The sequence below is a fragment of the Streptomyces sp. NPDC088097 genome, assembly GCF_044741845.1.
Taxonomy (GTDB): domain Bacteria; phylum Actinomycetota; class Actinomycetes; order Streptomycetales; family Streptomycetaceae; genus Streptomyces.
Map to the genome: position 1 here is coordinate 1 of NZ_JBIUTJ010000017.1, position 111,445 is coordinate 111,445.

A 111,445-nucleotide genomic window follows, 5' to 3' on the forward strand; every position below is an offset into this window, starting at 1 on the left:
CTGCTGGCCCCGGACATTCGCGAGTTCGTCGTGGAGCACGTGCTGGCGCAGCTCGTCGAGGACGGCATCAAGCTCGACACCGAGGGCTACCGCCTCCTGGTGAACCCGACCGGGCGCTTCGAGATCGGCGGCCCGATGGGCGACGCCGGCCTCACCGGTCGCAAGATCATCATCGACACCTACGGCGGCATGGCCCGTCACGGTGGCGGCGCCTTCTCCGGCAAGGACCCGTCCAAGGTCGACCGCAGCGCCGCCTACGCCATGCGCTGGGTCGCCAAGAACGTCGTCGCCGCCGGCCTCGCCTCGCGCTGCGAGGTCCAGGTCGCGTACGCCATCGGCAAGGCCGAGCCCGTCGGTCTCTTCGTCGAGACCTTCGGCACGCACAAGGTGGACGTGCAGAAGATCGAGGACGCCATCGGCCAGGTCTTCGACCTGCGCCCGGCCGCGATCATCCGCGACCTCGACCTGCTGCGGCCGATCTACGCCCAGACCGCCGCCTACGGCCACTTCGGCCGCGAGCTGCCGGACTTCACCTGGGAGCGCACCGACCGCGTCGACGCCCTGCGCGCCGCCGCCGGTCTGTAGGACGACCGGGTAGCGGCCCCACGTACCGCTCGACGCACGGCCCCGTACCTCCGCCCGAGGCACGGGGCCGTCGTTGTCGGCGGTGTTTGGTAAGAATGCAGGTGTGAGCAGCGCGAACGATTCCCCGCCGGAACAGCTCGCACTGATCCGGGAGATGGTCGCCGAGGCGAAGGCCAAGGCGCCCAAGGCCAAACCCCGCACCTGGCGTGGGGCCGCCCTCGCCGAGGAACTGCCGGTCGCCCGCGTCCTCGTCAACAAGGGCGTGCTCCACCTCGACCGGCTGTTCGACTACGCCGTGCCGGCCGAGCTGTCCGACACCGCGCGCCCCGGGGTCCGGGTCCGGGTGCGCTTCGGGGCGGGCTCCCACCAGGTCCATGGCGGCCGTCGCGAGGGCGGCGGCCTCATCGACGGGTTCATCGTCGAGCGGCGCGCCGAGTCCGACTACGAGGGGACCCTCGCCGCCCTCGCCCAGGTGGTCTCGCCCGAGGTGGTCCTCGGCCCCCGGCTCCTCGCCCTCACCCGCGCCGTCGCCGACCGGTACGCGGGCAGCCTCGCCGACGTGCTCCAGCTGGCCCTGCCCCCGCGCAGCGCCCGCGCCGAGTCCAAGCCCTCTCCGGAGCCGCTGCCCCCGCCCGACGTGCCCGAGCCCGGCCCCTGGAACCGTTACGCCGCCGGGCCCACCTTCCTGCGCGCGCTGGCGAGCGGGGGCGCCCCGCGCGCCGTGTGGACCGCCCTGCCCGGCCCCGACTGGGCGGACGAGCTGGCCCGCGCCATGGCCGCCACCCTCGCCTCCGGCCGAGGCGCCCTCGCCGTGGTCCCCGACGGGCGCACCGCCTCCCGGGTGGACGCGGCCCTGACCGCCCTGCTCGGCGAGGGCCGGCACGCGCTCCTCACCGCCGACTCGGGCCCCGAGCGGCGCTACCGGCAGTGGCTCGCCGTCAGCCGGGGCTCCGTCCGGGCCGTCGTCGGCACCCGGGCCGCCATGTTCGCGCCCGTCCACGACCTCGGGCTGGTCGCCGTCTGGGACGACGGGGACTCCAGCCACGCCGACGTCAACGCCCCCTTCCCGCACGTCCGCGAGGTGCTGGAGCTGCGCGCGGTCAGCGAGGGCTGCGCCTTCCTCGTCGGGAGCACGAGCTGCACCGTGGAGGCCGCCCAGCTCGTGGAGTCCGGCTGGGCCCGGCCGCTGGTCGCCGACCGCGCGACCGTACGGGCCCTCGCCCCCCGCATCCGGACCGTCGGCGACGAGCTGCTGGCCCGGGACGGCGCCGCCCGCGCGGCCCGCCTGCCCAGCCTGGCCTGGGAAACCGTGAGGGAGGGCCTGGCGAGCGGGCCCGTCCTCGTCCAGGTGCCCCGGCGCGGGTACGTGCCCCGGCTGGCGTGCGAGCGCTGCCGGACCCCGGCCCGCTGCCGGGTGTGCGCCGGACCGCTGGAGGCCCCCGACCAGCGGGCGCTGCACTGCGGCTGGTGCGGGCGGGACGAGGGCGCGTGGCACTGCGAGGAGTGTGGCTCCTTCCGGCTGCGGGCCCAGGTGGTCGGCGCCCGGCGCACCGCGGAGGAACTGGGCCGGGCCTTCCCGGCCGTGGCCGTACGGACCTCCGGGCGCGACCACGTACTGGACGAGGTGCCGGACCGGCCCGCCCTGGTGGTGTGCACCCCGGGCGCCGAACCGGTCGCAGCGGGCGCCGGGTACGCGGCGGCGCTGCTGCTGGACGGTTGGGCCATGCTGAGCCGGCCCGACCTGCGGGCGGGAGAGGACGCCCTGCGCCGCTGGATCGGCGCCGCCGCGCTGGTCCGGCCCGGCGGACAGGTGGTCGTCGTCGCGGAGCCCACGCTGCGCCCCGTCCAGGCCCTGGTGCGCTGGGACCCGGTCGGACACGCGGTGCGGGAGCTGGCCGAGCGGGCCCAACTGGGGTTCCCGCCCGTGTCCCGGATGGCCGCCGTGGCCGGCCGGGGGGACGCCCTGGAGGAGTTCCTCGCGTCGGCCGCGCTGCCGGGCGACGCCGAGATCCTCGGGCCCGTACCGCTGCCCGGGCGGCGCGGGGAGCCCTCGGGCGGGGAGCGGGCCCTGGTACGGGTGCCGCCGGGGAGCGGGGCCGCGCTGGCCGCCGCCCTCAAGGCCGCGCAGGCCGCCCGGCTGGTGCGCGGGGTTCCGGCGGGGGAGGTCGTCCGGATCCGGATCGACCCGCCCGACATCGGCTGAGCGCGGGGCCGCCGGCCGCACCCGCGCACCGGGACGTGGAACGCCCCCGGCGGGAGCGACCGTGGGGGTCGCCCCGCCGGGGGCGGGCTTCGGGGTCACGGCCACGACCGGCCGTCGGGGGTCGGCGTCCCGGCGGCGGGCGCGGGGTCAGCCGTTGCGCGGGCCCGGGAAGGCGGACGGCCGCGAGGCCGCCACGACCGGGCTCCCGACCTGGGAGTCCTCGCGCACGGGCTGCGGGGGCACGGAACGGGCCGCGGGGATGGTCGGGAGCGGCCCCAGGGTCCGGGTCGTCGTCGTCTCGACCGGCGCCTCCACGACCTCGGCGGCCTGCGCGCGCCGGGCCCCGTAGCGCCGGTGCACGGCCTGCTTGGTGACGCCGAGGGCGGAACCGACGGCGTCCCAGGAGAAGCCGAGGGAACGGTCGAAGTCCACCGCCGCGGTGACCAGGGTCTCCACGCTGTCGCGCAGCTCTTGGGCGAGGCGGACGGTGGGGGCGGGCGCCCTGCCGTAGACGACGAAGCCCGTGGAGGGCCCGGAGCGGCGCGGGCGGTACACGTTGCCGAGCTGGGCGGTGAGGGTACGCAGAGCGTCCACCTGCCGGCGAACCCGCTCGATGTCCCGCACCAGGAGGTGCAGACTGGCCCGTGCTTGGGCGTCGTGGGTGGCGTGGTCGGCCATGGAGAAGCCTCTCGAACCGGTGCTGAAGAGCGGATGGGGCCGCAGACACCGTTCTGATTTCGCGGCCCGTTTCGGTCAATCTCACTTGACCAACGCTCCACCCGGCGCCAGGTCACGCATCAGGGGCGTGTCGGCATATGCGAGGGGCGCGCGGGTCCCCGTACGCCCCCTCGCCGACGCCGGTGGGTGGGCGCGCGGACGCCCCCATAGACTGGTGCGCTGCCGACAGTCGAGATAGCGAGGTAGTACCCCAGTGAAGCTCGTCTTCGCAGGCACCCCCGAGGTCGCCGTGCCCGCCCTGGACGCTCTGATCGCCTCCGGGCGCCACGAGATCGCGGCCGTGATCACCCGCCCCGACGCCCCCGCCGGGCGGGGGCGTCGCATGGTGGCCAGCCCCGTGGCCGAGCGCGCCGAGGAGGCCGGGATCGAGGTCCTCAAGCCGGTCCGGCCGCGCGACGAGGAGTTCCAGGCCCGGCTCCGCGAGATCGGCCCGGACTGCTGCCCCGTCGTCGCCTACGGGGCGTTGATCCCCAAGAGCGCCCTGGACATCCCCCGCCACGGCTGGGTCAACCTGCACTTCTCGCTGCTGCCCGCCTGGCGCGGAGCCGCGCCCGTCCAGCAGTCGATCATCGCCGGCGACGAGGTCACCGGCGCCTCCACCTTCCGGATCGAGGAGGGGCTGGACACCGGTCCCGTCTTCGGGATCCTGACCGAGGAGATCCGCCCGACCGACACCAGCGGCGACCTGCTGACCCGCCTGGCCTTCGCCGGCTCCGGACTGCTGTCCGCGACCATGGACGGCATCGAGGACGGCACCCTGCGCGCCGTCGAGCAGCCCGCCGAGGGCATCTCGCTCGCGCCGAAGATCACCGTCGAGGACGCCCGGATCGACTGGAAGGCCCCCGCGCTGCGCGCCGACCGGCTCGTGCGCGGCTGCACCCCGGCGCCGGGCGCGTGGACCGTCTTCCGCGGGGAGCGGCTCAAGCTGATCTCCGTCGGGCTCGTCCCCGACCGCGGCGACCTGGCCCCCGGCGTCCTGGCCCCGGCGAAGAACAACGTGTACGTCGGCACCGGCTCGCACGCCGTCGAGCTGCTCTGGGTGCAGCCGCAGGGCAAGAAGCCGATGAAGGGCGCCGACTGGGCCCGCGGGGTGCGCATCGCTCCCGGCGAGCGCCTGGGCGGCGTCGACGTAGGCTGATCGGGAGCGCGGCGTCCGCGCCGCCCGCGAGCGGAAGCCCGCACCCCCTGTAGTACTCGTGCCTGAAGTACGTGACACCCGAAGCACTCGTAACCCCGGAGCACCTTTCACGTGAGCGACCAGCCCCGCACGCCCGCCGTCAAGAAGGACGGCCGCCCGGCCAAGCCGTACCGCCGGCCCAAGAAGGACCCCGTCCGGATGCTGGCCTTCGAGGCCCTGCGGGCCGTGGGCGAGCGGGACGCGTACGCGAACCTCGTGCTGCCCCCGCTGCTGAAGAAGGCCCGGCAGAACGAGGAGTTCCAGGCGCGCGACGCGGCGCTGGCCACCGAGCTGGTCTACGGCACCCTGCGCCGCCAGGGCACCTACGACGCGGTGATCAAGGCCTGCATCGACCGGCCGCTGCGCGAGGTGGACCCGCCGGTCCTGGACGTGCTGTCGCTGGGCGCCCACCAGCTGCTCGGCACCCGCATCCCCACCCACGCGGCCGTCTCGGCCAGCGTGGAGCTGGCCCGGGTGGTGCTCGGCGACGGGCGGGCGAAGTTCGTCAACGCCGTGCTCCGCAAGATCTCCGCGCACGACCTCGACGGCTGGCTGGAGAAGGTCGCCCCGCCCTACGAGGACGACGCCGAGGAACACCTCGCCGTCTACCACTCGCACCCGCGCTGGATCGTCAGCGCCTTGTGGGACGCGCTGGGAGGCGGCCGGGCCGGCATCGAGGACCTCCTGGAGGCCGACAACGAGCGGCCCGAGGTCACCCTCGTCGCCCGACCGGGCCGCTCCACCACCGAGGAACTCCTCGCCGCCGTGGGCGAGGACTCGGCCCTGCCGGGCCGCTGGTCCCCGTACGCCGTTCGGATGGCCGAGGGCGGCGAGCCGGGCGCGCTGGAGGCGGTGCGCGAGGGGCGCGCCGGGGTCCAGGACGAGGGCAGCCAGCTGGTGGCCATGGCTCTCGCGACGGTCCCGATCGAGGGCCGTGACGAACGGTGGCTCGACGGCTGCGCCGGTCCGGGCGGCAAGGCGGCGCTGCTGGCCGCGCTCGCCGCGCCCCGGGGCGCCTTCCTGCTGGCCTCCGAGAAGCAGCCGCACCGCGCCCGGCTGGTCGAGCGGTCGCTCGCCGGCAACCCGGGCCCCTACCAGGTCATCACGGCCGACGGCACCCGCCCGCCGTGGCAGCCGGGCTCCTTCGACCGGGTCCTGATGGACGTCCCCTGCTCCGGCCTGGGCGCGCTGCGCCGTCGCCCCGAGGCACGTTGGCGCCGCCGTCCCGAGGATCTGGAGGCCTTCGCGCCGCTCCAGCGCGGGCTGCTGCGCGAGGCCCTGTCGGCGGTACGGGTGGGCGGCGTGGTGGGCTATGCGACCTGCTCCCCGCACCTGGCGGAGACCCGGGTCGTCGTGGAGGACGTGCTCAAGGGGCGCGGCGCGGGCGCGAGCCCCATCTCGGCGGAACTGATCGACGCCCGGCCGTACATGTCGGACGTGCCCGCCCTGGGCGACGGTCCGGACGTCCAGCTGTGGCCCCACCTGCACGGCACGGACGCGATGTACCTGGCCCTGCTGCGCCGCACGGCGTAGTCGGGCGGGCCCGCCCCGGGCGAGCGGTCCGTTCAAGACGGGGGCGCTGGGCGGTCGCCAGGGTGGGGGCATGACAGAGCAGAGCTTCACCCCGGCCCTGGGCCGGCTCGCCCCCACGCGTTTCCACGACGGCGTCGTCGCCCTGACCCGGGAGCGGCTCTGGCGGGGGCTGACGGCCCTGTACGTGGCCCCGCGGGCCGGCGTGGAGGTCGTCGACGTGGGCTTCGGAACCGGCTCCCTGGCGGTGCTGCCGGGCCGGGTCGAGCCGGGGGCCCGGATTGTTGGGGTGGACCCCGACCCGGAGGTGCTCGCGGTCGCGCGGCGCAAGGCGGCGGCGGCCGGTGAGGAGGCCGACCTGGCGGGTGGGCAGGGGCGACGAACTGGGGGAGCTGGTGGGGGCGGGGACGGCGGACACCGTCGTGTCCAGCCTGGTGCCGCACCAGTGCGCCCTGCCGGTGAAGCGGGCCGTCCTGGCCTCGATGGCCGAGGCGCTGCGCCCCGGCGGGAAGCTGGTCATCGCCGACTACGGGCTCCAGCGCACCCGGCGCATGCGCCTGGCCTTCCGTACGGTGCAGTTCGCCGACGGCCCGGAGGGCACCCGGCCCAACGCCGAGGGGGTCCTGCCGGAGCTGATGGCGCAGGCCGGCTTCCGGGAGGTGCGCGAGGCCGAGGTCGTGTCAACCGTCACCGGGTCCCTCTCCGTCTACGTGGCCCGGCGCGGCTGACGGTCGCAGCAGCGGCGCCACCGCGGCCAGTGTCAGGCCGGTCATCTCGCGCAGCTGCCGGGTGAAGTGGGCCTGGTCCGCGAAGCCGCCGTCGAGGGCCGCCTCGGCGGGGGAGCGGCCCTCGCCCAGGGCCCGGGCCGCGCGGGACAGGGCCTGCCGGATCCTCCAGCGCGCCGCCGGCATGCCGAGCCGGCCGCGGGCGAGGGCGAGCAGCCGCCGAGGGGACAGCCCGACGGTCGGGGCCAAGGAGGCGATCGGGATCCGCTCCCGGGCCGGCGCTCCCATCACCGCCGGCAGGCGCCTGTCCGGCTCGCGTGAGGGACGGGCGCGGTCGCCGCGCGGACCTCCTCCTCGCGCAGCGCGCCCAGCTCGGGCGCCGCCGTGACGCCGGGGGCGTGCAGGGCGCGCAGTCGGTCGGCGAAGGCGCAGTGCGGTTCGACGTAGAAGACCAGCAGCTCCGGCGAGGCGCACAGCCGGTGGCGGACCATCGGCCGGCACGAGGACCGCCGCGGCGCGGTGCGGGCGACCCGACGCGTCCTCCACGGTCACCTCGCCGCGCGGGGCCGGGGCGATCCGGAAGGCGGCGTGGGCGTGCGGGGAGCCGTCGACGGCGGGCCCCCGGTGCAGCGCGCAGCCCTCGCGCAGGACGAAGTGCGCGGCGCCGGCCGCCCCCGGCCCACCGCGTCCCGGCTCGCGTGCGCGCGTCGCCATGTCCCGCCCCCACCCCGTGTCGTGCGTCACCCCGTCGCGGGACGACCTTGGGTCCTCCGGCCGGCCTTCCCAGGGGGATTTCGACCTCGCAGGGTAGGTGAAGGATCGGCCATGATCGTTTAAGTCGGGCTACGAGGACGCGGAGTTCCCGGGCCGTGGCCGGAAGTGGCCGTGGGCATGGCACGCTTGGGGGCATGGCCGTTCAGATCAATCCCAGCATCCTGTCCGCCGACTTCTCCCGCCTCGCCGAAGAGGCCAGGGCCGTCGAGGGGGCGGACTGGCTGCACGTCGACGTGATGGACAACCATTTCGTCCCGAACCTCACGCTCGGCGTCCCGATCGTGGAGTCACTGAGCCGTGCCACGGACATCCCGCTGGACCTGCACCTGATGATCGAGGACCCGGACCGCTGGGCGCCGCAGTACGTGGAGGCGGGGGCCGGTTCGGTCACCTTCCACGCCGAGGCCGCCGCCGCTCCCGTGCGCCTCGCGCGCGAGATTCGGGCCCAGGGGGCGCGGGCGGCGATGGCGCTCAAGCCCGGGACGCCCATCGAGCAGTACGAGGACATCCTCCCCGAACTCGACATGGTGCTGATCATGACCGTCGAGCCGGGTTTCGGCGGCCAGTCCTTCCTCGACATCATGCTGCCCAAGGTCCGCCGGACCCGGGAGCTGATCGCCAAGCACGGTCTCGACCTCTGGCTCCAGGTCGACGGAGGGGTCTCGGCCTCCACCATCGAGCGGGTCGCGGAGGCCGGCGCGGACGTGTTCGTGGCGGGCAGCGCCGTATACGGCGCGGTCGACCCGGCCGCCGCCGTACGGACGTTGCGCGAGCAGGCGGGCGCGGCGATCGCGGCGGCGCCCTGGGCTTGCGACCACTGAGCCAAGGCTTGATGAACAGCTCGGTGAACGGCAGCCGTCCGGGCTGATCAACGGCCGTCGCATCTGACAGGATGAACGGCGAGTCGAGAGTGTGAACACGACAGTGTGAACGGCAGTGAGGAGAACGCGGTGTCTGCGATGTCGGCGGGACGGTCAGCCCTGCGGATGGGACCCGCGGAGCTGGTTCAGGCGGCGGCCATGGCGCGCCGCTTCTACCTGGAGGGCAAGTCCAAGATCCAGATCGCCGAGGAGTTCGGCGTGAGCCGCTTCAAGGTGGCCAGGGTCCTGGAGACCGCCCTCGAACGAGACCTGGTACGGATCGAGATCCGGGTCCCCGCAGAGCTGGACGCGGAGCGCTCCGACGCCCTGCGCGCCCGCTACGGCCTGCGGCACGCGGTGGTCGTCGAATCGCCCGCCGACGCCACCACCGAGGACGCCCCGGACCCGGAGAACCTCGGCGCGGTCGCCGCCGACCTGCTCGGCGAGCTGGTCAACGAGGGCGACGTCCTCGGGCTGGCCTGGGGGCGCTCCACGATCCACATGGCCGCCTCCCTGCACCGACTGCCCCCGTGCACCGTGGTCCAGCTGACGGGCGTCTACGACGCCGGGACGGCCGAGCGCGGCTCCGTGGAGGCCGTCCGCCGGGCCGCCCAGGTCTCCGGCGGGGACGCGCACCCCATCTACGCCCCGATGCTGCTGCCCGACCCGGCCACGGCGGCCGCGCTGCGCGGTCAGACGGGCATCGCGCGGGCGTTCGAGTACTTCGACAAGGTGACCGTCGCGGCCGTCTCCATCGGCTCCTGGGAGCCGGGCATCTCCACCGTCCACGACATGCTCAGTGACGAGGAGCGGGCGCACTACGCCTCCCTCGGCGTCGCCGCCGAGATGTCCGCGCACCTCTTCGACTCGGAAGGCCGAAGGGTCGGCCGGGATCTCGGAGAGCGCTGCATCACCGTGGAGGCCGACCGGCTGCGCCGGATCCCGGAGGTCGTGGCGATCGCCGGCGGGCTGCGCAAGGCCTCCGCGATCGGGGCGGTGCTCCGGTCCGGACTGGTGACCAGCCTGGTCACGGACACGGCGGTGGCGGACTACCTGCTCACCGAATCCGCCCCCGGACTGCGTCCGGCACTGGAACGGGCCGACCCGGACGAGTGAGCGCGGGAGCCGGCCGGCGGCCGGTGACGCGGATGGTGCCGGAATCGAGACCCGAACAGCGGACCGCGCCGGGCTCTCGGGGGCGCATACTGGATTCAATGACTAAGTCCGCAGTACCTCGCCGCCATTTGCCGTCCAGCCCGTTCAAGGCCCCCGTGGAACCGCCGCTCCGGCAGTTCAGCGTCGGCGACCGGGTGAGTCACGACGAGCACGGCCTCGGCCGTGTCGTCGGGATCGAGGAGGGGATCGCCGTTCTCGTCGATTTCGGGTCGGTCCAGAAACGAGTCCTGAGTCCCTACACCAAGATGTCCGCGCTCTGAATCAAGCAGGCGATTCGCGAGCGAATCGGATATTTGGCACGATCGGTGCATGATCTTTCGGAACGTGCCCCGATCGTTGCTGCGTGCGCTGGGGGCTCTGTTCCTCTGCGCCGCGCTGGTCGGCGCGGTGGGCTGCGGCGGGAAATCCGCCGCCCCGACGCCACCCGCCGTAGGTACCGGAGCCGCTGACACGCCGTCCGGCGTGGCCACGGGTGGCTCCGCGCCGCCCGCGTGGGCCCGCGGGAGGGCCACCGTACGCGCCGACGCGCTGCCGTCGCAGGCGCGCGAGGTGCTGGCCCTGATCGACGAGGGCGGCCCGTACGCCTACCGGCAGGACGGAACGGTCTTCGGGAACTTCGAGAAGGCCCTGCCCCGGCAGAAGCGCGGCTACTACCACGAGTTCACCGTGAGGACCCCGGGGGAGCGCGATCGTGGGGCCCGGCGGATCGTGACGGGCGGGGGCGGGGAGTTCTACTACACGGACGACCACTACCAGACCTTCAAGGCGGTTCTCCGATGAGCCGGATCCCGGAACCCGACCCGCGGTCGAAGCCGCTGGACCCCCGCCCCCTCGCGCCGGCCCTGGCCGCCGCCGAGGCGGCCGGCTGGACCACGCTCCGCCTCGACCTGGACGGCGTGCGCGGCAAGACCGCGCTGATGCGGAGCTGCGCGCGGGCGCTGCGGGCGCCGGAGTGGTTCGGTGCCAACTGGGACGCCCTCGCCGACACCCTGCGGGACCTGTCCTGGCTGCCGCCCGCGCCCGGCAGGCTGATCGCGGTGACCTCCTGGCAGGGCTACGCCCACGAGCGGCCCGACGACTGGGAGACCCTGCGGGAGGTGCTGGAGGAGGCCGTGGACTTCTGGCGGGACGCGTCCGTGGCGGGCGAGGGAGCACCGCTGACCGTACTGGCCGCCGACGGCGCCCGCCGGGGACACCGGCGGGGCTGAACGCGCGGAACGAGCCGAACGCGCGGGGACGGCCGAACGCGCCCGTGGGGGGCGGCTCGTGGCCGCCCCCCACGGGGTGTCACTCGGTCGCCGCGTCCTTCGGGACCCACGGCGGGGTCTGGCCCCAGGACCAGACCGGGATCTTCGCCGCGTCCACCGGCGGCGGGTTGGGGCCCGAGTAGATCAGGGCCATCCGCGTGCCCCACTCGATGTAGTAGACGAACACCGCGCGGAACTCGGGGTCCGTCGGGAGGTCGACCTCGTCGGCCGTGTCCAGCAGCAGGTCCACCCAGCGGCGGCGCTGTTCCTCGGTGATGGCGCGGCCCAGGTGCTTGGTGGCCATGTGCCGGTGGCCTCCGTGGTGCTCCGAGTACTCGGTCGGGCCGCCGAATACCTCCGACAGCCAGGCCGCCACGTGCTGGGGGTGTTCCGCGTCCATGCCGGCGAAGACCGGGGCGAGGACCTCGTCCCGCAGGGCGTGCGAGTAGAAGACGTCGGTGAGGCGGCGCATGGCCTCCTCCCCGCCCATCCACTCGTAGATCGTGGGGGTGGTGCTCATGACGTGCCGGCGGCCTTTCCCGGACCCACCACGGAGGTCACGAGGTAGTGCTTCATCTCCTCGATGTTCGCCACGTACGGGCGGATCGCGGCGAAGAAGGGCGGGAAGTGCTCGCCCTTGCGGAAGCCGTTGAGGTGGGCGTCGATCGAGGTCCAGCGGATGCGGAGGATGTAGTTCTCCGCCTCCTCCGCGGAGTGGGCCAGCTCGTAGTCGATGCACTCGGGGGACGCGGCCAGGGCGTCGGCCGCCCGGGCGTACGCGTCCTCGAACGCCTGCTGGTCCTGCGAGGCGACCCGGTAGCGGATGTACTCGACGGTGGTGGTCATGGTGTGCGTGCCTCTCCCTGGGATCAGGTGGTCCCGACCACCCTTCCGGGATCATGGTTTCCCGGTAAGGGTTTCCGCTACTCGGACTCCGACTTCTGGAGGTCAGGCTCCTGGAGGTCCGGTCCCTGGGAGCGGACCCGGTGGACCCGGTCGAGGGAGTCGCGCAGTTCCGCGAGCCACGTGTCGGTGTTCGTTCCGACGAGGCGGACGCACCAGGCGAGCGCGTCGGCCCGGCTGCGCGCCACGCCGCCGGCGACCAGGGTGTCGAGGACCTGGCGCTCGGACTGGCGCAGCCGCGTCATGACGGGGACCGCGAGGTGGGTGAAGAGGACGGTCTCCTCGCCCGAGCGCACGCCCCAGGCGACCTTGCGGCGGTAGAGCTCCTCCGCCTCGCGGGCCACCTCGACGCGCTGCTCGCGGGTGCGTTCGCGGAACTCCTTGACCGACTCCGTCGCCGGGGCGGTCCCGACGACGGTGATCTCCTCGCGGTCCACGGTGACCGAGACGAGGGACTCGTAGACGTCCACCGGCAGGCGCTCGGCGAACCACGCGCGGAGCTTCTCGCTCTGTTCGGCTGTAATCATGTAATCAACGTTGCATCCGTTCCCCGCGTGATCGCAAGGGGTGGGCCGTTCGCTCTGGGCGAGAGCGGCGCGGGGAGCGGTGTCGGGAGCGGTTCGGGGAGCGGCGCCGCAGGGGGCGCCCTCAGCCCATCGAGCGGTAGCGGTGGATCAGGGACACCGCCATGGCCCCCTCGCCGACACCCGACGCGACCCGCTTGACCGAGTGGGCCCGTACGTCGCCCGCCGCGAACACCCCGGGGACGCTGGTCTCCAGCGGGTAGGGGGCCCGCTCCAGGCTCCACTCCTCGGGCAGCTCCCCGCCGTTGGCGATCAGGTCGGAGCCGGTCAGCACGAAGCCGAACTCGTCTCGCTCCACCACTCCGGCCAGCCAGTCCGTGTGCGGTCGGGCCCCGATGAAGGTGAACATGAAGCGGGCCGGGGTCACGGTGTCCTCGCCCGTGTCGGCGTCGTGGAGGGTGATGGTCTCCAGGTGCTCGCCGCCGTCGAGGCGGACCACGGTGGTGCGCACCCGGACCTCGACGTTGGGGGTGCGCCCGATCTCGTCGATCAGGTAGCGGGACATGCTGTCGTCGAGGGAGGCCGCCCGGACCAGGATGGTCACCCGGGCCGCGTACTTGGCGAAGTGCACCGCCGCCTGGCCCGCCGAGTTGGCCCCGCCCACGATGAAGACGTGCTGCGAGATGCAGGCCGAACTCTCCGTCGTGGCCGCGCCGTAGTAGAGGCCCGCCCCCTCGAAGAGGTCGGCGCCGGGGGCCTGGAGCCGGTTGTAGGAGACGCCGGTGGCCAGCAGGACCGTCTCCGCGCTGATCTCCGTGCCGTCCGCCAGGGTGAGGATCTTCGCCGGGTCGTCCCGGGTCAGCGACATCACCTCGACGGGGTGCAGGATCTCGGCGCCGAACCGGGAGGCCTGGATCGTGGCCCGGCGGGTCAGGTCCCCGCCGGAGAGGCCCGAGGGGAAGCCGAGGTAGTTCTCGATCAGGCTGGAGGTGCCGGCCTGGCCGCCCGGGGCGCGGGAGTCCAGCATCAGCGTGGACAGGCCCTCGGAGGCCGAGTACACCCCGGCCGCGAGGCCCGCCGGACCGGCGCCCACGATGACGCACTCGTAGTGCGGGCGGGAGGCGGTGGTGGCCAGGCCCAGCCGACGGGCCAGCTCGGTGTCGGAGGGGGCGGAGAGCACCGACCCGTCCGGGAAGCGGACCAGCGGGAGCGCCGCGTCGGCCTGCGCGGCGGCGATCACGGTCAGCGCCTCGGGGTCCCGCTCCACGTTCAGGAAGCGGAACGGCTGCCCGTTGCGGGTGAAGAAGTCCCGGACGGCGTGGGTGCCGGGGGAGACCAGGTGGCCCGCCACGATGATCCCGTCGTAGGCCGGCCGGTAGGTGGCCAGCCAGTCCGACAGCAGGTCGTCCAGGACGGGGAACAACCGCTCGTGCGGCGGGTCCCAGGGCTTGAGCAGGTAGTAGTCCAGGCGGACCCGGTTGATGGCGGTGATGGCCGCGTCCGTCTCCGCGTACGCGGTGAGCAGGACCCGGCGGGCGTCCGGGAAGCGGCTGACGGCCTCCAGGAGGAACTCGACGCCGGTGACGTCGGGCATCCGCTGGTCGACGAGGAAGAGCGCCGGGTCGTGGCCGCGCTCGTCGAGGGAGTCGAGGATCTTGAGGGCGTCGGCGGCCGAGGAGGCGCCGAGCACCCGGTAGCGGTCCCCGTAGGCGCTGCGCAGGTCCCGGCGGACGGCGCGCAGGACCTGCGGGTCGTCGTCCACGGCCAGGATGACGGGCTTGCGGTTCTCCGCCCGGTCCGCGGCGACGGCGGTCGTGGTGGCGGTCGTGGTGGCGGCGGTGGACGGGGCCGTGGCGGGAGCGGCGGCGCGCTCGCGGGCCGCGCTCACGCGGGGTCCAACATCAGCTGGTCGGCGTAGCACCAGGCCCAGACCTCACCGGGCTCGTGGGAGGCCGCGATCGGGTGCTCCGTGGAGTGGTAGTGCCGGGTGGCGTGACGGTTCTTCGAAGAGTCGCAGCATCCGACGTGTCCGCAGCTCAGGCACATCCGCAGGTGCACCCAGGTGTCGCCGGTGACGAGGCACTCCTCGCAGCCCTCCGTACCGGGCTTCACCGGGCGTATCCGGTCGACGTGTGTGCACAACAGGTCCATCGTCATCGTCCCCGTCCCTCTCTCGCGCACTCGTGCTCCCCTACGCGCCCGTCAACCGCGGCGCGTGCCAGACCCTATGACGGGAATCGGGAAAAGGTTCATCGATTCGGCCGAGGTCATGAAGTCCTACGGCTACTTCATGACCTCGTCGGACGACTAGGTGAGGTGTCCCCGCGACCTGGCCGACTACCTCACGAAGTCGCATTCACGCCCTTTGACGCAGGCCCCGGCCGCACGCAGTGTGGGGAACGCCAACGACAACAGGCGGCGCCTGGAGGAATCTGTGAGCAGAAAGATTCTGGTCATTGTCTCCGAACATGGTTACTGGGCCGAAGAACTGATCGGCCCCGTATCCAAGTTCGACGAGCGGGGCTACGAGACCGTATTCGCGACGCCGACCGGAAAGCGTGCCCACGCACTTCCGCCGAGCCTCGACGCGAACTACCTCGACCCCCCGCTGGGACGCTCCGTCACCACCGAGGAGAACGCCCGGCTGGGCCGCGAGTTCGAGCAGTCGAGCCGACTCGACTCCCCGCTCGACATCGAGGCCTGGGTGCCCGAGCGCCCGTACACCAGCGACGAGGGCTATCTGCGCAAACTGGAGCAGTACCACCGCGATCTGGACAAGATCGACGCCGACGTCGCGGAGTACGACGCGATCCTCATCGTCGGCGGCAGCGGACCGATCGCCGACCTCGCCAACAACGAGCGGGTGCACGCCCTGATCCTGGCCTTCGAGAAGGCCGACAAGGTCGTCGCCGCCGAGTGCTACGGCGTCGCCTGCCTGGCCTTCGCCCGGGACTGGGACGACCGCAAGAGCATCCTGTGGGGCAAGCACGTGACCGGCCACTGCAAGGAGTACGACTACAAGGACGGCACCGGATTCCTCGGTACCGACTTCAACATGGGGCCGCCCCCGTATCCGCTGGAATACATCCTGCGCGATGCGACGGGCCCGCGCGGCGCCTATCACGGGAATTTCGGAAAGCCCGTGTCGGTGATCGTGGACTACCCGTTCGTCACCGGACGTTCGACCCCCGACTCGTACCTCACGGGGCAGAAGATCGTGGAAGTTCTGGAGGACGGTCTCACCCGCTACGGCTGGTAATCGATCAGGGGGAGTTCCATGAATGCCGAAGCCACTCCCGGCCGGGAAAGGCTGATCGAACAGTTCAAGGCCGACGGCCTGAATGTGATGTTCGGAAATCCGGGAACGGTGGAACAGGGATTCCTCGACGCGGTGGACGCGGCGGCGGACTTCTCCTATGTCCTCGCCCTTCAGGAAACGGTGGCCGCGGGCATCGCCGACGGCTATGCCCGGGCCACCGGGGGCGCTGCCCTGCTTCAACTCCACTCGGGGGTGGGGCTCGGCAACGGCATAGGCATGCTCTACCAGTCGCTGCGCGGGCACACCCCGCTCGTCGTGGTCGCCGGCGACGCCGGCGTCCGCTACGACGCGATGGACGCGCAGATGGCCTCCGACCTGGTGGCCATGGCCCGGCCCGTCACCAAGTACGCCACCCGCGTCACCGACCACCGCTCGGTGCTGCGCACCATCCGCAGGGCCGTCAAGATCGCCCTCACCCCGCCGCGCGGGCCGGTGTTCGTGGCCCTGCCGATGGACGTGCTGGACGAGCTGAACTCCGAGCCCGTGCTGCCCTCCACGACGGTGCTCACCGACGTGGCGCCCTCGCCCGCCTCGGTGGGAAGGGCGGCCGAACTGCTCGCCGCCGCGGAGCGCCCCGTCCTGCTCGTCGGGGACGGGGTCGCGCTCTCCGGGGCGCAGGCTGAACTCGTCGCCGTCGCCGAACTGTTGGGCGCCGACGTCTACGAGGTCGACTCCTCCGAGGTGAACATCGCGGCCTCGCACCCGCTGCGCCGCGGCCAGACGGGCCACATGTTCGGCCCGCACAGCAAGGAGCTGATCGGCCGGGCGGACGGGGTGCTGATCGTCGGCACCTACGTCTTCCCAGAGGTGTTCCCCGAACTGGAGAGCCCCTTCCGGCCGGGCGCCAAGGTCGTGCACATCGACCTCAACGCCTACGAGATCGCCAAGAACCACCCCGTGGACCTCGGCCTGGCGGCCGACCCCAAGCAGGCACTGCGCGCCCTGGCCGGCGCACTGGAGCGGCTGCTCGACCCGGCCCGGCGGGCGGCGGCCGCCGCGCGGCTCGACGTACGCACCCGGGAGCGGGCGCGCGAGGTACTCGCGGCGCCGCAGGACGACTCGCCCATGGCCGTCTTCCTGAGGACGCTGGCCGAGCGCACCGGCGGAGACCTGATCGTCTTCGACGAGGCGCTGACCACCTCCCCGCTCGTCACCCGGTACCTGCCCCCGGAGCGCCCGGGCGACTACCACCTCACCCGGGGCGGCTCGCTGGGCGTCGGATTCCCGGGGGCGGTCGGCGCCAAGCTCGCCCACCCGGACCGGCTCGTCGTCGGCTTCGCGGGCGACGGCGGGTCCATGTACACCTACCAGGCGCTGTGGACGGCGGTCCGGCACGGGATCAACGCCAAGTTCGTGGTCTGCAACAACCGCAAGTACCGGCTCCTGGACGACAACATCGCCCAGTACTGGCGCGAGCGGGACATCGCCGAGCACCCCTACCCGGGCTCCTTCGACCTCTCGCACCCCGAGATCGACTTCGCGGGCCTTGCCAGGGCGCTGGGCGCCGACGGCACGCGCGTGGAGAAGCCCGACGAGGCGGTGGCCGCGGTGACGAAGATGCTGGCGCACCCCGGCCCGTACCTCGTCGACGTCCAGATCTGAGAGCGACCGGCTCCACCCACACACCCACGGACAGGAGGAGACCGCATGCCCGCCGAGCGGCTGACCGAGGACGCCATCCGCACCTTCACCGAGAACTGGTACGTGGCCCTGGACCGCCACCTCCCGCTGGAGGAGGTGCTCGCCTTCATCACGGAGGACCTGCGGTTCGAGGTCCCCGAGGACACCTTCGTCGGCCACCAGGGCTTCGGCCGCTGGTACGGGGCCGTCACCAACCGGTTCTTCGACGAGGTGCACACCGTCACCAAGGTGGAGCCCGTCATCGAGGGCGACCGGGCGATCGTCCGGGTGCTCGTCAACTGGCAGGCCAAGATCTGGGACCCGCCGGGCGCCCGCAGCCAGTGGCTCGGCTTCGACGCCGACCAGACCTGGACCCTCGTCGCCGGCCCCGACGGGCCCCTGATCCAGCAGTACACCGTCAACGAACTGGCGCCGATGCCCGGTTCGGGCTCGCTCTGAAAGGGCCGGCGCGATGACCGAAGTGACACGTGAGCGGGTCGAGGCGGCCTACCGGGCCCTCGGCTCCGGGGACCGCGCCTCGATCCTGGAGTACTACTCCGAGGACCTGCGCTGGCTGGTCCCGGGCAACCACCCCCTGGCGGGTTGGTACGAGAGCCTGGACGCCTTCCTGGAGCTGATGGGGCAGACCCACAAGCTCACGGGCGGCACCTTCAGCATGGCCCTGGAGGCGGTCATGGTCGGCGAGGACTGCAGCGCCGACGTCTGCCGCAACGTCGCCCTGCGCGACGGCGCCGACCCGGGGAGCACCACCCCGTACGAGCGGATGGACTACCCGGTCTTCCACTTCATGCGCTGGCGGGACGGCCGGATCGTCGAGGGCCGCGACGGGCTCTTCGGCGACACGGCATCCGCCTTCAGCCGGTTCTGGGCGCCGTTCGCCCCGGACGGAACCCGCAGGGACCGATAGGGGGAATGAAACGATGAGCGCGCTGGACGCCCGAGAGATCCTCACCAAGTACTACGAGTACGCCAACGCCGGCGACTGGGACCGCTGGTGCGACCTGTTCGCCGAGGACCAGGTCATGGACGAGCAGCTCGCCGGACACATCGAGGGCCTGGAGACCCTGCGCTCGATGATGAAGGGCATGGGGGCCATGTACCGGGTCTTCCGCAACGAGCCCGTGCACTTCCTGGTCGACGGGGAGAAGGCCGCGGCCGTCTCCCACATCACCGCCGTCAGCCCCTCCGGCGAGGCCGTCGAGGCCGAGGTCATGAACTTCTTCCGGATCGTGGACGGACGGATCGCCTACATGGCGAACTACCACGACACCGCTCCCTTCCAGGTGCTGAGCCAGGGCTGAGGGGAGCGGACTCGTGGCCACAGAGCAGTACGACTACGTGATCGTGGGCTCCGGCACGGCCGGCAGCGTCCTCGCCCACCGCCTCTCCGAGGACCCGGACGTCTCCGTCCTGGTACTGGAGGCGGGCGGTGAGCGGATCCCGCCCGAGGTGGACGACCCGTCCTCCTGGTACAAGCTGCTGGGCGGACCCGTCGACTGGGGCTACACCAGCACCCCGCAGCCGGGCCTGGGCGGGCGGCGCACGTACGAACCGCGCGGCAAGGCCCCCGGCGGCAGCAGCAACCTCTACATCATGATGCACATCCGGGGCCACGCCTCGGACTTCGACAACTGGGCCTACCAGGGCGCGGCCGGCTGGGCGTACGAGGACGTGCTGCCGTACTTCGCCCGGCTGGAGGGCCAAGAGGACGCCACCGCGCCCACCACCGGCACCACCGGCCCGCAACGGATCACCAACGCGGGCCTGCACCGGCCCAACCCGACCTCCCGCGCCTTCATCGACGCCGCCGTGGAACTCGGCCACGAGGAGATCGCGGACTTCAACACCGACGGCCCCCGACGCGGCCTCTTCGGCGCCGGCTGGCACCACATCGACGTGGCCGACGGCCGCCGCCAGGGCGCCCTGGCCGCCTACCTGGAGCCGGCGCTGGAGCGCCCCAACCTGACCCTGCGCACCAACGCCCAGTCCACCCGGCTGCTCTTCGACGGCGACACCTGCACGGGCGTCGAGTACGCCCAGCTCAAGGCGCCCGCCGAGTTCCCCGGGCGGACCGTGCGCGACGGACACAGTGCCGTCCGGGAGCCCGGGACGCACACCGTGCGGGCCCGCCGCGAGGTCATCGTGGCGGCCGGGGCGATCGAGTCCCCGAAGCTGCTGTTGCTCTCCGGGCTCGGGCACCCCGACCGGTTGCGCGAGCACGGCATCGCGGTCACCGCCGCGCTGCCCGGGGTGGGCGAGAACTTCCACAACCACGTCCTGACCGGCCTGATGGCGGAGGTCTCCCAGGAGCTGCCGCCACCGACTCAGAACCTCTCGGAGAGCGCGCTGTTCCTGTCCTCCCGGCCCGGACTGCCCGCCCCCGACCTCCAGATCGCCTTCGTACACGTCCCGTTCGACGTGATCGTCGGGCAGGACCACCCCAATACGGTGTCGATCCTGCCGGGCCTCGTACGGCCGGTCTCGCGCGGCTGGATCAGGCTGGCGAGCGCCGATCCGCTGGCCCACCCGCTGGTCAACCCGAACTACCTGGGCGACCGCTGGGACCTGGAGCGGATGGTGCAGGCCGTCAAGATCTCCCGCGAACTCTTCGCGACCTCGGCCTTCTCCCCCTGGTACAAGCAGGAGCTCCAGCCCGGACCCGACTACGCGAGCGACGACGAACTGCGCACCTTCGTCCGCCAGAAGGCGGAGAGCTACCACCACCAGGCCGGCTCCTGCCGGATGGGCGTCGACGACCTCGCCGTCGTCGATCCCGAGCTGCGGGTGCACGGGGTGCGCAACCTCCGCGTCGTCGACGCGAGCGTGATGCCCGCCGTTCCGTCGGGCAACTGCCACACCGCCATCGCGATGATCGCCGAACGCGCGGCGGAGTTCGTCACCGCAACGAGGGGGGACCGAAGTGCCTGACGTCGTCCTGCGCGAGGGCGCGCTCACCGGGACCCGGATCGCGGTCCTCGTCGAGAGCGACTTCTACGAGCCGGAGATCTTCTACTACCAGCACCGCTTCGCCGAGGAGGGGGCCGAGGTCCACTTCCTGACCCGGCTGTGGGGCAACGACTCCATCACCTTCAGCGGCCACGAGTACCGCGCCCCCTTCACCGCCGACCGGTCCCTGGAGGGGATGGACGACGAGGAACTGCGCCGCTACTCCGCGATCATCGTGCCCTCGGGCATGGTCGCCGACCGGCTGCGCTACACCGAGGACGTGGACGTGCTGGCCCCGGCGACGGAGCTGCTGCGCCGGGCCTTCGAGGAGCCGACCGTCCTCAAGGGGATCATCTGCCACGGCATGTGGCTGGCCTCCTCCATCCCCGGCAAGATCCGCGGCCGCAAGGTCGTCTGCCACAACAACCTCATCGGGGACGTCCGCAACATGGGCGCCGAGTACGTCGACGAGGACGTGGTGGTCGACGGGGACCTGGTGACCGGTCGCACCGGCGCCCATCACCACCTCTTCGCCCGCCGGATCATCGAGCTGGTGGCCGCCGGTCGGGGCGGGAGGGCCGGCTGATGGGCGGGGCGGCGGTCGGCCGGATGGTGTGGTCCCACGTGGGCCTCAACTGCGCCGACCAGAAGACCACCGAGGCGTTCTACACCCGGTACTTCGGCTTCGACCGGGCCCGGGTCGTGGACCTCGGCGAGTCCCGGATCGTGTTCCTGCGCAAGGGGGACGCGTACCTGGAACTCTTCGCCGCGGGCGCCGAACCGGCCCGCACCGCGCACGACGACGGTCCGCCCGCCCCGGGGCGGATACGCCACCTGGCCTTCCAGACCGACAGCGTCGACGCGTTCCTCGCGGAACTGGGCGACGCGGCCGACGTGACCCTGGGGCCGCTGGACTTCGACGACTTCATCTGCGGCTGGCGGACCGTATGGCTCCGCGACCCCGACGGGGTGATCGTCGAGGTCAGCCAGGGGTACGAGGACGACCGCTCCCACGACGACAAGGACGGTGCATGACATGGCGGACGCCGTGAACTTCTCCTTCTCCGACACGATCGCGGGCTACGTCAGCCGCTTCGACTCCGGGTCCCGGCTGCTGAGCCTGAAGACCTCGGACGGCCGCGAGTTCGACGTCTCGCTGGCCGGGGACCCCAGCGCCGAGCTGGTCCGCAACCTGGACGAGCCCTACATCGACGCCTCCGGGCACATCGACGAGATGCTCTCCCCGGGCCGGTTCCTCTTCGTCTACGGGGTGCACTACCCCGAGCACGGCGGTCGCTTCGACGCCAAGCGCCTGGTCTTCCTGGGCCGCGGGGCGGAGGACTACCGCTTCGAGGAGCCCAGCTGGTGGATCAAGCAGATCGAGTCGCTCGCCGACTTCTACAAGCGGGCCCAGTTCGGCGACGGGCCGGTGGACTTCACCGACTACCGCACCGAGGTCCGCCTCGGCGGGGACAAGACCGCCAGCCACGTCCAGGAGACCGACACGATCTCCCGCCTGGTCTACGGCATGGCCTCGGCCTACCTGCTGACGGGCAAGGACGAGTACCTGGAGGTCGCCGAGCGCGGCACCGAGTACCTGCGCAAGCACATGCGGGTCGTCGACAGCGAGGAGGACGTGGTCTTCTGGTACCACGGCATCAGCGTCGACGGGGACAGCGAACGCAAGCTGTTCACCTCGGAGTTCTCCGACGACTACGACGCGATCCCGATGTACGAGCAGATCTACGCGCTCGCCGGACCGATCCAGACCTACCGGATCACCGGTGACGTCCGGATCAAGAACGACGCCGACGCCACCATCCGGCTGTTCGACAAGTTCTTCAAGGACCCCGAGCAGGGCGGCTACTACTCGCACATCGACCCGATCCTCTTCAGCGCCGACCACGAGTCCCTCGGGGAGAACGCCGAGCGCAAGAACTGGAACTCGGTCGGCGACCACGCGCCCGCGTACCTGATCAACCTGTACCTGGCGACCGGCGAGCAGCAGTACGCCGACTTCCTGGAGTACACCTTCGACACGATCGCGGACCGGTTCCCGGACTACAAGAACAGCCCCTTCGTCCAGGAGCGCTTCAACCGCGACTGGTCGCACGACACCACGCACAGCTGGCAGCAGAACCGCGCGGTGGTCGGGCACAACCTGAAGATCGCCTGGAACCTGATGCGGATGAACTCGCTGAAGGCCAAGCCCGCCTACGAGGAGCTCGCCCGCAAGATCGGCGAGATCATGCCGGCCGTCGGCAGCGACGTCCAGCGCGGCGGCTGGTACGACGTGGTGGAGCGGGTGAAGCACGGGGACGAGGAGACGTATCGTTTCGCCTGGCACGACCGCAAGGCCTGGTGGCAGCAGGAGCAGGCGATCCTCGCCTACCTCATCCTCGGCGGCACCGTCGGCGGCGAGGCCAACCTGCGCGAGGCCCGACAGGCCCAGGCCTTCTACAACACCTTCTTCCTCGACCACGACGAGGGAGCCGTCTACTTCAACGTGCTGGCCAGTGGTACCCCGTACCTGCTCGGCACGGAACGGCTCAAGGGCAGTCACTCGATGTCCATGTACCACTCGGCGGAGCTCTGCTACCTGGGCGCCGTCTACAACAACCTCCTCGTCAACGGCCGGGAGATGGACTTCCACTTCCAGCCCGACCCGGCCGGCCTGCCCGACCGCGTCCTGCGGGTCTCTCCCGACCTGCTCCCGGCCGGTTCCGTGCGGATCGCCGCCGTGGAGATCGACGAGAAGCCGTACGAGGAGTTCGACGCGGACGAGCTGACCGTGCACCTTCCCGACGTCCAGGGACGGGTGAAGGTCAAGGTCCGGCTGCGGCCCGTGATCCAGAAGTAGCGCTCAACGGGGGGCGCCCCAATCAGAGGGGAACATCATGACTCTCACCGTCAAAGAACGCCGGAACAAGACGGCCACCGTGCTCGTCGCCACCGGCGAGATCAACAGCGAGACCTCCGGCGGCCTGCTCGAAGCACTGCTGCCCCTGGTCCGCGAAGGCCGGCCGCTGCGCATCGACCTCACGGCCGTCACCTACGTCTCCAGCGCCGGCCTGCGCACCCTGCTGGTCGTCTACCGCGAGGCACAGCACGTCGGCGTCGCCGTCACCCTCTACGGGGTGAGCGAGGAAGTCCGGTTCGTCATGTCGGCGACCGGGTTCCTCGACTTCTTCGAGACCGGCGAGGCCGCGGCCACCGCGGCCAAGGCCAAGGCCGCGCGATGAGCGAGGCCCGGTCCGAGCAGGTGCTGCGCGTGGACGCGTACCCCACGCACGAGGTGAGCGGCTTCCGCGTCCGCGCGGGCAAGCCCTTCCCCTTCGGGGCCAACGTGGTCCCCGGCGGGGTCAGTTTCTCCGTCTTCTCCGACCAGGCCACCTCCATGACCCTGGTCATCTTCAAGCGCGGCGAGCCCGAGCCGATGGCCGAGCTGGAATTCCCCCAGGAGTTCCGCACCGGCAGCGTCTTCGCCATGACGGTCTTCGGCCTCGACCACGAGAACATCGAGTACGGGTACCGGGCCGACGGCCCCTTCGACCCCGTCACCGGGCACCGCTTCGACGCCCGCCAGGTGCTCTCCGACCCCTACGCCCGACTGATCGCAGGCCGGGACGTGTGGGGCGTGGAGCCCGACCGCAGCCGCGGCTACCAGTACCGCTCGCGCGTCTGCCTCCAGGACTTCGACTGGGGCGACGACACCCCGCTGGGCACGCCCGCCGAGGACCTCGTCGTCTACGAGGCCCACGTGCGCGGCTTCACCCGGCACCCCTCCTCGCGGGTCACGGCCCCCGGCACCTTCGCGGGGCTGCGCGAGAAGATCCCGTACCTGAAGGAACTCGGGATCAACTGCATAGAGCTGCTGCCGGTCTTCGAGTTCGACGAGAGCGACAACATGCGCTCCAACCCGGAGACCGGCGAGAAGCTCTTCGACTACTGGGGCTACAACACCGTCTCCTTCTTCGCGCCGAAGGCCGGCTACGCGGCCACCGGACGCTACGGGATGCAGGGCGACGAGTTCCGCACGCTGATCAAGGACCTGCACGCGGCCGGCATCGAGGTCATCCTCGACGTCGTCTTCAACCACACCGCCGAGGGCAACGAGCTGGGCCCGACCATCTCCTTCAAGGGCCTCGACAACGCCACGTACTACATGCTCACGCCGGAGGGGTACTACTTCAACTTCAGCGGCACGGGCAACACGGTCAACTGCAACCACCCCGTCGTGCGCAACTACGTGCTCGACTGCCTGCGCCACTGGGTCGCCGACTACCACATCGACGGCTTCCGCTTCGACCTTGCGGCCATCCTCGGCCGGGCCCTGGACGGCACCCCGCTGCCCAACCCGCCGCTGCTGGAACTGCTCGCCTTCGACCCGGTCCTGCGGCACACCAAGCTCATCGCCGAGGCCTGGGACGCGGGCGGCCTCTACGAGGTCGGCAACTTCCCGGCGTACGGTCGCTGGGCGGAGTGGAACGGCAAGTACCGGGACACGGTCCGCAGCTTCCTCAAGGGCGACCCCGGGGTCACCGGGGAACTGGCCACCCGCATCGCCGGCTCGCCCGACCTCTACTCCAGCCGCGGGACCTCGGCGTCCGTGAACTTCCTGACGGCGCACGACGGTTTCAGCCTGGCCGACCTGGTCTCCTACAACGACAAGCACAACGAGGCCAACGGCGAGGGCAACAACGACGGCGGCAACGACAACGCCAGCTGGAACTGCGGGGCCGAGGGGCCGACCGAGGACCCCGAGATCAACGCGCTGCGGCTGCGCCAGATGAAGAACGCCATCGCCATCCTCTTCACCAGCCAGGGCATCCCGATGCTGCTGTCCGGCGACGAGGTCGCGCGGACCCAGCAGGGCAACAACAACACGTACTGCCAGGACAACGAACTGTCCTGGTTCGACTGGGACCAGGTCGACGACAACGCCGAACTGCTGCGGTTCACGCGGGAGATGATCGCCTTCCGCAAGCACCACCGCGAACTGCGCTCCACCTCCCACCCCACCGGCCGGATGCGCGACCACATGGGCCTGCCGGACATCAGCTGGCACGGGGAGCGGGCCTGGCAGCCCGACTGGTCGGCCGACAGCCGGCTGCTGGCCGTGGCCCGCTGCGGGGTCGGCGACGACGACGTGGTCTACGTCGCCATGAACTCCCACTGGGAGTCGCACGACCTGGAACTCCCCGCCCTCCCCGGCGGTCGCAGCTGGCACCTGTTCGCCGACACCGGGGCCCAGGCGCCCTACGACATCGGCACCCCGGGCGCCGAACGGGAACTCGACAACGCGGGCAAGTACCTGATCGGCCCGCGGTCCGTCGTGATCCTGGTGGGCCGCGCCGACGACCCCGCCGCCCGAAACGACTGAGACGCCCTGACCGAAGGAGACCTGACATGCCGCTTTCCGTGTCCCTGAGCATCGAGGGCGACACCACCGTGATCGAACTGACGGGCGAGCTGGACGCCAAGACCGCACCGGAGTTCCACCAGACCATCGAGAAGGCCGCCGGCCACGGCACCACCACCGTCGAGATCAGGATGGCCGGCGTGGCCTACATGGCCAGCGCCGGACTGCGCTCCCTGGTCTTCGCGCAGCAGAAGGTGGCGAGCGGGGTCACCATCAAGGTCGTCGGCGCCACCGAGCCTGTCGCCCGGACCATCCGCACCGCCGGGCTCGACCGCAGCGTCCAGCTCTCCGATGACTGACCACCGTCCGGCCGGTGAGGGTGGGTGACATGGTCGAACTGGCGAGGACGCCCGTCGTACTGGAGGTGCCCGCCACCCTGGGGGCACTGGGCGAGATCGCCGCGTTCGTCCTGCGCCTCGCCGCCCGTGCGGGCCTCGCGAGCGGGGCCACGTACCGGATCCGGCTGGCGGTGGACGAGCTGGCCACGAACATCGTGATGCACGGGTACCGGAGCGGCGACGGACGGATCATCGTCCGCGGCCGCTCCGGTCCCGACGGGGTCCAGGTCGTCATCGAGGACGAGGCCCCCCGGTTCGACCCCGTCGCGGGCCGCCTGCCCCCCACCCCCGGTGTCCCACCGCACCGGCGGCGGGTCGGCGGCCTCGGCATCCACCTGGCCCTGACCAGCGTGGACTCGTACACCTACGCCCGCAGGGACGGCCGCAACATCAGCACGCTGACTGTGAACGCTGATGAGGGGACGGACGCATGCCCTCCACGACCGTGATCATCCTCGACGTCGATCCGCCGCCACCGGCCGCGCTGCTGAGCGCGCTCCGGCTGATGGACGCGGAACTCGTCACCCGCACCCTGCCCGAACTGTTGCGCGGCCGAGCGGATGCCCTGCCCGCCGCCGACGTGCTGCTCGTCCCCGCCGAGGCCGACGAGGAACGGGTGCGCACCGCCGTACGCCGCCTGCGCCGCTGGGGCGGGGCCCCCATCGTGGTGGTCTGGACCGTCACCGCCTTCGAGGCCCTGGAACGGCACGTACGCCTGGGCCACGACTACCTCGTACCGCCCTTCCTGCCCACCCTGGTCGGCGCCCGGCTGCACAGCTGCGCCGAACGCGCCGACCTCGGACGCACCCTGCGCGAGGCCGACGCCCGCGCCGAACTCATGGGCTACGAGAAGGAGCTGGAGATCGGCCGCGAGATCCAGGCCGGCTTCCTGCCCGAATCGCTGCCCGTGCCGGAAGGGTGGGAGATCGACGTCCGCTTCCGCCCCGCACGCCAGGTCGCCGGCGACTTCTACGACGTCTTCGAGCTCTCCCGGGGCCGCCGGCTGGCGGTCGTCGTCGCCGACGTCTGCGACAAGGGCGTCGGCGCCGCCCTCTTCATGGCCCTCATCCGTTCCCTGCTGCGCCACACCGCCGAGAACAGCGGCCTCCAACACCTGATGGCGGCCGGCCGCGGCGGCAGCACCCGGCGCACCCCGGTCGTCGGCGCGACCCCGCTGCTCAACGCGGTCACCGCCACCAACGGCTACCTCACCCGCAACCACCTGCGGCAGGGCTACTTCGCCACCCTGTTCTTCGGGGTCCTGGACCCGCAGACCGGCAGCCTCGTCTACATCAACGGCGGCCACAACCCGCCCCTGCTGCTCTCCGGCGAGGGCGCCCTGCCCCGGCCGCTCGACGTGACCGGGCCCGCCGTCGGGGTGCTCCCCGACTGCGTCTACACCCTCGGCTACGCCCAGTTGGACCCCGGCGACACCCTCTTCGTCTTCACCGACGGAGTGCCCGAGGCCCGCTGCCCCGAGGGGAACTTCCTCGGGGACGACCGGATGCTGGAACTGCTCTCGGTCGGGCCCGCCAACGGAAGGGACCTGGTCGACCGGATGGACCTGGCGGTGCGGGAGCACACCGGCACCGCCGAACAGCACGACGACGTCACCATGCTGGCCCTGCACCGGCCACGCGCGGCGCGGGGGCCGCACGCGGACGGTCCCGGGTACCGGGTGGTGGCCTGATGACCCTGACCATCGTGGTGCACTCGCACCGCGGCGGCACCGGGAAGTCCTCGGTGCTGGCCAACCTCGCGCTGCTGCTGGCGGCCGGGGGGAGCCGGGTGTGCGCGGTCGACACCGACCTCCAATCACCCACCCTGGACCTGCTGTTCGGGCTCGTGCCGGGCTCCGCCTCGCTCGCCGAGTACCTCCTCGGGCGCTGCGAGATCGAGACCGCGGCCCGTCCCACCGCCGTCCCGGGGCTCTACGTGGTCCCGGCCCGGTCCGGGTCGGCGGACCTGCGGGAGCTGATGACCACGGGCTACGACGTGGGACTGCTCCCCGAGGGCTTCGACCGACTCGCCGAACACCACGGACTGGACGTGCTGTTGCTCGACACGCACGCCGGACTCAACAACGAGTCGGTGACCGCGATGGGCAGCGCCGACGTGGTGCTGATCATGGCGCGGGCGGACCGGATCGACCTCTCGGGGGTGGAGGAGACCGTCGCCCTCGCGGGCCGACTGGCCTGCCGCAGGGTCCTGGTGCTCAGCATGGCCCCGGAGGGCGTGGACCGCGAGGAGGTCCGGCGCCGGGCCGAGGAGGTCTACGGAGCCCCCCTGGCCGGAATTCTCCCGTACGTGCCGGAAATGGCGGCCCTGTACGGCGAACGCATATTCGCGGAAGCCCATCCCGACCATCCCCTGGTCGATGAATTCCGCGTGATCCTGTCGGCGTTGGACGCACGTGACGAAGTATCACGGGCCTGACGTCACACCCTTACGCCCCCCAGAGGCGGCGTGTTGAATCGGCAGCGAATCCAGAACAAGGAGAGAGTCATGAAGATTCTCGTCGTCATGACGGCAAAGGCCACGCTCCACCTGTTGGACGGGGAACAGCATCCCTCGGGATTCTGGGCCGAGGAATTCGTCGTCCCCTACGAGGTGTTCCGGGCGGCCGGACACACCGTGGACCTGGCGACGATCGGCGGCCGGGCCCCCACGGTGGACCAGACCAGCATCGACCCCGCCTTCCTGAAGTGGGTCCGCCCGCAGGGGTCGCCCGACGAGGACGAGGCCAACGCGGCCGAGTACGTCCGCGTCATCGCGCAGGCCCCCCAGCTCCAGCGCCCCCTGACCCTGGAGTCCCTCGGCGAGAAGGACATCGCCGGGTACGACGGCATCTACATCAGCGGCGGCCACGGAGCCATCGGCGACCTGCCCAAGTCCGACGAGCTGGCGCAGGTGCTGCGCTGGGCCATCGCCCAGGACAAGCCGCTCGCCACGGTCTGCCACGGCCACACCGCCCTGCTGGCGCTGCGCGACGGCGAGGGGCGCTGGCCCTTCGAGGGCTACCGGATGACGGCCTTCTCCCACAGCGAGGAGCTGGTCACGAACATGGCCGGCCGGCTCCCGCTGATCCTGGAGGTCGAACTGAGCCGCCTCGGCGCCCGGTACGAGAAGGCCGAGGCCATCTGGGACTCCCACGTCGTCGTGGACCGCAGGCTCACCACCGGCCAGAACCCGTACTCCTCCAAGGCCCTTGCCGAGACGTTTCTGCAGGAGCTCGAACAGGGCTAGCCCGGCCCCCCGGCCGGCTGGCCCGGCCCCCGGCACTCCACACCAGAAGGTGCAGCCATGACCAAGCGCGAGCTCAGCGACCACCCCCTGGCCAATCCCGGGAAGCTGTTCATCGGCGGTAAATGGGTTCCCGCCGCAGACGGCCGCACCGAACCGGACATCAGCCCGATCGACGGGCGGGAGATCGTGCCGGTGGCCCAGGCCGCCGCCGTCGACGCGGACGACGCCGTCAGGGCCGCCCGCACGGCATACGAGGAAGGTCCCTGGAGCCGGCTCTCCGCCCAGGAGCGCGCCCTGCGGCTGAACCGCGTCGGGGAGCTGATCGAGCGGGACTTCGAGGAGATCGCCCTGCTGGAGACGGTGGACATGGGCAAGCCGTTCGCCTTCTCCAGCACGGTCGACGCCCCGATGGCCGCCCAGCTCATGCACTACTACGCGGGAGCGGTCACCCGCGTGGACGGCTCCTCCCGGGCCCCCGCGGGCGGACAGCTCGCCTACACCCTGCGGGAACCGTTGGGCGTGGTCTGCGCCATCACCCCCTTCAACTTCCCGTTGCTGCTGTCGATGACCAAGATCGCCCCGGCCCTCGCGGCGGGGAACACGGTGGTCCACAAGCCGTCCCCGGCCACCCCGCTGACCGCGCTGAAGATCGCCGAGCTCTTCCAGGAGGCGGAGATCCCGGACGGGGTGCTGAACGTCATCACCGGGCCCGGCGTGGAACTGGGGGAGACCCTCACCGACCACCCCGGCATCGACAAGATCGCCTTCACCGGCTCCACCGCCGTCGGGCAGTCGATCATCCGCAAGTCGGCGGGCACCCTGAAGAAGGTCACGATGGAACTCGGCGGCAAGTCCGCCAACATCGTCTTCGCCGACGCCGACCTCGACGCCGCCGAGGAACTCGCCTTCTTCGGCATCTACTACAACAAGGGCGAGATCTGCACGGCCGGCTCCCGGCTGTTGCTGCACCGCCCCATCCACGACGAGATGGTCGAACGCCTGGTGGCCCGCGCCGCCGCCCTGCGCCCCGGCGACCCGCGCGATCCCGCCACCCTCTTCGGACCCCTCGCCCACCAGGGCCAGTTCGACAAGGTCAGCTCCTACATCGAGGTGGGCGAGAAGGAAGGCGCGGTGCTCCGCACCGGCGGCTCCGGCTGGACCCCCGAGGGCGCCTCCGACCAGGGCCTGTACTTCCTGCCGACCGTCTTCACCGGCGTCGACAACGGGATGCGGATCGCCCAGGAGGAGATCTTCGGGCCGGTCCTGTCGATCATCCCCTTCGACACCGAGGAGGACGCCGTGCGCATCGCCAACGACAGCGCGTACGGCCTCGCCGCCGGGGTCCACACCAAGGACCTGCGCCGGGCCCACCGGGTCGCCTCGCAGATCAAGGCGGGCACGGTCTGGGTGAATTGCTACAACCAGTACGACCCCTCCGTGCCCTACGGCGGCTACAAGGCCTCCGGATACGGCCGCGAGTGCGGACCGGAATCCCTGGAGAGCTACACCCAGACCAAGTCGGTCTGGATCGGAATGGACTGAGCTCCGGCCCCCACCGGACCCGGCAACGAGGAGTCCCCATGCGGACAGGCGTCATCGGCACCGGTCGGATCGGCTCGACCCTCGCGAGGATCCTGGTGGCGGCAGGCCACCAGGTGGTCCTCGCCAACGCGAGCGGACCGCGTGCGCTCGCACCCCTGCTGGCCGAACTCGGCCCCGGGGCCGCCGCCGCGATGAGTCCCGTCGAGGCGGCCGGCGAGGCCGACCTCCTGGTGCTGATGGTGCCCTTCGCGACCGTACGGGGGCTCCTCCCGCCCCACGTCGTGCGGGACAAGGTGCTGGTGGACGCCACCAACGCGTTCGCCGGCGCCGGCGCACCCGCCGACCTGGGCGGGCGCGGATCCAGCGAACTGGTCGCCGAGTGGTACCCCGGCGCCCGGATCGTTAAATCCCTGAACACCATGCATTTCGAAACCCTCGCCGCCGCCGGGACCGCCCCCGAGCGGCAGGGAGAACACCGCCTCGCCCATTTCACGGCGGGCGACGATGTGAAAGCCAAGGAAATCGTCGCGGGAATCATCACGGACCTGGGATTCGTGCCCGTGGACACCGGCCCGCTGAACTCCGGAGGAATTCTCCAGCAGCCCGGCGGTCCCCTCTTCAACCGGCCGCTCACGGAAGCGCAGGCGCTCGCATGGATCTGACTTTGCACGTGAATGGAAGACCCGAGAGGTTCACGGCACCCGCCAACGAACTCCTCGTGGAACGACTCCGCGACGGCTTCGGGCTGACCGGCACCAAGGTCGGCTGCGACACCGGCCAGTGCGGCAGCTGCGTGGTCCGCCTCGACGGCCGGTCCGTCAAGAGCTGCCTCGTCCTGACCGCGGCCGCCGTCGGCTCCGAGGTCGCCACCATCGAGGGCGTCACCACCCCCGGCGGCGAACTGAACGGCCTCCAGGAGGCCCTGCGCCAGGAGCACGGCACCCAGTGCGGGTTCTGCACCCCCGGCATGGTCATGGCGCTCGGCGAACTCGTCGACAACACCGCCGGGGGCGAGGCCCCCACCGAGCCCGAGATCCGCGAATGGCTCACCGGCAACCTGTGCCGCTGCACCGGCTACCACAGCGTGGTCCGGGGAGTGCAGCGCGCCTGCGCCCCGTCCGCACCCGTCGAGGCCGCCGCCGCGAGCGGCGCATCCGGACAGGAGGGGTGAGGCAGATGACCACAGTGACGGGGGACACCTCCCGGGCGACCGAGGAGGTACGGGCGGCCACGGCGACCCAAGAGGCACCGGCGCCCGCCCAGGAGACACCCACCGCCCCGGAGCACACCGTGCTCGGGCAGCCCCTCGACATCCGCGAGGACCCGCAACTGCTGCGCGGCGAGGCCACCTACGTGGCCGACATCGACCTGCCGCACACCGCGCACATGGCCATCCTCGGCAGCCCCGTGGCCCACGCGAAGATCCTCTCCATCGACACCAAGGCGGCCGAGCAGCTCCCCGGAGTCCTCAAGGTGGCCACCGCCGCCGACTTCCCCGGAGTCATGCCGCTGCCCTGCATCTGGATACCCGGCGGGGTCGAGAGCCACTTCCCGCCCCACCCGTACGGACTTCCCGGCGCCCGCCCGGTCCTCACCGGCGACACGGTCCGCCACGTCGGCGACCCCATCGCCGTGGTCGTGGCCGAGACCGCGCGCCAGGCCACCGCCGCGCTCGCCGCCATCGCCGTCGCGTACGAGCCGCTGCCGGTGGTCACCCGCGCCGACGAGGCCCTCGCCGAGGGCGCGCCCCAGCTCCACGAGGCCGTCCCCGGCAACCTGAACGCGTACTGGACCTGCGGCGACAAGGACCGCACCGACGCGGCCATCGCCCGGGCCGAGGTCGTCGTCGAACTGGACCTGGTCAACCAGCGCACGATCAACAGCCCCATGGAACCGCGGGGGGCGGTCGGCGACTACAACGCGGTCACCGACGAGTACACCCTCTACGCCACCACCCAGGGCCCCCACAACCACCGCTTCCTGCTCGCCGCGCTGGTCCTCGGGATCCCCTTCAACAAGCTCCGGGTGATCGCCCCGACCGTCGGCGGCAGCTTCGGCACCAAGGGGTACCTCTACCCCGACATGCCGCTCGTCCTGCTCATGTCGAAGGCGCTGGGCCGGCCCGTGAAGTGGGTGGACACCCGGACCGGGCTGATGAGCTCCACCGTCCAGGGCCGCGACCACCGTCAGCACGCCACCCTGGCCGGCACCCGCGACGGCCGGATCACCGCCGTCCGCGCCACCAGCCACGCCAACCTCGGCGCGTACCCCTCCACGATCGGCCCCGGTGTCGCCACCGCCCTGATGGGCCGCTCCATCAGCGGGATGTACGACATCGACGCCGCCTTCTGCGAGGTCTACGCCGTCTTCACCAACACCGTCTCGCTCGGCGCCCAGCGCGGCAGCGGACGCGCCGAGGCCGCGTTCCTGATGGAGCGCCTCGTCGACCGCTACGCCCGCGAGATCGACATGGACCCGGCGGCGGTCCGGCGCAAGAACCTGGTGCCGAAGGAGAAGTTCCCGTACGACAACGGGCTCGGCTGGACCTATGACTCCGGGAACTACCCGCTGAACTTCGAACGGGCCATCGAGCTGTCGGGCTACGCCGACATGCCCGCCCGCAAGGCCGAGGCCCGCACCCGCGGCAAGCGGCTCGGCGTCGGCATCGCCACCTACGTCGCGATCTGCGGGGTCGGCCCCTCCACTCGGATGTCCCAGGAGGGCATGCTCGGCGGGACCTGGGAGAGCGCCAACATCCGCGTCCACCCCACCGGCGAGGTCAGCGTCACCGTCGGCTCCGCCTCCACCGGCCAGAGCCACGGCACCGTCTTCGCCCAGGTCGCCGCCGACGAACTCGGCATCGACCCGGCGTTGGTGCAGGTCTTCGAGGGCGACACGCAGAAGGCCCCGTACGGGCAGGGCACCTACGGCTCCCGCTCCTACAGCATGGCCGCGCCCGCCGTCGCCCTCACCGCCCGCAAGATCAAGGCCAAACTGGTCAGGGCCGCCGCCGTCTTCCTGAACGTCCCCGAGGAGAAGGTGGTCTACGAGGGCGGCGCCGTCCACGAGGCGGGCAATCCGGAGAACGCCAAGACCTTCTCCGAACTGGCCATGGCCATGTGGTACGGCTGGGGCCTGCCCCCGGAAATCGAGCCGGCCCTCGACGAGACCACGCACTTCGACCCGCCGGACTTCAACTACCCCTTCGGCAGCCACGTCGCCGTCGTCGAGGTCGACGAACTGACTGGCGAGACCGAGGTGGTGTCCTACACGGCCGTCGACGACGCGGGCAACATCGGCAACCCGAAGATCGTCCTCGGCCAGATCGAGGGAAGCATCGTGCACGGCCTCGGGCAGGCGCTGATGGAGGCCGCCGAATACGACGAGGACGGCCTCCTCGTCAGCTCCGACCTGAACCACTACAGCCTCCCGCGCGCCGTCGACGCACCCTTTTTCACCCTCGACAAGACGACCACGCCGTCCCCGCACAACCCGCTCGGCGCCAAGGGGGCCGGCGAGATCGCCACCGTGCCGCCCGCCGCCGCCGTGGTCAACGCCGTCGTGGACGCCCTCTCCGACCTGGGCGTCCTGCACATCGACATGCCGCTCACCCCCGAAAAGGTCTGGCGCGTGTTGCAAGGAGGAGACCGGTGATCCTGACCGAGTTCGACTACGTCCGCCCCATCGGCCTGGACGAGGCCCTCACCCTGCTCTCCGGCACGCCCGGCGCCCGCGTCCTCGCGGGCGGCCAGAGCCTGCTGCCCGGCCTGCGCATCGGGACGGAGCAGGCCCGCCTGCTGGTCGACGTACGGCACCTGGAGGAGCTGCGGGGGGTCACACGCGAGGGCGCCACCCTACGGGTCGGGGCCCTGACCACCCTCGCCGAACTCGCCGCGCACCCCCTGGTGCTCGCCGAGGCCCCGGAGCTGGCCGCGGCAGCCCGCGCCAACGGGGACCCCCAGGTCCGCAACCTCGGCACCACCGGCGGGAACCTCGCCGTCACCGGCCGGCCCACCGACCTGCCCGTCGCGGCCATCGCCGCCGGCGCGGTGGTGGAGCTGGCCGGCCCGGACGGCGTCCGTACGGTGTCCGCCGAGGAATTCGCCGCGACCGGCGCGCCCGCCCCGGACCTGATCACCGCCCTCCTCGTGCCGGCGGGCGGCCCCGCCGCCGCCTTCGAGAAGACCGCCGACCGGGCCAGCCGCTACCCGCTGTGCGCCGCCGCCGTACGCATCACCCCCGACGGGCCGCGGATCGCCGTCACCGGGGCCACCGCGCGCGCCCTGCGCCTGCGCGGGGTCGAGGACCGGCTGCGGGGCGGGGAGTTCACCACGCCGGCCGTCCTCGCGGCCTTCCGCGCCGAGCCGAGGGAGCTGTTCGTCCCCGGGCGCGGCACCTCGGCCGAATACCTGGGTCACCTGGCGGGCGTGCTGACGGCCCGCGCGCTGGCCCGGGCGGCCGGCGCCACCGGCTGACCGCGGGGGACACCTTCCGGGGCCGCCAGGACGAGTGGAGTTGACGCAGTGGCCGACCATCCGACCGAGACGACGACCCCGGGAGACACCGTGCACCACCCGACCGCCGGCGCGGCCGGGGCCGCCAGACCGTCCGGCTTCCGGGTGGTGGGCGCGATCCTCGTCCTGCTGATGCTCTCCTCCTCCGTCCCCTCCGCCCTCTACGTCCTCTACCAACGGGAGTGGGGCCTGTCCTCGGGCACCATCACCGTGGTCTTCGCCCTCTACGCCGTCACCGTGCTCGCCGGCCTCCTGCTCTTCGGGTCCCTCTCCGACACCCTCGGCCGGCGGCCCGTCCTGGCCGCCGCCCTCGTCCTGGCCATCGTCTCCATGGGGCTGTTCGCCGGGGCCGGGGGACTCGGCCTGCTGCTCGCCGCCCGCGCCGTCCAGGGGCTGGCGGTGGGCCTGGCCACGGGGGCCATGGGCGCGGCCCTGCTCGAACTCAGCCCGCGCTCCCGGCCGGCGCTCGGCGCCCAGGTCAACAGCGCGGGACCGACCGTGGGCATCGGCCTCGGCGGGCTCGGCGCCGGACTCCTCGTCCAGTACGCGCCCGCCCCGACCGTGCTCAGCTACCTGTTGCTGGTGGTCGCCTTCGCGATCACCCTCGTCGGGGTCTTCCGGATGGGCGAGAGCGCCCCGGGGGTGACCGGTCGCTTCCGGGTGGTCCCGCACCGGATCCGGGTGCCGGCCGCCGTCCGGCGGCGCTTCGCCGTGCTCACCCTGACCATCGTGGCCGTCTGGACCGTCGGCGGCTTCTACCTCTCGCTCGGGCCGCACCTGGCCCTGTCCCTCCTCCACAGCACCAACTACCTCGCCGGCGGGGCCACCGTGGCCCTGCTCGCGGGCGCCGCCACCGTCGCGCAGCTCCTCCTCGGCCGCACCGAGGCCCTGCGCACCGCCGTCCTCGGCCTGCTCGGGCTCCTCGCCGGGCTCGCCCTGGTGCTGCTCTCGCTGGGCACCGGTTCGGCCGCGGTCTTCCTCGTCGCCACCGCCGTCCTGGGCGCGGGCTGGGGAGCCGCCTTCCTCGGTTCCTTCCGCGCGCTCAGCTCCTTGGCCGAGCCCGAACACCGCGGCGAACTCACGGCCGCCGTCTACGTCTTCGCGTACCTCGCGATGAGCGTCCCGGCGGTCCTCGCCGGACTCCTGACCAACATCCACGGCCTCCAGCGCACCGCCGTCGGCTTCATGGCCGCCGTGGCCGCGGTGTGCGCGCTGGCCCTGTTCACGACCCTGCGGCTGGCCGCGCGCACCAGGGCCGAGGGGAGCGAACTGTGACACCGCCGGACCCGAGCGCGTACAGGCCCCGTACGGGCGAGAACGCCCCGGGCGTTCACGACCCGAGCGCCCACGACCCGGACGCCAAGGAGCTGCGGTCCGCCCTGCACGGGCTGGAGATCTTCGCCGGGCTCACCGAGGACCAGCTCGACTGGCTCGTCTCCGTCTCCACCCCGAAGGTCCTCGCCGACGGGGAAGTGCTCTTCCGCGACGGCGAGGAGGCCGACGGCTTCCACGTCCTGCTCGCCGGCGGCCTCCTCGTCACCAAGATCGTCGACGGCCGCGAGGAGGTCCTCACCCGGCACTCCACCGAGGAGGAGAGCGCCGCCGCCGAGGAACACGACGGCAAGCCCTCCGCCGCGCACCGCTTCACCGGAGAGCTCCCGCTGCTCACCGACGGCTCCTACGTGGCCACCGCCTCCGCCACCGGCTCGGCGACCACCGTCGTGGCCTACCCCAAACCGGTCTTCTTCGAGATGCTGACCCGCTGCCACGGGGTGGCGGCCGTACTGCTGCCCGTACTGGCCTGGCGGATCAAGTCCTCTGAGGTCCAGGCCCGCAAACGGGCCACCGTGGAGGCCCTCGGCACCCTGGCCGCCGGCCTGGCGCACGAGCTGAACAACCCCGCCGCGGCCGTGGCCCGGGCCGCCCAGGAGCTGGCGCCCGCCCTGGACCGGCTGACGGCCACCGCGCACACCTGGGGCGCGACCGCCTCGGGCGACGAGCGCGGCGTACTGGAGCGCCTGGCGGAGGAGGCCGACCGGCTCCCGCCGCCCGAGACCACCGACCCCCTCGCCCAGGCGGACGCCGAGGAGGAGATCGCGGACTGGGCCCAGGACGTCGGAGCCGAACGGTACGGACTGCTCGGCTCCGGGGCCGCCGACCTCGGGCTGGAACTGGGCTGGCTCCTGGAGCGGCTGGAGGGCGTGTCCGAACCGGCCCTGCCCGCCGCCCTCGACCACCTGGCGGCGCTCCTGGAGGCCCGTTCGCTCGCCGCCGAGCTGCGGGCGGCCGGACCGCGGATCTCCCAACTCGTCGCGGCCACCCGGGATTACGCCAATCTGGACCGGGCCCCCGAGCAGCGCTTCGCGGTCACCGACGGCCTGGAGAACACCCTCGTGGTGCTCCGGGCCAAGCTCGCCGGCATCACCATCGTCCGCGCGTACGAGCCAGAATTGCCCGAACTCACCGGCTATCCAGGTGAGTTGAATCAGGTGTGGACGAACCTCGTCGACAACGCGGCGGAAGCCATGGAGGGGTCCGGGGTGCTCACCCTGCGGGCCCGCGTCGAGGGCGTCTGCATGGTCGTGGAGATCACCGACAGCGGCCGAGGCATCCCCGCGGACGTCCTGCCGCGCATCTTCGAACCCTTCTACACGACCAAGGACGTGGGGAAGGGCACCGGTCTGGGCCTGCACCTCAGCTACCGGATCGTGACCCAACGTCACCAGGGCTCCCTCGCGGCCCGTTCCCGCCCGGGCGAGACCCGCATGGTGGTCAGGCTGCCCCTGGCACCCGCCGTGGTGGGCTGCGCCGTCCCCGACGACCCCGACCCCCGCTGACCGACACTCACCGAATGGAGTCGAACATGACCAAGTACGACATCTCCAAGCTGCACCCGGTCTTCGTACGGCAGATGGAGGCCCTCGCCGCCCTGGACATCGAGGCGGTCATGAAGAACTACACCGACGACGCCGTCCTGTTGCGCTTCGAGGGCGTCTCGGTCGGGATCGAGGCCGTGCGCGAGACCTTCACGGGGTACCTCACGGTGAAGCCCACGCTCGTCGAACTCCAGGAGTACATCGAGACCGAGGACACCATCTTCTATCGGGCGATCATGAACCTGAACGGAGAGCCGGAGCACGCGTTCGGGACACTGGTCGTCCGCGATGGCCGGATCTGGCGTCAGACCGCCGGATTCGGCGGCTGACCCGTCATTCCTGGGTAGCGTGTGCGGGGAGGGCGCGGGAATCGCCCTCCCCGCTCGCATGAACGATGTCGTGGTGAAGGGGAGGTCATGGAGCAGGAAACGAACCGGGTCGAAGCGTTCAGCGACGGCGTATTCGCCATCGTGATCACGATTCTGGTCCTGGAGTTAAAGGTTCCGGAAGAAGAGGGCTCGGCCCTCTGGCACGGACTCTGGGAGCAATGGCCGCACTACGCCGCCTATCTCGTGAGTTTCCTCATCATCGGCGTGATGTGGGTGAACCACCACACCATCTTCAGTCACCTCAAGCGTGTCGACCGCCCGCTGTTGTTCCTGAATCTCCTGGTGCTGATGGTGGTGTCGGTGATTCCGTATACGACCAACATCCTGGCCGAGCACCTTACGGACCAAGAATCGGCCAACGTGGCCGCGATCCTCTACAGCGCGTGGACCGTCGTGTACGCTCTCGCCTTCCTGGCCTTCTGGTGGTACGTCACCCAGGTGGGCCACCTCTTCCACGAAAAGGTGGACAAGGAACGGGCCCGGGCCACCCGGGTGCGATTCGGACTGGGCGCGGTCGCCTACCCCTTGACCGTGGTCCTGTCCTTCTTCTCGGCACCTCTCACTCTTGTCGCACACTTTCTGATCGCGCTCTACTATGCGGCGAACCAGATCCCCATCCCGCTCGTGGTAGAAGAAGAGCGGCTCGAATCTGTCAGCGACCTCAGGAAGTAGCCGCCCGGGCCTACGGCCGTTCTCCAGGGTCAAGTAGGGTCAAGGATCCAGTGTGGTCGCGGGGGAGGCCCAGATGGCTCGCACAGTCCTGCCGGAGGATTCCACGAAGGAAATCTCCGAATTGATCGACGTACTGATCTCGCATTTCTTCGAGTCCTTACCTCGGCGGGACCAGCGAAACTGGGCCCGCGTTTATCTGAACGGCCTCGTGCGGACCACCGGCAAGAAAACAATCCGTAACATCGCGGGAACAGGGGCCAGTTCCGTAGAGCAGAGCCTCCAGCAGTTCATCAGCAAATCCCCGTGGGACTGGACGCCGGTACGGCGCTCCCTCGCCCAGCACCTGGAACGCACGGCGCAGCGCCCGCTGGCCTGGGTGGTGCAGCCCATGGTGATCGAGAAGGCCGGCGACCGTTCCGTGGGCGTCGGTCGGCAGTTCGTCCCGCAGCTCGGCCGCACCGCCAACTGTCAGCAGGCGGGCGGGATCTGGCTCGCCTCCAGCGACGCCAGCTTCCCCGTCGAATGGACCCTCACGCTTCCCGGCCCCTGGACCAACGAACTGCTGCGCCGCCGGCGGGCCGGCATCCCCGACACCGCGCGCTCGCTCACGCCCGCCCAGGACGCCGTGCACGCCGTACAACGGATGGCGGCGACCTGGCAGTTGCAGCGTCGGCCCGTCGTCATGGAGGTCGCCAACGGCGACCTCCCGCAGACCGTCGAGGCGTTCACCCTCCAGGACATCCCCTTCGTCCTGAAGGTCGACGGCTCCCTGCCCGTCTCCTTCGGCGGCGCCGGCCGCCACAAGCCCGGCCCGCACACCGCGCCCGCCCGCGAACTGATCGACTCGCTGCGCTCCCAGCGCCGGGTCGTCGAATGGACCCGGCACGGCCGCGCCGAGGGAGCGGTGACCCTGCTCACCTCGTCCGCCATCCTGGCCACCCCCGCCGAGGACCGGCCCGCGACCGGCCCCTGCGCCCCGCTGCTGCTCGTCGGAGCCTGGACCGAGGGCTCCCTGCTGCCCTCCGAGTTCTGGATCACCAACATCGGGGACCGCCCCCTCGCCCAGCTCTTCCTGCTGGCCAAACTCACCGACCGGGTCTCCCTGGACTTCGCCGCGACCTGCGAGCCCGTCGGGATCCGCGACTTCGAGGGCCGCTCCTTCCGCGGCTGGCACCACCACGCCACCCTCGCCAGCGTCGCCCACGCCGCCCGACTGCTGGGACGGACCGCGGCGGAGACGGACGCCACCCCCGCGCCCGCCCCGTCCCCGATCACCACGGGCCCCACCCGACCGGCCCCGCCGCGCTACCCCGCCACGCCGGCCCGACCAGCCGCCGTGCTCCCCCCGAGGCCGCTCGTACCCGGGCAGTCCGCACGCCGCGAGTACATCCGCTGATGCTCGACATCGCCGGATCACTGCGGAACTGGTGCGCGGACCGCCGCGAATTCGCCCTGGCCACCGTCTACGCCGTCAGCGGCAGCGCCCCGCGCGGACCGGGGGCCTCCCTGGCGGTGGACGCCGCGGGCACCGCCCTCGGCTCCCTGTCCGGAGGCTGCGTGGAGTCCGCCGTGCACGAGCTGTGCCTGGAGGCCATCGCCTCCGGGCAGGGCGGCGTGCACCGCTTCGGCTACAGCGACGACGACGCCTTCGCGGTGGGGCTGACCTGCGGCGGGATCCTGGACGTGCTGGTGACCCCGGTGCGCGGCCACGACCCCGTCCGCCCCGTCATCGGCTCCGTGCTCGACGCCGCCGCCGACGGGGGCCGGGCCGCGCTGGCCCGGGTGGTCGCCGGCCCGCCCCGCCAGCTCGGGCGCGCCCTGGCCGTCCACGCCGACGGCTCCTACGAGGGCGGCCTCAGCGGTGGCGCCGCCTTGGACCGGGCCGCCGCCGACCGGGTCGGCGCCCTCCTCCTGGCCGGGCGCACCGGCACCGCCGAGATGGGCACCGCCGGAGGGCTCTGCGGGGAACCGCTGACCCTCCTCGTCGAGTCCGCGGCCGAACCGCCCCGGCTCATCGTCTACGGGGCCATCGACTTCGCCTCCGCCCTGGCCCGGATGGGTGCCTTCCTCGGCCACCGGGTCACCGTGTGCGACGCCCGACCCGTCTTCGCGACGCCGGCACGCTTCCCCGGCGCCGACGAGGTGATCGTGGACTGGCCCCACCGGCACCTGGCCGCCGAGGCGGCCGCCGGACGCCTCGATCCCCGTACGGCCGTATGCGTCCTGACCCACGACGCCAAGTTCGACGTACCCCTCCTCGCCCTGGCCCTGCGGCTGCCGCTGGCCTACGTGGGGGCCATGGGCTCGCGCCGCACCCACGAGGAGCGGCTCGGGCGGCTGCGCGCCGAGGGGGTGGCCGAGGCCGACCTGGCCCGGCTCAGATCACCCATCGGGCTCGACCTCGGCGGGCGCAGCCCCGAGGAGACGGCCCTGTCCATCGCCGCCGAGTTCACGGCCGTCCGCCACCGGGCCCCGGCCACCCCCCTGACCGGCGGCCGGCGGTCCCTGCACCCGGGCGGGACCTTGGTCCCGTAGGAAGACCCCAACCGGCCCGGCGCGTCCTGGACGATCGACCCGGGCGGCGTGAACCCCCGGGCATGGGAGAATGAAGTACGTGCGTTTCCTCGGCTGTCCTGTCGAGGCCGTAGCAGGATCCTTCGATCGACTGGGATGTTCAGCACGTGCGTTTCCTCAATGACCTGAAGCCTCCGTACGACCTCACGTACGACGATGTGTTCATGGTGCCGAGCCGCTCCGCGGTCGGTTCCCGCCAGAGCGTGGACCTGTCCTCGCCCGACGGCACCGGCACCACCATTCCGCTGGTCGTGGCCAACATGACCGCGATCGCGGGCCGCCGGATGGCCGAGACCGTCGCGCGCCGCGGCGGCATCGTCGTCATCCCGCAGGACATCCCGATCGAGATCGTCACCGACGTCATCTCCTGGGTGAAGACCCGCCACCACGTGCTCGACACCCCGATCACGCTGGCGCCCACCCAGACCGTCGCCGACGCCCTCTCCCTGCTGCCCAAGCGCGCCCACGGCGCCGGTGTCGTCGTCGACGCCGAGGGCCGCCCGCTCGGCGTGGTCACCGACCACGACCTGACCGGTGTGGACCGCTTCACCCAGCTCTCCGAGGTCATGTCGAAGGAGCTGCTGCTCATCGACGCCGACATGGACCCCCGGGACGCCTTCAACCAGCTCGACGCGGGCCACCGCAAGCTGGCCCCGGCCGTCGACAAGGACGGTCGACTGGTCGGCATCCTGACTCGCAAGGGCGCCCTGCGCGCCACCCTCTACACCCCTGCCACCGACGCCAACGGCAAGCTGCGCATCGCCGCCGCCGTCGGCATCAACGGCGACTTCGTCGCCAAGGCGAAGCAGCTCCTCGACGCGGGTGTGGACACGATCGTCATCGACACGGCCCACGGCCACCAGGAGTCGATGATCAACGCGATCAAGGCCGTCCGAGCCCTGGACCCGCAGGTCCCGATCGTGGCCGGCAACATCGTCGCCGCCGAGGGCGTCAAGGACCTCATCGACGCCGGCGCCGACATCATCAAGGTCGGTGTGGGCCCCGGCGCCATGTGCACCACCCGCATGATGACCGGCGTGGGCCGCCCGCAGTTCTCCGCGGTCCTGGAGTGCGCGGCCGAGGCCAAGAAGCACGGCAAGCACGTCTGGGCCGACGGCGGCGTCCGTCACCCCCGCGACGTGGCGATGGCGCTGGCCGCCGGCGCCTCCAACGTCATGATCGGCTCCTGGTTCGCCGGTACGTACGAGTCCCCGGGCGACCTCCAGCAGTCCGCCGACGGGCGCTTCTACAAGGAGTCCTTCGGCATGGCCTCGGCGCGCGCCGTGCGCAACCGGACCTCCGAGGAGTCCGCCTACGACCGTGCCCGCAAGGCGCTGTTCGAGGAGGGCATCTCCACCTCGCGGATGTTCCTCGACCCGACCCGTCCGGGCGTCGAGGACCTGATCGACTCGATCATCGCGGGCGTCCGCTCCTCCTGCACCTACGCCGGTGCCGGCTCCCTCGCGGAGTTCGAGGAGAAGGCCGTCGTCGGCATCCAGTCCGCCGCCGGCTACGCCGAGGGCAAGCCGCTGCACGCCAGCTGGAGCTAGTACCGACAGGCCGCCCCGACCGGCCGCCCCGGCGGCCGTCGCGGGTCTCCGCTCACGTGGCCCCGTTCCCCCGCCCTCCAGGGCGCGGGAACGGGGCCACGGTCGTGTCCGGGCGCCGGCGGAGACCGGCCGAGCGGGGCGGGGGCCGGTGCGCGGCGGGCCCGGTGCGCGGAGGGGGCGGACGCGGGGGCCGGCGACCGTTGGACCGTTCGACCGCACCGTTCGACCGGTGGGCGCCGGACGCGGGCGGATACGTCAGGCGGCGGATAACTCCGGGCGCGCCTTCGGTCACGCTCGGGTCATCCGACCGGAAGGGGTGACCCCGGTGACCATCACCCTCGCGCGCCGCACCACCGACGAGCAGGCCCTCGCCCGGCTCCACCGCGAACACGGCAAGGCGCTCCTCGGCTTCCTCCTCGTCCTGACCCACGGGGACCGCCACCGCGCCGAGGACCTCGTGCAGGAAACCCTCTTCCGGGCCTGGAAGAACCCCGAGGCCCTGGAGAACCGCGACCACACCTCCCTGCGGCCCTGGCTCTACACCGTCGCCCGGCGCCTGGCCATCGACGCCCGCCGGGCCCGCCTGGCGCGGCCCGCCGAGGTCGGACCCGACGCCCTGGAGCAGGGGCCCGCCGTCGAGGACCGCACCGAGCTGGCCGTGACCGGCCTCGACCTCCACCGGGCGCTGCGCGCGCTGCGCCCCGACCACCGGGCCGTCCTCGTCCAGCTCTACTTCCGCGGGGCCTCCGTCCGCGAGGCCTCCGACGCCCTCGGCATCCCCTGCGGGACCGTCAAGTCCCGGTCCCACTACGCGCTCAGAGCCCTGCGCGAGCTGCTCCCGGGCTACGGCCACATGCCCGCCTGAGCCGCCTGCGCGGCCACCGCCGCCCGGGAGCGAACCTGTAACTTCGCCAGGATGTGCGAGACGTGCGTCTGGACCGTCCGGGGAGACAGGAACAGGGCGTTGGCGATCTCCGGATTGGAGCGGCCCTGCGCCACCAGCAGGGCCACCTTGGTCTCGGCCGGGGTCAGCGCCTCCCAGCCGTTCGCGACCCGCCGCCGCGCGGAGCGGCTGCCCCGCCGCACGCCGAGGCTCCGCAGCCGGGCGTCCGCCCGGGCCACGTCCCACCGGGCGCCCAGCTCCTCGTACCCGGCCACCGCCCGCGCCAGGGCCTCCCGCGCGCCCGAGAGGTCCCCCCGCCAGGCCCGCGCCACCGCCAGGTCCTCCAGCGTCTGCCCCAGCGGCAGCGGCCGGCCGGCCCGCTCCGCCCGGAGCACCGCCCGCGCCAGCAACTCCGGGTCCTGGGCGAACAGCCCCCGGCAGCGCAGCAGCGCCAGCTCCGGCCCCGGATACTCGCGCAGGTCGGCCGCCGCCCGCGCGCAGGCCGTCACCGCCGCCCGGGCCGTCGCCGACTCCCCGCACTCCAGGGCCAGGCGCACCAACTCCGACAGCGCCCACGGCCGGTCGTACACCGTCGCCGCCTCCGCGCCCTGCGCCAGCGCGGGCAGCAGCTCCTCCACCGCGTCCCGGGGTCGGCCGTCCCGCTCCGCCAACAGGGCGCGGGCCAACTGCACGTGCGCCCCGTAGCGACGGGCCGCCGCCGAGGCGAACGCGTCCGGCGCCAGTTCCGCCAGTTCCGCCGCCGCCGCCTCGCGGTCGTCGCGGTGGCCCAGCACCAGCGCCCGCGTGCCCCGCACCACCACCGGGAGCCAGCCGTCCGACACCCGCAGCCCGTCCGCCCGCGACACGCCCTCCAGGGCCGCGTCCCAGTCCCCGAGCCGGTAGTGGAACTCCGCCGACAGCGCCTCCGTCACCACCAACCGCCCCGTCGAACGCGTCCGCACCGCCAGCTCCCGCGCCTCGGCCAGCGCCGCCGCCACCCGGTCCGGCTCGTCGAACCGCAGATGGCCCTCCGCCTGGTTCGCGAGGAGCAACAGCCGCATGTCGTCCGCCTCCGTGCCCCGGCGGGCGTACGCGATGCCCTCCGCGACGTGGTGCAGGGACTCCCGGCCCCGGTTCAGGTGGAACAGGGTGAAGGCCATCGCGTGCCGCGCCTCCGCCCCGCACAGCGGATCGCCCAGCCGGGTCGCCTCGGCCACCACCGGCTCCGCCAGCGCGTACGCCTCCCGCGCCCGCCCCAGGTCGGCCAGGGCCAGCACCCGACAGGCCTCCAGCCGCAGCCGCAGGACCGGGGAGGCGAAGGACTCCGCCAAGGCCGTCTCCGTGACGGCCAGGCAGCGTTCCATGTCGCCCCGGATCATCAACGCCGACACCAGCTTGAACGCCAACGCCGCCCGCCGGACCGGATCGGCCGCCCGCCCCCACAACGCGTCCAACAGCGCCACCGCCTCACGGCGGCGCAGCAACAGCGCCGCGTCCGCGAGGGCCTCCTCCAGCGCGTCCCGCCGGCCCGGATCCACCCCGGCCCCGCCCGCCAGGGCCCGCTCCAACAGCTCCGCCGCCGCCTGAGGGGCCACCGGAAGCAGCCGGGGCGCCGCCCGCGCCAGCCAGCGCACCGCCCAGTCGTCCACCGCCCCGCCCGCCAAGAGCTGCTCGGCGGTGCGTGCCGGGTCCAGGCGGGCCCGCGCGAAGGCCCGGGCGGCGTCCTGGTGGAGGGCGGCCCGCACCCCGGCGGGAGTGTCCAGATACAGCGCCTCGCGCAACGCCGGATGCCGGAAGCGCAAGCCCTCGCCGGTGTCCTCCAAGAGCCCGCCCCGCACCGGCTCCTCCAGCTCCGCGAGCAGCTCCCGCACCGCCCGCCCCCGTACGACGGCCAGCTCGCGCGGCGTGAACAGCGGGCCCAGCAGCGCCGCGTGCCGCAGGCACGCCAGGGCCGCCCGGGACAGCTGGTCCACACCCCGGAGCGCGGAGGCGGGCGGCGGGGGCAGGTCCGCGGCCCCGGACACCGTCTCGGCCGTCCCGGCGGTGATCCGCACCGCCCCCGACCACTGCCCGACCAGGTCCCGCAGCAGCCGCGGATTGCCACCGGCCCGCCCGGCCGCCTCCCGCAACCGGGGCCCCGGGGGCGCCCCGAGCAGCTCCCGCAGCTGCTCGGCCGACTCCGCCGCCGTCATCGGCGCCAGCCGCAACACCGTCACCCCCGGCTCCGCGCACAGCGGTTCCAGCTCCGGCCGGCGGGGCAGCGGCCGCAGGGCCGCCGCCAACAGCAGCGGCAGCCGGCCCGAGACCACCGACCGGCCCAGACGCCGCCACACGAGCAGGGTGGCCGGATCCGCCCATTGCAGGTCGTCCAGGACCAGGAGCAGCGGCCCGCCCGCGCAGGCCTCCTCGACCCCCGCCACGAGCAGGTCCATCGCGGCCAGCAGCGCCCCGCCGGGCCGGTCGGCGGCCTCGGCCTCCCGCAGCAGGGAGATCACGGCCGCCCGGCCAGGGCCCGCCCGTGGCAGGCCGTCCGGGTACACGCAGTCCAGCGCCGCCCGCAGCGGCAACCCCGCCCCCAGGGCCTCCGCGGCCCCGTACCGGGAGGGCAGCCCCAGGGCGTCCGCCTCGGCCAGGGCCTCCCGTACGAGACGGGTCCGGCCGGAGCCCGCCTCCCCCTCGACGATCAGCCGGCCGCCCCGACCCCCGTCCGCCGATGCCCGGCGCACCCACTCCCGCGCTCCGTCACGCAGTACATCCCGCCCGCCCCGCACCCAGGCCGTCCCTCCGGTCAAGCCGCGCCACCGGAAGGATGCCACGGGCCGCCCCTCCCCAGGCCCGTTCCGGGCCCCGAAGTGTGCACGCCCGCACGGTATTTGGGGATCCGTACGGTGATCTTCATCCCCGCGCCGACCCCCGTTTCGATGACGAGGCCGTGGTCGTCCCCGTACACCTGCCGCAGCCGGTCGTCCACGTTCGGCAGCCCGATGCCGGAGGAGGACCCCTGCCGTTCCCCGGCCAGGATCCGCCGCAACAGCGCCGGATCCATCCCCACGCCGTTGTCCTCGATGGTCAACACCGCCTCCGCCCCCGCGTCCCGGGCGGCGATGGTGATCCGGCACTCCGAGGTGGAGTCCTCCAGCCCGTGCTTGACGGCGTTCTCCACCAGCGGCTGTAGGCACAGGAACGGCAGCGCCACCGGCAGCACCTCCGGCGCCACCTGGAGGGTCACCTTCAGCCGGTCCCCGAACCGGGCCCCCGCCAGGGCCAGGTACTGCTCGATGGAACGCAACTCGTCCGCCAGGGTGGTGAAGTCGCCGTGCCGGCCGAAGGAGTACCGGGTGAAGTCCGCGAATTCCAAGAGCAGTTCCCGCGCCCGCTCCGGATCCGTCCGGACGAACGAGGCGATCGCCGCGAGCGAGTTGAAGATGAAGTGCGGGGAGATCTGCGCCCGCAGCGCCTTGATCTCCGCCTCCATCAGCCGGGTCCGGGCCCGGTCCAGCTCCGACAGCTCCAGCTGTACGGACACCCAGCGCGCCACCTCCGTGGCGGCCCGCACCAACACCGCCGACTCCCGCGACCCGTAAGCCACCAGCGCCCCCAGCACCCCGTCCTCACCGGTCAGCGGCGCGAACACCGCCCACTTCAGCGGGCAGCCGGGCCGCTGGCAGTCCGTGCGCACGCTCTGGCTGCGCCCCGACTCCAGCATCACCGCGACCCGGGCCATCGCCCTGCGCTGGTGGTGGTCGGCGCCGGGCCCGTCCCAGGCCAGCACCGCCCGCCGGTCGGTCAGACACAGGGCCTCGGTGCCCAGCAGCGAGCGCAGCCGCCGGGCCGCCTTGCGGGCGGCGTCCTCGGTGAGCCCGGCGCGCAGTGGGGGAGCGGCCAGCGAGGCGGTGTGCAGGGTGTGGAAGGTGGCCCGCTCCACGGGGCTGCCCAGCGCCGGCCCGGCGGCCCGCTCCGCCCGCCCGGCGTGCCACCGCCCGCCCACCCAGCCCAGCGCCGGCAACAGCACCGCGCCGGCCGACGCCAGCACCGCGAGCGCCGTCCCGGTCACCGCGCGCTCCCCGTCGGCCGGTCCCCGGCCACGTCCTCCGGCAGGTGCAGCCGGGCCAGCGCCGCCGCCGTCCCGGCCGGTATCCGGGACCGCGTCGCGAGGGACACCAGCACCATCGTCAGGAACCCCAGCGGCACCGACCACACCGCCGGCCAGGCCAGCAGGGCGTGCGCCCAGCCCGTCGGGGCCAGCCCGGAGCGGGTGGCGACCACCGCGCCCAACGCGGCCCCGCCCCCGGTCAGCAGCCCGGCGACAGCCCCCGGCGGGGTCAGTCCGCGCCACCAGATGCCGAGGACGAGCAGCGGGCAGAAGGAGGAGGCCGACACCGCGAAGGCCAGCCCGACCGCGTCCGCCACCGGCACCTCGGTCGCGGTGAACCCGACGGCCAGGGGCACCGCCATGGCCACCACCACCGCGAGCCGGAAGCTCCCCACCCCCCGCCGGGGCAGCACGTCCTGGTGGAGGACCCCGGCCACCGCCATGGTCAGCCCGGAGGCCGTCGAGAGGAACGCCGCGAAGGCGCCCCCGGCGAGCAGGGCCCCCAGCAGCTCCCCGAGCGTGCCTCCCAGCATCCGTTCGGGCAGCACCAGCACCGCCGCGTCGGCGTCGCCGGTGAGCGCCAGCTCGGGCGCGTAGATCCGGCCCAGGGCCCCGTACACCTGCGGGAGCAGGTAGAAGACCCCGAGCAGGCCGAGCACGACCAGGGTGGTGCGGCGGGCGGCCCGCCCGTTGGGGCTGGTGTAGAAGCGCACGGCGACGTGCGGCAGGCCCATCGTGCCGAGGAAGGTGGCCAGGATCAGCCCGTAGGTGGCGTAGAGGCGGTGCTCGGGGCCGTCCCCGGCGAGCGGCTTCGACCAGCCGGGCGCGTCCGGGGCCGCTCCCGTGCGGGCGTTGGCGGGGACCACCGTTCCGGGGCCGAACTCCAGGCGGGTGTCGGCCGCCACGACGTGCTGCCCGGCGGCCAGTTCCAGTGCGGCCGCCCGGTGGTCCCGCCCGTCGACGCGGCCGGTGACCGTCACCGTCAGCGGCGCGTCCAGGGAGAGTCGCACGTCCTCGCCGAGGGTGACGGCGGTGCGGTCGCGGAAGACGGCCGGGGCGTCGAAGGAGGCCCGGGGCGCGCCGTCCCCGGCCCAGGCGGCGATCAGGAAGAAGGCGGGCACCAGCAGGGCGGTGAGCTTGAGCCAGTACTGGAAGGCCTGGACGAAGGTGATGCTGCGCATCCCGCCGGCGGCGACGGCGGCCGTCACCACACAGGCGACGACGACCCCGCCGACCCAGTGCGGGGCCCCGGTCAGCACCTCCAGGGTGAGCCCGGCCCCCTGCAACTGCGGCAGCAGGTACAGCCAGCCGACCCCGAGGACGAAGGCCACCGCGATCCGCCGCACCGCGAGCGACTGGAGCCGGCCCTCGGCGAAGTCGGGCAGCGTGTACGCGCCCGAGCGCCGCAGCGGGGCCGCGACGAGCACCAGCAGCACGAGGTACCCGGCGGTGTACCCGACGGGGTACCAGAGCATCTCCGGCCCCTGGAGCAGTACCAGCCCCGCGACCCCCAGGAAGGAGGCGGCCGAGAGGTACTCCCCGCTGATGGCCGCTGCGTTGAGGCGCGGGCCGACGGTGCGGGAGGCGACATAGAAGTCGGAGGTGGTCCGCGATATCCGCAGTCCGAGGGCGCCGACCAGCACCGTGACCAGGACGACGACCGAGACCGCGGTCAGCGCGTAGGTCTGGTTCACCGGGGCGTCCTCGGGCCGGGGCAGCGGGGACTGCGGAGTCTACGCAGGCCCGGGGCGCGGGCAACAGGCGTGATCCGGCCCGTGGCCGAGCCGGGTTCCGCGCACGCTCGGGAGGAGGATCGACGGGTTGCGGCCGGATCGGGTCCGGCGGGGCTCAGAGCGCCGGGTGGCGGTGTTCCGCGCAGTCGCGCAGGGCGATCTCCAGCTCCACGTACGACTCCTCCGCGCGCCGGAAGGCCAGCGTGAGGGCCGCCTCCGCGCGGGGCGGCAACTGCTGTCGGGTGCCCTCGCGGGCCTCGTAGAGCACCTCGGCCCAGTGGGCCGCCGCACTGCGCAGCCGGGCGAGCAGGACCTCGGCCTCGACGGGGCCGGAGGCCCGGGTCCGGGGCAGTCCGGTCAGCGCGTCCAGCAGCGCCTGGATCTCGGACATGTCGCTCCTCCCGGGCCGGAAGATCCACGATACGCGCCGCCCCGCCCGGGCACGGGCGGCCGGGGGCGCTCCTGCGTTCGACGGGCCCGGCGGATCGCCGTACGTCCGTCCCGGCGCGACGAACGGCGATCCGGTACGCCGGACGGTCGCCCGGACGGACCGCTCGCGGGGACCCGCGGGGGCGGGGCGGGGACGGGCCGGGGCCGCGTCAGCCGGTGGCGTGCCGCATCAGGAGGTCCCGCAGTTCCCTCGCGTGCCGGCGGCTCACCTGGAGCTCCGCCGCTCCCACCCGCACGCTCGTGGTCCCGGCGTCCAGGCGCAGTTCGTCGATCCGGCCCAGCGCCACCAGGTGGCGCCGGTGGATCCGGACGAACCCGCGCGCCGCCCAGCGCTCCTCCAGGGTCGACAGCGGGATCCGCACGAGGTGGCTGCCTTCGTCGGTGTGCAGCCGGGCGTAGTCCCCCTGGGCCTCGACGTACGCGATGTCGGCGATGGCCACGAAGCGCGTCACGCCGCCCAGTTCGACGGCGATCTGGTCCGGGGTGCGGTCGGGGAGCGCCGACGCCGTCTCGGGTCCGGCCGGGGTGAGCGGGTCCGGGGTCCGGCGCGGTCCGGGGCCGGGGGGAGCCGGCGGGTCCGGGAGGTGGGGCGCCGGGACGGAGTCCGAACGCCCGAGTGCCTCCCGGGCCCGCCGTACGGCCTCGGCGAGCCGCTCGGGGCGCACCGGCTTGAGGACGTAGTCCACCGCCTTGAGGTCGAAGGCCTGTACGGCGAAGCCCTCGTGCGCGGTGACGAACACGATCAGAGGGGGCCTGGCGAACCCGGCCAGCAACCGGGCGATGTCCAGCCCGGTCAGTCCGGCCATCTGGATGTCGAGGAACACCACGTCGATGGCGTCGCACCCCTCCGGTCCGCTCTCCAGGGCCCGGGTGATGCGCCGCAGTGCCTCGGTGGCGTCGCCGGCGCCCTCCGCGCTGCTGATCCGGGGGTCCGAGCGCAGCAGGTAGAGGAGTTCCTCCAGCAGGGGCTTCTCGTCGTCGACGGCCAGTACGCGCAGCATGGGGCGAGTCTATGGAGCGGGCGGGCCGGTGGAAACGGGGGCGCGGCCCCGCCCGGGGGGGGGGGGGCGGGGGCCGCGCGTCAGGGGGACGTGGGGGAGGGGCGGAGCTTCTTCGACAGGGCCTACGAGGTGGTGATGAGCTTGCCGTCGGGGGTGACGGCGTACCAGGTGCCGCCGACGCCCTGCCCGTTGACGTCCCCGGCCTTCTTGTCGCCGGTGAAGGTGTAGACGGGCCAGCAGTTCACCGTCTGCTGCTTCTTGCCGTCGGGGCGGTCCAGGACCAGGTAGTTCTTCTCGATGATCCCCTTGCCCTCGGCCCGGTCCACCGGGGGCACGACCGGCCACTTCGCCACGCAGTCGCCCTCGCACTTGGAGACCATGGGCCAGGCGGTGTCGGGCTTGAAGCGGTAGACGGTCATGCCGTTGCCGTCGACGATGTGGTCGCCGAGCTTGGGGTCCTTGGCCACGGTCAGGGTGCCCGTGGCCCGGCCCGCGTCCTGCGGGGCGGCCGCGGCCTTGGCGGCCTTCTTGCCGTCGGGGGCGAGGGCGAACCAGGTGCCGCCGACGCCCTGGCCGTTCAGGTCGCCCGCCTTGGTGTCCTTGGAGAAGCGGTACGCGGGCCAACCGGCGACCGTCAGCTGCTTGCTGCCGTCCTTGCGGACCACCTCGCCCAGCAGGGCCGGGTCGGTGCCCGCCGCGGCGGTGGCGTCCCCGGCGGGGACCACCGGCCAGGTCTGGGCGCAGTCCCCGTCGCAGTTGGAGGTGGGCGGCTTGGCGGTGTCCTTGTCGAAGCGGTACAGGGTGAAGCCCGCGCCGTCGGTGAGGACGGAGCCGAGCTGTTCGGTGCCGGCGACGGCCAACTGCCCGGCCGCCTTGGCACCGGTCGCGGCCGCGTCGGCGGGCTTGTCGTTGCCGTAGGAGTCCGAGGCGGGCGCCTGGGCGGCGTTGCCCGCCGGGGCGACCGCGTCGGCCGCCTTGTCGTCCCCGCCGCAGGCCGTCGCCCCGAGGGCGACGACGATCGCGATCGCTGCCAGGGAAGTTCCGCGCCTGATACCCATGTTGTTCTCTCCCACGTGTGGTGTCCGCCGAGTCCGTCGCCGGAACCTCGGCAACTTGCGAAGGACACGCGGTCCGGGGAGCCCCCTGTTCAGTCGGACCTGTATGACGTGTTTCACTCACCCGCCGTCGAACCCGGCCCGCCGCACGGCCGTGGCCACAGCGAGGCCGAGGACCTGATGACCGGTGTCGTTGGGGTGCAGCCCGTCCGCGAGGTGTTCCGGTCCCAGCAGGTCACGGCCGGGCAGCAGGGCGAGGCGGCCGTCCCCGGCGGCGATCCGGTCGCGGACCGCCCGCTCCATGGCATCGCGCAGGGAGCCGAGGGTGGCGCCGAGCCGGTTGGGGGTGCGTTCGGCGTCGGGGCGCAGGAGGGGGGACAGCAGGAGCAGGGGGGTGCGCGGATGACCCTGGCGGATCAGGTCGAGGAACGCGCGGGTGGTCTCGTAGAGCAGGGGCGAGGAGTAGGGCACGCGCGACCAGCAGTTGGTGCCGAAGGCGAGGGTGAGGGCGTCGGCGGAGAGCGTGGCGAGCTGTTCGGCGGTGGCGAGTTCCCCGCGCGCGGCGCCCGCGTATCCGAGGTTGACCGGGTCCCAGCCCAGCGCCCGTCCGGCCACCGCGGGCCAGCCGTGGGCGGGTCGGGTCGACCACCAGCCCTCGGTGATCGAGTCCCCGTGCACCACCCAGCGGGGGGTGGCCGGGGCGGGGGTCAGGGGGCCGCCGATGCCGCGCAGGCCGAGGATGATCGGGGCCTGGGTCTCGGGCGGGTGGAGGGTGTAGGTGTCGCGCCGGCGGGGGAGGTCGAGGCGTACGACGGACTCCGCGGCGGGCTCGGTGAACACCTCGTCGAGCATGCCGTGCCGGTTCCACAGGGCGAAGCCGTGGGCGAGGTCGCGCAGGGCGTCGGTGGGGCCGGGCACGGTGGCGCGGTAGCGGATCTCGACCGCGTGGGCGGTGTCCGCGGTGAACTCCAACCGCACCCCGATGGGCAGGGTGGCCCGCTCGCCGGTGTCCCAGGGCAGCCGCATGGTGTCGGCCGGGTCGGCCCGCACGGGGCGCCCCTCGTCCATCCAGGCGACCCCGCGCAGGAACGGTCCGGGGTCCAGCCACCGCTCGTCAGGGTCCGCTGCTCTCACTGTGTGCCTCCGATGGTCGCTACGCCGTTGGCCGCTGCGGGATCTCTCGTCGGCTCCGCCCCGTTCACCCGTACCCCGGCCCGGTCACCTTGACCCCGCCGGGGCGGGGTCGCGAAGTGGCCCAGGTCACACGGGTGTCGCGCGCGATTCCCTCCGGTGCGGCACGCTGCGGCAGATCTGACGAGGTGTCAATGAAAGGGCCTCGAAGGGCCTCGGAGGGGGTCTGCGCAGTGATCGATCGTCCATGCGCAACAAAGGACCATCCAGGACAGATTCGCGCAACGATCGTCCGCCAATGTGCAAGGATGGTGCATTACGGGCGGTATCTATCAGCTCGTAGGCTCACTCGCTGTACGTGGAGTGGCGCGGACCGCCTGCTCGGCGGTCCCCCATGCCCAGGCAGGGCTCACCCCTGCCTGCTCACTGCTCCGGACCGCTGCGGTCGACGCCTGACAGTCCCCATCCGCAGTGTCAAAGGAGTCTTCCGTGCTCGACCAAGGCCAGGCGCCACCGCTCGCGTCCCCGCCCCGCAAGCCGGCCCACCCCCTGCTGCGCCGCAAGCCGGTCGAGAGGCTCGTGGCCGAGGGCGGCCAGGGCGAAGGCGGCTCGCTGCGCCGCTCGCTCACCATGTGGCAGCTGACGATGATCAGCATCGGCGCCACCCTGGGCACCGGCATCTTCGTCGTCCTCGGCGAAGCCGCCCCCAAGGCCGGCCCGGCCGTCACGATCTCCTTCGTCATGGCGGGCCTCACCGCCCTGTTCTCGGCCCTGTCCTACGCCGAGCTGGCCGGCTCCGTGCCCGTCTCCGGCTCGTCGTACTCGTACTCGTACGCCACCATGGGCGAATTCATCGCCTGGATCTGCGGCTGGTGCCTGATCCTGGAGTACGCCGTCTCCGTGGCGGCCGTGGCCGTCGGCTGGGGCCAGTACCTCAACGAGTTGCTCGACGGGACCATAGGCGTCACCCTCCCCGAGGTCATCTCCGCGCCCATGGGCGAGGGCGGGCTGATCAACCTCCCCTCCCTGGTCGTCGTCCTGCTCGCCATGGTCTTCCTGATGCGCGGCGCCAAGGAGAGCGCCCGGATCAACACGATCATGGTCGCGGTCAAGATCGTCACCCTGGTGCTCTTCATCGGCATCGGCGTCATGGGCATCAAGTCCGGCAACTACACCCCGCTCGCCCCCCTCGGCGTCACCGGCATCAGCGCCGCCGCCTCCACCCTCTTCTTCTCCTACATCGGCTTCGACGCCGCCTCCACCGCCGGTGAGGAAGCCAAGAACCCGAAGAAGGACCTGCCCCGCGCGATCATGCTGTCGCTGGGCATCGTCACCGTCCTCTACGTCCTCGTCGCCTTCGTCGCCGTCGGCGCGATGCCCTGGCAGGACTTCGAGGGCACCGAGGCCGCGCTCGCCCAGATCATGACCGACGTCACCGGCCACAGCTTCTGGGGCGTCGTCCTCGCCGCCGGCGCCGTCGTCGCCATCGCCTCCGTGGTCTTCGCCGTCCTCTACGGCCAGACCCGCATCCTGTTCGCCATGTCCCGCGACGGCCTCGTGCCCAAGGTCTTCGCCAAGGTCGACGAGAAGACCGGCGCCCCCCGTGCCAACGTGGTGATCGTCTCCCTCTTCTGCGGCGCGCTCGCGGCCTTCATCCCCCTGGGTGAGTTGGCCAACGCCACCAGCATCGGCACGCTCTTCGCCTTCGCCCTGGTCAACGTCGCCGTCGTCATCCTGCGCCGCACCAAGCCCGACCTGCCGCGCACCTTCAAGGTGGCGCTCTTCCCCGTCACGCCCATCCTCGGCTTCCTCGCCTGCGGCTACATGATGTACAGCCTGCCGGTCGCCACGTGGGTCGCGTTCGGTGGCTGGATGGCCGTCGGCCTCGTGGTCTACTTCCTGTACGGCATCCGCCGCTCCACACTGGCCACAGCAGAGAAGTGATCCACCCGCAGTGCGACTGAACGATCTCGACGAACGCATCGTGCACGCCCTCGCCGAGGACGCCCGCCGTTCCTACGCGGACATCGGCTCCGAAGTCGGACTCTCCGCCCCCGCCGTCAAACGACGCGTGGACCGGCTGCGCGCGGAAGGGGCCATCACCGGCTTCACCGTCCGCGTCGACCCCGCCGCGATGGGCTGGGAGACCGAGGGCTTCATCGAGATCTACTGTCGGCACAACACCTCGCCGGACGACATCCGGCGAGGTCTCGGGCGGTACCCCGAGGTGGTGTCCGCGTCGACCGTCACCGGCGACGCGGACGCCCTCGTCCAGATCTTCGCCTCCGACATGAGGCACTTCGAGCGGGTCCTGGAGCGCATCGCGGGCGAGCCCTTCGTCGAGCGCACCAAATCGGTCCTGGTCCTCTCCCCGCTCCTGCGCCGCTTCACCTCGGGCGCCCCGGCGTAGGGCGTCGTCCCGGCGTAGGGCGTCCTCCGGATCCTGCCGCGCGGCACGGTCCGGACACGGCGGTCTAGACCGAGACGGCTCGGGAAGTACGGGCGCGGCGGGACGGCGGGGCCGTCAGGGCTTTGCGCTCCTCCTCCGTCAGCCCGCCCCAGACCCCGAAGGGCTCGCGGGTGCTCAGCGCGTGCTCCAGGCAGGCCGTCCGGACCGGGCAGCCGGCGCATATCCGCTTGGCGGCCTCGTCCCGGTCCTCGCGCTCGTCGCCCCGCTCGCCGGCGGGGTGGAAGAAGCGGTTCGAGCCGAGACCCCGACAGGCCGCCCGCGTCTGCCACTGCCAGTGGTGGTCCGCGGCGCCGGGCAGATGGGAGACGTCGTTCATGGCAGGTCCTTCCGTGGGTTCCGTGGGTCCTCTCGCGTGTAACCACGCCACGCCCACCGAAACCCCGGACCGCCGTCGAACCCCGGCCCCACCCCGCCGACGGAGCCCGCGCGCCGCCCCGCCCTACCCCCTGCGGGCCCACTCCTCGGCCAACAGCCGGTACGAGCGCACCCGATCGGCGTGCCCGTGCGTGATCGTCGTGATCAACAACTCGTCCGCCCCGGTCGCGTCCCGCAGCCGCTCCAAGTGGTCGGCGACGGTGGCGGGCGAGCCGACGAACTGCGTCTCCACCCGGTCCGCCACCAACGCGTGGTCGGCCTCCGACCAGCCCTCGACCAACGCCCGCGCCTCCTGTGGCGTCGGGAAGGGGATCGCCCCCTCCGCCGTACGGATGCTGCGCACCCACGGCCCGTACCCGGCCGCCAGCTCGCGGGCCTGCGCGTCGTCGGGCGCCACGACCACGTCGGCGGACACGCTCAGGTACGGCCGGTCCAGCGCCGCCGACGGCTTGAACGCGGCCCGGTAGGCCTCCGCCGCCTCCAGCACGCTCGCCGGGCTCACGTGGTAGTTCGCGGCGAACCGCAGCCCGTTGCCACCGGCGGTCTCCGCGCTCACCCCGGCGCTGCTGCCGAGCACCCACACCTGGACGTCGGCCCCCTCCCCGGGGACGGCGTGCGCCTCGATCCCCTCCGGCGAGCGGTAGGTGCCGTCCAGCAGGGCCAGTACGTCGCCCACCTGCTCGGCGTAGTCCTGCGCGCGGGCCCCGGGGAGGCTCAGCAGCCGCTGCTGGAGCGCCACCCGGGGGTGGCCCAGCAGGTGCCCGAAGGAGAACCGGGCCGGTATGCGCAGCCCGTTCGGCGTCCACCCCTCGAACGGCGGCTCCTGTGTCCCCCGCCCGGGCGGCGGCCCGCCCGCCGAGCGGCCCAGACCCAGGTCGAGTCGGCCCGGGTGCAGGGCGTCGATCAGGCCGAACTCCTCCACGGTGTTCAGCGCCGTGCGGTGGCCCAACTGCACGGCTCCGGACCCGATCCGGATCGTGGAGGTGGCCCCGGCGGTCAGGGCCAGCACCACGGCGGGCGAGGTCCCGGCGACGCCCGGGTTCAGGTGGTGTTCGGCGAACCAGTAGCGGGCGTAGCCGAGGCGTTCGGTCTCCCGGGCCAGGTCGAGGGTGTGGTGCAGGGCCTCGGAGGCGGTGGAGCCGGACGAGACGGGGACGAGGTCGAGGACCCCGAGCGGAACTGCGGGCACGACGTCTCCTTTCGGTGGTCGGTCAGGGCGGCCGGTGGGCCTGGGCGGCGGGTGGCGGCCGGCGGAAGGCGGCCGGGGGGCGGGGTCAGGCCGTGGAGCGGGCGTAGCGGCCGGCCGGCCGGCGCAGGCCGAGCAGACCGCGCAGGGTGGAGGCCTCGTAGCCGCGACGGAAGGCGCCCCGCCACTGGAGTTCCGGCACCAGGGCGCGGGTGATCCCCGGAAGGTCGTGGGCCAACACCCCCGGCCGGAGCCGGAACCCCGACAGCCCGGCCCGGCGCCACTCCAGCAACCGGTCCGCGAGCTGCGTGGGCGTGCCCGCGAAGATCGGCGCCGCGCTTGCGTACGCCGTCCCGTACACGGAGTCCAGCCGCCGCAGGCGCCGCTCGGCCCCCTCGGCGGTCCCGTCGAGGAACACCGTCAGCTCCCCGAACAGGTGGAGCGGATCCCCGGCCCGGCCCGCCTCCTCCCGCGCGGGCAGGATCCCGCGGACGGCGGCGCGGACCTGCTCGGCGTCGCGCGGGGTGACGTACCCGATGTCGGCGGCGCCCGCGAGCAGCCCGTACCGCGCCGGGTCCGCGGCCAGGACCCCGACCGGCGGTCTGCCCTGCGGGATGCGGAGCGCGGTCGGTCGGCCGGTCAGGCCTGGGGTCGCCGTCGGTCCGCCGGTCAGGCCCGGGGTCGCCGTCGGTCCGCCGGTCAGGCCCGGGGTCGCCGTCGGTCCGCCGGGCACGCCCCGGAGCGCGGTTTCGTCCTCCCGGCGGTCCCAGAGCCGGCGCACCACCTCGGCGTGGTCCGCGGCCTCCTCCAACAGCCGGGCGAGCGGCTCCAGGGGATCGCGCCGGCCGAAGTGGGGTGTCTCGTCGGGCCGTTCGGACACCTGGAGGTTCAAGCCCGCCCGGCCGCCGCTGACGTGGTCCAGGGTGGCCAGGGCATGGGCGACGTGGAAGGGCTCGGCATGGGTCACGGTTACGGTCGGCACCAGCCCGACGTGCCGCGTCACCGGCGCCACCCGGGCGGCGGTCAGCACGGAGTCGAGTCGGCCCCGTACGAGGTCGGCCCGCCGGGCGGGTCCGGTCGGATCCGCGGAGCGCGGGCCGAGGGAGTCCTCGAAGGTGACGAAGTCCAACAGGCCGGCCTCGGCCTCGGCGACCAGCTCCGCCCAGTAACGGGCGGTCGTCGACCCCCTCGGCCGCGCGCCCGGTTCGCGCCAGGCGGCCGGGTGGGCGCCCGCGCCGTCGAGGGACACGGCGAGGTGGAGGGGAGGGGTGTCCTGCGACGGGGACATGGGTGTGCCGCCTTCCTGATCGGGCGTGGGAGCGAGCGGGGACGCGGTCGCGAACGCTGATCAGGAACGACAGAGGGAGGCGGAGACCCGCTGGAGGTCGATGTGGGTCCGGACGTGCAGCCGGACCAACCCGCGCGGGGCCGACACGGAAGCCGGGCGGAGGGTCGGACGGCCGCTGATCTGCAACGTGTTCACCGCCACAGCCGCCTTTCCCTCTGCCCGGGCTCCCGTTCCGTCGACGCTACGGGAGACTCCGGCGCCACTCAATGAACCCCGTGTTAAGCCGTGTTAAGCCCGGTCGGACCGGGTCACGCCGGGTCGCCGGGGGCGCGCACCCCGATGAACGCCGGCTCGCGGCGCAGGACGAACCCCATCGACTCGTACAGGCGTACGGCGTTGACGTTGCTCGCCGCCGCGTGCAGGAACGGAACGTCCCCACGCTCGCGTATCCCCGCGCCCACCGCCCGCACCAGCCGACCGGCCAGCCCCTCGCCCCGGTGGTCCGGGTGCGTGCAGACCGCGCTGATCTCCGTCCAGCCGGGCGGCTTCATCCGCTCCCCGGCCATCGCGATCAGCCGGCCCCCGCGCCGGATCCCGAGGTACGTACCCAGTTCCACGGTGCGCGGCAGGAAGGGGCCCGGCTCGGTCAGCTCCACCAGCGCCGTCATCTCCGCGACGTCCTCGGGCCCGAGCCGCACCGCCTCGGGCGCCGCCTCGACCCGGACCGCCCGGCCGTCGAGCTGGACCCCGGGGATCGACAGGACCGTCTCCCAGTCGGACGGCGGCGTGAGCAACCCGGTCAGCCACACCGTCGCGCCGGGACCGGCCAGCGCGGCCAGGTCCGCCCAGGCGGCGGGGTCGTCCGGGTCGCAGAGGGCGGCGAAGGGGTTCGCCGAGGGGAGGTAGCGGGCCGCGCGCCCGAGGCGTTCGGAGAAGGCGCGGTGCGGACCGTTCAGCGCCTCCCACACCGGATTGTCGAGCGGGGTCGTGGAACCGGTGGTGGGCATGCGTGCGGAGGTCCTTCCCTAGGGCGGTCGTGGCCGGGGGGTGGACGCCTTCTTGACGGCCCCGTGAGACGCCACGACACTGCGGGGTGAGCGCCCCGCGAGGGGCAGGGTAAGGCCCGAAGGCCCCGGGGAGCAGGTCGATTTCGATGGCACCGATGCACAGGACCGGGACACCCGGCGCGCAGGAGCGACCGCTCCGCCGCTGGTGGCTGACCCGACGCCTGCACATCGACCTCCAGCGCACCTCCAGCGCGACCGCCCTCCCGGCCCCGCCCCACCCGTAACCGCCTCCCGCCCCGCGCCGCCCGACCCCGCGCCGTCCGGTCGGCCCCGGCACGCGGGGTCGTGCTCGTGCTCCGGTACGGGACCACTCCCGCCGGGCTGCCGTGCGGTGCCGGACCGTCCCGTCGGGTCGCCCTCCGGTGCCGGGAGCCCGACGGCGTCGCGGTGGCCACCACGGGCCGGCCCGCCGGATCCGGATCCGGGGCGCCTCCCCGTCACCGGTCCGACCACCCCACCGGGCGCGCGCCCGGGACCCCCGCAGCCCCACGAGGGCCGGCCCGCCGGCCCCCGGGCGAGTCCGATCCACCGTCCGACCCCCGGCCAGGGGACACGTCGACACCGAGGAGAGACATGCCGCTCACCGTCCTGCCCCGCACCACCCCCCGCGGACGGATCGGCGCCGGGTTCTCGCCCGCCGCGCACCGCTACCGCCTGTACCTCTCCGCCGGCTGTCCGCGCTCCACCCGCGTCCGGACAGCCGTCGCCTTCCTCGGGATCGAGCGCTGCGTCGGGATCACCCTCCTCGCCGCTCCCGCCGCACACGAGGCCCTCCGCCGCGCCTACGAGGCCGCCGGACACCCCTACGACCCCGCCGCCTCGACCACCCCCGCCCTGTGTGACGACTGGAGCGGCCGGGTCATCAGCGACCACACCCCGCACATCCTCGAAGACCTCGCCGTCCGCCTCGCCGGGCACCCCGAGCTGGCCCCGACCGCCCCCGCCGCCCACGCCCGGGCCGTGCTGACGCTGTCCGACGCGACCGCCGCCCGCCCCGAGCGCGAGGACGCCCTCGACCTGCTGGAGCGGTCGCTCGCGGTGCGGCCGTACGCCCTGGGGGACCGGCCGACCCTCGCCGACGTGGACCTGTGGGTCGCCCTGCGCCACCCCGCCCCGCTCCCCGCCACGGGCCCGCACCTGCGCGCGTACCTGCACCGTCTCGCGGCCCTCCCCGCCTTCACGACGGCTCCGTAACACCCCCCACGCAACGAATCGCCGGACACCTCGCGGAACGCGCAACGAATCGACGCGTCCGGGGCCATGCTCACGGCTTGTCGCAGTCGAACGCCCGAACGTACCGTTTTACGACCCCCGCCCCACCTGTCACCGAGGTACGCCCATGCCCCCGCTGCGCACCGCCCTCCTCCAGAGCTCCGGACGGATCGGCGACCCCGCCTCCAACCTGAAGCAGCTCGACGAGGCCGCGGCGCGCGCCGCACAGGGCGGGGCCGGGCTCCTCGTGACCTCGGAGATGTTCCTGACCGGCTACGCGCTGGACCTCCAGGAGATCCCCGACATCGCCGAACCGGCCGACGGTCCGTCCGCCGTCGCCATCGGCGAGATCGCCCGCCGCCACGGGGTCGCCGTCCTGTACGGCTACCCCGAGCGGTCGGGTGCGGTGGTCCACAATGCGGCGCAGCTCATCGGCCCCGACGGGACCGCGCTCGCCAATTACCGCAAGACCCACCTCTTCGGCGGCTTCGAGCGGGACGCCTTCACCCCCGGCGACGCCCCCGTCGTCCAGGTGGACCTGAACGGCCTGCGCGTCGGCATCATGATCTGCTACGACGTGGAGTTCCCCGAGAACGTACGGGCCCACGCGCTGGCCGGGACCGACCTCCTCCTGGTCCCGACCGCGCAGATGCACCCGTTCCAGTTCGTCGCCGAACAGGTGGTGCCCGTCCGGGCCTTCGAGAACCAGATGTACATCGCGTACGTCAACAGGACCGGCCCCGAGGGCGAGTTCGAGTTCGTCGGCCTCAGCTGCCTGGCGAGCCCCGACGGCATCACCCGGACCCGGGCCGGCCGCGGCGAGGAGCTGGTGTTCGGCGAGGTCGACCCCGAGCTGCTCGCGGCCTCGCGCGAGACCAACCCGTACCTGCGCGACCGCCGCCCCGGGCTCTACGCCTCCCTCGTCTGAGACGTCCCGGACCCTCCCCCCGCCCTGCCTCTCGTTCCGCCCGCAAGGAGACGTACCCCCATGACGTCCACGGTGCCCACCACCGCCGTCCCGCACAGCGACGGTCAGCCCCCGATCACCATGTTCGGGCCGGACTTCCCGTACGCGTACGACGACTTCCTCGCCCACCCGGCGGGGCTGGGTCAGATACCGGCGACCGAGCTCGGCACCGAGGTCGCCGTCATCGGCGGCGGGCTCTCGGGGATCATCTCCGCGTACGAGCTGATGAAGATGGGCCTCAAGCCAGTCGTGTACGAGGCCGACCAGATCGGCGGCCGGCTGCGCACGGTGGGCTTCGAGGGCGCCGGGACCGAGGGCCTGACCGCGGAGATGGGCGCCATGCGCTTCCCGCCGTCCTCCACCGCGCTCCAGCACTACATCGACCTGGTGGGCCTGGTCACCGAGCCCTTCCCGAACCCGCTCTCCGAGGCCACCCCCTCCACGGTCGTCGACCTCAAGGGCGAGAGCCACTACGCCGAGACCATCGCCGACCTCCCGCAGGTCTACCGCGACGTGTCCGCCGCGTGGAACGCCTGCCTGGACGAGGGCGCGGACTTCTCCGACATGAACACCGCGATGCGCGAGCGGGACGTCCCGCGCATCCGCGAGATCTGGGCGAAGCTCGTCGAGAAGCTCGACGACGAGACCTTCTACGGCTTCCTCTGCAAGTCCGAGGCCTTCAAGTCCTTCCGCAAGCGCGAGATCTTCGGCCAGGTCGGCTTCGGCACGGGCGGCTGGGACACCGACTTCCCGAACTCCATCCTGGAGATCCTGCGCGTCGTCTACACCGAGGCCGACGACCACCACCGCGGCATCGTCGGCGGCTCGCAGCAGCTGCCGCTGCGGCTGTGGGAGCGCGAGCCCGAGAAGATCGTCCACTGGGCGCAGGGCACCTCCCTCTCCACCCTCCACGGGGGCACCCCCCGCCCGGCGGTGACCCGCCTGCACCGCACCGCGGGCAACCGCATCACGGTCACGGACGCCTCCGGCGACATCCGCACGTACCGCGCCGCGATCTTCACGGCCCAGTCCTGGATGCTGCTGTCCAAGATCGCCTGTGACGACACGCTCTTCCCGATCGACCACTGGACGGCGATCGAGCGGACCCACTACATGGAGTCCAGCAAGCTCTTCGTACCGGTGGACCGGCCGTTCTGGCTGGACAAGGATGAGGAGACGGGGCGCGACGTCATGTCGATGACGCTGACGGACCGCATGACCCGCGGCACCTACCTCCTGGACAACGGCCCGGACAAGCCGGCCGTCATCTGCCTCTCGTACACGTGGTGCGACGACAGCCTGAAGTGGCTGCCGCTGTCCGCGAACGAGCGGATGGAGGTCATGCTGAAGTCGCTGGGCGAGATCTACCCCAAGGTCGACATCCGCCGTCACGTCATCGGCAACCCGGTCACCGTGTCCTGGGAGAACGAGCCGTACTTCATGGGCGCGTTCAAGGCCAACCTGCCGGGTCACTACCGCTACCAGCGCCGCCTGTTCACGCACTTCATGCAGGACCGCCTCCCCGAGGACAAGCGCGGCATCTTCCTCGCGGGCGACGACATCTCCTGGACGGCCGGCTGGGCCGAGGGCGCCGTGCAGACCGCGCTGAACGCGGTCTGGGGCGTCATGCACCACCTCGGCGGCACGACCGACTCCACCAACCCCGGTCCGGGCGACGTCTACGAGGACATCGCACCGGTCGAGCTCCCGGAGGACTGACCGCTCCCGGACCCCCGTGACCACGGGCCGCCCCCGCGTACGAACGCGGCGGCGGCCCGTCTCCATGCCCACGCCTTCCCGCGCCCCGCCCCCGACCCCGCCGGACCGCGCCCCCCGGCGCGACCGTACGCCGGGTCACACCATCCGCCGCCACACCATCCGCCAACGCTCCGCACGCAGGGCCAATGCCTCCGGGTCGGGATCGGTGAGCCGGTGGGCCAGACTCGCCCCGCACCCCGCGCAGAGCCGGTGGGCGGCGTGCCCGTCGTGCCACGCCCGCGTGGTGGGGCCCGGTCCGCACACCGGGCAGTGGTCGGCCCCGCCCGCCGGGGCGCACAGGATCCTCGGCATCACGTCGGGGAGAGGTTCGCCGGGGTGCCGCTCGGGATCCGGGTACCAGAGCCGGCGCACCGGCTCGGGCGGGTCCGGTACGCGCACGCCGGCCGCCTTCTGCGCCCGGCGCCGGTGCTTCCAGGCGGCGAACTCGTCCCGCCAGAGCTCCCGGGCGGCGTCGAGCTCGTCCACCGCGCGCACCACCGCCTCCGGATCCTCCTCCGGCTCGGGAGGGATCCCGGCGCTGCGGGTCAGGTGATGGTAGGTGGCGTGGAACCCGTACGGGGCGAACTCCGCGAGACACGTGCGGAGCGCCGCGAACCGCTGTCCGGGCGAACGGGCAGGGTCGCGCGCACGAAGCCGGTGCGTCGCGTAGCTGGGCATCGGGCGACCCTAGCCGACGGGCGACCCTAAGGGCTGTCCCGTAATCCGTGCTGGATCAGCGTGCGGCGTCGGATGCGGTGCATCGCAAGGCGGAGGGACGCCCGAATACCGGACGTATTCGGGCGTTCCGACAACGCGGCGAGGTGCCGTAGCCGGCGCCGCGCGCCCACCAGGGATTACGGGACAGCCCTTAGCCGACGGGGGACCAGCCGGCCGGGGACCGGACCGCGTTCGCGGGCGGTCGGGACGGGGTGGTCAGGATCGGGGTCAGCAGGCAGCGCCCCACCAGGCCGACCCCCGCGTCCAGGGACTCTGCGAACTCCTCGGCCAGCTCCGGGGCGCGGCGCAGCGCCCACAGCAGGCGGGCCGCCGACCAGGCCCCGGCGCGGGCCCGCTCCAGGCTCCAGGAGCCGAGCAGGTGCGTCAGCGGGTCGGCGACTTCGAGGAGGTCCGGGCCCGGCATCAGCTCCTCCCGGATGCGCTCCTCCAGGGAGACCAGGGTGTCCCCGACCCGGCCGAAGTCGGCTTCGAGGGCGGCGGGTTCGCACCCTAGGTGCCGGCAGGTCGACACCACCGCCAGGGCCAGGTCGTGCCCGATGTGGGCGTTGATCCCGGCCAGGGCGTACTGGAGGGGCCGCACGCCCGGGTGGCGCCGGGCCTGGAGGAGCGGACGCCAGCAGGCCGGGGCCCGGCCGTCCGTCTCCACCGCGCGCAGGTAGCGCTCGGCGAACCGGACGCTCAGCGTCTCGGCCCGCCGGGGCGCGGGGAAGCCCCCGTGCCCGATCCGGTGGTGCAGGGTCTGCGTCACCGTCAGGTACACCCGGTTGAAGACGGCCACACCGTCCTGCGCGGGGAGCCGCTCGTCGAGGGCGCGCATCCGCGCGAGTACCGCTTCCATGAAGGGCAGCGTCGCAGGCCGCGCGCCCCGTGCGGGCGACTTGGCCGCAGGCTTCGCCGGTTCGGGCGAAGGACCGTCAACCCCGCTTGTCCCCGCCGTCCGTCGCCGTGTGGTCGTCGTACGCGGAGGTGCCCTCGTCCAGGAGCGGCTCCTGCGTCTTGAGGTGCGGCGGGGCGAAGTAGCGCAGTACGTGGTAGCCGGTGATCACGACGATCGTGCCGAGCGCGATGCCGCCCAGCTCGAAGCTGTCCGAGAAGCGCAGCCGCACCCCGCCGATGCCGATGATGATGCCCGCCGCCGCCGGCACCAGGTTCAGCGGGTTGCGCAGGTCCACCCGGCCGTTGATCCAGATCTGGGCGCCGAGCAGGCCGATCATGCCGTAGAGGATCACGGTGATCCCGCCGAGCACCCCGCCGGGGATCGCGGCGACGATCGCGCCGAACTTCGGGCACAGGCCGAAGAGCAGCGCGAAGCCGGCCGCTGCCCAGTAGGCGGCCGTGGAGTAGACCCGGGTGGCGGCCATGACCCCGATGTTCTCGGAGTACGTGGTGTTGGGCGGGCCGCCGACCGCCGTGGACAGCATGGACGCGGCGCCGTCGGCGGCGATGGCCGTGCCGAGCTTGTCGTCGAGGGAGTCGCCGGTCATCTCGCCGACGGCCTTGATGTGCCCGGCGTTCTCGGCGATCAGCGCGATCACGACCGGCAGGGCGATCAGGATGGCGGACCACTCGAAGGCCGGGGCGTGGAAGCTCGGCAGGCCGATCCAGTCGGCCTTGGCCACCCCGGAGAGGTCCAGGCGCCAGTGGTCCACGGCCTCGGCCCCGCCCGTCGTCGAGTGGATCCTGCCGAAGACCAGATCGAAGATCCAGGAGACCGCGTACCCGAAGATCAGGCCGAGGAAGATCGCGATCCGCGACCAGAAGCCGCGCAGGCAGACCACGGCCAGCCCGGTGAACGCCATGGTCAGCAGGGCCGTCCACTGGTCCTGGGGCCAGTACGTGGAGGCCGTCACCGGGGCCAGGTTGAAGCCGATCAGCATCACGACCGCGCCCGTCACCACCGGCGGCATCGCCGCGTGGATGATCCGCGCCCCGAACCGCTGGACGGCCAGACCCACCAGGAACAGCGCCGCGCCGACCACGAACACCGCGCCCGTGACCACCGCGCTGTTCCCGCCACCCGCCCGGATGGCCGCCGCGACCCCCACGAAGGAGAGCGAGCAGCCCAGGTACGAGGGCACCCGGCCACGCGTGGCCAGCAGGAAGATGACGGTGGCCACGCCCGACATCATGATCGCCAGGTTCGGGTCCAGGCCCATGAGGACCGGAGCCACGAAGCTCGCGCCGAACATCGCGACGACGTGCTGGGCACCGAGCCCGGCCGTGCGCGGCCACGAGAGCCGCTCGTCCGGGCGGACCACCGCGCCGGGGGCGGGGGTCCGCCCGTCTCCGTGCAGGGTCCAGCGCACGCCGAAGCCCATGTGCCACCACTTCCGTTTCACCGATACGTCGTCCGTGTCTTCGCCGAGGACCCGACAAGGATCCGTCACGGATCACCAGGTCTCCAGGCCGTCGCACGGCCAGCCGATATATTACGGCCGGATAGTGGCGGGTTCGTCCTGATTGGCGGCGCCGTCCACCTCGGCCGCCGGCTTCGACCGCAGTACGGCCGCCCCCGCGACCAGGGCGAACGCGAGCAGGGTGACCAGCCCGAAGGAGACCACGAGGGAGCTGGCGTCCGCCACCGCGCCGATCGCCGACGGGGCGATCAACCCCGAGGTGTACGTGATCGTCGCGACCCCCGCGATCGCCTGCGCCGGAGCCGGCCCGCTGCGCGCCGCCGCGGCGAAGGCGAGCGGGACCACCACCGCGATGCCCAGCCCGATCAGCCCGAAGCCCGCCATTGCCGCGGCCGGTTCCCGCACCGTGACCACGAGCATCCCGCCCGCGGTGGCCAGGAGCCCGCCCGCGCGCACCGTCGCCACCGCCCCGAACCGGTCCACCACCCGGTCCCCGACCAGCCGGGCCACGGCCATGGTCAGCGCGAACGCCGTGGTGGAGGCCGCCGCCAGACCCGCGTTCGTGTGCAGCACGTCCCGCAGGTACACCGCCGACCAGTCCAGGCTCGCCCCCTCGGCGAAGACCGCGCAGAAGCCGACGGCGCCGATCAGCAGCGCCGACTTCGGCGGCAGCGCGAAGTGCGGCGGGGCCTCGGCCTCCTGGTCGCCCCGCAGGTCCAACACCCCCCGTACGGCCACCAGTCCGGCCACCGTGAGCGCGAGCGCGGCCACCAGGTGGTGCGCCCGGGCATCGGCCCCCGCGTGCGCGGCCAGGGTGCCGACGGCCGAACCGAGGAGCGCGCCCACGCTCCACATGCCGTGCAGGGAGGACATGATCGAGCGGCCGAGCCGGTTCTCCGTCTCCACCCCGAGCGCGTTCATCGCCACGTCCGACATCCCGGAGGTGGCCCCGTACACGAAGAGCGCCCCGCACAGGACGACCAGGTTCGGGGCGAGGCTCGGCAGGATCAGCGACAGCGTCCACATCGCCAACAACCCGCGCAGCGCCGTCCGGGCGCCGAAACGGTGGTTGATCCGCCCGGCCAGCGGCATCGCGAGCGCCGCGCCGAGGGCGGGGAAGGCGAGGGCCAGACCCAGGGTGCCCGCACTGAGCCCGGCGTGGTCCTGGATCCAGGGGATGCGGGTGGCGAAGGAGCCGGTGACCGCGCCGTGGGCGCAGAAGACGGCGGCGATGGCGAAGCGGGCGCGCCGCAGTCGCGCCGGGCTGAGGGCGGGTTCCCCGCTCGTGGGCCGTATCATGGCCGTAAACTATCAGGAACCCTGCCTGATAGATATCGTCCGTGAGTCCCTAGGATGGGCGCCGTGACCCCAGCCCCCGCCCCGGCGCCGTCCCCCGCCTCACCGAGCACGGCGCGCGCCATCAACGACCGCCTCGCCCTGCAACTCCTCCAGGAGACAGGCCCGTTGACGGCCACCCAACTCAAGACCCGGACCGGCCTCTCCCGCCCCTCGGTCGCCGACCTCGTCGAGAGGCTCACCGAAGCCGGACTCGTCGAGGTCGTCGGGGAGTCCGGGGAGCAACGCCGGGGCCCCAACGCCAAGCTGTACGGGATCGTCGCCCGCCGCGCCCACCTGGCCGCCCTCGACGTACGCACCGACAGCGTCACCGCCGTCGTCACCGACCTCCTCGGCCACCCCCTCGCCGAAGCCGCCCTGCCCGTCGGCGCCCCCGAGGACGCCGTCGAGGCCCTGCTGCGCACCGCCCACGAGGCGGGCGCCACCCCCCTGCACACCGTCGTCGTCGGCGCCCCCGGACTGGTCGCCCCCGGCACCGGGGAACTGCGCGGCACCACCGGCCTGCCCGCCTGGCACCGGGACCTGGTCGCGGCCCTGCGGCGGAGCCTGCCGGCCGTGGTGGTCGTCGAGAACGAGACCAACCTCGCCGCCCTCGCCGAGCAGCGCCTCGGCTCCGCCCGCGATCTCGACTCCTTCGTCCTGCTCTGGCTGGGCGCGGGGGTCGGCGCCGCCGTGATCCTGGACGGCCGGCTGCGCCGGGGAGCCTCCGGCGGGGCGGGCGAGATCGGCTTCCTCCCCGTCCCCGGCACCGGCGGGCTGCCCTCCGCCACCGGATGCGGCGACGGCTTCCACTCCCTGGCCGGCCGGGACGCCGTCACGGCCCTGGCCCGCCTGCACGGCTTCGACGGCCCGGCGGAGCAGGCGGTGGCCGGGGCGGCGGGGGAGCCCTTCCTCGACACCCTCGCCGAACGCCTCGCGCTGGGCGCGGCGGCCGTCGCGGCCGTCCTGGACCCCGGCTGCGTGGTCCTGGGCGGCGAACTGGGCCTCGCGGGCGGCCCGCCCCTGGCCGCCAGGGTGGCCCACCGCCTGGCCACCCTGACCCCCCTCCCGACGGAGGTCCGCGCCACCACCCTGGGCGGCACGGCAGTCCTGACGGGCGCCCGCCTGGCCGCCCGCGAGGCCGCGCAGGAAGTGCTGTTCGGGGGGTAGGGGGGCGGGGCGGGGTCGGGGGGAACCTCGGCGGTATGCGGTGGGGCGGTCTCGCGGATGGTGTGGGGGTTTCCCGCCAGTCCACTGTCCTTCCGTGCCGGTCCGGTCCCTCAAGGGCGCTCACTGCGTTCGCGTCGCTACGCGATTTCGCTGCGCTCAACCCTTGACCGACCGGCCCGTCCCGGAATGCCAAAGACTGTCGGGAAGCCCCCAAAAGAACGGGCTGGTCTGAAGTGACGAGGAGCGGCCCCGTCATGGGCAGAGGGACGGGCGCTTCGGCGACCAGACCGGGCATCGGGTCCCTCACAGCCCCTTTCGGGACGGTGGAGACGGCCCACGCACCAGGTCGTGACCCCTTCCACTCGGCTTAGCGTCTGCGGTCCGTCTGTGGCCGGACATAAGCCGCACCAGGCCTCTCCTGTCCCCCTCGGCTCAGCGACTGCGACCCGAAGGAACTCAACGGCCCACTGACCGCACGGAATGACGAAGTCATCAACCGTGGATGTGGAGAAGCGGCCATGGGGCGGCGACAGACCTCCGATCTGCGCTTAAAGGCCCTCACATACCCACCACAGAAGCCCAGATACACAGAAGCCCAGATACACAGAAGCCCAGATACACGAAGCGCAGATGCGCGGAAGCACAGAACACAGACGGGCCGCAGACACTGAGCCGAGTGAGAGATGAGAGGCCTCATGTGGCCTATGTCCAGCCACAGACGGGTCGCAGCCGCTGGGCCGAGTAGGAGTGCGTAGCGATCCGATGCGCCCTCGGTGCCGTCCGCCGTCCTGATCAACCTGTGGTGTGGAGAAGTCTGGGCCCGGTCCTGAAAGGTTCTGCGAGGGACCCGAATGCCCGGCCTGCCGGCCGAAGCGCCCGTCCCATCGCCCCTGAGAGACCCGCTCCTCGTCACTTCAGACCAGCCCGTTCTTTTGGGGGCTTCCCGACAGTCTTTGGCATTCCGGGACGGGCCGGTCGGTCAAGGGTTGAGCGCAGCGAAATCGCGTAGCGACGCGACGAAGGAGCGCCCTTGAGGGACCGGACCGGCACGGAAGGACAGTGGACTGGCGGGAAACCCCCAAACGTTCCGAGAGCCCGCCCCACACGCACTCCGCCGGGTTTCCCCCCCACCCCGCCCCACCGTCCCGTACCGCCCCCCACCGCCCCCGCCCCCTACCGCCCCCGCCCTCGCTTCGCCAGGAACTCCGCGAACGTGCCGTGGCCCACCGCGTGGGTCGGGGTCAGGTGGCCGCCGCGCTTGAACGCCGCGTACGTCTTGCCCGGGAGGGGGAGCCGGACGATGCGGCGGCGCCTTCCCGTCGAGGCCAGGTAGGCGCGGGCCGCCTCGTCGAAGCCGAGGACCTCGGGGCCGCCCATGTCCGGGACCCGGCCGGCCGGCGGCCCCGCCGCGAGTTCCGCCAGGCGGTCCGCGACCTCCTCCACCGCGATCGGCTGCCCGCCCACTCCGGCGGGCAGGGGCATCACCGGCAGCTTCGCGAGGGTGGCGAGCGCCTGCGCGACCAGGTCGTGGAACTGGGTGGTCCGCAGGACGGTCACGCCGAGCCCCGACGCCTCCAGCATCCGCTCGACCTTGAGCTTGATCTTGTAGTAGGGGAGCGGGACCACGTCCACGCCCACGATCGAGATGTAGACGAGGTGCCGGACCCCCGCCCGCTCCGCCGCCCCGATCAGGTGCCCGGCGGCCACGTCGTCCCCGCCCCTCGGGCTGCTGGCGCAGTGCACGACGACCTCCACCCCCGCCAGCGCCGCGTCGAGCCCGGTGCCCTCCCGCAGGTCCACGGGGAAGTCCGGCGCGTGCCGGCTGAGGACGCGGACCTCGTGGTCCGCCCCCCGCAGCCGCTCCACGACGAGGCGGCCCAACGTTCCGGTGCCTCCGGTGACGAGGATGATGCCCATGGTGTCCGTTCCTTCCCTGCGGCCGACGCGTTCGTCAGCTGAGACCGGACAGCCCCCGGGAATGTGACAGCTGTCGCCGTACGAATTCCAGCTTCTCCGGATTCAGCACCGCCCGCAGTCCGCCGACCATCCCCTCCTCGTCGAACTCCAGCACCACCAGGGCCGTCTCCCCGAACAGCAGCGCGGGCGCCCCGTTGCACTCCACGACGGAGACGGGCAGCCCGGCCACGTACTTCTCCAGCGCCCCCAGCAGGAACCGCGCCACGCGGTCCGGGCCCTCGACGGGCCGCCGCGCCGCGTTGACGACCCCGCCGCCATCGCTCACGTAGCGGACGTCCGCCGTCAGCATCCCCTCCAGCCGGGACAGGTCCCCGCTCGTCGCCGCCGCGAGGAAGGCCTCCACCAGGCCCTGCCACCGATCCGGTGCGGGGCTCGCGAAGCGGGCTTCGGGGGCCGCGACACGGGCGACGGCCCGCCCGTACAGCCGGCGGCAGTTGGGTTCCGTCAGGTCGAGCAGGTCGGCGATCTCCCGGTGGCCGTACGCGAAGGCCTCGCGCAGCACGTACACCGCGCGTTCCACCGGCGTGAGCCGTTCCAGCAGCACCAGCAGTGCCATCGACACGCTGTCGCGCTGCTCGGCCGACTCCAACGGGCCCAGTGCCCCGTCGCCGGTCAGCACCGGTTCCGGCAGCCAGGGGCCCACGTACTTCTCGCGCCGGACCCGCGCGGAGTCAAGGACGTTGAGGCACAGGCGGGTGACGACCTTGGCGAGCCAGGCGCCGAGGTGCTCGATCCGGTCGCGGTCGGCGGCGCGGCTCCAGCGCAGGTACGCCTCCTGGACGACGTCCTCCGCCTCGGCCGCCGAGCCGAGCATCCGGTAGGCGACGGCGAACATGCGAGGCCGGTGTTCCTCGAAGTCCGCGACGGGCGCGGCGCTCTGCGTACTCACGGGGCCAGCCTACGAACCGCTCCCGGCCGCACCACCCCCGGCCGGACGCGCGAGGACCCGGTGGCCGCCGGGCCACCGGGTCCTCACGTGCGTTCAGGTGCGTTCAGGGGAGATCAGGGGAGATCAGCAGGCTCCCTGGTCCTTCCAGACGCCCCAGTCACCGGTGGTGCCGGGCTCCTCGTTCTGCGTCCACCACTGCGCCTTCCAGTTGTGGCCCTTGTGCGAGACGAGGTTTCCGCTGTTGTAGACGGAGCCCGCCACGTACGCCGGGTTGGCGCAGGTCCCGCCCGGCGGCGTGGTCGGCGGCGTCGTCGGGGGAGTGGTGGGCGGAGTGGTCGGCGGGGTCGTGGGCGGGGTGGTGGGCGGGGTGGTCGGGGGCTGCGTGCCGCCCGGCTCCACCACCGTCGTACCGCGCGCCAGGTCGCCGGCCAGGGCGTAGGTCGTGCCGGAGATGTTCACCGTCCAGTTGGAGGGCGTGGACACCGGCAGGTAGTAGTTGAACGCCAGGTCGACGGAGGCGCCCGGGGCCAGGGTCTGCCAGGCCGGGAGCTTCAGGGAGACCCGGTTGAAGTCGCCCTTGAGACCGCCGACGTTGCTGCCGGTGTGGTCGCTGCTGATCACCTTGGTGCCGAAGCCGGACTGGTCCGAGGCGTTGGCGGGGGCCGAGGTGCCGTAGTCGAACTGGAACTCGGTGCCGCCGGGCAGCGTGCCCTTGGTGTTGTTGGTGATCTTGATCTTCGGGGTGATCGGGTAGTTGGAGTCGCCGAGCTTGAACTCGTTGAACTCCGTCTTGATGTCCACGGCCTTCGTCGGCAGCGTCGCGTTCGACTTCTTCGCGCCGTACGGGGAGGCGGCCTTGAACTTGTCGTACATGACCGAGGTGAGCGTGTCACCGATCTCGTACTGGCCCTTGGCGGCGTTCCAGCCGTAGTCGCCGGCCATCTCCCAGACCATGGTGCCGCCGATGCCGCGGTTGACCACGTAGTCGGCCTTGGCCGCCACCGACTGCTCGTCCTCGGTGGAGAGGAAGACCTTCTTCTGCGCGTTCCACAGCCACGGGGCGACCAGGTTCGCGTCGTACTTGCGGACGTAGGTGCCGGTGAGGGTGGTGTTGGCGGGGAAGCCGTACTTGGTGATGTAGTCGCCGACGATCCCCTTCTCCAGGTTCTTGGCGTGCCACATCGGGTTGGAGCCGGCGGGGGACTCGACCCCGTTGGTGTCCTTGTCGTGCCACAGGTTGTCGATGCCGACCGCGCCGTCGCCGCACTTGGTCAGACCCGCGCCGGCCGGGCAGGTGGTCGTGGACGCCTTGCCCCACAGACCGTCGGTGCCCCCCTCGACGTTCTTGAAGCCGCGGGTGTAGTAGGGCAGGCCGATGTTGATGCGGCCGGCCGGCATGGAGCCGCGGAAGTAGTGGTAGGCCCAGTCGGTGTTGAGGTAACCGATGTTGCCGTACTGGGAACTGCCGTAGACGTTGGCGGCGGCCAGCTCGGCGTCCTTGCCGTCGTCGAAGAGCGAGGCGTTGGGGCCGACGTACTCGTTCCAGGCGCCGTGCAGGTCGTAGGACATGATGTTGACGTAGTCCAGGTACTTCTGCATCTGGAACGTCTCCATGCCGCGCAGCAGGTAGCCGGAGGAGGGGGCGGCGACGGTGAGCAGGTAGTGCTTGCCGTCGGCGGCGCCGGCCCGGTCCAGCTTCTCGCGCAGGGACTTCATCAGGACGTCGTAGCCCTTGACGAGGCCGGCCCGGCGGGCGTTGGAGAGCTGCCAGTCGAGCGGGTTGCCGGCGTCCTTCATGGTGGTCGGGTACTCGTAGTCGATGTCGACGCCGTTGAACCCGTACTTGCGGATGAAGTCGACGGAGGAGGCCGCGAAGGTGTCGATGCCGGCCTGGTTGACGGAGCCGTCGGCGTTGGTGGCCATCGAGTAGAAGCCGCCGGAGGCCACACGGTTGCCGTCGTCGCCGAAGTAGCCGCCGGTCTCGGCCCAACCGCCGACGGAGATCAGCGTCTTGACGTTCGGGTACTGCTTCTTGAACTTGTTCAGCAGGTTGAAGTTTCCCTTGTACGGGAGGGCGGGGTCCATCTCGGCGCCCGCGACGCCCGGCCAGGTCATCCCGGTGGCGGAGTTGTTCGCGTTGTCCGAGCCGACCGAGATCTTGTTGTCGGAGCCGACGTGCGCGAAGGCGTAGTTCAGGTGGGTGACCTTGGACCACGGGATGTTGTTCGGCAGGTAGGCGGGGGTGCCGTCCTTGCCGGTGCGCCAGCCCGTGAAGTAGCCGATGACGCGCCGCTGGTGGTCGGCGCCCATCTTCTCGCGGCCCTCGGAGTCGTAGACCGAGCAGTAGGGGACGTCCACGCCGGCTGTCTTGTAGAGGCCGTCGGGGCGACAGCTCTCGTTGTCGGCGGCGTGCGAGACGCCCGCAGAGAGGCCGCCAACCAGCATTCCGGCGATTGCGGCGCCGGATGCCAGGAGCATCGCTCTCGTACGAGTGGGGGAAGGCATGGTGCCTCCTGGGGAGGGGAGGATGGCAGGACACGAAAGGCAACAACTGGCGAAAACGTGACGCTGGTTGGCCCGTGACGTGCGCACGTCGGCTGGGCCGGCTCCCGGGGAAGATGAAGGGAACGTTAAGAGGACTAGACCAACCCGTCAATAGGTCTGGACCAAAGCGCCCGGCATCGGGGCGAGGCGTCACGGACGGCGGACGCGCGAAGGGGGGTCGGGTCGCGGAAGAACGGCCGGTTTGTGACCCAGGCCACATTGCATCACCCGCATGGCCGCCGATCACGCGTGGCACACTGGCCCTAGTACCAGTAGCAGCGCACTCCGGGGTCGGTGTAATTCCGAACCGGCGGTATAGTCCGCGACCCGTCCGCAGCCAGCGGCCGGTTGACCAGGTGAAATTCCTGGACCGACGGTTAAAGTCCGGATGGGAGGCAGTGCGCGGCGGGCCAGTCACCGGTACGCCGCCGTCGGCGGTCCATCGGCGTATCCCCAGCGGATACGTCTCGAACGGATCGCGCCATCGGCCTCGGCGTCCCCGCGTGTGCTTTCCCGCTTCATCTGTCGTATCCCGACAGGCCCCGGAGTCCGTGCCCGATGAGGCAGGAGGACCCGGTGGCGACACACGCCGCGCACGCACCATCCGACCCGAGCGCCACCGCCATGCGCCGAGCCGTAGAGCTCGCCGCCCGCGGACTCGGTTCCACCAGCCCCAACCCCGTCGTCGGCTGCGTCATCACCGACGCGTCGGGCACGGTCGTGGGCGAGGGATGGCACCAGCGGGCCGGCGGCCCGCACGCCGAGGTCCATGCCCTGCGCGCGGCGGGAGCGGCCGCCCGGGGCGGCACCGCCTACGTCACCCTCGAACCCTGCAACCACACCGGCCGCACCGGCCCCTGTGCCCAGGCCCTCGTCGAGGCCGGGATCGCCCGGGTCCTCTACGCCGTGGCCGACCCGAACCCGCAGGCTCGGGGCGGTGGCGACACCCTGCGCGCCGCCGGGATCCCCGCCGAGGCCGGACTGCTGGCCGCCGAGGCCGAGGAGGGCAACGCCGACTGGCTGACCTCCGTACGCCTGGGCCGTCCCCGCGTCACCTGGAAGTACGCCGCCACCCTCGACGGCCGCACCGCGGCCGCCGACGGCACCAGCCGCTGGATCAGCTCGGCCGAGTCCCGCGCCGACGTCCACCGGCTGCGCGCCGAGGCCGACGCGGTCCTCGTCGGCGCGGGCACCCTGCGCGCCGACGACCCCCACCTCGCCGTCCGCGGCGTCGACGGGGTCACCCAGCCGCTCCGGGTCGTCCTCGACACCCGCGCCACGATCCGGCCCTCCGCCCGGGTCCTGGACGACGCGGCCCCCACCCTGATCGCCGTCTCCGAGGACGCCGACACCCGCCACCTCGCGGAAGCGGGCGTGGACACCGTCCGCCTCCCGTACGGCAAGGAGGGGGCCGGCCTCAGCGTCGAAGCCCTCCTCGCCGAACTGCACCGGCGCGGGGTCCGCTCGGTCCTCCTCGAAGGCGGATCCCTCCTCGCCGGCGCCTTCGTCGCCGCCGGGGCCGTCGACCGGGTGATCGGCTACCTGGCCCCCGTCCTCCTCGGCGCGGGCCCCGCCGCCCTCGCCGACGCAGGCGTCACCACCCTCACCGAAGCGCTGCGCCTCACGATCACCGACACCGCGCGCATCGGCACGGACCTCCGCATCACCGCCGTCCCCACCCTCCACACGCCCCTCAAGGAGCACTGAGTGTTCACCGGAATCGTCGAAGAACTGGGCGAGGTCACCGCCGTCGAGCAGCTCGCCGAAGCCTCCCGCTTCCGCCTGCGCGGCCCCGTCGTCACCGAAGGCGCCAAGCACGGCGACTCGATCGCCGTCAACGGGGTCTGCCTGACCGTCGTGGAGACCACCGACGGGGAGTTCACGGCCGACGTGATGCAGGAGACCCTCGACCGCTCCAGCCTGGGCGCCCTGACCGCCGGCTCCCGCGTCAACCTGGAGCGCCCCATGGCCCTCGGCGGACGGCTCGGCGGCCACCTGGTCCAGGGACACGTGGACGGCACCGGCGAGATCGTCTCGCGCACCCCCTCCGAGCACTGGGAGCTGGTGAAGGTCGCCCTCCCGGCGCACCTGGCCCGCTACGTGGTCGAGAAGGGCTCCATCACCGTCGACGGGGTCAGCCTCACCGTCGTCGACGCCGCGGCCGATCACTTCACCATCAGCCTCATCCCCACCACCCTCGCGCTGACCACCCTGGGCACCAAGCAGCCCGGCGATCCGGTCAACCTGGAGGTGGACGTCCTCGCCAAGTACGTCGAGCGTCTCCTCGCCGCCGGCGTGAACCCCCTCCACGCCGCAGGAGAGCAGCAGTGAGCGCCCTGACCTGGCTCAACACCGAGGCGTTCGCCGTCTTCGGGCAGAAGGTCATCTGGTCCGACATGATCGGCAACCTGATGGGCCTGGCCGCCCTCGCCCTCGGCTGGCGCCGCTCCATATGGACCTGGCCCGCCCAGCTCCTCTCCGGCCTGATCCTCGTCGCCGCCTACGCCTCCGCGCACCTCGCCGGCGGCGTCGGCAAGCAGATCCTGGTCGTCGTCGTGGCCGTCTGGGGCTGGCGCGCCTGGCAGCTCGGCCGGCAGAAGGCCCAGGACGGATCCATCGCGGTGCGCACCGCGACCTGGAAGGAACGCGGGCTGCTCCTCGCCGGAGCGGCCGTCGGCACCCTCGCCGTCGGCGGGCTGTTCACCCTCTTCCCCAAGCTGTCCTGGAGCCCGTGGGCCGACGCCTACATCTTCGTCGGCACCATCGTGGCGATGGTGGCCCAGGCCCGCGGCCTCGTCGAGTTCTGGTTCGCCTGGCTCCTCGTCGACCTCGTCGGCGTCCCCCTCGCCTTCAACAGCGGCCTGGCCTTCTCCGGCCTCGTCTACGTCGTCTACTTCGCCCTCGTCGTGTGGGGCGCCTACGACTGGTACCAGCGCTCGCGCACCACCCCCGCCCCGGCCCTCGAAGGAGCAACGGCATGACCACCCTCAAGCCCGTGCCCGACGCGTCCGCGTTCGACGCCGAGGAGAGCTTCCGCCTCGACCCCGTCGAGCACGCCATCCGCGACATCGCCGCCGGCCGCCCCGTGGTGGTCGTCGACGACGAGGACCGCGAGAACGAGGGCGACCTCGTCATCGCCGCCGAGAAGGCCACCCCCGAGATCATCGCCTTCATGATGAGCGAGTGCCGCGGCCTGATCTGCGCCCCCATGGAGGGCCCCGAGCTGGACCGCCTGGAACTCCCGCAGATGGTCCAGAACAACACCGAGTCGATGAAGACCGCCTTCACGGTCTCCGTGGACGCGAGCGCCGCGCACGGCGTGAGCACCGGCATCTCCGCCGCCGACCGCGCCACCACCCTGCGCCTGCTGGCCGACGGCGCCGCGGGCGCCGGGGACTTCGTCCGGCCGGGCCACATCTTCCCGCTGCGCGCCAAGCCCGGGGGCGTCCTGGTCCGGGGCGGCCACACCGAGGCCGCCGTCGACCTCGCCCGTCTCGCGGGCCTGCGCCCAGCCGGCGCCATCGTGGAGATCGCCGGCGAGGACGGGGTCATGCTGCGACTGCCCGAGCTGGTCCCCTTCGCCCGCAAGCACGGACTGACGATCATCTCCATCGAGGACCTGATCGCCTACCGCCGCTCCGCCGAACCCACGGTGCGCCGCGAGGCCGAGGTCAGCCTCCCGACCACCGCCGGCGCGTTCACCGCGTACGGGTACCGCTCCACCGTCGACGGGGTCGAGCACGTCGCCCTCGTCCACGGCGAGATCGGCGACGGCGAGGGCGTTCTGGTCCGGATGCACTCCGAATGCCTGACCGGCGACATCTTCCAGTCCCAGCGCTGCGACTGCGGCCCCCAGCTGCAGGCCTCCATGGCCCGCATCCAGGACGAGGGGCGCGGCGTGGTCGTCTACCTGCGCGGCCACGAGGGCCGCGGCATCGGCCTGCTGTCCAAGCTGCGCGCCTACGAACTCCAGGAGCGCGGCCGCGACACCCTGGACGCCAACCTGGAGCTGGGTCTGCCGGCCGACGCCCGCGACTACGGGGCCGGCGCCCAGATGCTCGCCGACCTCGGCGTCCACAGCGTCCGCCTGCTGACCAACAACCCGGACAAGTCCGACGCCCTGGTCCGCCACGGGATCGCCGTCCAGGGCCGGGAGCCCATGCCCGTCGAGGCGGGCGAGCACAATCTGCGGTACCTGCGCACCAAGCGGGACCGGATGGGCCACGACCTGCCCTGGCTGGAGGGGCCCGTGACCACCTCCGCCTGCGGCAACCAGTAACCACGTCCCCACCACACCCGTACACCCACCACCACCACGAAACACCGAGGAGCAGAGCTGTGAGCGGCAAGGGCGCACCCGAACTGAGCGTGAAGAACTGTGGAGACCTGCGGGTGGCGGTGATCGCGGCCCAGTGGCACGAGAAGGTCATGGACGGCCTCGTGGACGGCGCCCTGCGCGCCCTGCACGAGTTGGGCATCGACGAGCCCACGCTGCTCCGCGTCCCCGGCAGCTTCGAGCTGCCGGTCGTGGCGAAGGTACTGGCCGGTCGCGGTTACGATGCCATCGTCGCCCTCGGAGTGGTCATCCGCGGCGGCACCCCGCACTTCGACTACGTCTGCCAGGGCGTCACCCAGGGCCTGGTGCAGGTGTCGATCGACACCGGAGTCCCCGTCGGCTTCGGCGTCCTGACCTGCGACAACGACGAGCAGGCGCTGGACCGCGCCGGACTCGAAGGGTCGAATGAGGACAAGGGGCACGAAGCGGTCACCGCCGCCGTCTCCACCGCCATGACCCTGCGCACCGTCAGCGAACCCTGGCGCTGAGTGGCGACGGGGGACCCCCTATCCTGAGGACCATCATGGCGAACAAACCCTCCAAGAGCTTCGAAGAGCTCTTCACCGAGCTCCAGCTCAAGGCCGCCAACGGCGACCCCACCTCGTCCCGCACCGCCGAACTCGTCGGCAAGGGCGTCCATGCCATCGGCAAGAAGGTCGTCGAAGAGGCCGCCGAGGTCTGGATGGCCGCCGAGTACGAGGGCAAGGAGGCCGCCGCCGAGGAGATCTCCCAGCTGCTCTACCACGTCCAGGTGATGATGGTGGCGCGCGGGATCTCCCTCGACGACGTCTACGCCCACCTCTAGGCCGGCCCGCACCCCCCGTTCCGTTCCAAGCACCCACGCCCCAAAGGAAGCCCCATGCTGCGCATCGCCGTCCCCAACAAGGGTTCACTCTCCGGACCGGCGGCGGCGATGCTCCATGAGGCCGGCTACCGGATGCGCAAGGAGTCCAAGGAACTCGTGGTCGTCGACCCCGAGAACGAGGTGGAGTTCTTCTACCTCCGTCCCAAGGACATCGCGATCTACGTCTCCTCGGGCCGCCTCGACATCGGCATCACCGGGCGTGACCTGCTGCTCGACTCCGGCGCCAGCGCCGAGGAGATCCTGCCGCTGAACTTCGGGCGCTCCACCTTCCGCTACGCCACCATTCCCGGCACGGCGAAGGGCCCCGAGGACTTCACCGGGATGACGATCGCCACCTCTTACGAGGGAATCGTCGCCAAGCACCTCGCCGAGAAGGGGATCGACGCCTCCGTCGTCCACCTCGACGGCGCGGTCGAGACCGCGATCCAGCTCGGCGTGGCCCAGATCATCGCGGACGTCGTCGAGACCGGCACCAGCCTGCGCAACGCCGGCCTGGAGGTCATCGGCGAGCCGATCATGACCTCCGAGGCCGTCGTCATCCGCAGCAACGCCTCCGACCCCGAGGACCCGCGCGCGCAGCAGTTCCTGCGCCGCCTCCAAGGCGTCCTGGTGGCCCGCAGCTACGTGATGATGGACTACGACTGCCGCGCCGAGCACCTGGAGCGGGCGGTCGCCCTCACCCCGGGCCTGGAGTCGCCGACCGTCTCGCCCCTTCACAACGAGGGCTGGGTCGCCGTCCGCGCCATGGTCCCCGCCAAGGAGGCCCAGCGGATCATGGACGACCTGTACGAGCTCGGCGCGCGCGCGATCCTCACCACCTCCATCCACGCCTGCCGTCTCTGACCCGCACCACCACGAAGAAGGCATCACCAGCGCCATGAGCGAGCCCGCCGCCCCCTCCGTCCCGCCCACCCTGCCGGTCACCTTCCGGCCGACCCGCACCCGGGCGGTGCTGCTGGGCGTCGGGCTCGCCATGTTCGTCACCATCACGGCCATCGCCGTGATCCTGGAGACCCTCAGCCCCGGTGAGCGCGTCAGCTTCGTCTTCACCGCCGTACTGCTCAGTTCCGTCCTCGTCCTGCTCAGCCGCCCCAAGGTGGTCGCCGACGAGGACGGGGTCACCGTCGTCAACCTGACCACCACCCGCCGCCTGGAATGGGCGCAGATCCTGCGCGTCAACCTCCGCCCCGGCGACGCGTGGGTCTTCCTGGACCTCAACGACGGCACCAGCCTCCCCGCACTCGGGATCCAGCCCGGCGTGGCCAGGGCCCAGGCGATCAGTGACGCCCGCGCCCTGCGCGCACTGGCCGAAACCAGGGGAACCGGCGCAAACGACCACTGAGCGGGCCGAGCCTCGTCGCTGCGTCCCATTGCGGCCGCGACCTCAGTGACTACCCTGGTGGCGGGACGCGACACCGCGCCCTCCACACCGCCCCGGGACCCCGTGGCCCGTGGGCACCATCGACCAGAGGAGTGACTCCCTCCAGCAATGGACGGATCGTCCGGTAGTACACGCGCCGCCCTCCCTCCGGAGGCGGCGGCATGACCATCCCGCTACTCCTGCTCCTGGCGGCCTTCGCCCTGATCCTCGCCAACGGTTTCTTCGTGGCGGCCGAATTCGGCCTCGTCACCGTGGAGAGACCCGAGGCCGAACGCGCCGCCGCCGAAGGCGACCGCCGTGCCCGTACGGTCGTCAGTGCCCTGAGCGAGTTGTCCTTCCAGCTCTCCGGCACCCAGCTCGGCATCACCATCACCTCCCTCGTCGTCGGCATGCTCGCCGAACCGGCCCTGGCGGTCCTGCTGTCCGGACCCCTCGCCGCGACCGGACTGCCCGAGGGCGCCGTCCCCGGCGTGGCCGTGGTCATCGGCATGCTCCTCGCCTCCGCCGTCCAGATGGTCGTCGGGGAACTCGTCCCGAAGAACTGGGCGGTCTCCCGGCCGCTCCAGGTGGCCCGCTTCGTGGCCGGACCGCAGCAGGTCTTCTCCCGGGCCTTCCGGCCCGTCATCGCCGCGCTCAACGCCGTCGCGAACCGTCTCGTACGGGCGCTCGGAGTGGAGCCCACCGAGGAGATGGCCTCGGCCCGCACCCCCGGCGAACTGGTCTCCCTGGTCCGCCATTCGGCCCAGGCAGGCGCCCTCGAACAGGACACCGCCGACCTCTTCGTACGGACCCTCTCGCTGGGCGAGCTGACCGCCCAGCACGTCATGACCCCCCGGGTGAAGGTCAGCGCCCTCCAGCACACGGCCACCGCGGCCGACGTGCTGAACCTGACCCGCGCCACCGGGCTGTCCCGCTTCCCCGTCTACCGCGACCGCATCGACGAGGTCACCGGCGTCGTCCACCTCAAGGACGCCCTCGCCGTGCCCGAGTCCGAACGCGCCCGCACCACGGTCGCCCGGATCTGCGTCGCCCCGCTCCTCGTACCCGGCTCCCTGCCGGTGCAGCCCCTCCTGGAGCGGCTGCGCAGCGAGCAGCCCATGGCCGTCGTGGTCGACGAGTACGGCGGCACCGCCGGAGTCGTCACCCTGGAGGACATCGTGGAGGAACTCGTCGGCGAGGTCCGCGACGAGCACGACGTCGCCGAGGACCGCACCCCCGAGCTGGCCGCCGTGGCCGCCGAGGACGGCCGCCCCTCCTGGGAGGCCGACGGCAGCTGCCGCGTCCAGACCCTGCGCCGCATAGGCCTCGAAGTCCCCGAAGGCCCCTACGAGACCGTCGCCGGCCTCGTCGCCGACCTGCTCGGACGCATCCCCGCCCCCGGGGACCGCGCCGAGCTGCCCGGCTGGAAGCTGTCCGTCCGCCAGGTCGGCCGCTACCGCGCCGAACGGGTCCGGCTGGTGCGCACCGCGCCCGCCACGGATTCCGCCGAACTCCTCGGGGCGCACGCGCAACTGCAGTCGGTGGGTGGCCGGTGAACGTCCTCCAGCTCCTGTTCGCCCTGCTCCTCGTCCTGGCCAACGGCTTCTTCGTCGGCGCCGAGTTCGCACTCGTCTCCGTACGCCGCAGTCAGATCGAGCCCCTCGCCGCCGAGTCCAAGCGGGCCCGCCAGGTGCTGTACGGCCTGGAGAACCTGCCGCGCATGATGGCCGCCGCGCAGTTCGGCATCACCATCTGCTCGCTGACCCTCGGCGCGGTCGCCGAGCCCACCGTGGCCCGGCTCCTGGAGCCCCTCTTCCACGCGGTGCACGTCCCCGAGGGGCTCGTCCACCCGCTGGGGTACGCCGTCGCGCTGGCAGCGGTGATCTTCCTGCACTTGGTCATCGGCGAGATGGTCCCCAAGAACCTCGCCATGGCCGCCCCCGAGAAGACCTCCCTCTGGTTCAGCCCCGGCCTGGTCGCCTTCGCCCGCGTGTGCGGGCCGGTGACCAGCGCGCTGGGCTCCTGCGCCGCGTTCGTCCTGCGGCTCTTCAAGGTGGAGCCCAAGGACGAGGTCGAGGCCGTCTACACCAGGGCCCAGCTCGGCCGGCTGCTCAAGGACTCCCGGCAGGCCGGGCTCCTCGAACCGGTCGAGCAGGAACGCCTGGAGGACGCCCTCGAACTGGGCAGCCGCCCGGTCACCGACGTCCTGCTGTCCCCGGGCAAGCTGGTCACCGTCGGCCCGGCGGTCACCCCGCGCCAGATCGAGCAGCTGACGGTGCGCACCGGCTACTCCCGCTTCCCCGTCCGAGCCGAGAGCGGCGCCTTCATGGGCTACCTCCACGTCAAGGACGTCCTCGACCTGGAGGAGCGCGAGCGGGCCGTGCCCCAGCGGGTGTGGCGCCGGATGACCACCCTGTGCTCCACCCTGCCGCTGGACGACGCCCTGAGCGTCATGCGGCGCGACGCCACCCATCTGGCCCAGGTCGCCGACCCGGGCGGACGGGTGCTGGGGCTGGTCGCCCTGGAGGACGTCCTCGAAATGCTGGTCGGCGAGGTGCGCGACCCCTCGCACCGCGTGTACGTCCGCAGCGCGTAGGCCGTCTCCTTCGACCGGGGGCGACGCCGCCCCTCGGCCGCCCGGAACACGTCCGAAGGCCCGTACCACCCCGGAACGCCGGGGCGGTGCGGGCCTTCGTCAGGCCAGGGGGTCCTGGCGGTCCTGCGGGCCGCGGCCCGACAGGACCTCCCCGTACGCCTGCATCAGGTCGGCCAGCCGCAGGGTGGCGAGGTCGTCGCGCGAGGGCTCTCCGGCGAAGCCCGCCAGCCGCAGGTCCCGGTAGGCGCAGCTCTTCTCGTAGAGGGTGCGCAGGAAACGGCCGTTGCCCAGCTCGTCGATCCAGCCCTGCTCGACCACGTGCCCGCTGATGCTGCGCAGCTCCTCCAGGGCCTCGTCGTCCCAGTGGTCGCCGTTCGCGTCGGCCAGCACCCCGCCGATGGAGGTCAGCTCCGCCGGCCGGTAGCTGGGGAAGTCCACCCGGGTGGTGAACCGCGAGGACAGGCCCGGGTTGGTGTTGAGCAGCCGGTCCATCCCCGCCGGGTAGCCGGCCAGGATCACCACCAGGTGGTCCCGGTTGTCCTCGGCCCGCTTGAGCAGCACCTGGAGGGCCTCGTCCCCGTACGCGTCGCCCTTGCTGTAGCCCGAGTTGGACAGGCTGTAGGCCTCGTCCACGAAGAGCACCCCGCCGATCGCCGAATCGATCAGATCGTTCGCCTTCACCGCCGTCTGCCCGAGGAACTCGCCGACCAGATCGGCCCGTTGGGCCTCCACCAGATGGTCCCCGCCCAGCAGGCCGAGCGCGTAGAACACCCGGCCCAGGATCCGCGCCACCGTGGTCTTGCCGGTACCGGACGGTCCCGAGAAGACGAAGTGCCGCTTGGGCGGCTGGACCGGGAGCCCCTGGGCCGCCCGCAACCTGGCCATGTGCAACTGCGCCGACAGGGCCTTCACCTGCCGCTTCACCGGCTCCAGCCCCACCATCCGCTCCAGCTCCGCCAGGGCGTCGGCCAGCGCCCGCGGATCGGAGGGCCCGGGGGGCAGCCCGCCGGGGGCGCCCTGCGGGGGCACGGACACCTTGTGCCGTACGTCCACGGGCCGGCCCGCGCCCGGCCCGACGGGACCGAACCTCGGGTCCTGCGGGTCCCCGGGCAGCGGCGAATCCGCCTCCGCCTGGCCGTCCGGGGCGATGTCCTGGACGGGACCGCCGCCGGGACCGCCCCCGATGCCCCCGCCGGGGCCCAACGCCACCGCCGTGAAGTCTCCGCCGGCGGGGAACAGGCCCTGCCCGGCGAAGCCCTCGACGCTGTGGCCGCCATAGCCCGCGTACCCGGCCAGCCCGGCCATGCCGTCGCCGTCGTCACCGTCCTCGATGGCCGTCAGGCGCGCCGCCGTGTCCATGAACGCCGGATCCACCCGGTGCACCGCCCGGTACAGCGGCAGGGCGGCGGCGCTGCGCCCGGTGCCCTCGTGGGCGCGCGCCAGCCAGTAGCGCAGCTCCTTGCGCTGCGGCTGCTCGCTGCGACAGCGCATCAGGGCCGCCGACAGCATGGGCTCGGCCTGCCCGTACATTTCCAGGCGGACCCGGGCCATCCCGCCGAAGAGCCCGGCCTCGATGCCGAGGAGCGGGTCGTCCACCAGCGGCTCGGTGTGGCGTACGAGTTGCTCCCAGTCCTTGACCAGGTAGGCCCGACAGGCGTGCAGGAAGCGCACCTGCGGGTCGGTGTCCACGGGCGGGAGCGCCGCCAGGGCCTGGTCCAGCTCGGGCACGTGCCGTCCGTCCAGCCAGTGCGAGGCGTGGGCCAGCAGCAGGTCGCGGCGGCTCTCCAGTACCGGCTGCACCCACCAGCCCAGCCAGTACCAGGAGTTGAGGGTCCGCCGGTGGCGGGTTCGTTGTTCCCCGAAGCGGTCCCGGTGGGCGTACATGCGCAATAACGCGTTGGTGGTGTCCACGCGCAGCGCGTGGAGCCCCAGCCAGGCGTCCGCCATGGTGGGATCCAACCCGACTGCCGTGCGGAACTCCTCCTCGGCCTGGGGATAGGCGCCCATCGTGCAGGCGTCCACCCCGCGCAGCCAGGCGAGTTCGGCCGGGGCGGGTGCGCTGCCCGGCATGCCGAAGTCCATCACATCCCCCACAAGCCTGCCCCGTGGTGCGCGGCAACCCGCGCGCGGAGCGCGTGAGTTGCCCACTCCGCCGATGAAATCAGGGGTGCATCGTACCTGCGGTGACGCACCTTACCCAGGGTGCGGTGGGCTCGGTTCGAGGGTGCGCCCCGGACCGGCAGGGTAACGCAGGGTGAGGATCGGGCGGTACGGCGACCCGCCGGGCGCCCGGACCGGGTCGCTCCGGGACGGGGCGAAGCCCCCGATCACGGGGGAACAACCGGGGGCTCCGCGTCCGCGGCGGCCTTTGCAGGCCCCGCCTTCAGAACGTAAGGCCGTTCCCGGGGCGCGGTCAAGCGGCTCGGAGGAGGCCCGTGATGGCGCGTTCCCGGGCCGGCTCAGGCCTGGGGGAGTCCGTCACCTTCCGTCACCGAAGCGGCGTTTTCAGCCGTCGCAGTGGTCACGGAAGTCCACTCGTATCCCGTACCGCTCTGGCGTACCAGAGCGTTCGCGTAGGGGCGCGAAGGATCGTCTGAGAAGTGCGCGAGCTCGGCGCGCTCCCATCCGTCCCAGAAGTCGGAAAGTTCGCGCCCGTCCCGGTTTCGCCCGCGCCCCCACGACTGCGCACGCGGGGTCTCCATCCACAGCAGCCGCGCCAGCCACGGGCGCAGCGCCCGCCTCCCGGCTCCGACCCCCTCGACGATCAGCACCGGCGCCGGTTCCAACGCGCGCGGCGGACCGAAGCGCCGCTCCACCCAGTCGTACGGGGCCCAGTGCGCGGTGCGACCCGCCGACAGGGGCTCCAAGACCTCCTCCCGCAGCCGCCGCTCCCAGCCGAACAGCTCCTCGTGGGTGGCCACGTCGTCCAGGCGCAGCACCGGAGCCCCGCCCAGTGCCTGCGCGAGCCGGCCCGCGAACGTGCTCTTCCCGGACCCGGCGTGCCCGTCGACGCCGATCACCCGGACCGGCCCGAGGGAGGGCGGCAGGGCGGCAAGCTCCCGCGCGAGTGATTCGAGTGACTGCTGTGGCTCCACCCGGCCAGCGTACGGCGCCCGGACCGCCCGCCCGGCAGACCGCCCGCCCGGCAGTCCCGGCCCGCCGGCCGCGCCCGCCCGCCCGCCTGCCCGCGCCGACCGGTTCCGCCCGTGCTCGCCCCCGACACGGCCGCGCGGCTTCGGCGCCCGGGGGTCGGGAACTGGAAGGGTGGACGCGCCGATCCACCGCACCGAGCCCTGGGGGCCACACCGATGACCGCATCCACGCCGCGCCGCGCCCTGCTGGCCGTCGCCCTCGCCGCCGCCACCGCCACCGCGCTCCCCGCCGGGGGCCGGGCCTCGGCCGCCCCCGCCCGGGGCGCGGCCCCGGCCCGGAGCGTCGACAACCGCTTCTGGTCCACGTACGAGCACTGGCTGGCCGGCACCCACCGGGGAACCGCCGCCGTCGCGGGGACCCGCCCCGGCCTGGAACTCACCACCCCGGCCGGCCGCTCCGCATACACCGACCCGCACACCGGGAGGAAGTCCACCTGGGAGTACGCCTCCTGGACCTCGCCCCTCCACCGCTCCGCCGTCCCGGCCACCGAGGTCATCGCCTCCTGGAACGCCCGCACCCCCGCCGGCACCTGGATCCGGATCGAGCTGCGCGGCACCTACGCCGACGGCGCGACCACCCCCTGGTACGTCATGGGCCGCTGGGCCTCTTCGGAGACCGACGTCCGCCGCACCTCGGTCGACGGCCAGAGCGACGGCCGCAGCACGGTGTGGACCGACACCCTGGCCGTGGACGCCCCCGCGGGCGGGGCGCGCGTCGCCCGCTGGCAGCTCCGGCTGACCCTGTACCGCAAGCCCGGCACCGACGTGACCCCCCGGGTGTGGCTGGCCGGAGCCATGGCCTCGGACGTCCCGGACCGCTTCACCGTCCCGGCCTCGGCCCCCTCCGGAACGGCGCACGAGCTGAAGGTCCCGCGCTACTCCCAGGAGGTGCACGCCGGCCGCTACCCCGAGTACGACAACGGCGGCGAGGCCTGGTGCAGTCCGACCTCCTCGCAGATGATCGTCGAGTTCTGGGGAGGGCGGGCCAGTGCCAAGGCCGTGGCCTGGGTGAACCCGCGCTACAGCGATCCCCAGGTCTGTCACGCGGCCCGCTCCACCTACGACGCCGCGTACAAGGGCTGCGGCAACTGGTCCTTCAACGCCGCCTACGCGGCCACCTACAGCGGCCTCGGCGGGGTCGTCACCCGGCTCGACTCCCTCTCCGACCTGGAGGCCCTCGTACGGGCGGGCGTCCCCGCCATCACCTCCCAGTCCTTCCTTCCCGGCGAACTGACCGGAGCGGGCTACGGCACGGCGGGCCACCTGATGACGGTGATCGGCTTCACCGCCGCCGGGGACGTCGTCGCCAACGACCCCAACTCCGCCGACAACCAGGCCGTGCGCCGGGTCTACAAGCGCCGGGAATTCGAGAACATCTGGCTGCGGACCAAGCGCCTCAACGCCGCCGGGAAGACCGTCTCGGGCAGCGGCGGGGTCTGCTACCTCTACGGACCGGCCCGCCCGAACCAGGCCCAGCTGACCGCGCTCCGAGCGGTCGGAGTGCTCTGAAAATCGCACTGACCCATAGGGCTGAATCGGGGCAATCTGGGAATAAAGGGCGTGTAAGGGTTCTCAGGAGGAGGAAGCCCATCATGACCACCCATCCGAGCATCGAACACCACCCCGACCTCGCCGAGATGCGCACCCGGTTCGAGCGGGTGACGAGCACTCCCGCCGCGCAGGCCGTGGAGGCACTGGCCCTGATCACGGGCCTGTACCTGGCCGCGTCGCCGTGGATCGCCGGGTTCAGCGTCCTGGGCCCGCTCGCCGTCAACAACCTCATCGCCGGCTTGGCGTTCTGCCTGTGCATGGGCGGGCTGGGTTCGGCGTACGAGCGCACCCACGCCATGGCGTGGACCGCGGTCGCCATCGGCGCGTGGACGATCGTCGCGCCCTGGGTCATCGCCGGGGAGATGGACACGACCCGCAGCGTCGTCAGCAACGTCATCACCGGCGCGATCGCCCTGTGCCTGGGCCTCGCCATGGTGGCCATGGGCGGGAACCGGCGCGAAGGGGCCGTCTGACCGGGAACCGCCACGCGCGGCGGGGCCCCGGAGGATCCTCGGACCCTCCGGGGCCCCGCCGCGTGACGCGCGCCACCCGTGACGATCGTCTCTTCCGCGAATGCCGCGAACGCCGGCACATTGGACGGCATGACCGCACACACCGCCGCCCTCACCGCCCGCGCCCGCAGCCTCGTCGGCACCGGCGGCCCCAAGGAAGACTCCTCCTGGCTGGAGCACGTGCTCGGCTGGACCCTGGTGGTCGTCCTCGCCATGTTCGTCACCCAGATCGGCTGGCTGTAGCCCCCGCCTCCAGCCGCAGCCCGTCGGTGACGATCACGTCCGAGGTGACCAGCGCCTGCTCCGCGCTCACCCGGGTCATGAACACGAACGGCGGGATCACCGGGGGAGCGGGCAGCCCGTCCGGGCTGAAGGTCACGCACAGCAGCCCCTCGATGCAGCCGCTGAAGCGGGTCAGGTAGAGCGTGACGTCCCCGCGCAGCTCCAGGGAGTCCGCCGAGAGTCCGTACTCGTCGCCGCCGTCCCGGGTGCGCAGCCGGTAGTCGCGCAGCGAAGCCGCCGCCATCTTCAGCACGAGCACCCTGCGCGGACCGTCCGCCGTGGGCACCTCGGTGATCCCGGCCAGGGCGAACCCCTGCGGCGCGAAGAGCGAGGTGGTCACCGTCGGGGGAGTCCGGGCGGCCGACGGAGGCCCCTGGGTCGACGCGGCCCGCGCCTGCGGCGCCCCCGTGGCCATCCCCGCCAGCAGCACCACCGGCAGCGCGGCGGCCAGGGCGCGCCGCCCCCCGCCGTCCGGCCGGGCCGCGTACGGATCCTCCTCCCCGGCCTCCGGTCCGGGCACCGGCGTCCAGCCGAAGGCCAGCGCGCTCCCCGCGATGCCGAGCAGCATGCCGACGAGGAACCCGCCCAGGTTGGTGGCCACGAACGACAGCACCGACAGCAGCAGCGCGTGCACCGACACGTAGGCCCGGGCCTGCGGCAGGAACCACAGGAACAGCCCCGCAGCGATCAGCGCGACCCCGATCCCGATGGCCGCGATCCCGCCCAGCCCCAGGCTGACCAGCACCGTCAGCGGGGAGAGCGGTACGAGCAGCAGCTCGGCCCCGCCCAGCACCAGCAGCAGCCCGCCCCAGAAGGGCCGGGTACGCCGCCACGCGCGCAGCCGCGCCCGGTGGCCGGGCCACGGGAGCCGCCGCTCCAGCCACCCGCCGCCCCGCCGCCCGCCCGGCGCGGGCCGCCCGCCCCGCAGCCGGCCCCGCTCGGTCCGCCCGGCCCCGCTGTGCACTACGCGCGGAGCGTCCGCGTCCCGGGGGCGGGAACCCCCGAGCGGTGCACGTCCCCGGGGTCCCGGGCCGCGCCTCGGGCCTAGAAGCACGTCTTGCCGTCCAGGTTGACGCTCAGCTTCATGCCCTTGAGCCGGAAGTTCCCGCCGGTCGCCGACCAGGCGTGCGAGCGCACGCCGGCGACCTCGATGTTCCCGGCCTGGAGCCCGAACTTGCCCGCCTCGCCCTTGACCCCGTCGACCTGGTCGAGGGTGGAGGCGTCCCTCCCGATCTGCGCCGTGCCGAAGACGGCGTCGCCTTCGAGGTCCTCCCCGTCGATGACCAGGCTGCCGGCGGTCACCTCCCCGGCGGGGCCGCCGGCGGTCAGTTTGAAGACCACCTTGCCCACCGGGGTGTCCACCACGGCGGACTGGCAGATGTCGCTGAGCGTGGCCTCGCCGATGCCGAGCAGGGCGACGGGGTGCCCCTTGCCGTCGGCGGAGCGGTCCGTCTGCACGTAGGAGGCGAGCCCCTTGCTGCTCAACTTCGAGGAGGAGACCTGGAAACTGGTCCCCGAGACGGCGAACGACGCGGCGAGCGCGCCCTGCGCCATGACCACGGCCATCGCCCCGACGGCGAGCACCGCGGGTACGGCGACGACGGCCGTCCTCTTCCAGTGGACCCGGCCCTCGACGGCCGCTCTCGTGTCCTTGCCCATGTCGGTGCCTCCCGTACGTCTTGGTGGGAATCAGCGCGGTGACGTGCGAAACGAGCGGGGCACGCAGGTCTGCCATACTTCGGGCATCCTGTGGCAGTTCGAGGCTAGGGCCGAATTTGAATAATAGTCAACAGCGCGGCACGACCGAGCGATCGCAGGTTCGGAAGGCCGAACTCATAGCCATCGGGCGCAAGTTGTTCGCCGACACCTCGTACGACGCCCTTTCCGTGGACGACATCGCCCGGCAGGCCGGCGTCGCCAAGGGGCTCATCTACTACTACTTCACGAGCAAGCGCGGCTACTACCTCGCCATCGTCGAGGACTCCGTGGCCGAACTCGTGGCCCGCGCGGGCGGGGAGCCCGACCTGCCGAGCGCCGAGCGGGTCCGCCGCACCATCGACGGCTACCTCCACTACGCCGAGCACCACCACGCCGCCTACCGGACCATCGTCACCGGAGGCGTCGGCTCCGACGCCGAGGTCCTGGCGATCCGCGACGCGGTCCGCGAAGAGCTGGTGGTCACCCTCGCCGAAGGGGCCTACGGCCGCCGTACGGTCCCCCCGCTGGCCCGGCTCGCGCTCGTGGGCTGGCTCTCCGGCGTCGAGGGCGCCACCCTCGACTGGATCGGTGCCCCGGACGCGCGGGACAGGCCCGACCGGGCCGCGCTCGGCGCCCTGCTGGTCCGCCAGCTGAGGGCGACCCTCGTCGTGATCGCCGAGTTCGTCCCGGAGTGCCCCGCGCCCCCGACGTCCGACGGGGAGGCCCCGTACGCCCCCGAGAGCGATGCCGATCACCAACCGGTGACGTAAAGCGCCTGATCGGGCATACTCAAGCCGCCGCAGCCGCTCATCGCGCCCTTCCGTGATCCGGAAGGGCAGCATCGGCTGTGAGAGCACCGAGACCCGGTGGCGCGTCCCACACCTCACGCGTCGCCGCCGTGCCCGAACGAGGGAGGAGAGCGCCGCCATGAACGACCGCGCCCCGCAGCCGGTGGACCGTCAGCTGCCCACCGAGGAGTCCCGGGACCTCCTCACGCTCGTACGAGAGATCGCCCAGCGTGAGATCCGCCCCCGGGCCGCCGACGAGGAGGAGACCGGCCGCTTCCCCCGCGAGGTCTTCACCCTGCTGTCCGAGTCCGGACTGCTCGGGCTGCCCTACGCCGGAGAGTACGGCGGCGGAGACCAGCCCTACGAGGTCTACCTCCAGGTGCTGGAGGAACTCGCCGCGGCCCGCCTGACCGTCGGGCTCGGGGTCAGCGTCCACTCCCTGGCCTGCCACGGCCTCGCCGGGTACGGCACCAAGGAGCAGCGCGCCGCCCACCTGCCCGACATGCTCGGCGGCGGGCTGCTCGGCGCCTACTGCCTCTCCGAGCCGGCCGCCGGCTCGGACGCGGCCTCGCTGACCACCAAGGCCGTCCGGGACGGCGACGACTGGGTGATCACCGGCACCAAGGCGTGGATCACCCACGGCGGGGTCGCCGACTTCTACACCGTCCTCGCGCGCACCGGAGCCCCGGGCCCCAAGGGCATCACCGCCTTCCTCGTGCCCGGTGACGCGGCGGGCCTCACGGCCGCCGTCCCGGAGAAGAAGATGGGCATGAAGGGCTCGCCCACCGCCCAGCTGCACTTCGACGGGGTCCGCGTGCCCGACGCGCGCCGCATCGGCGAGGAGGGCCAGGGCTTCACCATCGCCCTCGCCGCCCTCGACGCCGGCCGTCTCGGGATCGCGGCCTGCGCGGTGGGCGTGGCCCAGGCGGCCCTGGACGAGGCCCTGGAGTACGCGCTCGGCCGCAAGCAGTTCGGGCATCCCATCGCGGACTTCCAGGGGCTGCGGTTCATGCTGGCCGACATGGCCACCAAGATCGAGGCGGGCCGGGCGCTCTACCTCGCGGCGGCGCGGCTGCGGGACGCGGGCAAGCCGTTCTCCCGGCAGGCGGCGATGGCCAAGCTGTTCTGCACGGACGCGGCCATGTCCGTCACCACCGACGCGGTGCAGATCCTCGGCGGCTACGGCTACACCGCGGACTTCCCCGTCGAGCGCCTGATGCGCGAGGCGAAGGTGCTCCAGATCGTCGAGGGCACCAACCAGATCCAGCGCATGGTCATCGCCCGCCACCTGGCCGGTCCCGAGACCCGCTGAGGCCGCCGCCGGTCGGGCCCGCCTCGGCGCGCGGCCCGGCCTCGCGCGCGGTCCGTCCCGGTGTGCGGCCCGGCCCGGCCCACCGCGCGGCCGGACGGCGGTCGGTTCACGGGCCCCCGTAGAGGGGCCCGGTCGGCCAGATCGGGGAGGAGGCGATCCGGGACCACTCCGGATCGCGCCGCCCCGGCAGGGTGCGCCCCTCGGCGGCCCAGTGGGCCAGGAGGGCCCCGTAGATCGGCGGGTCGGGGTGCCGCTGCTGAACCGATTCTTCGGAGCCGGGTCCCGTGACGCGCCTACGGCGCCCCGCTCTCGGCGTCGACGTATCGATGATGGTCATGCCCGGCCAACGCGACACGCGCGCGCCGGGTCACCCCCGCCCGCCAGGGCCCATCCGTTCGAGGGGTCCCACCAGCCCGGCCCGTCCCGTGCGCCGCGCCCAGCCGCAGCCCGGCCCGTTCCGCGCCCGGCTCGTCCCGCCGGCTCCGCCCGTTCCGCCCGTTCCGCCCGTTCCGCGCCCCGTCGGCTCGGGGCGCCCTTCGTGGTGGCGGGGGACGGTGGCCGGGCGCGGTCCGTGGCCAGACGTGCCGCACTGTCAGGATGTGCCAGAACCCTGGTCCCGCGTACGGTTTCTGACGTACCGTCATATCCGCTCGGCCGTCGCCCACCCCTGCGCCCAGGAGGTTTGCCATGCCCGCGGACCGACCCGTCCCTCTCGACGAATACCCCATCCACCAGGCCCCGTTGTCGATGAAGCACCTGGTCACCGGGGACCGGAACGCCTATGACCGCTGCATCTTCCACGTCTTCGACCACACGGGCCGCGCCGTCCTGATCCTCGGCCTCGGCGTCTACCCCAACGCCGGCGTCATCGACGCCTACGCCACCCTGCGCCTGGGCGACGAACTCCACGCCGTCCGCGCCTCCGACGCCCTCACCGACGACCGCACGGACCTCTCCGTCGGCCCGCTCTCCATCACCGTCGACGTCCCCCTCAAGCAGCTCACCCTGCGCTGCGCGCCCGACCCCGAGGACCCCGACGGACTGTCCTTCGAGGTCACCTGGACCGCCGAGTTCCCCGCCGTCTGGGAGCCCCACCACACCCAACGGCGCGGCGACCGCCTGATGCTGGAGGGGCGCCGCTTCGTCCAGGTGGGCAACGTCACCGGCACTCTCCGCGCCAAGGGCGAGGAGACGACCCTCACCCGCGAGGAGTGGACCGGCACCCGGGACCGCAGCTGGGGCGTGCGCCCCATACCCGGCGAGGACGGCGGCCGGGCCGCCGAGGAGAACCGCCCCGAGGGCTTCCACTGGCTCTGGATCCCCGTCCGCTTCGAGGACCGCTTCGTCATGGTCATCGCCCAGGAGGACGCCGACGGGCACCGCACCCTCAACGAGGCCGTCCAGGTCTTCCCCGAGGACAGCGGCCGTCACGACGTCCAACTCGGCTGGCCGCACACCGACATCCGCTACCGCCCCGGCAGCCGCCACCCCGAGAGCGCGGTCGTCCACCTCACCGACCCCGCCGACCGCAAGCCCCTGGAACTCGGCGTCGAGATCCTCGCTTCCTCCCCGCTCGCCGTCGGCGCCGGCTACCCGCCCGCCTCCGACTGGCAGCACGGCACCTGGCAGGGCCGCGGCTGGATCGACCGCCGCGTCTACGACCTCTCCGACCCGGCCGCGCACCCCATGGCCGCCTTCGGAGTCACCGACCACGCGGCCCGCTTCACCCTCGACGGCCGCACCGGCTTCGGCATCTTCGAGCACGGCAGCTTCGGCCGCCACGACCCCAGCGGCTTCACCGACTACGGCTCCGTCGCGCCCTGACCGGCGTCGCCGCCGTTACCGCCGCCACCACCGGGACAAGGAAACAGGAAGAGGGGCTCACTCATGGCCACGGCACCACGTCCCCGCACCTCCACCCGCGAGCCCGAGGAACTCGGCCGCCGCCTCGCCGCCTGGCTCGACGGCCGCCTCCCCGGCGCGAAGGTCGCCAACACCTCCGTGCCCGGCTCCAACGGCATGTCCAGCGAGACCCTGCTCTTCGACATCGAGCACCCCGACGCCCCCGTCCGCGGCTGCGCCCTGCGCCTGGCGGCCGACCCTGCCGCCTACACCGTCTTCCCCACCTACGACATGCCCCGCCAGCACCGCGTGATGAGCCTGGTCGCCGAACACACCGACCTCCCCGTCCCGCGTGTGCTGTGGCTGGAGGAGGACCCGGCTCCCCTCGGCGCGCCGTTCTTCGTCATGGCCCGCGTCGAGGGCCGCGTACCGCCCGACGTCATGCCGTACACCTACGAGGGCAACTGGCTGCACGCCGCCGACGACACCCAACGCGCCCGGCTCCAGGAAGCGAGCATCTCCCTCCTGGCCCGGCTGCACGACCAGTTCCCCGCCGAGGAGGCGCGCTTCCTCCTCCCGCCCGGCCCGGGAAGCCCGCTGCGCCGGCACGTCGACGCGAGCCGCGCCCACTACGCCTGGGTCGTCGAAGGACTGGCCCCCTCGCCCCTGCTGGAGCGGGCCTTCGCCCGGCTGGAGGAACTCTGGCCGGCGGAAGAGGGCACCGCCGTCCTCAACTGGGGGGACGCCCGCATCGGCAACGTCGTCTACCGGCCCGACGGCTTCGAGCCCGTCGCCGTCCTGGACTGGGAGATGGCGGCCTGCGCCCCGCGCGAGGTGGACCTCGGCTGGACGGTCTACCTCCACCGGTTCTTCCAGGACCTGACCGTCGGCTTCGGCCAGAGCGGTCTGCCGGACTTCCTGCGCCGCGAGGACGTGGAGCGCCGGTACGCCGAACTCACCGGGCACACCCCGCGCGACATGGAGTTCCACACGCTCTACGCGGCCCTGCGGCACGGGATCCTGATGCTCCGCATCGCCTACCGGCAGGCGCACTTCGGGGAGGTCGAGATCCCGGCCGACCCGGACGCGGTGGACGGGCTGATCCTGCACCACGCCAGCCTGGCCGCCATGGTGCGGGGAAGCTATTGGTGAGCCCTCAGGCGGCCTGCGCGTGCTGACGCATCTGGGGCAGCACGGCCTCGGCCGAACGGAGCGGACGCGAGCCCGGACCGCCGACGTGCGAGAAGGGCTGCGTCCGCCAGTCGAGCCCCTGCGGCAGGCTGAGGTGCACGACCTCAAGCTCCTGCTGCTCCGTCGGCAGCAGCCCCACCATCGGCAGCGCGTCCGAGACCGGCCGGCCCGTGCCCGCGCAGACCGTGAGCCCGAAGGGGTTCCACGGGCTCAGGCACAGCGCGTGCTGCGGCAGGTGCTCCTCGTCCGCGACGAGGGCGATCGGCTGTCCGCAGTCGGGGCAGACCGCGTGGTGGATCTCGAACCCCTCGGCGTCTTCGAGGTACTCCCCGTCGTCCGGGTAGTCGAAGGATTCGAGGGGCTCCGGTTCGGTGCGACCGGAGCGCTTGGTGTTCAGCATGGATGTACTCCCCCTTGGGTGGGCCGGGCGGGCAAGGTTCTTCGGCCACGGCCACAGCAAGCACTTCCCGTCGCGCGGCACGAGTAACCACAAGTGGGGGGAGTACGCCCCCACACCCTTGTGGCCTTGGTCACATGCCCGGCGCAGGTGCCACTTCTGCGTGGACAGCGCTGGGCCTGGAGCGGTTCTGGGCCTAGGTTGAGCGGCTATGAGCGCAATGGAGGAGTTGGACCGCCAGATCGTGGATCTGCTCGTGCGGGACGGGCGGATGAGCTACACGGACCTGGGCAAGGCCACGGGCCTGTCCACGTCGGCGGTCCACCAGCGAGTACGCCGGCTGGAGCAGCGCGGAGTGATCCGCGGCTACGCGGCCGTGGTGGACCCCGAGGCGGTCGGTCTGCCGCTGACCGCCTTCATCTCGGTCAAGCCGTTCGACCCGAGTGCCCCCGACGACATCGCCGACCGGCTGGCGGGCGTACCCGAGATCGAGGCCTGCCACAGCGTGGCGGGCGACGAGAACTACATCCTCAAGGTCCGCGTGGGCTCCCCGCTGGAACTGGAAGACCTCTTGGGCCGCCTGCGCGCCCTGGCCCACGTCTCCACCCGCACCACGGTGGTCCTCTCCACCCCGTACGAATCCCGCCCCCCGCGCGTCTGAGACGGCCGGGGCCCCCTTGTCCGGCGGCCCCCTGTCCGGGGGCCGTCCGCGCAGGGGCGAGACTAGGCCCCATGACTGACCGCACCGCCACCTCCGCCGACGCCGCCGGAGCCGCCGACGCCTTCCCCGTCCGCACCGTCCTGTTGCGCGGCGGCGAGGTCCACAGCCCCGCCGACCCCTTCGCCACGGCGATGGTCGTCGAGCGCGGCCACATCGCCTGGGTCGGCTCCGAGGGTGCGGCCGACGCCTTCGCCCAGGGCGTCGACGAGGTCGTCGACCTCGGCGGGGCGCTCGTCACCCCCGCGTTCACGGACGCCCACGTCCACACCACCTCCGCCGGTCTCGCCCTGACCGGCCTCGACCTGAGCGGCGCCCGCTCCCTCACCGAGGCCCTGGACCGCGTCCGCGCGTACGCCGCCGCCCGCCCCGCCGACCGGGTGCTCCTCGGGCACGGCTGGGACGCCGCCCGCTGGCCCGAGCGCCGGGCCCCGCGCCGGTCCGAGCTGGACGCGGCCACCGCCGGTCGCCCGCTCTACCTGAGCCGGATCGACGTCCACTCCGCCGTGGTCACCACCGCCCTGCTGGACCTCGTCCCCGCGGTGCGCGGCGCCGCCGACGAGCCGTTGACCCGCGAGGACCACCACGCCGTCCGGCGGACCGCCCTGGCCGCCGTCACCCCCGCCCAGCGCGCCGAGGCCCAGCGGGCCGCCCTGGACCGGGCGGCCTCCCTCGGCATCGGCTCCGTCCACGAGTGCGGCGGGCCCGACATCTCCTCCGAGGAGGACTTCACCGCCCTGTTGGCCCTCGCCGCCGAGCGCCCCGGCCCCCGCGTGGCCGGCTACTGGGCCGACCGGGACCTGGAGCGGGCCCGAGCCCTGGGCGCCGTGGGAGCGGCCGGGGACCTCTTCGTCGACGGGGCCCTCGGCTCGCACACCGCCTGCCTGCACGGCCCGTACGCCGACGCCCCGCACACCGGGACGGGCTACCTCGACGCCGCCGCCGTCGCCGAGCACGTGGCGGCCTGCACCGTGGCGGGCCTGCAGGCCGGGTTCCACGCCATAGGGGACGCCGCGATCGACGCCGTGGTCCAGGGCCTGCGGGCCGCCGCCGAGAAGGTGGGCCTCGCCCGCGTCCGGGCCTCCCGGCACCGCGTCGAGCACGCCGAGATGATGACCCCGGCCTCCATCGCCGCCTTCGCCGACCTGGGCCTGACCGCCTCGGTGCAGCCCGCCTTCGACGCGGCCTGGGGCGGCGCCGACGGCATGTACGCCGACCGGCTCGGCGCGGAGCGCGCCCGGACCCTCAACCCGTACGCCGCCCTGCTCAAGGCGGGCGTTCCGCTGGCCTTCGGCTCCGACGCGCCCGTCACCCCGCTCGACCCGTGGGGGACCGTCCGGGCGGCCGCCTTCCACCGCACGCCCGAGCACCGGATCTCCGTACGGGCCGCCTTCGCCGCGCACACCCGGGGCGGCTGGCGGGCGCTGGGCCGGGACGACGCGGGCACGCTCGTCCCCGGAGCCCCCGCCGACTACGCCGTGTGGCGGACCGAGGAGCTGGTGGTCCAGGCCCCCGACGACCGGGTCGCGCGCTGGTCCACCGACCCGCGGTCCGGCACCCCCGGGCTGCCCGATCTGAGCCCCGGGCGGGAGCTTCCGGTGTGCCTGGCGACGGTCGTCGGCGGCCGGGAGGTATTCGTACGCCCACAGGGGTGATCAGTCCGGCCTCGGTTCGATACGGGTGCCAAGACCCGGATAGGTTCGGCCGGGTCCACCCCAGGACGTCCGCACCGGACGGATCCGGCCGCTCAGCCCACCCGCGCCTCGGGGGCGAGGGAAGGTTTCGCCGGGCGGAGGGTGGCCCCAGGTCGGGGGCCCGGCGGCCCAGTAGACAACGGTCACGGTGACCCGCAGCCAGCGGGCACCCCGGCCGGCCCGAAGGACCGCCGGCCCCGATCGCTGTTCTAAAATCGTCCTGCTGTGACGGACGTACGAAGAACACGCAAGGGGACCCAGTGAGCGACGGCGGACAGCGGACCTACGGGCCGCTCGGCACGACCCTGGTGATCATTCCGACCTACAACGAGGCCGAGAACGTCGGGCTGATCGTGGGCCGCGTCCGCGCGGCGGTGCCCGAGGCGCACGTCCTCGTCGCCGACGACAACAGCCCCGACGGCACCGGCAAGCTCGCCGACGAGCTGGCCGCGTCCGACGAACAGGTCCACGTCCTGCACCGCAAGGGCAAGGAGGGCCTCGGCGCCGCGTACCTGGCCGGCTTCGCCTGGGCCCTGGAGCACGGCTACGGCGTCGTCGTGGAGATGGACGCCGACGGCTCCCACCGGCCCGAGGAACTGCCGCGCCTGCTGACCGCACTCGGCGGCGCCGACCTGGTCCTCGGCTCGCGCTGGGTGCCCGGCGGCCGGGTCGTCAACTGGCCCAAGAGCCGCGAGGTCCTCTCCCGCGGCGGCTCCACCTACTCGCGCCTGATGCTCGACATCCCGATCCGCGACGTCACCGGCGGCTACCGCGCCTTCCGCCGAGAGACCCTGGAAGGCCTCGGCCTGGACGAGGTGGCCTCCGCCGGCTACTGCTTCCAGGTGGACCTGGCCCGCCGGGCCGTCCGCAAGGGCTTCCGGGTGGTCGAGGTCCCCATCACCTTCGTCGAACGCGAGTTCGGCGACAGCAAGATGAGCAAGGACATCGTGGTCGAGGCCCTGTGGCGGGTCACCCAGTGGGGCCTCAAGGAGCGCACGGCCAAGCTCACGGGCAAGCGCCGCTCCTGACCCCGCGGCCCCTTAGGGGATGTCCGGTACCTCCGACTGAGGCCGCTTTTAACCCGGCCCAGGCACACTGGTGGTATGACGACCGGCATTTCGACGGCCCCCCGGCGGCGCTCGACCGCCCGTACCTTCGTTCCCCTGGCGGTGGCCGCCTGGCTGATCCTGGAGATCTGGCTGCTCGGCCTGGTCGCCAAGACCGCCGGCGGCCCGACCGTCGCCCTGCTGCTCGTGGGCGGGCTGGTGCTGGGCGCCGTGCTCATCAAGCGGGCCGGGCGACGGGCCTTCAAGAACCTCACGACCACCTTCCAGCAGGCCCAGGCCCAGGCGATGGCCGGCGAGGTGCCGACCGCGCAGCCCCAGAAGGGCACCGGCAACGGCACCACGATGCTGGCCGGCCTGCTGCTGATGCTGCCCGGACTGCTCTCCGACGCCGCCGGGCTGCTCCTGCTGCTCCCGCCCGTACGGACCTTCGCCGCGCGCCGCGTCGAGAAGTCGGTCCAGCGCCGGATGGCGAAGTCCACCCCGGGCGGATTCGGCGACGCCTTCACGCAGGCCCGGATCCACTACCCGGACGGGAAGGTCGTCCCGGGCGAGGTCGTCCGCGAGGACCAGGGCCGCCCCGGAGGCCCGGACACGGCCTACCGGCCGCCGCTGGCCCCGTAGCAACCCGGGCACCCGGGCCCGGGTCTGGCCCGGGTGCCCGGTCCCGCTCCGATCCCGGGAACACGAAACGGGAACACGAAAGCCGAGGGGCCCCGCCACACTGTGTGGCGGGGCCCCTCGGCTTCGTTCGTCCGCCTTAGGCGGACTTGCGGCTGTCGCGCGGATGCACGGCAATGTTCATGGCGCCGGAACGCAGGACGGCCAGCCTCTCGGCCAGCACCTCCTCCAGCTCCTCGCGGGTGCGTCGCTCCATGAGCATGTCCCAGTGCGTTCGCGCAGGCTTGCCCTTCTTCTCTTCGGGCCCGTCCCCGTCCACCAGGAGTGCCATGGCGCCGCACGCCTTGCACTCCCACTCCGGCGGAATTTCTGCCTCAACCGAGAACGGCATCTCAAATCGATGTCCGTTCTGGCATGCGTACTCCACCGCCTGGCGCGGGGCCAGATCGATGCCGCGGTCCGTCTCGTAGCTGGTAACCACGAGCCGCGTACCGCGGAGAGCTCGCTCACTCATGAATCGTGCCTCCCGGGCTTGTCGCCCACAGGACAGGTGTCGCTGTCGTCGTCATCCGGTCAACGTCCGGTCGGCGGTATAGATTCCCGCTCCGGGTGATGCGTCGCCCGTCGTACCGCCCCTTGTTGTACCCACCAGTGCCCGTTTTGTCACATCTGGCAGCAGATGTCACCCAACGTCTGCACTTCTTGAGCGCGCAGTAACGGTCCGCCTGGCAGGCCAAAGGCGTACACTACCGGCCCTTCGCGTCAACGTCGAAATTCGTTCGGAATTCGTTCGCCAGTCCGGACCGGAACGCGTGCCGTGGCGGGCCGGAACCCGTACCGCCACCGCACGCCCGCACGCTCACACGCGCAGGGGAACAGGATTCCCCGCCGCCTCCACCGCACGCCGCACCGGCACCCGCGCGAGGAGCACGAATCCCAGTGCGAAGAACACCACCAGCGAGATGATCGCGTACCGGTAGCTGCCCGTGACCTGGTACGTCAGCCCGAAGACCAGCGGTCCGACCCAACTCAGCCCCCGGTCGCTCATCTCGTACGCGGAGAAGTACTCGGCCTCCTTGCCCGCCGGCACCAGGTGCGAGAACAGCGAGCGCGACAGCGCCTGGCTGCCGCCCAGCACCAGGCCGATCATCGCGGCGAGCGCGAAGAACCACACCGGGGTGCGGGCCGGGAGGAAGTAGCCGGCCGCCAGGGTCAGCGCCCACGCTCCCAGGGAGCCGAGGATCGTCCGCTTCGCCCCGTACGAGCGGGCCAGTCGGCCCATCGCCAGGGCGCCCACGACCGCGAGCACCTGGACCAGCAGCACCGCGACGATCAGCGTGGACTGCTCCAGCTCCAGCTCCTCCGAGCCGTACACCGAGGCCTGGGAGATCACGGTCTGCACGCCGTCGTTGTAGATCAGATAGGCCAGCAGGAAGGACAGGGTCAGCGGATAGCGCCGCATGTCCTTCAGCGTCGCCATCAGCTGCTTCCAGCCGCTGACCGCCGGGCCCTCCTCCCGCACCACCGCCCGGTCGCGCAGCCGGCGCAGCGGGACGATCGTGAACGCCCCCCACCACAGACCGGCCGACGCGAGGCAGATCCGTACCGCCTCGCCCTCGGACAGGCCGAAGGAGTCGTGGCCCTGGAAGAGGATCAGGTTCAGCACGAGCACGAAGGCGCCGGAGGTGTACCCGAAGGCCCAGCCGCGCGAGGAGACGGTGTCCCGCTCGTCCGGCGTGGAGATCTGCGGCAGGAAGGCGTTGTACAGGACCATCGACACCGACAGCGAGGCGTTCGCGACGATCAGCAGCAGCCCGCCCAGCAGGTAGCGGTCGCCGCCCAGGAAGAACATCCCGGCCGTCGCCGCCGCGCCCGTGTACGCGGCGGCCGCCAGCAGCGGCTTCTTGCGGCCCGTGCGGTCGGCCACGGCCCCCGCCAGCGGCATGATCAGCACGGCCACGATGACCGAGGCCGACACGGTGTAGGCGAAGAACGAACCGGCCCGCACCGGGATCCCCAGCGGGTGCACGAAGCCCTCGGCGTCGGCCGCGGCCTTGGCGACCGCGGTCAGGTACGGCCCGAGGAACACCGTCAGCACGCTGGTCGAGTACACCGAGCAGGCGAAGTCGTAGAAGTACCAGCCGTGCTGTTCGCGCTTCCTGGCCTTGGCGGTGGCGGTGGCGGTGGCCGTGTTCGCGGCGGCGTCGGTCGTGGCGGCGTCGGCCGCCCGCCCCGCTCTGCCGTCGTCCGCGCCGGGATCCGCCTCGTTCTCCGTTCGCGCACTCATGAGTGCCCCCTCGCTGGTCCCCGTACAGGCGTGGCCGCCGCACCGGGCGCGGTGGCCCGAGAGCCGGTCAGGCCCAGGCCCCGCGCCGGTCCAGCACCGTGCGCAAGATGTCGATCCGGTCGGTCATGATGCCATCGACACCCAGGTCGAGAAGAGCCTCCATGCGTTCCGGCTCGTTCACGGTCCACACGTGGACCTGGAGTCCCCGTGCGTGGGCCGTCCGCACGAAACGTCCGTCCACCACGCGCACCCCCGCCTGGGTCTCCGGCACCTGGGCCGCCACGGCCCCCGCGCGCAGCGCCGCCGGGATCGCGTAGGACCGCAGCCGCAGCCCCAGGATCCCGCTCACCCCGTACGAGGTCGCCAGCCGGGGGCCGGCGACCTTCTGCGCCCGGGCCACCCGGCTCTCCGAGAAGGAGCCCACGCAGACCCGGTCCCACACGCCGGCGCGGGCTATCAGGTTGACCAGCGGATGCAGGGCCGACTCGTCCTTGAGGTCGATGTTCCAGCGGGCCTCGGGGAACTCCTCCAGCAGCTCCGCGAAGAGCGGCAGCGGTTCGCTGCCCCCCACCCGGGCCTCGCGCACCCGGCTCCAGGGCAGCTCCCGGATCCGGCCGCGCCCGTCGGTCACCCGGTCCAGGGTCGCGTCGTGGAAGGCCACGAGCTTCCCGTCCGCCGTCGCGTGCACGTCGGTCTCGAAGTAGCGGTAGCCCGCCGAGGCCGCCCGGCGGAAGGCGGCGGCGGTGTTCTCCAGCCCGTCGGCGGCCCCGCCGCGGTGGGCGAAGGGGATCGGGGCCGGGTGGTCGAGATACGGGTGGCGCGGGCGTACGAGAGTCACGGCGGCAGTATGCCCGCTGGACCCGGTGGGGCGGGAGCGGTCGGATGGACGGGTGGTGAACGGCCGCGACCCGGCCCCCGACAGGAGGTGGCCCTGGCTCGGACAGCCCCCGCCATGACAGTCTGGCCTTGAGGAACCAATCCAATACCGGCCCCGGATCGCACGAGCCGAGGCCAATTCCCCGAAGGTGGACCGGACGCCATGGCTCAGTGGACCTCAGCGGTCGGTGCCGCGCAGCTCGCCCGCCTCATCACCTCCCAGCAGGAGCGGCCCGGCGCCGCCGGCCCGCGCAAGTCGCCCGCGTACCGCACCCTCGCCGACGGGATCCGCCTCCTCGTCCTCGAAGGCCGGGTCCCGGTCGCCGCGAAGCTCCCCGCCGAACGCGAGCTGGCCGTCTCCCTCTCCCTGAGCCGCACCACCGTCGCCGCCGCCTACGAGGCCCTGCGCGGCGAGGGCTTCCTCGAATCCCGCCGGGGGGCCGGCAGCTGGACCTCCGTGCCGGCGGGGAACCCGCTCCCGGCCCGGGGCCTGGAGCCCCTGCCGCCCGAGTCCCTCGGCTCCATGATCGACCTCGGCTGCGCCGCCCTCCCGGCCCCCGAACCCTGGCTCACCAAGGCCGTCCACGGCGCCCTGGAGGAACTCCCGCCCTACGCGCACACCCACGGGGACTACCCCGCCGGACTGCCCGCGCTGCGCCGCATGCTCGCCGACCGCTACACCGAGCGCGGCATCCCCACCATGCCCGAGCAGATCATGGTCACCACCGGGGCCATGGGCGCCATCGACGCCATCTGCAGCCTCTTCGCCGGTCGCGGCGAACGCATCGCCGTCGAGTCCCCCTCCTACGCCAACATCCTCCAGCTGATGCGCGCCGCCGGGGTGCGCCTCGTACCGGTCGCCATGGGCGAGGGGCTGAGCGGATGGGACATGGACGTCTGGCGGCAGGTGCTGCGCGACGCGGCCCCGCGCCTGGCGTACGTCGTCGCCGACTTCCACAACCCCACCGGCGCGCTGGCCTCCGAGGACCAGCGCCGCGCCATGGTCGAGGCGGCGCGCTCCGCCGGCACGGTGCTGATCGCGGACGAGACGATGATCGAGCTGCCGTTCGACCCGGAGCTGAGGATGCCCCGCCCGGTCTGCTCCTTCGACCCGGCCGGCTCCACCGTGATCACCGTGGGCTCCGCCAGCAAGGCCTTCTGGGCCGGGATGAGGATCGGCTGGGTCCGCGCGGCCCCGGACGTGATCCGCAGCCTGGTCGCGGCACGCGCCTACGCGGACCTCGGCACGCCCGTCCTGGAGCAGCTCGCGGTGAACTGGCTGATGCGGACCGGAGGCTGGCAGGAGGCCGTCGGCATCCGCCGCGAGCAGGCCCGGGACAACCGCGACGCGCTCGTCACGGCGGTGCGCCGGGAGCTGCCCGACTGGGAGTTCGAGGTGCCGCTCGGCGGGCTCACCCTGTGGGCCAAGGCGGGCGGGCTGTCCGGTTCGCGCCTGGCGGAGGTGGGGGAGCGGGTCGGCGTCCGCGTCCCGTCGGGACCCCGCTTCGGGGTGGACGGGGCCTTCGAGGGGTACGTCCGGCTGCCGTTCACCGTCGGCGGTCCGGTCGCCGACGAGGCCGCCGCCCGACTGGCGGCGGCGGCCCGGCTGGTCGGGACGGGTGCGGGAGGCAGTGGGGCGGAGCCCCCGCGCACGTTCGTGGCGTAGGCCGTCCGCTCCGGATCCCGCCGGGTCCTACGCGGGCACCTCGGGGATCTCGGAGGCGTCGATCGCCGTGCCCCCCTGGGGCTGCGCCTGGATCCGGAGCGGCTTGGAGAGGGTCACGTGCCCCTCCGCCGGGGCCCCCTCCCGGTCGCCCCCGCCCGGCGTCTGCCGCTCGGGGAGCAGCTCCAGCACCGCCTGGCGGTGGCCGGGGGGAGCGGCGTCGTCGTACGGGTCCGGGGTGGCCGGGACCTGGAGCCGGTGCACGGGGCCCGTGCCGAGCCGGGCGTACCCGCGCCCCGGCGGGAGCTGGGCGGTCGGGGTGGTGTGCGGCGGGAGCCCCAGCACGTCGGTGACCTGCTGGACGCCGGCCGGTCCGAGGACGATCCGGGCCCGGGTGTGCTGCCAGACGGCGTCGTTCAGGAGCTCCAGGTGGTCGAACTGCTCGGCCACCACCACCGTGATGTGCGCGGCGCGGCCGTGCCGCAGCGGCACCTGGAGTCGCGCGAGCGGGTCGGGCCGACCCTCGGCGGCGGCCAGGTGCGTGAGCACGCTGGGCCGGTCCAACAGGATCCACAGCGGCCGTCGGGTGTCCTCGGGCGCGGGGCGCCCGGCCTCGCGGGCCCGATGGGTGGCGACCAGTCGGCGCTCGGTCTCCTGCGCGGCCCACTCCAGGGTGGCCTGGGCGCCCGTCGGACCGCATTCGACGGCGACGACCCCGGCGCGGCCGGCCAGGCAGGCGTACTCGCCGCTGCCGCCGCCCTCCACGATCAGGACGTCACCGCCGTGGCGCAGGGACTGCAGGGCGATCGAGCGCAGCAGGCTGGAGGTGCCGCTGCCGGGCTGACCGACGGCGAGCAGGTGGGGTTCGGAGGAACGGGGGCCGGTCCGCCAGATCACGGGGGGCACGTCGCGGGAGTCGTCGCCCTCCACGACGGGCAGGGTGCGCTGGACGCTGCCGGGGTCGGTGAAGCCGAGGACGGTCTCGCCCGGCGAGGTGACGAAGGGCTGGGCGGCGATGCCCGTGGGCAGCGCCGCCAGCACCCGGAGGTCGAGCTGGTTTCCCTCCTCGTCCCAGTCGAAGAGATACTCCCGTCCGCGCCCGGACTTGGCGTGCAGCAGTGCCTCGATCCGGGCCCGTGAGGTGGCCTCGCCGTCGGTGAAGTAGGCCGGGTAGCGGATGCGCAGCCGGGTGACGCGGCCCGCCTCGTCGAATTCGTAGCCGCTGAAGGCCTCGTCCCAGTCCCCGCCGTGGGCGAAGAGCGGACTCGGGTCCTCCGGGATGGAGAAGTACGGCACGAGGGCTTCGTAGAGGGAGCCGAGCCGTTCGGCCTCGGCATCGCTGGGCCCGGTCTTCACCGGGGTGCGGTCGCGTCCCTGCCAGGCAGCCGCCGCCATGAGGGTGATCAGGGCGACGACGGGTCCGTAGGGGACGAGCGCGACCACGAGGACGACGGCGGCCCCCAGGAACAGCGCGGGACCACGCTTGTCCTTGGGGGTCGCGGCCCATTTGCGTCGCCCGGCCGAGGCCAGGACACGCAGGCCGCGTCCGATGGTGAGGAGCGGATGGAGGACGTCCGTGGCGTTGTCGGCGGCCGTGCGCGCGAAATCGCGGCCCCTGGCGAGCGACGCGCCGCCGCTGCTGAGGATCTGGGGAAGTGGGCGCCGGGCCACGGGCGTCTCCTGGAGTTGTGGATGTGCGGGACGGTGCGGTCGGGGCGGGCTAGAGCTTGATCCCGCCGAGAAGGCTCGCGAGGCTCGCCGTGCTCGCCGTGATGCTGGGGGCGATGGCGGAGCCGGCGAGGAAGAAGCCGAAGAGCGCGCAGACGAACGCGTGGCTCAGCTTCATCCCGTCCTTCTTGAAGAAGAGGAAGGCGATGATGCCGAGCAGGACGACACCTGAGATGGACAGGACCATGAGCAGTTCTCCTGGTGGGCGGGGGACGGTCACCATCAGTTCTTCCAGGCTCACAGAAAGTATCAATGCGATAAAAGGTGCATACGGGTGAATTTCGCGGTTTTTCACTTGACCGGCCCATCCCGGCTCGCGCACCGGCCGCACATGGTGTCCGACCTGCGCCGACAGGCATCCTTGCCTCGGGCCGCCCCCGTCATGTCCCCGAACGGGCGCTACCCTGACGATTCACCCGTACGGAAGCAGTGCCGTACGCCCCCCTGCCCTCCGGCCTGGGGAAACCCTTGCCACCGAGCAGCGAGCGAAAGGCGGAACGACCCGTGAGCGAGCACCAGGACGCTTCCGACGCACCCGAGGCGGACGTCATCGACGCGGACGTCATCGAACTGGCCACCAAGATCTTCGACCTCGCCCGCCAGGGCCAGACCGAGGCCCTGGCCGCCTACCTCGACGCCGGGGTCCCCGCGAACCTCACCAACGACCGCGGCGACACCCTCGTCATGCTCGCCGCCTACCACGGCCACGCCGACGCCGTCACCGCCCTGCTGACCCGCGGCGCCGAAGCCGACCGCGCCAACGACCGCGGCCAGACCCCCCTCGCCGGCGCCGTCTTCAAGGGCGAGGAGGCCGTGATCCGCGCGCTGCTCGCCGGCGGGGCCGACCCGAACGCCGGAACCCCCTCCGCCGTGGACACGGCCCGCATGTTCGCCAAGGCCGACCTGCTGGAACTCTTCGGAGCCAAGTAATCCGCTTTTTCGCCGGGCTCGGCCGTGCCAGGACCGGCCCGCGACCTCACAGGTTGGTCACGGCGGCCTTAAATGTGGTCGCGGCACACAAACCGCCTGGGTCATCATGGCGACGGATTCGATTCGCGGACATGACGGACGGGCAGGAGCGGGCTGGACACGACGGGTGTCCACACCCCCCTGCCACCACCGGCCCGGCACGGTCGCGAAGCACCGACGAGAGTGAGAAGGCAATGGTCTACATCGAGCGGAACAAGACGGCGGACGTCCTCACATGCTGTTACGCGGCCCTGTGAATTCCGATTCCCGGTTGCGTCCCCAGCTTGATTTGAGGCCAGGCCCATGTTCGAACCAGTCATAGCGCCAAGCGGCACCCTGCTCGGGCTCCTCCAGCGGGGCCGCGGCGACGGCACCCTGCACGCCCTCGCGGCGCCCCGCCCGGAGGCCCTCGCGGCCCTCAACCAGTGCGTGCTCCACGATCCGCGCCAGGACTGGCAGGTCGAGAACCGGTCGTTGTACTACGCCCGGCTCTACTTGGACCTCGACGGCCCCCTCGGCGAGATCGAGACGCACCTCTTCAGTGCCGAGGACCTCTTCGACGAAGAGGACCACCGCACGGGCCTCGCCCTGTCCGTACTCGGCCACCTGGCCTCCTACGGACGCGACGACGCCCTCATGCTGCTGCGCCGCTACGCCGCCTCCGGAACCAATTGGGCCTGGGCCCTCGACGAACTCGCCCTGCGCGACGACGACGAAGGCCTGCGCTCCCTCGCCGCCCCCGTCCTGGCCCGGTTCCCGGCCACGGCCGAGGGTGAGGCGCGGCTCGCCGCCGCCGTCCGCGACGCCTACGAGCCCCGCCCCTGGTGCCTGTGGGAGGAGTCGCCCGCCTACGCGGAGCGCCTGAGCGCCGCCCGACGGCAAGGCTCCTTCGACCGTTGGCAACGCCAGATGACCCCCAACGGCCCCCGCCCCGGCTGGGGCGTCCAGGCCGTCTTCGACTGGGCCGCCGACGGGCTGCGCCGCGGCACCCCGCTGCACGTGCCCGCCGCCCGATGTCTCGCCGCCGTCGCCGCCCCCGAGGACCGCTCCGCCATCCTCGCGGCCGCCGCCGGAGCCTCCGGCGAAGCCGCCCGCGCCACGGCCCTGCACCACCTGGTCCTCGCCGAGCCCGAGAACCCGGCCGTCCTCGACCTCATCGAAGCCGCCGGGGACGAGCCCGCCGTCGCCGCCTACGAGCGCATGTGCGGACCCACCGCCCTCGACCGGGCCCGCCGGTGGGTCCACCGCCCCGACGCCCTCGGAGGCGCCGCCGCGGCCCTCCTGGCGGCCCGGGGCGGCACCGAGGACAGCTCCCTCGTCCTGGGAGCCCTCCGCTCCACCGTCCGCGGCTCCGGCCCGGACAGCCTGCGCCTCTACACCCTGGTCGACGGCGCCGGCCGGCTCTCGATCGGCTGCGCGGCGCCGGTGCTGCGCCACATCTACCGCGAAACGTCCTCGTCCCACCTACGAGGCCGCGCCGCCCGGGCCCTGGCCGGCACGGACCCCGCCTTCGGGGCGGGCTTCGCCGTCGAATGCCTCTGGGACTGCGAGGAGACGACCCGCGAGGTCGCCGCGCACCACGCGGAGACGGCCGACGCCCGCGTCGCCCCCCGCCTGCGCCGCCTGGCGGCGGACCCGGCGGAAGAGGAGGACGTCCAGTCGGCGGTCCGCAGCAGGATCACCCCGGAGTCGGCGGTGTAGGAGGGTGGGGGGCGGGGCGGGACGGTGGGGCGGGGGCTTCGGGGGAACCTCGGCGGGGTGCGTGTGGGGCGGGCTCTCGGAACGTTTGGGGGTTTCCCGCCAGTCCACTGTCCTTCCGTGCCGGTCCGGTCCCTCAAGGGCGCTCCTTCGTCGCGTCGCTACGCGATTTCGCTGCGCTCAACCCTTGACCGACCGGCCCGTCCCGGAATGCCAAAGACTGTCGGGAAGCCCCCAAAAGAACGGGCTGGCCTGAACGAGGGAGGAGCGGCCCCGTCATGAGCAGAGGGGCGGGCGCTTCGGCGAGCCTGCCGGGCATTCGGGTCCCTCGCAGAACCTTTCAGGACTCGGCTCGGACTTCTCCACACCTGCGGTTGATCAGGACAGTGGGAGGGGACCGGGGGCGCACCGGATCGCTGCGCACTTGCTCTCGGCTTGGCGGCTGCGGCCCGTCTGCCGGCCCCACGTATCGAGCCTGATCCCCGTGTGAGCTAATGGGGGTAACGGGCGGCAGGGGGTGGCGAGATGGCCAAGACGGTGCGCAGGAACGTCGTACCCGTGGTGGAGGCGGCAGGCGCGAGCCTCGGGTCCTACGACCACGTCGATGCCGTGGCGGTCGACCTTCCCGACGGCACGGACGCCAAGACCTTCGCCCGACTGCTCTTCGACGGTAGACCACGGTGGACGGGCCGACTGGTGGCCGTACGCGACAAGTTGGTAGCCCCCTTCGGCCTCCGGGTGCAGGAGCGACAGCAGGTGCGGGACACCCGCATCGAGCCGGGCGTGAGGAAGGGGCCCTTCAAGGTCCTCGAAGTCGGTGACGACGAGGTCCTCTGTGGGGACGACGACAAACACCTCGACTTCCGCGCCTCGTTCGCCGTTCGACCCAAGAGCGACGGAGCAGGCCTGGAAGGCGTCTGCACCACGGTCGTTCGCTTCAACCGCCCCCTTGGCCGTGTCTACTTCCGGCTCATAGAGCCCTTCCATCACCTCATCGTCACCTCTCTCGTCGCCCAAGCCCGGCCGCCAAGCGCTACGTGACGGTCCGACGGCCACATCAACCTCTCGACGAGTCTGGCCATCCGGGTCGCAGAC

109 protein-coding genes, 1 pseudogene and 1 riboswitch are annotated in these 111,445 nt (G+C 72.7%); of the genes and pseudogenes, 72 read left to right on the plus strand and 38 right to left on the minus strand.

The window, feature by feature from the left end; translation table 11 throughout:
- Positions 1 to 585 (plus strand): methionine adenosyltransferase domain-containing protein (locus ACIOD1_RS30595; RefSeq protein WP_401905989.1); only part of this gene is annotated, 585 nt, incomplete at its 5' end.
- A gap of 154 nt (positions 586 to 739) precedes the next feature.
- The gene (locus ACIOD1_RS30600) at positions 740 to 2,788 is read left to right on the plus strand and encodes a primosomal protein N' (protein WP_401906101.1); all 2,049 of its coding nucleotides are present in this window, start codon (positions 740 to 742) and stop codon (positions 2,786 to 2,788) included.
- Positions 2,789 to 2,935: 147 nt separating this feature from the next.
- Here ACIOD1_RS30600 and ACIOD1_RS30605 read toward each other — a convergent pair whose 3' ends face one another.
- The gene (locus tag ACIOD1_RS30605; protein WP_365629412.1) at positions 2,936 to 3,466 is read right to left on the minus strand and encodes a hypothetical protein; all 531 of its coding nucleotides are present in this window, start codon (positions 3,464 to 3,466) and stop codon (positions 2,936 to 2,938) included.
- Positions 3,467 to 3,719: 253 nt separating this feature from the next.
- Here ACIOD1_RS30605 and fmt point away from each other — a divergent pair, with 253 nt between their 5' ends.
- From fmt to ACIOD1_RS30625, 4 genes and pseudogenes are all read left to right on the plus strand, one after another.
- The gene (gene fmt, locus ACIOD1_RS30610) at positions 3,720 to 4,664 is read left to right on the plus strand and encodes a methionyl-tRNA formyltransferase (protein ID WP_365629415.1); all 945 of its coding nucleotides are present in this window, start codon (positions 3,720 to 3,722) and stop codon (positions 4,662 to 4,664) included.
- Positions 4,665 to 4,775: 111 nt separating this feature from the next.
- On the plus strand, positions 4,776 to 6,236 hold the full coding sequence (locus ACIOD1_RS30615) for a transcription antitermination factor NusB (RefSeq protein ID WP_365629418.1): 1,461 nt from the start codon (positions 4,776 to 4,778) through the stop codon (positions 6,234 to 6,236).
- Positions 6,237 to 6,306: 70 nt separating this feature from the next.
- Positions 6,307 to 6,567: pseudogene (locus ACIOD1_RS30620) on the plus strand (class I SAM-dependent methyltransferase); the annotation flags it as partial.
- A gap of 31 nt (positions 6,568 to 6,598) precedes the next feature.
- Positions 6,599 to 6,961: a hypothetical protein gene (locus tag ACIOD1_RS30625; protein WP_401905993.1), complete on the plus strand. Its 363-nt coding sequence runs from the start codon at positions 6,599 to 6,601 to the stop codon at positions 6,959 to 6,961.
- On the opposite strand, the gene ACIOD1_RS30630 is transcribed toward ACIOD1_RS30625, so the two are convergent.
- Positions 6,914 to 7,246, minus strand: a complete 333-nt coding sequence (locus ACIOD1_RS30630) for a helix-turn-helix domain-containing protein (protein WP_401905995.1) — start codon at positions 7,244 to 7,246, stop codon at positions 6,914 to 6,916. The genes ACIOD1_RS30625 and ACIOD1_RS30630 overlap by 48 nt on opposite strands.
- Complete coding sequence (locus ACIOD1_RS30635) at positions 7,246 to 7,449, minus strand: hypothetical protein (protein ID WP_365629424.1); 204 nt, start codon at positions 7,447 to 7,449, stop codon at positions 7,246 to 7,248. The genes ACIOD1_RS30630 and ACIOD1_RS30635 overlap by 1 nt, the downstream gene beginning before the upstream one ends.
- 417 nt (positions 7,450 to 7,866) lie before the next feature.
- Between ACIOD1_RS30635 and rpe the strand changes: the two genes are divergently transcribed.
- From rpe to ACIOD1_RS30660, 5 genes are all read left to right on the plus strand, one after another.
- Positions 7,867 to 8,553, plus strand: a complete 687-nt coding sequence (gene rpe, locus ACIOD1_RS30640; RefSeq protein WP_365629427.1) for a ribulose-phosphate 3-epimerase — start codon at positions 7,867 to 7,869, stop codon at positions 8,551 to 8,553.
- Positions 8,554 to 8,691: 138 nt separating this feature from the next.
- Positions 8,692 to 9,708, plus strand: coding sequence for a sugar-binding domain-containing protein (locus tag ACIOD1_RS30645; RefSeq protein ID WP_365629556.1), 1,017 nt, complete (start codon positions 8,692 to 8,694; stop codon positions 9,706 to 9,708).
- A 98-nt stretch (positions 9,709 to 9,806) separates the two neighbouring features.
- On the plus strand, positions 9,807 to 10,028 hold the full coding sequence (locus ACIOD1_RS30650) for a CarD family transcriptional regulator (RefSeq protein ID WP_365629431.1): 222 nt from the start codon (positions 9,807 to 9,809) through the stop codon (positions 10,026 to 10,028).
- Positions 10,029 to 10,077: 49 nt separating this feature from the next.
- Positions 10,078 to 10,548 carry a ribonuclease domain-containing protein gene (locus ACIOD1_RS30655; protein ID WP_365629434.1) on the plus strand — a complete coding sequence of 157 codons (471 nt, stop codon included), beginning with the start codon at positions 10,078 to 10,080 and terminating at the stop codon, positions 10,546 to 10,548.
- A complete protein-coding gene (locus tag ACIOD1_RS30660) occupies positions 10,545 to 10,976 on the plus strand; it encodes a barstar family protein (RefSeq protein WP_401905999.1) in 432 nt (143 codons plus the stop codon). The genes ACIOD1_RS30655 and ACIOD1_RS30660 overlap by 4 nt, the downstream gene beginning before the upstream one ends.
- Positions 10,977 to 11,055: 79 nt before the next feature.
- On the opposite strand, the gene ACIOD1_RS30665 is transcribed toward ACIOD1_RS30660, so the two are convergent.
- From ACIOD1_RS30665 to ACIOD1_RS30685, 5 genes are all read right to left on the minus strand, one after another.
- The gene (locus ACIOD1_RS30665) at positions 11,056 to 11,535 is read right to left on the minus strand and encodes a group II truncated hemoglobin (RefSeq protein ID WP_365629440.1); all 480 of its coding nucleotides are present in this window, start codon (positions 11,533 to 11,535) and stop codon (positions 11,056 to 11,058) included.
- Positions 11,532 to 11,861, minus strand: a complete 330-nt coding sequence (locus ACIOD1_RS30670; RefSeq protein WP_365629443.1) for an antibiotic biosynthesis monooxygenase — start codon at positions 11,859 to 11,861, stop codon at positions 11,532 to 11,534. Before ACIOD1_RS30670 ends, ACIOD1_RS30665 begins: the two co-directional genes overlap by 4 nt.
- A gap of 77 nt (positions 11,862 to 11,938) precedes the next feature.
- A complete protein-coding gene (locus ACIOD1_RS30675) occupies positions 11,939 to 12,445 on the minus strand; it encodes a hypothetical protein (protein WP_365629446.1) in 507 nt (168 codons plus the stop codon).
- Positions 12,446 to 12,566: 121 nt separating this feature from the next.
- Positions 12,567 to 14,204 carry an FAD-dependent oxidoreductase gene (locus ACIOD1_RS30680; RefSeq protein ID WP_365629559.1) on the minus strand — a complete coding sequence of 546 codons (1,638 nt, stop codon included), beginning with the start codon at positions 14,202 to 14,204 and terminating at the stop codon, positions 12,567 to 12,569.
- A 122-nt stretch (positions 14,205 to 14,326) separates the two neighbouring features.
- Complete coding sequence (locus tag ACIOD1_RS30685; RefSeq protein ID WP_365629449.1) at positions 14,327 to 14,599, minus strand: UBP-type zinc finger domain-containing protein; 273 nt, start codon at positions 14,597 to 14,599, stop codon at positions 14,327 to 14,329.
- A gap of 277 nt (positions 14,600 to 14,876) precedes the next feature.
- Between ACIOD1_RS30685 and ACIOD1_RS30690 the strand changes: the two genes are divergently transcribed.
- From ACIOD1_RS30690 to ACIOD1_RS30830, 29 genes are all read left to right on the plus strand, one after another.
- Positions 14,877 to 15,701, plus strand: coding sequence for a type 1 glutamine amidotransferase domain-containing protein (locus tag ACIOD1_RS30690; RefSeq protein ID WP_365629452.1), 825 nt, complete (start codon positions 14,877 to 14,879; stop codon positions 15,699 to 15,701).
- Positions 15,702 to 15,719: 18 nt separating this feature from the next.
- Positions 15,720 to 17,363, plus strand: coding sequence for a thiamine pyrophosphate-binding protein (locus ACIOD1_RS30695; RefSeq protein ID WP_401906004.1), 1,644 nt, complete (start codon positions 15,720 to 15,722; stop codon positions 17,361 to 17,363).
- 45 nt (positions 17,364 to 17,408) lie between these two features.
- The gene (locus ACIOD1_RS30700) at positions 17,409 to 17,840 is read left to right on the plus strand and encodes a nuclear transport factor 2 family protein (protein WP_365629458.1); all 432 of its coding nucleotides are present in this window, start codon (positions 17,409 to 17,411) and stop codon (positions 17,838 to 17,840) included.
- A 13-nt stretch (positions 17,841 to 17,853) separates the two neighbouring features.
- Complete coding sequence (locus tag ACIOD1_RS30705; RefSeq protein ID WP_365629461.1) at positions 17,854 to 18,309, plus strand: nuclear transport factor 2 family protein; 456 nt, start codon at positions 17,854 to 17,856, stop codon at positions 18,307 to 18,309.
- Positions 18,310 to 18,322: 13 nt separating this feature from the next.
- Entirely contained in the window at positions 18,323 to 18,703 is a 381-nt protein-coding gene (locus tag ACIOD1_RS30710) for a nuclear transport factor 2 family protein (RefSeq protein WP_365629464.1), read from the plus strand.
- 13 nt (positions 18,704 to 18,716) lie between these two features.
- Positions 18,717 to 20,330, plus strand: coding sequence for a GMC family oxidoreductase N-terminal domain-containing protein (locus ACIOD1_RS30715; protein WP_365629467.1), 1,614 nt, complete (start codon positions 18,717 to 18,719; stop codon positions 20,328 to 20,330).
- Entirely contained in the window at positions 20,323 to 20,934 is a 612-nt protein-coding gene (locus tag ACIOD1_RS30720; protein WP_365629470.1) for a DJ-1/PfpI family protein, read from the plus strand. Before ACIOD1_RS30715 ends, ACIOD1_RS30720 begins: the two co-directional genes overlap by 8 nt.
- On the plus strand, positions 20,934 to 21,383 hold the full coding sequence (locus tag ACIOD1_RS30725) for a VOC family protein (RefSeq protein WP_401906009.1): 450 nt from the start codon (positions 20,934 to 20,936) through the stop codon (positions 21,381 to 21,383). Before ACIOD1_RS30720 ends, ACIOD1_RS30725 begins: the two co-directional genes overlap by 1 nt.
- Before the next feature lies 1 nt (position 21,384).
- The gene (locus tag ACIOD1_RS30730) at positions 21,385 to 23,208 is read left to right on the plus strand and encodes an AGE family epimerase/isomerase (RefSeq protein ID WP_365629476.1); all 1,824 of its coding nucleotides are present in this window, start codon (positions 21,385 to 21,387) and stop codon (positions 23,206 to 23,208) included.
- 37 nt (positions 23,209 to 23,245) lie between these two features.
- Positions 23,246 to 23,590, plus strand: coding sequence for an STAS domain-containing protein (locus ACIOD1_RS30735; RefSeq protein ID WP_365629479.1), 345 nt, complete (start codon positions 23,246 to 23,248; stop codon positions 23,588 to 23,590).
- A complete protein-coding gene (gene glgX / locus ACIOD1_RS30740; RefSeq protein WP_365629482.1) occupies positions 23,587 to 25,731 on the plus strand; it encodes a glycogen debranching protein GlgX in 2,145 nt (714 codons plus the stop codon). The genes ACIOD1_RS30735 and glgX overlap by 4 nt, the downstream gene beginning before the upstream one ends.
- 26 nt (positions 25,732 to 25,757) lie before the next feature.
- Positions 25,758 to 26,069: an STAS domain-containing protein gene (locus ACIOD1_RS30745; RefSeq protein ID WP_365629485.1), complete on the plus strand. Its 312-nt coding sequence runs from the start codon at positions 25,758 to 25,760 to the stop codon at positions 26,067 to 26,069.
- A 29-nt stretch (positions 26,070 to 26,098) separates the two neighbouring features.
- Positions 26,099 to 26,557 carry an ATP-binding protein gene (locus ACIOD1_RS30750; protein ID WP_365629488.1) on the plus strand — a complete coding sequence of 153 codons (459 nt, stop codon included), beginning with the start codon at positions 26,099 to 26,101 and terminating at the stop codon, positions 26,555 to 26,557.
- Positions 26,539 to 27,798 (plus strand): PP2C family protein-serine/threonine phosphatase, encoded by a 1,260-nt coding sequence (locus ACIOD1_RS30755; protein ID WP_365629491.1) that lies wholly within the window; start codon positions 26,539 to 26,541, stop codon positions 27,796 to 27,798. The genes ACIOD1_RS30750 and ACIOD1_RS30755 overlap by 19 nt, the downstream gene beginning before the upstream one ends.
- Positions 27,798 to 28,544 (plus strand): MinD/ParA family protein, encoded by a 747-nt coding sequence (locus ACIOD1_RS30760; protein WP_365629494.1) that lies wholly within the window; start codon positions 27,798 to 27,800, stop codon positions 28,542 to 28,544. Before ACIOD1_RS30755 ends, ACIOD1_RS30760 begins: the two co-directional genes overlap by 1 nt.
- A 69-nt stretch (positions 28,545 to 28,613) precedes the next feature.
- Complete coding sequence (locus ACIOD1_RS30765) at positions 28,614 to 29,354, plus strand: type 1 glutamine amidotransferase domain-containing protein (RefSeq protein ID WP_401906014.1); 741 nt, start codon at positions 28,614 to 28,616, stop codon at positions 29,352 to 29,354.
- Between the two features lie 57 nt (positions 29,355 to 29,411).
- Positions 29,412 to 30,896 carry an aldehyde dehydrogenase family protein gene (locus ACIOD1_RS30770; RefSeq protein ID WP_401906016.1) on the plus strand — a complete coding sequence of 495 codons (1,485 nt, stop codon included), beginning with the start codon at positions 29,412 to 29,414 and terminating at the stop codon, positions 30,894 to 30,896.
- Positions 30,897 to 30,934: 38 nt separating this feature from the next.
- Positions 30,935 to 31,558, plus strand: coding sequence for an NADPH-dependent F420 reductase (locus ACIOD1_RS30775; RefSeq protein ID WP_401906019.1), 624 nt, complete (start codon positions 30,935 to 30,937; stop codon positions 31,556 to 31,558).
- A gap of 8 nt (positions 31,559 to 31,566) precedes the next feature.
- Positions 31,567 to 32,067: a (2Fe-2S)-binding protein gene (locus ACIOD1_RS30780; RefSeq protein ID WP_401906021.1), complete on the plus strand. Its 501-nt coding sequence runs from the start codon at positions 31,567 to 31,569 to the stop codon at positions 32,065 to 32,067.
- A gap of 5 nt (positions 32,068 to 32,072) precedes the next feature.
- A complete protein-coding gene (locus ACIOD1_RS30785; RefSeq protein WP_401906024.1) occupies positions 32,073 to 34,550 on the plus strand; it encodes a xanthine dehydrogenase family protein molybdopterin-binding subunit in 2,478 nt (825 codons plus the stop codon).
- Entirely contained in the window at positions 34,547 to 35,371 is an 825-nt protein-coding gene (locus ACIOD1_RS30790) for an FAD binding domain-containing protein (protein WP_401906026.1), read from the plus strand. Before ACIOD1_RS30785 ends, ACIOD1_RS30790 begins: the two co-directional genes overlap by 4 nt.
- 48 nt (positions 35,372 to 35,419) lie before the next feature.
- Positions 35,420 to 36,685: an MFS transporter gene (locus ACIOD1_RS30795; protein WP_365629514.1), complete on the plus strand. Its 1,266-nt coding sequence runs from the start codon at positions 35,420 to 35,422 to the stop codon at positions 36,683 to 36,685.
- Positions 36,682 to 38,247 carry an ATP-binding protein gene (locus tag ACIOD1_RS30800; RefSeq protein ID WP_365629517.1) on the plus strand — a complete coding sequence of 522 codons (1,566 nt, stop codon included), beginning with the start codon at positions 36,682 to 36,684 and terminating at the stop codon, positions 38,245 to 38,247. Before ACIOD1_RS30795 ends, ACIOD1_RS30800 begins: the two co-directional genes overlap by 4 nt.
- Positions 38,248 to 38,273: 26 nt before the next feature.
- Entirely contained in the window at positions 38,274 to 38,615 is a 342-nt protein-coding gene (locus ACIOD1_RS30805; RefSeq protein ID WP_365629520.1) for a nuclear transport factor 2 family protein, read from the plus strand.
- A gap of 87 nt (positions 38,616 to 38,702) precedes the next feature.
- Positions 38,703 to 39,347: a TMEM175 family protein gene (locus ACIOD1_RS30810; RefSeq protein ID WP_365629523.1), complete on the plus strand. Its 645-nt coding sequence runs from the start codon at positions 38,703 to 38,705 to the stop codon at positions 39,345 to 39,347.
- 73 nt (positions 39,348 to 39,420) lie between these two features.
- Positions 39,421 to 40,743 (plus strand): transposase, encoded by a 1,323-nt coding sequence (locus ACIOD1_RS30815; RefSeq protein WP_365629526.1) that lies wholly within the window; start codon positions 39,421 to 39,423, stop codon positions 40,741 to 40,743.
- Positions 40,743 to 41,882 carry an XdhC family protein gene (locus ACIOD1_RS30820; RefSeq protein WP_365629529.1) on the plus strand — a complete coding sequence of 380 codons (1,140 nt, stop codon included), beginning with the start codon at positions 40,743 to 40,745 and terminating at the stop codon, positions 41,880 to 41,882. Before ACIOD1_RS30815 ends, ACIOD1_RS30820 begins: the two co-directional genes overlap by 1 nt.
- Positions 41,883 to 42,028: 146 nt before the next feature.
- Entirely contained in the window at positions 42,029 to 43,471 is a 1,443-nt protein-coding gene (locus ACIOD1_RS30825; protein WP_365629532.1) for a GuaB1 family IMP dehydrogenase-related protein, read from the plus strand.
- Positions 43,472 to 43,787: 316 nt separating this feature from the next.
- Positions 43,788 to 44,336, plus strand: a complete 549-nt coding sequence (locus ACIOD1_RS30830; protein ID WP_365629535.1) for a sigma-70 family RNA polymerase sigma factor — start codon at positions 43,788 to 43,790, stop codon at positions 44,334 to 44,336.
- On the opposite strand, the gene ACIOD1_RS30835 is transcribed toward ACIOD1_RS30830, so the two are convergent.
- The 7 genes from ACIOD1_RS30835 to ACIOD1_RS30865 form a co-directional block, all read right to left on the minus strand.
- Positions 44,315 to 47,080 (minus strand): ATP-binding protein, encoded by a 2,766-nt coding sequence (locus tag ACIOD1_RS30835; RefSeq protein WP_401906032.1) that lies wholly within the window; start codon positions 47,078 to 47,080, stop codon positions 44,315 to 44,317. The two genes, ACIOD1_RS30830 and ACIOD1_RS30835, sit on opposite strands and share 22 nt — an antisense overlap.
- Before the next feature lie 62 nt (positions 47,081 to 47,142).
- Positions 47,143 to 48,408, minus strand: a complete 1,266-nt coding sequence (locus ACIOD1_RS30840) for a histidine kinase (RefSeq protein ID WP_365629541.1) — start codon at positions 48,406 to 48,408, stop codon at positions 47,143 to 47,145.
- Positions 48,405 to 50,141: a cation acetate symporter gene (locus tag ACIOD1_RS30845; RefSeq protein WP_365629544.1), complete on the minus strand. Its 1,737-nt coding sequence runs from the start codon at positions 50,139 to 50,141 to the stop codon at positions 48,405 to 48,407. The genes ACIOD1_RS30840 and ACIOD1_RS30845 overlap by 4 nt, the downstream gene beginning before the upstream one ends.
- Before the next feature lie 154 nt (positions 50,142 to 50,295).
- Entirely contained in the window at positions 50,296 to 50,571 is a 276-nt protein-coding gene (locus ACIOD1_RS30850; RefSeq protein ID WP_365629547.1) for a hypothetical protein, read from the minus strand.
- Between the two features lie 208 nt (positions 50,572 to 50,779).
- A complete protein-coding gene (locus ACIOD1_RS30855; RefSeq protein WP_401906036.1) occupies positions 50,780 to 51,631 on the minus strand; it encodes a LytR/AlgR family response regulator transcription factor in 852 nt (283 codons plus the stop codon).
- Positions 51,632 to 51,753: 122 nt separating this feature from the next.
- Positions 51,754 to 52,689 (minus strand): SCO0930 family lipoprotein, encoded by a 936-nt coding sequence (locus ACIOD1_RS30860; protein ID WP_365627887.1) that lies wholly within the window; start codon positions 52,687 to 52,689, stop codon positions 51,754 to 51,756.
- Between the two features lie 117 nt (positions 52,690 to 52,806).
- Positions 52,807 to 53,754: a GDSL-type esterase/lipase family protein gene (locus tag ACIOD1_RS30865; protein WP_365627902.1), complete on the minus strand. Its 948-nt coding sequence runs from the start codon at positions 53,752 to 53,754 to the stop codon at positions 52,807 to 52,809.
- A 552-nt stretch (positions 53,755 to 54,306) separates the two neighbouring features.
- Here ACIOD1_RS30865 and ACIOD1_RS30870 point away from each other — a divergent pair.
- Both ACIOD1_RS30870 and ACIOD1_RS30875 read left to right on the plus strand, forming a co-directional pair.
- The gene (locus ACIOD1_RS30870) at positions 54,307 to 55,761 is read left to right on the plus strand and encodes an amino acid transporter (RefSeq protein WP_365627883.1); all 1,455 of its coding nucleotides are present in this window, start codon (positions 54,307 to 54,309) and stop codon (positions 55,759 to 55,761) included.
- 10 nt (positions 55,762 to 55,771) lie between these two features.
- Complete coding sequence (locus ACIOD1_RS30875; RefSeq protein WP_073920257.1) at positions 55,772 to 56,227, plus strand: Lrp/AsnC family transcriptional regulator; 456 nt, start codon at positions 55,772 to 55,774, stop codon at positions 56,225 to 56,227.
- Positions 56,228 to 56,291: 64 nt separating this feature from the next.
- Here the strand turns inward: ACIOD1_RS30875 and ACIOD1_RS30880 are convergent, their stop codons facing one another.
- The 5 genes from ACIOD1_RS30880 to ACIOD1_RS30900 all read right to left on the minus strand — a co-directional run bounded on the left by ACIOD1_RS30880 (position 56,292) and on the right by ACIOD1_RS30900 (position 60,143).
- Positions 56,292 to 56,603 (minus strand): WhiB family transcriptional regulator, encoded by a 312-nt coding sequence (locus tag ACIOD1_RS30880; RefSeq protein ID WP_365627878.1) that lies wholly within the window; start codon positions 56,601 to 56,603, stop codon positions 56,292 to 56,294.
- A gap of 123 nt (positions 56,604 to 56,726) precedes the next feature.
- On the minus strand, positions 56,727 to 57,851 hold the full coding sequence (locus tag ACIOD1_RS30885; RefSeq protein ID WP_365627875.1) for an LLM class flavin-dependent oxidoreductase: 1,125 nt from the start codon (positions 57,849 to 57,851) through the stop codon (positions 56,727 to 56,729).
- Between the two features lie 85 nt (positions 57,852 to 57,936).
- The gene (locus ACIOD1_RS30890; protein WP_401906041.1) at positions 57,937 to 59,136 is read right to left on the minus strand and encodes an LLM class flavin-dependent oxidoreductase; all 1,200 of its coding nucleotides are present in this window, start codon (positions 59,134 to 59,136) and stop codon (positions 57,937 to 57,939) included.
- A 60-nt stretch (positions 59,137 to 59,196) separates the two neighbouring features.
- The gene (locus ACIOD1_RS30895; RefSeq protein WP_401906042.1) at positions 59,197 to 59,331 is read right to left on the minus strand and encodes a hypothetical protein; all 135 of its coding nucleotides are present in this window, start codon (positions 59,329 to 59,331) and stop codon (positions 59,197 to 59,199) included.
- A gap of 113 nt (positions 59,332 to 59,444) precedes the next feature.
- Positions 59,445 to 60,143 (minus strand): GNAT family N-acetyltransferase, encoded by a 699-nt coding sequence (locus ACIOD1_RS30900; protein WP_401906045.1) that lies wholly within the window; start codon positions 60,141 to 60,143, stop codon positions 59,445 to 59,447.
- Between the two features lie 155 nt (positions 60,144 to 60,298).
- Between ACIOD1_RS30900 and ACIOD1_RS30905 the strand changes: the two genes are divergently transcribed.
- The 4 genes from ACIOD1_RS30905 (at position 60,299) to ACIOD1_RS30920 (ending at position 64,101) form a co-directional block, all read left to right on the plus strand.
- Entirely contained in the window at positions 60,299 to 60,427 is a 129-nt protein-coding gene (locus tag ACIOD1_RS30905; protein WP_365627866.1) for a putative leader peptide, read from the plus strand.
- 349 nt (positions 60,428 to 60,776) lie between these two features.
- Positions 60,777 to 61,397: a glutathione binding-like protein gene (locus tag ACIOD1_RS30910; protein ID WP_365627863.1), complete on the plus strand. Its 621-nt coding sequence runs from the start codon at positions 60,777 to 60,779 to the stop codon at positions 61,395 to 61,397.
- Positions 61,398 to 61,542: 145 nt separating this feature from the next.
- On the plus strand, positions 61,543 to 62,343 hold the full coding sequence (locus ACIOD1_RS30915; RefSeq protein WP_365627860.1) for a carbon-nitrogen hydrolase family protein: 801 nt from the start codon (positions 61,543 to 61,545) through the stop codon (positions 62,341 to 62,343).
- A gap of 60 nt (positions 62,344 to 62,403) precedes the next feature.
- Positions 62,404 to 64,101 (plus strand): NAD(P)/FAD-dependent oxidoreductase, encoded by a 1,698-nt coding sequence (locus tag ACIOD1_RS30920; protein ID WP_365627858.1) that lies wholly within the window; start codon positions 62,404 to 62,406, stop codon positions 64,099 to 64,101.
- A gap of 135 nt (positions 64,102 to 64,236) precedes the next feature.
- Here ACIOD1_RS30920 and ACIOD1_RS30925 read toward each other — a convergent pair whose 3' ends face one another.
- The 4 genes from ACIOD1_RS30925 to ACIOD1_RS30940 all read right to left on the minus strand — a co-directional run bounded on the left by ACIOD1_RS30925 (position 64,237) and on the right by ACIOD1_RS30940 (position 68,534).
- Complete coding sequence (locus ACIOD1_RS30925; RefSeq protein WP_401906047.1) at positions 64,237 to 64,818, minus strand: hypothetical protein; 582 nt, start codon at positions 64,816 to 64,818, stop codon at positions 64,237 to 64,239.
- A 190-nt stretch (positions 64,819 to 65,008) separates the two neighbouring features.
- Complete coding sequence (locus tag ACIOD1_RS30930; protein ID WP_401906050.1) at positions 65,009 to 65,716, minus strand: DUF5995 family protein; 708 nt, start codon at positions 65,714 to 65,716, stop codon at positions 65,009 to 65,011.
- 76 nt (positions 65,717 to 65,792) lie between these two features.
- A complete protein-coding gene (locus tag ACIOD1_RS30935; protein ID WP_365627899.1) occupies positions 65,793 to 67,196 on the minus strand; it encodes a solute carrier family 23 protein in 1,404 nt (467 codons plus the stop codon).
- A 111-nt stretch (positions 67,197 to 67,307) separates the two neighbouring features.
- Positions 67,308 to 68,534, minus strand: coding sequence for an MFS transporter (locus tag ACIOD1_RS30940; protein WP_401906051.1), 1,227 nt, complete (start codon positions 68,532 to 68,534; stop codon positions 67,308 to 67,310).
- Between the two features lie 63 nt (positions 68,535 to 68,597).
- On the opposite strand from ACIOD1_RS30940, the gene ACIOD1_RS30945 reads away from it, so the two are divergent.
- The gene (locus ACIOD1_RS30945) at positions 68,598 to 69,740 is read left to right on the plus strand and encodes an ROK family protein (RefSeq protein WP_401906054.1); all 1,143 of its coding nucleotides are present in this window, start codon (positions 68,598 to 68,600) and stop codon (positions 69,738 to 69,740) included.
- Positions 69,741 to 70,913: 1,173 nt separating this feature from the next.
- On the opposite strand, the gene ACIOD1_RS30950 is transcribed toward ACIOD1_RS30945, so the two are convergent.
- The 3 genes from ACIOD1_RS30950 to ACIOD1_RS30960 all read right to left on the minus strand — a co-directional run bounded on the left by ACIOD1_RS30950 (position 70,914) and on the right by ACIOD1_RS30960 (position 75,111).
- Positions 70,914 to 71,657 (minus strand): NAD(P)H-binding protein, encoded by a 744-nt coding sequence (locus tag ACIOD1_RS30950; RefSeq protein ID WP_365627843.1) that lies wholly within the window; start codon positions 71,655 to 71,657, stop codon positions 70,914 to 70,916.
- Between the two features lie 34 nt (positions 71,658 to 71,691).
- Complete coding sequence (gene sigJ, locus ACIOD1_RS30955) at positions 71,692 to 72,606, minus strand: RNA polymerase sigma factor SigJ (RefSeq protein ID WP_401906057.1); 915 nt, start codon at positions 72,604 to 72,606, stop codon at positions 71,692 to 71,694.
- A 123-nt stretch (positions 72,607 to 72,729) separates the two neighbouring features.
- Complete coding sequence (locus tag ACIOD1_RS30960; RefSeq protein ID WP_365627838.1) at positions 72,730 to 75,111, minus strand: chitinase C-terminal domain-containing protein; 2,382 nt, start codon at positions 75,109 to 75,111, stop codon at positions 72,730 to 72,732.
- A gap of 315 nt (positions 75,112 to 75,426) precedes the next feature.
- A riboswitch (FMN riboswitch) is annotated at positions 75,427 to 75,556 on the plus strand.
- Positions 75,557 to 75,708: 152 nt separating this feature from the next.
- Here ACIOD1_RS30960 and ribD point away from each other — a divergent pair.
- The 10 genes from ribD to ACIOD1_RS31010 all read left to right on the plus strand — a co-directional run bounded on the left by ribD (position 75,709) and on the right by ACIOD1_RS31010 (position 84,307).
- Positions 75,709 to 76,857, plus strand: coding sequence for a bifunctional diaminohydroxyphosphoribosylaminopyrimidine deaminase/5-amino-6-(5-phosphoribosylamino)uracil reductase RibD (ribD, locus tag ACIOD1_RS30965; protein WP_401906060.1), 1,149 nt, complete (start codon positions 75,709 to 75,711; stop codon positions 76,855 to 76,857).
- Positions 76,858 to 77,481 carry a riboflavin synthase gene (locus ACIOD1_RS30970; RefSeq protein WP_365627835.1) on the plus strand — a complete coding sequence of 208 codons (624 nt, stop codon included), beginning with the start codon at positions 76,858 to 76,860 and terminating at the stop codon, positions 77,479 to 77,481.
- Positions 77,478 to 78,131 carry a nicotinamide mononucleotide transporter family protein gene (locus tag ACIOD1_RS30975; protein WP_365627832.1) on the plus strand — a complete coding sequence of 218 codons (654 nt, stop codon included), beginning with the start codon at positions 77,478 to 77,480 and terminating at the stop codon, positions 78,129 to 78,131. Before ACIOD1_RS30970 ends, ACIOD1_RS30975 begins: the two co-directional genes overlap by 4 nt.
- Positions 78,128 to 79,429: a bifunctional 3,4-dihydroxy-2-butanone-4-phosphate synthase/GTP cyclohydrolase II gene (locus ACIOD1_RS30980; protein WP_401906062.1), complete on the plus strand. Its 1,302-nt coding sequence runs from the start codon at positions 78,128 to 78,130 to the stop codon at positions 79,427 to 79,429. The genes ACIOD1_RS30975 and ACIOD1_RS30980 overlap by 4 nt, the downstream gene beginning before the upstream one ends.
- 59 nt (positions 79,430 to 79,488) lie before the next feature.
- The gene (ribH, locus tag ACIOD1_RS30985) at positions 79,489 to 79,974 is read left to right on the plus strand and encodes a 6,7-dimethyl-8-ribityllumazine synthase (RefSeq protein WP_007262951.1); all 486 of its coding nucleotides are present in this window, start codon (positions 79,489 to 79,491) and stop codon (positions 79,972 to 79,974) included.
- 35 nt (positions 79,975 to 80,009) lie between these two features.
- Complete coding sequence (locus ACIOD1_RS30990; protein ID WP_365627826.1) at positions 80,010 to 80,291, plus strand: phosphoribosyl-ATP diphosphatase; 282 nt, start codon at positions 80,010 to 80,012, stop codon at positions 80,289 to 80,291.
- Positions 80,292 to 80,345: 54 nt separating this feature from the next.
- A complete protein-coding gene (gene hisG, locus ACIOD1_RS30995; protein ID WP_365627823.1) occupies positions 80,346 to 81,194 on the plus strand; it encodes an ATP phosphoribosyltransferase in 849 nt (282 codons plus the stop codon).
- Positions 81,195 to 81,228: 34 nt separating this feature from the next.
- Positions 81,229 to 81,693 (plus strand): PH domain-containing protein, encoded by a 465-nt coding sequence (locus ACIOD1_RS31000; RefSeq protein WP_401906067.1) that lies wholly within the window; start codon positions 81,229 to 81,231, stop codon positions 81,691 to 81,693.
- Between the two features lie 200 nt (positions 81,694 to 81,893).
- Positions 81,894 to 83,267: a hemolysin family protein gene (locus ACIOD1_RS31005; protein WP_401906068.1), complete on the plus strand. Its 1,374-nt coding sequence runs from the start codon at positions 81,894 to 81,896 to the stop codon at positions 83,265 to 83,267.
- Positions 83,264 to 84,307: a hemolysin family protein gene (locus ACIOD1_RS31010; protein WP_365627814.1), complete on the plus strand. Its 1,044-nt coding sequence runs from the start codon at positions 83,264 to 83,266 to the stop codon at positions 84,305 to 84,307. The genes ACIOD1_RS31005 and ACIOD1_RS31010 overlap by 4 nt, the downstream gene beginning before the upstream one ends.
- Positions 84,308 to 84,406: 99 nt before the next feature.
- Here the strand turns inward: ACIOD1_RS31010 and ACIOD1_RS31015 are convergent, their stop codons facing one another.
- Together ACIOD1_RS31015 and ACIOD1_RS31020 are read right to left on the minus strand one after the other, a co-directional pair.
- Complete coding sequence (locus tag ACIOD1_RS31015; RefSeq protein ID WP_365627812.1) at positions 84,407 to 86,389, minus strand: AAA family ATPase; 1,983 nt, start codon at positions 86,387 to 86,389, stop codon at positions 84,407 to 84,409.
- 377 nt (positions 86,390 to 86,766) lie between these two features.
- Positions 86,767 to 87,402 carry a hypothetical protein gene (locus ACIOD1_RS31020; protein ID WP_365627809.1) on the minus strand — a complete coding sequence of 212 codons (636 nt, stop codon included), beginning with the start codon at positions 87,400 to 87,402 and terminating at the stop codon, positions 86,767 to 86,769.
- A gap of 213 nt (positions 87,403 to 87,615) precedes the next feature.
- Here ACIOD1_RS31020 and ACIOD1_RS31025 point away from each other — a divergent pair, with 213 nt between their 5' ends.
- From ACIOD1_RS31025 to ACIOD1_RS31035, 3 genes are all read left to right on the plus strand, one after another.
- Complete coding sequence (locus tag ACIOD1_RS31025; RefSeq protein ID WP_365627806.1) at positions 87,616 to 88,968, plus strand: peptidase C39 family protein; 1,353 nt, start codon at positions 87,616 to 87,618, stop codon at positions 88,966 to 88,968.
- 83 nt (positions 88,969 to 89,051) lie between these two features.
- The gene (locus ACIOD1_RS31030; RefSeq protein WP_365627803.1) at positions 89,052 to 89,483 is read left to right on the plus strand and encodes an SPW repeat protein; all 432 of its coding nucleotides are present in this window, start codon (positions 89,052 to 89,054) and stop codon (positions 89,481 to 89,483) included.
- A 129-nt stretch (positions 89,484 to 89,612) separates the two neighbouring features.
- Positions 89,613 to 89,765 carry an SCO1431 family membrane protein gene (locus ACIOD1_RS31035; protein WP_365627800.1) on the plus strand — a complete coding sequence of 51 codons (153 nt, stop codon included), beginning with the start codon at positions 89,613 to 89,615 and terminating at the stop codon, positions 89,763 to 89,765.
- Here the strand turns inward: ACIOD1_RS31035 and ACIOD1_RS31040 are convergent.
- A complete protein-coding gene (locus ACIOD1_RS31040) occupies positions 89,743 to 90,768 on the minus strand; it encodes a DUF6114 domain-containing protein (protein ID WP_365627797.1) in 1,026 nt (341 codons plus the stop codon). The two genes, ACIOD1_RS31035 and ACIOD1_RS31040, sit on opposite strands and share 23 nt — an antisense overlap.
- Before the next feature lie 80 nt (positions 90,769 to 90,848).
- Complete coding sequence (locus ACIOD1_RS31045; RefSeq protein ID WP_365627794.1) at positions 90,849 to 91,463, minus strand: DUF6230 family protein; 615 nt, start codon at positions 91,461 to 91,463, stop codon at positions 90,849 to 90,851.
- A gap of 116 nt (positions 91,464 to 91,579) precedes the next feature.
- Between ACIOD1_RS31045 and ACIOD1_RS31050 the strand changes: the two genes are divergently transcribed.
- Positions 91,580 to 92,272 carry a TetR/AcrR family transcriptional regulator gene (locus ACIOD1_RS31050; RefSeq protein ID WP_365627791.1) on the plus strand — a complete coding sequence of 231 codons (693 nt, stop codon included), beginning with the start codon at positions 91,580 to 91,582 and terminating at the stop codon, positions 92,270 to 92,272.
- 157 nt (positions 92,273 to 92,429) lie between these two features.
- Positions 92,430 to 93,602 (plus strand): acyl-CoA dehydrogenase family protein, encoded by a 1,173-nt coding sequence (locus tag ACIOD1_RS31055; RefSeq protein WP_365627788.1) that lies wholly within the window; start codon positions 92,430 to 92,432, stop codon positions 93,600 to 93,602.
- 106 nt (positions 93,603 to 93,708) lie between these two features.
- On the opposite strand, the gene ACIOD1_RS31060 is transcribed toward ACIOD1_RS31055, so the two are convergent.
- On the minus strand, positions 93,709 to 93,939 hold the full coding sequence (locus tag ACIOD1_RS31060; protein ID WP_365627785.1) for a hypothetical protein: 231 nt from the start codon (positions 93,937 to 93,939) through the stop codon (positions 93,709 to 93,711).
- 350 nt (positions 93,940 to 94,289) lie between these two features.
- On the opposite strand from ACIOD1_RS31060, the gene ACIOD1_RS31065 reads away from it, so the two are divergent.
- Positions 94,290 to 95,426, plus strand: a complete 1,137-nt coding sequence (locus tag ACIOD1_RS31065; RefSeq protein ID WP_365627782.1) for a hypothetical protein — start codon at positions 94,290 to 94,292, stop codon at positions 95,424 to 95,426.
- Positions 95,427 to 95,489: 63 nt separating this feature from the next.
- Positions 95,490 to 96,596, plus strand: a complete 1,107-nt coding sequence (locus tag ACIOD1_RS31070) for a phosphotransferase family protein (protein WP_401906072.1) — start codon at positions 95,490 to 95,492, stop codon at positions 96,594 to 96,596.
- Positions 96,597 to 96,600: 4 nt separating this feature from the next.
- Here ACIOD1_RS31070 and ACIOD1_RS31075 read toward each other — a convergent pair whose 3' ends face one another.
- Positions 96,601 to 97,035: a hypothetical protein gene (locus ACIOD1_RS31075; protein WP_365627776.1), complete on the minus strand. Its 435-nt coding sequence runs from the start codon at positions 97,033 to 97,035 to the stop codon at positions 96,601 to 96,603.
- Between the two features lie 217 nt (positions 97,036 to 97,252).
- Here ACIOD1_RS31075 and ACIOD1_RS31080 point away from each other — a divergent pair, with 217 nt between their 5' ends.
- The 4 genes from ACIOD1_RS31080 (at position 97,253) to fxsA (ending at position 101,132) form a co-directional block, all read left to right on the plus strand.
- Entirely contained in the window at positions 97,253 to 97,693 is a 441-nt protein-coding gene (locus tag ACIOD1_RS31080) for an Lrp/AsnC family transcriptional regulator (RefSeq protein ID WP_365627893.1), read from the plus strand.
- A 71-nt stretch (positions 97,694 to 97,764) separates the two neighbouring features.
- On the plus strand, positions 97,765 to 99,405 hold the full coding sequence (locus ACIOD1_RS31085; RefSeq protein WP_401906074.1) for an amidohydrolase: 1,641 nt from the start codon (positions 97,765 to 97,767) through the stop codon (positions 99,403 to 99,405).
- 299 nt (positions 99,406 to 99,704) lie between these two features.
- A complete protein-coding gene (locus tag ACIOD1_RS31090) occupies positions 99,705 to 100,472 on the plus strand; it encodes a polyprenol monophosphomannose synthase (protein ID WP_365627770.1) in 768 nt (255 codons plus the stop codon).
- 75 nt (positions 100,473 to 100,547) lie between these two features.
- Positions 100,548 to 101,132, plus strand: coding sequence for an FxsA family membrane protein (gene fxsA, locus ACIOD1_RS31095; protein ID WP_365627767.1), 585 nt, complete (start codon positions 100,548 to 100,550; stop codon positions 101,130 to 101,132).
- 136 nt (positions 101,133 to 101,268) lie between these two features.
- On the opposite strand, the gene ACIOD1_RS31100 is transcribed toward fxsA, so the two are convergent.
- The 3 genes from ACIOD1_RS31100 to ACIOD1_RS31110 all read right to left on the minus strand — a co-directional run bounded on the left by ACIOD1_RS31100 (position 101,269) and on the right by ACIOD1_RS31110 (position 104,254).
- The gene (locus ACIOD1_RS31100; protein WP_007262928.1) at positions 101,269 to 101,643 is read right to left on the minus strand and encodes an RNA polymerase-binding protein RbpA; all 375 of its coding nucleotides are present in this window, start codon (positions 101,641 to 101,643) and stop codon (positions 101,269 to 101,271) included.
- A 345-nt stretch (positions 101,644 to 101,988) separates the two neighbouring features.
- Positions 101,989 to 103,416: an MFS transporter gene (locus ACIOD1_RS31105; RefSeq protein ID WP_401906077.1), complete on the minus strand. Its 1,428-nt coding sequence runs from the start codon at positions 103,414 to 103,416 to the stop codon at positions 101,989 to 101,991.
- A gap of 67 nt (positions 103,417 to 103,483) precedes the next feature.
- Entirely contained in the window at positions 103,484 to 104,254 is a 771-nt protein-coding gene (locus ACIOD1_RS31110; protein WP_365627761.1) for a glycerophosphodiester phosphodiesterase, read from the minus strand.
- Between the two features lie 201 nt (positions 104,255 to 104,455).
- On the opposite strand from ACIOD1_RS31110, the gene ACIOD1_RS31115 reads away from it, so the two are divergent.
- A complete protein-coding gene (locus tag ACIOD1_RS31115) occupies positions 104,456 to 105,958 on the plus strand; it encodes a PLP-dependent aminotransferase family protein (protein WP_365627758.1) in 1,503 nt (500 codons plus the stop codon).
- A gap of 27 nt (positions 105,959 to 105,985) precedes the next feature.
- Here ACIOD1_RS31115 and ACIOD1_RS31120 read toward each other — a convergent pair whose 3' ends face one another.
- Together ACIOD1_RS31120 and ACIOD1_RS31125 are read right to left on the minus strand one after the other, a co-directional pair.
- Positions 105,986 to 107,626 (minus strand): hypothetical protein, encoded by a 1,641-nt coding sequence (locus tag ACIOD1_RS31120; protein WP_365627756.1) that lies wholly within the window; start codon positions 107,624 to 107,626, stop codon positions 105,986 to 105,988.
- 49 nt (positions 107,627 to 107,675) lie between these two features.
- Complete coding sequence (locus ACIOD1_RS31125) at positions 107,676 to 107,870, minus strand: hypothetical protein (RefSeq protein WP_365627890.1); 195 nt, start codon at positions 107,868 to 107,870, stop codon at positions 107,676 to 107,678.
- Between the two features lie 317 nt (positions 107,871 to 108,187).
- On the opposite strand from ACIOD1_RS31125, the gene ACIOD1_RS31130 reads away from it, so the two are divergent.
- The 3 genes from ACIOD1_RS31130 (at position 108,188) to ACIOD1_RS31140 (ending at position 111,391) form a co-directional block, all read left to right on the plus strand.
- A complete protein-coding gene (locus ACIOD1_RS31130; RefSeq protein ID WP_365627753.1) occupies positions 108,188 to 108,613 on the plus strand; it encodes an ankyrin repeat domain-containing protein in 426 nt (141 codons plus the stop codon).
- Positions 108,614 to 108,955: 342 nt separating this feature from the next.
- Positions 108,956 to 110,353: a HEAT repeat domain-containing protein gene (locus ACIOD1_RS31135; protein ID WP_365627750.1), complete on the plus strand. Its 1,398-nt coding sequence runs from the start codon at positions 108,956 to 108,958 to the stop codon at positions 110,351 to 110,353.
- Positions 110,354 to 110,875: 522 nt separating this feature from the next.
- A complete protein-coding gene (locus ACIOD1_RS31140) occupies positions 110,876 to 111,391 on the plus strand; it encodes a DUF2867 domain-containing protein (protein ID WP_365627748.1) in 516 nt (171 codons plus the stop codon).
- Positions 111,392 to 111,445: the final 54 nt, after the last annotated feature.

Excerpts from the sequence above, each read along its gene's own strand:
- ACIOD1_RS30600 (WP_401906101.1), top strand. The coding sequence starts at position 740 with ATGGTCGCCGAGGCGAAGGCCAAGGCGCCCAAGGCCAAACCCCGCACC.
- ACIOD1_RS30605 (WP_365629412.1), bottom strand. The coding sequence starts at position 3,466 with ATGGCCGACCACGCCACCCACGACGCCCAAGCACGGGCCAGTCTGCAC.
- ACIOD1_RS30630 (WP_401905995.1), bottom strand. The coding sequence starts at position 7,246 with ATGGGAGCGCCGGCCCGGGAGCGGATCCCGATCGCCTCCTTGGCCCCG.
- ACIOD1_RS30635 (WP_365629424.1), bottom strand. The coding sequence starts at position 7,449 with ATGGTCCGCCACCGGCTGTGCGCCTCGCCGGAGCTGCTGGTCTTCTAC.
- rpe (WP_365629427.1), top strand. The coding sequence starts at position 7,867 with ATGGCCGTTCAGATCAATCCCAGCATCCTGTCCGCCGACTTCTCCCGC.
- ACIOD1_RS30645 (WP_365629556.1), top strand. The coding sequence starts at position 8,692 with ATGTCGGCGGGACGGTCAGCCCTGCGGATGGGACCCGCGGAGCTGGTT.
- ACIOD1_RS30650 (WP_365629431.1), top strand. The coding sequence starts at position 9,807 with ATGACTAAGTCCGCAGTACCTCGCCGCCATTTGCCGTCCAGCCCGTTC.
- ACIOD1_RS30655 (WP_365629434.1), top strand. The coding sequence starts at position 10,078 with ATGATCTTTCGGAACGTGCCCCGATCGTTGCTGCGTGCGCTGGGGGCT.
- ACIOD1_RS30660 (WP_401905999.1), top strand. The coding sequence starts at position 10,545 with ATGAGCCGGATCCCGGAACCCGACCCGCGGTCGAAGCCGCTGGACCCC.
- ACIOD1_RS30665 (WP_365629440.1), bottom strand. The coding sequence starts at position 11,535 with ATGAGCACCACCCCCACGATCTACGAGTGGATGGGCGGGGAGGAGGCC.
- ACIOD1_RS30670 (WP_365629443.1), bottom strand. The coding sequence starts at position 11,861 with ATGACCACCACCGTCGAGTACATCCGCTACCGGGTCGCCTCGCAGGAC.
- ACIOD1_RS30675 (WP_365629446.1), bottom strand. The coding sequence starts at position 12,445 with ATGATTACAGCCGAACAGAGCGAGAAGCTCCGCGCGTGGTTCGCCGAG.
- ACIOD1_RS30685 (WP_365629449.1), bottom strand. The coding sequence starts at position 14,599 with ATGACGATGGACCTGTTGTGCACACACGTCGACCGGATACGCCCGGTG.
- ACIOD1_RS30695 (WP_401906004.1), top strand. The coding sequence starts at position 15,720 with ATGAATGCCGAAGCCACTCCCGGCCGGGAAAGGCTGATCGAACAGTTC.
- ACIOD1_RS30700 (WP_365629458.1), top strand. The coding sequence starts at position 17,409 with ATGCCCGCCGAGCGGCTGACCGAGGACGCCATCCGCACCTTCACCGAG.
- ACIOD1_RS30705 (WP_365629461.1), top strand. The coding sequence starts at position 17,854 with ATGACCGAAGTGACACGTGAGCGGGTCGAGGCGGCCTACCGGGCCCTC.
- ACIOD1_RS30710 (WP_365629464.1), top strand. The coding sequence starts at position 18,323 with ATGAGCGCGCTGGACGCCCGAGAGATCCTCACCAAGTACTACGAGTAC.
- ACIOD1_RS30725 (WP_401906009.1), top strand. The coding sequence starts at position 20,934 with ATGGGCGGGGCGGCGGTCGGCCGGATGGTGTGGTCCCACGTGGGCCTC.
- ACIOD1_RS30730 (WP_365629476.1), top strand. The coding sequence starts at position 21,385 with ATGGCGGACGCCGTGAACTTCTCCTTCTCCGACACGATCGCGGGCTAC.
- ACIOD1_RS30735 (WP_365629479.1), top strand. The coding sequence starts at position 23,246 with ATGACTCTCACCGTCAAAGAACGCCGGAACAAGACGGCCACCGTGCTC.
- glgX (WP_365629482.1), top strand. The coding sequence starts at position 23,587 with ATGAGCGAGGCCCGGTCCGAGCAGGTGCTGCGCGTGGACGCGTACCCC.
- ACIOD1_RS30745 (WP_365629485.1), top strand. The coding sequence starts at position 25,758 with ATGCCGCTTTCCGTGTCCCTGAGCATCGAGGGCGACACCACCGTGATC.
- ACIOD1_RS30750 (WP_365629488.1), top strand. The coding sequence starts at position 26,099 with ATGGTCGAACTGGCGAGGACGCCCGTCGTACTGGAGGTGCCCGCCACC.
- ACIOD1_RS30755 (WP_365629491.1), top strand. The coding sequence starts at position 26,539 with ATGCCCTCCACGACCGTGATCATCCTCGACGTCGATCCGCCGCCACCG.
- ACIOD1_RS30760 (WP_365629494.1), top strand. The coding sequence starts at position 27,798 with ATGACCCTGACCATCGTGGTGCACTCGCACCGCGGCGGCACCGGGAAG.
- ACIOD1_RS30765 (WP_401906014.1), top strand. The coding sequence starts at position 28,614 with ATGAAGATTCTCGTCGTCATGACGGCAAAGGCCACGCTCCACCTGTTG.
- ACIOD1_RS30770 (WP_401906016.1), top strand. The coding sequence starts at position 29,412 with ATGACCAAGCGCGAGCTCAGCGACCACCCCCTGGCCAATCCCGGGAAG.
- ACIOD1_RS30775 (WP_401906019.1), top strand. The coding sequence starts at position 30,935 with ATGCGGACAGGCGTCATCGGCACCGGTCGGATCGGCTCGACCCTCGCG.
- ACIOD1_RS30785 (WP_401906024.1), top strand. The coding sequence starts at position 32,073 with ATGACCACAGTGACGGGGGACACCTCCCGGGCGACCGAGGAGGTACGG.
- ACIOD1_RS30805 (WP_365629520.1), top strand. The coding sequence starts at position 38,274 with ATGACCAAGTACGACATCTCCAAGCTGCACCCGGTCTTCGTACGGCAG.
- ACIOD1_RS30810 (WP_365629523.1), top strand. The coding sequence starts at position 38,703 with ATGGAGCAGGAAACGAACCGGGTCGAAGCGTTCAGCGACGGCGTATTC.
- ACIOD1_RS30815 (WP_365629526.1), top strand. The coding sequence starts at position 39,421 with ATGGCTCGCACAGTCCTGCCGGAGGATTCCACGAAGGAAATCTCCGAA.
- ACIOD1_RS30820 (WP_365629529.1), top strand. The coding sequence starts at position 40,743 with ATGCTCGACATCGCCGGATCACTGCGGAACTGGTGCGCGGACCGCCGC.
- ACIOD1_RS30850 (WP_365629547.1), bottom strand. The coding sequence starts at position 50,571 with ATGTCCGAGATCCAGGCGCTGCTGGACGCGCTGACCGGACTGCCCCGG.
- ACIOD1_RS30855 (WP_401906036.1), bottom strand. The coding sequence starts at position 51,631 with ATGCTGCGCGTACTGGCCGTCGACGACGAGAAGCCCCTGCTGGAGGAA.
- ACIOD1_RS30860 (WP_365627887.1), bottom strand. The coding sequence starts at position 52,689 with ATGGGTATCAGGCGCGGAACTTCCCTGGCAGCGATCGCGATCGTCGTC.
- ACIOD1_RS30865 (WP_365627902.1), bottom strand. The coding sequence starts at position 53,754 with ATGGACGAGGGGCGCCCCGTGCGGGCCGACCCGGCCGACACCATGCGG.
- ACIOD1_RS30880 (WP_365627878.1), bottom strand. The coding sequence starts at position 56,603 with ATGAACGACGTCTCCCATCTGCCCGGCGCCGCGGACCACCACTGGCAG.
- ACIOD1_RS30890 (WP_401906041.1), bottom strand. The coding sequence starts at position 59,136 with ATGTCCCCGTCGCAGGACACCCCTCCCCTCCACCTCGCCGTGTCCCTC.
- ACIOD1_RS30900 (WP_401906045.1), bottom strand. The coding sequence starts at position 60,143 with ATGCCCACCACCGGTTCCACGACCCCGCTCGACAATCCGGTGTGGGAG.
- ACIOD1_RS30905 (WP_365627866.1), top strand. The coding sequence starts at position 60,299 with ATGCACAGGACCGGGACACCCGGCGCGCAGGAGCGACCGCTCCGCCGC.
- ACIOD1_RS30910 (WP_365627863.1), top strand. The coding sequence starts at position 60,777 with ATGCCGCTCACCGTCCTGCCCCGCACCACCCCCCGCGGACGGATCGGC.
- ACIOD1_RS30915 (WP_365627860.1), top strand. The coding sequence starts at position 61,543 with ATGCCCCCGCTGCGCACCGCCCTCCTCCAGAGCTCCGGACGGATCGGC.
- ACIOD1_RS30920 (WP_365627858.1), top strand. The coding sequence starts at position 62,404 with ATGACGTCCACGGTGCCCACCACCGCCGTCCCGCACAGCGACGGTCAG.
- ACIOD1_RS30925 (WP_401906047.1), bottom strand. The coding sequence starts at position 64,818 with ATGCCCAGCTACGCGACGCACCGGCTTCGTGCGCGCGACCCTGCCCGT.
- ACIOD1_RS30930 (WP_401906050.1), bottom strand. The coding sequence starts at position 65,716 with ATGGAAGCGGTACTCGCGCGGATGCGCGCCCTCGACGAGCGGCTCCCC.
- ACIOD1_RS30935 (WP_365627899.1), bottom strand. The coding sequence starts at position 67,196 with ATGGGCTTCGGCGTGCGCTGGACCCTGCACGGAGACGGGCGGACCCCC.
- ACIOD1_RS30940 (WP_401906051.1), bottom strand. The coding sequence starts at position 68,534 with ATGATACGGCCCACGAGCGGGGAACCCGCCCTCAGCCCGGCGCGACTG.
- ACIOD1_RS30950 (WP_365627843.1), bottom strand. The coding sequence starts at position 71,657 with ATGGGCATCATCCTCGTCACCGGAGGCACCGGAACGTTGGGCCGCCTC.
- ACIOD1_RS30960 (WP_365627838.1), bottom strand. The coding sequence starts at position 75,111 with ATGCCTTCCCCCACTCGTACGAGAGCGATGCTCCTGGCATCCGGCGCC.
- ribD (WP_401906060.1), top strand. The coding sequence starts at position 75,709 with ATGAGGCAGGAGGACCCGGTGGCGACACACGCCGCGCACGCACCATCC.
- ACIOD1_RS30980 (WP_401906062.1), top strand. The coding sequence starts at position 78,128 with ATGACCACCCTCAAGCCCGTGCCCGACGCGTCCGCGTTCGACGCCGAG.
- ACIOD1_RS30990 (WP_365627826.1), top strand. The coding sequence starts at position 80,010 with ATGGCGAACAAACCCTCCAAGAGCTTCGAAGAGCTCTTCACCGAGCTC.
- hisG (WP_365627823.1), top strand. The coding sequence starts at position 80,346 with ATGCTGCGCATCGCCGTCCCCAACAAGGGTTCACTCTCCGGACCGGCG.
- ACIOD1_RS31000 (WP_401906067.1), top strand. The coding sequence starts at position 81,229 with ATGAGCGAGCCCGCCGCCCCCTCCGTCCCGCCCACCCTGCCGGTCACC.
- ACIOD1_RS31005 (WP_401906068.1), top strand. The coding sequence starts at position 81,894 with ATGACCATCCCGCTACTCCTGCTCCTGGCGGCCTTCGCCCTGATCCTC.
- ACIOD1_RS31015 (WP_365627812.1), bottom strand. The coding sequence starts at position 86,389 with ATGGACTTCGGCATGCCGGGCAGCGCACCCGCCCCGGCCGAACTCGCC.
- ACIOD1_RS31025 (WP_365627806.1), top strand. The coding sequence starts at position 87,616 with ATGACCGCATCCACGCCGCGCCGCGCCCTGCTGGCCGTCGCCCTCGCC.
- ACIOD1_RS31030 (WP_365627803.1), top strand. The coding sequence starts at position 89,052 with ATGACCACCCATCCGAGCATCGAACACCACCCCGACCTCGCCGAGATG.
- ACIOD1_RS31035 (WP_365627800.1), top strand. The coding sequence starts at position 89,613 with ATGACCGCACACACCGCCGCCCTCACCGCCCGCGCCCGCAGCCTCGTC.
- ACIOD1_RS31045 (WP_365627794.1), bottom strand. The coding sequence starts at position 91,463 with ATGGGCAAGGACACGAGAGCGGCCGTCGAGGGCCGGGTCCACTGGAAG.
- ACIOD1_RS31055 (WP_365627788.1), top strand. The coding sequence starts at position 92,430 with ATGAACGACCGCGCCCCGCAGCCGGTGGACCGTCAGCTGCCCACCGAG.
- ACIOD1_RS31060 (WP_365627785.1), bottom strand. The coding sequence starts at position 93,939 with ATGACCATCATCGATACGTCGACGCCGAGAGCGGGGCGCCGTAGGCGC.
- ACIOD1_RS31065 (WP_365627782.1), top strand. The coding sequence starts at position 94,290 with ATGCCCGCGGACCGACCCGTCCCTCTCGACGAATACCCCATCCACCAG.
- ACIOD1_RS31070 (WP_401906072.1), top strand. The coding sequence starts at position 95,490 with ATGGCCACGGCACCACGTCCCCGCACCTCCACCCGCGAGCCCGAGGAA.
- ACIOD1_RS31075 (WP_365627776.1), bottom strand. The coding sequence starts at position 97,035 with ATGCTGAACACCAAGCGCTCCGGTCGCACCGAACCGGAGCCCCTCGAA.
- ACIOD1_RS31080 (WP_365627893.1), top strand. The coding sequence starts at position 97,253 with ATGGAGGAGTTGGACCGCCAGATCGTGGATCTGCTCGTGCGGGACGGG.
- ACIOD1_RS31085 (WP_401906074.1), top strand. The coding sequence starts at position 97,765 with ATGACTGACCGCACCGCCACCTCCGCCGACGCCGCCGGAGCCGCCGAC.
- fxsA (WP_365627767.1), top strand. The coding sequence starts at position 100,548 with ATGACGACCGGCATTTCGACGGCCCCCCGGCGGCGCTCGACCGCCCGT.
- ACIOD1_RS31100 (WP_007262928.1), bottom strand. The coding sequence starts at position 101,643 with ATGAGTGAGCGAGCTCTCCGCGGTACGCGGCTCGTGGTTACCAGCTAC.
- ACIOD1_RS31105 (WP_401906077.1), bottom strand. The coding sequence starts at position 103,416 with ATGAGTGCGCGAACGGAGAACGAGGCGGATCCCGGCGCGGACGACGGC.
- ACIOD1_RS31115 (WP_365627758.1), top strand. The coding sequence starts at position 104,456 with ATGGCTCAGTGGACCTCAGCGGTCGGTGCCGCGCAGCTCGCCCGCCTC.
- ACIOD1_RS31125 (WP_365627890.1), bottom strand. The coding sequence starts at position 107,870 with ATGGTCCTGTCCATCTCAGGTGTCGTCCTGCTCGGCATCATCGCCTTC.
- ACIOD1_RS31135 (WP_365627750.1), top strand. The coding sequence starts at position 108,956 with ATGTTCGAACCAGTCATAGCGCCAAGCGGCACCCTGCTCGGGCTCCTC.
- ACIOD1_RS31140 (WP_365627748.1), top strand. The coding sequence starts at position 110,876 with ATGGCCAAGACGGTGCGCAGGAACGTCGTACCCGTGGTGGAGGCGGCA.